Here is a 115,343-nt window from a genome sequence, read left to right as displayed (position 1 = left end):
ACCAGCTGAGTGCTGCTCTTCGGGCTGGAGAGGAGGACCAGGACCGCCGCCCGCGCGGGGCCGAGCAGGCGGGCCAGGCTGTCGGGCACCCGCGCCCGCCCCGCATCAGCCAGCGCGCCCGAACACGGGTAGACGACCGCGTACCGCTCGGCGTCGTCGTCCCAGGAGACCCAGCCGGTGCGCTGGGTGACCGGAACGAAGAACAGACGCACGCCGGCCAGTTGCTTCGGCGGGTAGTCGTGCGCATTGATCTGGAGCCGACTTCCGCCGAGCCACCGCATTCCCGGGCGCAGGCCGCTCAGGGCGGCGGCCCAACCACCCTGGCTCAGCTGCCCGGTGCGCGCGACGATGTCCGCCTCGATGATCCGGCGGCGGCGCGACCAGTCCGGCAGGACAGTGTGCTGCCAGACCCAGTGCAGTACGCCGGCGGCGCGCTGCGCCAAGTCGTCGCGGTCCAAGAGCTCGGGGAGCGGGCGTCCGCCCAGGGACACCATCAGGTCGGCGCGGGCGCGCTCAGGCGTGGTCGCCCGGACGGTGGCCAGTTCCTCCTCGAAGGACGGTGTGCCCTCACCGGTCGGTGTGGGGGTGATGAAGTCCGCGTTCCAACTGCCGCCGAGCGCTGCCGGTACGAGCCGGGCGGCGACCGGGTCGGCGGCCTGCCGTGCGCGGTGGGCGGGCAGGTGGGCGTCGAGCCAGGCCCGTTCGCCGGGATGCTCGGGCCGTCCCCTTTCCAAGGCGTTCAGGGCGGAGATGGTCTCGGCGAGTGGCGAGACGACGAACCGGCTCCCCGCTAGCGTGTCCGCGTTGATCTGCCACCAGCCCATGACGTTTCGCCTCCACGCGAAACATTAACGGCCGCCGTGGGCACCCTCTGAGACTCCCCCCATGCACACCTACCGGGAACTCTTCCGAGCGCCGCAGTTCGGACCGCTCTTTGCGACCAGTGCCGTACAGGTCGCCGGGTCGACGACGAGCGGGCTGGCCCTCAGCACCCTCGTCTACGCCGCGACCGACTCGCCACTGCTCGCCGCCCTGTCCATGTTCGGCTCCTCGCTCGCCCAGGTGATCGGGGCGACCGTGCTGATGTCGGCGGCGGACCGGCTGCCGCCACGGGCCGCGATGACCGGCATGGCGCTCGCCTTCGGACTGGCCACCGTCGTCCTCGCCATCCCCGGGCTTCCGCTGCCGATCGTCTTCGCAATCATCCTGATGGAGGGTGTGGTCGCCGCGGTGGGCGGCGGGGTGCGGTACGGCCTGCTCAATGAAGTCCTGCCCAAGGACGGTTATCTGCTGGGGCGTTCCGTGCTCAACATGTGCGTCGGTCTGATGCAGATCGGCGGGTTCGCGGTCGGCGGGCTTCTGGTGACGACGCTGTCCGCGCGCGGCACGCTGCTGGTCGCGGCCGCCCTGTACCTGACCGGTGCGACCGTCGCACGGTTCGGGCTGGTACGCCGTCCGCCGCGCGCCGCCGGGCGGCCGTCGGTCGCCGAGACGTGGCGGACCAACGCCGTCCTGTGGTCGTCCCGGTCCCGCCGCCGGGTCTATCTCGCGCTCTGGGTGCCGAACGGGCTGGTCGTCGGCTGCGAGTCACTGTTCGTCCCGTACGCCCCTGAGCACGCGGGGCTGCTCTTCGCCTGTGCCGCGCTGGGAATGCTCGTCGGGGACACCGCGGCGGGCCGGTTCGTCGCGCCGCACTGGCGGGGCCGACTTGCGACACCGATGCTGCTGCTTCTGGCCGCCCCGTATCTACTCTTCGCCACACGTCCGGCGCTACCGCTCGCGTTCGCTCTGGCCGCGCTCGCCTCGGTCGGGTTCTCGGCGAGTCTGCTGCTCCAGGAGCGATTGATGGCTCTGACCCCGGACGAGATCACCGGTCAGGCGCTCGGACTGCACTCCTCCGGCATGCTCACCATGCAGGGCGTCGCGGCCTCGCTCGCAGGCGCCGTCGCCCAGTGGACCTCGCCGGGAACGGCGATGACCGTGATGGCGGGGGCCTCGCTCGCGGTGACGCTGGCGCTCGCGGCGGCGGGGCGCCGGGCCGCAACGCCTGACAACGGGGGTCCCGGCCCCCGACAAAGTGTCAGCGCGGCGTGAGCACGTACTCCAGCAGCGGCAGTTCGCGGCCGGGGATCGATCCGGACAGGGTCGCCCCGATCCGTACCGCGCCCATCGCGAGGTAGAACGGCTCCGCGTTCGGGTCGGCGTCGATGGTGAGGCGTACGAAACCGAGGCGGCGGGCCTCCGCCACGGTGTGCTCGAACAGGAGCCGGCCGATGCCCCGGCCCAGGACGTCCGGGGCGACAAACATCATGCCGAGGGCGCCCTCGGGCGGGGTGCCGTCCAGAGTGGTGAAGCCCAGGACGCGGCCGTCCTCCTCGGCGACCGTCGTGCGGCGGCGGTCGATGTCGGCCGGGTACATGGTCAGTTCGTCGCGGCAGGAGGCGAGGAATGCCTCGTCGTAGCCCCAGTGGGCCTTCGATGCCAGGGCCAGTTCGGTCAGCGCCCCGGCCTCGGACCTGCGTGCCGGTCGTACGTTCATGTCCGCCCTCATGGCCTTCCTCTCGGCTCCCATGACCTTCCCCTCGGCTCCCACGACAGCTCGCCGCACCCGAGACTGTCAGACCCGTCCGGCATCCTGCACCGTATGAACACCACGGACTTCTGGAATCTGATCGACGACGCCCGCGCACAGGTCAATGCCCCGGCGGACGCCGAGGCCGTCGTCGAGCGGGCCTCCGCGCTGCTGGCCGCCCGGCCCCGGGACGAGATCGTCGCCGCGCAGCAACTGCTCTGGGACCTGATGGCCGCCTCCTACCGGGCTCCGCTCTGGGCCGCGGCATACACGATCAACGGCGGCTGTTCGGACGACGGCTTCGACTACTTCCGGGGCTGGCTGATAGCGCAGGGGCGTGAGGTGTTCGAGCGGGTCGTCGCCGATCCGGACACGCTGGCCGAGCTGCCAGTGATCAGGGCCGCGGCGGCCGAGGCAGAGGAGATGGATTGCGAGCGGATGCTCGGGATCGCCTGGGACGCGCATCGGTCGGCAACGGGCGAGGACCTGCCCGGCGGCTCGTTCACGATCGATTACCCCGTCCTGGACCCGGAGTGGAACTTCGACTTCGAAGACGCGGAGCGGGTGGCGCCGCGGCTGCCGAAGCTGGCCGCGCTGTACGCGTGAGGCGGGGGTGCGGGGTCCGGATGGCGGCCGGACCCCGCACCGCACCAAGTGCGATCAGTCGAAAACGGGGCCCTGGGTCCGGGTCCGCTTGATCTCGTAGAAGCCGGGGATCGACGCCACCAGCAGCGTGCCGTCCCACAGCTTCGCCGCATCCTCGCCCTTCGGGGCGGGGGTGACGACCGGGCCGAAGAAGGCGATCTGCTCGCCGTCCGGAACCGGGACGGCGATGATCGGGGTGCCGACGTCCTGGCCGACCTTGTCGATGCCCTCCTTGTGGGAGGCGCGCAACTCGGCGTCGTACACGTCCGAGTCCGCGAAGTCCGCCAGCTCGGCCGGCAGGCCGACGTCCTGGAGCGCGCCCACGATCGCCTCGCGGGTGGGGCCCTCGCCCTGGTTGTGGAAGCGGGTGCCGAGCGCGGTGTAGAGCGGGCCGACGATCTCGTCGCCGTGCTTCTGCTGGGCTGCGATGACGACGCGGACGGGGGCCCACGCCTTCTCCAGGAGGTCGCGGTACTCCTCCGGCAGCTCGTCGAGCTTGTCCTCGTTGAGTACGGCGAGGCTCATCACATGCCAGCGGACCTCGACGTCGCGGACCTTCTCCACCTCCAGCATCCAGCGGGAGGTCATCCAGGCCCAGGGGCAGAGCGGGTCGAACCAGAAATCAGCAGGGGTCTTGCCGGTCGCCGTGCTGTTGTCAGACATGTCTCTCCTTGTTAAGGGCGTTCGCAGCTGTGCGCGAGAACGCCTCCGCACGCACCGGCCATTCCCGCATGCCGGGCCGAGTGGCGACATGGGAGGATCAAACGATTCGAACGTGACACAAAGGAGTGTGCCGTGCCCGGTGAGAACCTGTCCCGCGACGAGGCCCGTGTGCGGGCCGAGCTGCTGACCGTCGACGGTTACGAGGTCGCTCTCGATCTGCGTTCCGCCGTCGGTGGGCCCGACGGGGACGGCGACGGGGCCTCCTCCGGTCCGCGGACCTTCCGCTCGGTGACCACGATCCGGTTCCGCACCGCGCGGGCGGGGGCGTCGACCTTCGCGGATCTGGTGGCGCCGAGCGTGACCGCGGTGACGCTGAACGGGCAGCCGCTCGACCCCGCCGTCGTCTTCGACGGGACGCGGGTGGCGCTGGAGGAACTGCCGGAGGGCGAGAACGTCCTGGTGGTCGACGCGCAGTGCGCGTACAGCCGGACCGGCGAGGGGATGCACCGGTTCGTCGACCCGGAGGACGGCGAGGTCTACCTCTACACGCAGTACGAGCCGGCCGACTCACGGCGGGTCTTCGCGAACTTCGAGCAGCCCGACCTGAAGGCCCCCTTCCGCTTCGAGGTGACGGCGCCCGAGGGCTGGACGGTCCGGAGCAACGGCGCCGAGGAGTCGCGGGACGGCGAGGTGCGGCGGTTCGCCGAGACGAAGCCGATCTCGACGTACATCACGGCGGTCGTGGCCGGTCCGTACCACTACGTCACCGACTCCTACACCCGCACGTTCGACGACGGCACGGAGCTGGAGATCCCGCTCGGCGCGATGTGCCGCAAGGGGCTCGCCCGGCACTTCGACGCGGACGACGTCTTCCTCGTCACCAAGCAGGGTCTGGACTTCTTCCACGACAACTTCGACTACCCGTACCCGTTCGGGAAGTACGACCAGGCGTTCGTGCCCGAGTACAACCTCGGCGCTATGGAGAACCCGGGCTGTGTCACGTTCCGCGAGGAGTACATCTTCCGCGGCAAGGTGACGCAGGCGTCGTACGAGAGCCGGGCCAACGTCATCCTGCATGAGATGGCGCACATGTGGTTCGGCGACCTCGTCACCATGCAGTGGTGGGACGACCTGTGGCTGAAGGAGTCGTTCGCCGACTTCATGGGCGTCTTCGCCATGGTCGAGTCGACCCGTTTCAAGGACGGCTGGATCACCTTCGCCAACAACCGCAAGGCGTGGGCGTACCGCGCCGACCAGCTGCCGTCCACGCACCCGATCACGGCCGACATCCGTGACCTGGAGGATGCCAAGCTCAACTTCGACGGCATCACATACGCCAAGGGCGCCTCGGTGCTGAAGCAGCTGGTGGCGTACGTGGGGCGGGACGCGTTCCTGGAGGGCGCCCGGCGCTACTTCAAGAAGCACGCCTACGGCAATACGCAGCTGGGCGATCTGCTGTCCGTCCTGGCCGAGACGTCCGGGCGTGACATGACCGCCTGGTCCCGGTCGTGGCTGCAGACCGCGGGGGTCAACTCGCTGGCCCCGGAGGCGACGTACGACTCGGCGGACCGGATCACGGAGCTGGCCATCCTCCAGGAGGCGGCCGCTTCCCACCCGGAGCTGCGTCCGCACCGGGTCGCGGTCGGCCTGTACCGGCGGGCCGCCGACGGCAGCCTGGTGCGGTACGCGCGCGCCGAGGCGGATGTGGCGGGGCCGCGCACGGTGGTCGGGGAGCTGGCCGGGGCCGAGCGGCCCGAGCTGATCCTGGTCAACGACGACGACCTCACGTACTGCAAGGTTCGCTTCGACGAGGTGTCCCTGGCCACGCTGCGGGCGCACCTCGGTGACATGACCGATCCCCTGGCGCGGGCGCTGTGCTGGTCCGCGCTGTGGAACATGACCCGGGACGGGCTGATGCCGTCCCGCGACTTCGTCTCCCTCGTGCTGGCCTTCTCCGGCCGGGAGTCCGACATCGGCGTCCTGCAGATGCTGCACGCCTGGACCCGGACGGCACTCGTCCACTACGCGGCGCCCGAGTGGCGCGAGGAGGGCGGCCGGGCGCTGGCCGAGGGTGCGCTGGCGGAGCTGCGGATCGCCGAGCCGGGCAGCGAGCACCAGTTGGCGTGGGCGCGGTTCTTCGCGTCGGTCGCCGGCTCGGACGCGGACTTCCAGCTGCTGTCCGGGCTGCTCGAAGGTTCGGCCCGGATCGACGGGCTGGATGTCGACCAGGAGCTGCGGTGGGCGTTCTTGTCCCCGCTGGCCGCGCACGGGGTGGCCGACGAGTCGGTGATCGATTCCGAACTGGCCCGCGACGACACGGCGTCCGGGAAGCGGCACCAGGTGCGGTGCCTGGCCTCGCGGCCCTCGGCTGCGGTGAAGGCTCAGGCCTGGGCGGATGTCGTGGAGTCCCAGGCGCTGTCCAACGCGTTGGTGGAGGCGACGATCACGGGGTTCGAGCAGTCGTCGCAGCGGGAGTTGCTGGCGCCGTACGCGGAGAAGTACTTCGACGTGATCGAGCGGGTGTGGGCCGAGCGGTCGATCCAGATCGGGATGGCTGTGGTGAGGGGCCTGTTCCCGGCTTTGCAGGACGACGTGTCGACGCTGGCGGCTACGGATGTGTGGCTGACCGATCATGCGAATGCGGCGCCGGCGCTGCGGAGGCTGGTGCTGGAGGCTCGGGACGATCTGGCTCGGGCGTTGCGGGCGCAGGGGTGTGACGCGGCGGCAGCGGGGGCCGCGGTCTGACAGCCCGTCCGGGGTGGGGGCCCGTGGGGGCGCCCACCCCGGACGACGTACGGCACGGATGGCGGCCGGCCGTGAACCCGCCGCGTACGTGATGGTCCTGCCCCGTTGAAGACGTTGAAGACGGGCAACAGAGGCCGCTTATACGCTATTTCATCCCTGATGGCGCATCAGCTCCACTGGCGGAAGTCCGCCATGGCAACATCTCGCCCACCTCAACTCTCCACAAACCCCTGTCATTTACGAGAGGGTGAGCGGTCATCCGGTACCGAATTCCGGACTCTCTCTTTCACTTCAGGGATGCTGATGACCTCCGAGTCCCCCAGTTCCATACCCGGGGCGAGACGCGTGGCGCGAGTCGTGGCTGCCGCCGGTCTGGTGGCCGCGCTGGCCGCCACTGGCGCCGCCCCGGTCTTCGCCGCCGACGACCCTGCCCCCGCGCCCGTCAAGTCCGCCGCCAACGGGGCCACGGCCGACAAGCTCGGCACGGCCGACGCCGATGTTCTGGCAAAGGCCAAGGCCAAGGGCGAGAAGAACGTCACGATGATGGTCGCCACTGCTCCCGGTGCGACCGAGCAGGTCACCAAGCAGCTGGACGCCGTCAAGGGGTCCGTGCTGGGACGTACGTACGACAAGCTCGGCTACGTGCGGGCCACCGTGCCGACTGCGTCCGCCGAGGCGACCATCAAGGCGGCCGCCAAGCTGTCGTCCGTCCACGGCATCGATCTCAAGCAGGAGATCAAGCTGGACGACCCGACGCCGACGGCCGACCGGGCCGCCGGGGCGACGACGAAGTCCACGGGCACCTACCCGGCGCCCGGCAAGAAGACGCCGGCGAAGAACCCGTACAACCCGTCCTTCGAGACGGGTGCGGTCGACTTCGTCGAGCAGCACCCGAAGGCCGACGGGCGGGGCGTGACCATCGGCATCCTGGACTCGGGTGTGGACCTCGGTCACCCGGCGCTCCAGAAGACCACCACCGGTGAGCGCAAGATCGTCGACTGGGTGACGGCCACGGACCCGGTCAGCGACGGTGACGGCACCTGGCTGCGGATGACGGCCTCGGTGACCGGCCCGACCTTCACCATCGGCGGCCGCACCTATTCGGCGCCGGCCGGCTCGTACAAGATCCAGCTCTTCTCCGAGGCCGCCACCCGGGGTGGCGACATGGCCGGAGACCTGAACCGGGACGGTGACACCACCGACGTCTGGGCCGTGCTCTACGACCCGGTCGCCGGCACCACCCGCGTCGACCTGAACAACGACGCGGACTTCGCAGACGACGCCGTCATGAAGCCGTACAAGGACGGCCACCAGGTCGGCTACTTCGGCACGGACAACCCGGCGACCGATGTCGTCGAGCGCATCCCGTTCGTCGTCGAGACCCGCAAGGACGTGGTGTACAACGCGGCCGGCGACAAGGCCGACTACGTCAGCATCGGTGTCATCGAGTCCGAGCACGGCACCCACGTCGCGGGCATCACCGCCGCGAACGGTCTGTTCGGCGGCGAGATGAACGGTGCCGCGCCCGGTGCGAAGATCGTCTCCTCGCGTGCTTGCACCTGGTCCGGCGGCTGCACCAACATCGCGCTCACCGAGGGCATGATCGACCTCGTCGTGAACCGTGGTGTGGATGTCGTCAACATGTCGATCGGTGGCCTGCCGCCGCTCAACGACGGCAACAACGCCCGCGCGGAGCTCTACAAGCGGCTCATCGACACCTACGGCGTCCAGCTGGTCATCTCGGCCGGAAACAACGGCCCGGGTGTGAACACCATCGGTGACCCCGGTCTCGCCGACCACGTCATCTCCGTCGGTGCGTCCATCTCCAAGGAGACGTGGGCCGCCAACTACGGCTCGAACGTCACCAAGAAGTACGACATGCTGCCCTTCTCCTCGCGCGGTCCGCGTGAGGACGGCGGCTTCGCGCCGATCCTGACGGCTCCGGGTGCGTCGATCAACACCACCCAGACCTGGCTGCCCGGCGGCCCGGTCAAGGAGGCGGGCTACTCGCTCCCGGCCGGCTACTCCATGCTGCAGGGCACCTCGATGTCCTCGCCGCAGGCCGCGGGCGCGACCGCGCTGCTGCTGTCCGCCGCGAAGCAGAAGCACATCGAGCTGCCCCCGGCTGATCTGCGTACCGCGCTGACCAGCACCGCCACCCACATCAAGGGCGTGCCCGCGCACGCCCAGGGCTCCGGTCTGATCAACATCGTCGGTGCCTGGAAGCAGATCGAGAAGCAGGGCGCCCCGGCGCACGAGTACTCGGTGAAGGCCCCGGTCGACACCGCGATCGACTTCGCGCTGAAGACCCCCGGCTTCGGTACCGGTCTGTACGACCGCGAAGGCGGCTTGAAGGCCGGCCAGAAGAAGTCGTACGACGTCACGATCACCCGCACCACGGGTCCGGACAAGACCGTCAAGCACCGGCTGTCGTGGAAGAACAACGACGGCACCTTCGAGCTGACCGGTCCGAGCACGGTGATGCTGCCGCTGGGCAAGCCGGTCACCGTCAAGGTCCAGGCGCAGCCGGGCAGCGCGGGCGTGCACAGTGCGATCCTGCGGGTGGACGACAGCAAGACCGTCGGCGTGGACCAGCAGATCCTCTCCACGGTGGTCGTCTCCACGCCGCTCGTGAAGCCCGGGTACGCGTTCAACGCGTCCGGCTCGGTGCAGCGCAACGGCACCACGTCGTACTTCGTGAACGTGCCGGAAGGCGCCAAGACCCTTGAGGTCGCGATGAGCGCGCTGCGCTCGGGCAGCCAGACCCGCTTCATCTCCCTCCACCCGTACGGCGTGCAGATGGAGGACAGCTCCACGATCTTCTGCTACCCGAACTACGAGAACCCGGCCAACACCTGCCGCCCGGATGTGCGCTCCTACAAGGACCCGCAGCCCGGCGTCTGGGAGATCGAGGTCGAGGCACGGCGTACGTCGCCGCTGCTGGACAACCCGTACAAGCTGGACGTCTCACTGCTCGGTGCGACCTTCGACCCGGCGGTGCAGACGATCGCCGAGGCGAAGATCGGCACGCCGGCCGCGGTGAACTGGAACGTCACCAACAACGCCGGCGACCTGGAGGGCACGCTCAAGGGCGGCTCGCTGGGCTCGGCCAAGGTCGCCACTGGGTCGATCAGGACGGGCGACGAGCAGCGGTACACGGTCACCATCGGTGAGGGCGTCGAGAAGCTGGACGTCGCCATCGGCGGTACGTCGGACGCCAACGCGGACCTGGACCTGTACGTCTTGCGGGGCAACACCCGGGTCGGCCAGTCCACCACGGCCGGGTCCGAGGAATCGGTCAGCCTGGTGAAGCCCGCCGCCGGTACGTACACCGTCGTGATCGACGGCTACGACGTCCCGGCCGGGACCACCACGTACGACTACCGCGACGTGTACTACGCGCCGTCGCTCGGCACGATCAAGGTCGACGAGTCGAAGGCCGTGAACCTGGCCAACGGCGCTTCGGCCCAGATCGGTGCCGAGGTCACGGTCGCCGGGGCGGCCCCGGAGGGCCGGCAGTTCTTCGGCGAGGTCCACCTGGTGAACAGCCACGGGACCGCGGCGGGCACCGGCAGCGTCGTGATCGAGAAGGTCACGCCGTAGCGGTTCACGACGTAGCGGTGACCGCGGTCGCCGCGTGATCCGTACATGTATCCGTACATGTGATCTGTACGACAGTGGGGCGGGCGCTCTGTGGAGCCCCGCCCCACTGCTCTGCCCGCGTCGGCCGGGCGGGCACTGTCCGTAGCACGGACAATGAATCGGACCGCGGACAATGGATTGGACAAGGAAGCCGTTCACATACGCATCATGGAGCGGCAACCGTGCCAGTTCGTACGTTTGAAGGAGTCCCTGTGAAGGTCGGAATCGTCGGCGCCACCGGTCAGGTCGGCACAGTCATGCGCAGGATCCTGGCCGAGCGGAAATTCCCGGCCGACGAGCTGCGGCTGTTCGCCTCCGCGCGCTCCGCGGGCTCCACGATCGAGTGGCAGGGCCGGGAGATCACCGTCGAGGACGCCTCGACAGCCGATTACTCCGGGCTGGACATCGTGCTGTTCTCGGCCGGTGGCGCGACCTCGAAGGCGCTCGCCGAGAAGGTCGCCTCGCAGGGCGCCGTCGTGATCGACAACTCCTCCGCCTGGCGCAAGGACCCCGAGGTCCCGCTGGTCGTCTCCGAGGTGAACGCGCACGCGATCGCGAACCGGCCCAAGGGCATCATCGCCAACCCGAACTGCACCACGATGGCCGCCATGCCCGTGCTGCGCCCGCTGCACGACGAGGCCGGCCTCCAGACGCTGACCGTCGCCACCTACCAGGCGGTGTCCGGCTCCGGCCTGGCCGGTGTCGCCGAGCTGCACGGCCAGGCGTCCAAGGTCGTCGCCGACGCCGACAGGCTCACCCACGACGGCGAGGCCGTCGACTTCCCCGAGCCGGGCGTCTACAAGCGTCCGATCGCCTTCAATGTGCTGCCGCTGGCCGGCTCGATCGTCGACGACGGCTCGTTCGAGACCGACGAGGAGCAGAAGCTCCGCAACGAATCCCGCAAGATCCTGGAGATCCCGGAGCTGAAGGTGTCCGGCACCTGTGTCCGGGTGCCGGTCTTCTCCGGCCACTCGCTCCAGATCAACGCCCGTTTCGCCCGTCCGGTCAGCATCGAACGCGCATACGAGCTGCTGAAGGACGCCCCGGGCGTCGAAATCTCCGAGATCCCCACCCCGCTGCAGGCGGCCGGCAAGGACGCCTCGTTCGTCGGCCGGATCCGGGTCGACGAGACCGTGGAGAACGGCCTCGCGCTCTTCGTCTCCAACGACAACCTGCGCAAGGGTGCGGCGCTGAACGCGGTACAGATCGCGGAGCTGGTGGCGGCGGAGCTGAAGGGCTGACGCCTGTACGTACAAAATGGGCGGCCACCGCACTGCGGTGGCCGCCCTTTCGTATCCGTCAGAGGGCGAGGTGCCGTCGCAGGGCGGCGTCGATCTCGGCCATGCGCTGGCGCGGGACGGTGCCGACGTGCCGCAGGAACCGCTCCTCAGTCAAGGCGCGCACCTGCTCGCACTGCACCTTGGAGTCCTTCGGCAGGCCGCACTCCGCTGCGGGAAGCAGCACCTGGAAGGGATAGACCCGGGCGGTGTTCGACGTCAGTGGCACCACGGTGATCACACCGCGCCCCATCCGCGAGACAACGGCGTTGGCCCCGTCGTTCGAGACGATCACCGACGGGCGGGCCTTATTGGCCTCGCTGCCCCGCACCGGCTCGTACTCGACCAAGTAGATGTCACCGCGCCTCATCGCGCAGCCCGTCACCCGAGAACTTGTCCCAGAACGCGGCATCCTCGCTCGCGTCCCATTCCGCGAATGCCGCCTCGTAGTCAGCCTCCAGATTCGAGGCACGCAGCAGCTCGATGGCGGCGTGTATCACCGCGGACCGGGAATCCGCCTCGGTCTTCAGGGCGTACTCGTCGACGAAGGCGACATCCTCCTGCGGCAAGCTCACACTGATCTTCATACTGTTGATGCTACCGCAGTAGCTTACCCATAGCCACTCCGTCTCCGGGCGCGACGTGGAAGGATGACCGAAAACGTCACATACCAAGGAGATGACCGCGTGCCTGGCACCAATCTGACCCGCGAAGAGGCACAGGAGCGGGCGCGCCTGCTGACCGTGGACGCGTACGAGATCGATCTCGACCTCTCCGGAGCGCAGGAGGGCGGCACCTACCGGTCCGTGACCACCGTGCGCTTCGACTCCGCCGAGGCCGGTGCGGAGACCTTCATCGACCTGGTCGCCCCGGCCGTGCACGAGGTCGAGCTGAACGGCAAGTCGCTGGATGTCGCGGCCGTCTTCCGTGACTCGCGGATCAAGCTTCCGCACCTGGTCGCGGGCTCCAACGAGCTGAAGGTCGTCGCCGACTGCTCGTACACCAACACAGGCGAGGGCCTGCACCGCTTCGTCGACCCGGTCGACCAGCAGGCATACCTCTACACGCAGTTCGAGGTGCCGGACGCGCGCCGTGTCTTCGCGAGCTTCGAACAGCCCGACCTCAAGGCGACGTTCCAGTTCACGGTGAAGGCGCCGCAGGGCTGGACGGTCATCTCGAACTCGCCGACGCCCGAACCGCAGGACAACGTCTGGTCCTTCGAGCCGACGCCGCGCATCTCGACGTACATCACGGCCCTGATCGTCGGCCCGTACCACTCGGTGCACAGCAGTTACGAGAAGGACGGCCAGTCCGTGCCGCTCGGCATCTACTGCCGCCCGTCGCTGGCCGAGTTCCTCGACGCGGACGCGATCTTCGACGTGACGCGGCAGGGCTTCGACTGGTTCCAGGAGAAGTTCGACTACGACTACCCGTTCGCCAAGTACGACCAGCTGTTCGTCCCGGAGTTCAACGCCGGTGCCATGGAGAACGCGGGCGCGGTCACCATCCGCGACCAGTACGTGTTCCGTTCGAAGGTGACGGACGCGGCGTACGAGACGCGGGCCGAGACGATCCTGCACGAGCTGGCCCACATGTGGTTCGGCGACCTCGTCACCATGGAGTGGTGGAACGACCTGTGGCTGAACGAGTCGTTCGCCACGTACACGTCGATCGCCTGCCAGGCCTACGCAGAAGGCTCGAAGTGGCCGCACTCCTGGACCACGTTCGCCAACTCCATGAAGACGTGGGCGTACCGCCAGGACCAGCTGCCCTCCACGCACCCGATCATGGCGGACATCCGTGACCTGGACGATGTGCTGGTCAACTTCGACGGGATCACGTACGCCAAGGGCGCCTCGGTCCTGAAGCAGCTGGTGGCGTATGTCGGCATGGACGAGTTCTTCAAGGGCGTCCAGGCGTACTTCAAGGCGCACGCGTTCGGCAACACCCGTCTGTCCGACCTGCTGGGCGCGCTGGAGGAGACCTCCGGCCGCGACCTGAAGACCTGGTCGAAGGCGTGGCTGGAGACGGCCGGCATCAACATCCTGCGCCCGGAGGTCGCCACGGACGAGCACGGCCACGTCACGTCCTTCACGGTCCTCCAGGAGGCCCCGGCCCTCCCCGCCGGTGCGAAGGGCGAGTCGACGCTGCGGCCCCACCGCATCGCGATCGGCTGCTACGACCTCGACGACTCCGGCAAGCTGGTCCGTACGAACCGGATCGAGCTGGACGTCGACGGCGCGCGCACGACCGTGCCGTTCCCGGCCGGCACCGCCCGCCCCGCCGTGATCCTGCTCAACGACGACGACCTCTCGTACGCGAAGGTCCGTCTCGACGAGGAGTCGCTGCGCGTCGTCACCGAACACCTCGGCGACTTCACCGAGTCCCTCCCCCGCGCCCTGTGCTGGGCCTCCGCCTGGGATATGACCCGTGACGGCGAGCTGGCGACCCGGGACTACCTCTCCCTGGTGCTCTCGGGCATCGGCAAGGAGTCGGACATCGGCGTCGTCCAGTCGCTGCACCGTCAGGTGAAGCTGGCGCTGGACCTGTACGCGGCGCCGGAGTGGCGCGAGGCCGGGCTGACGCAGTGGACCGAGGCGACGCTCGCGCACCTGCGTGCGGCGGAGCCGGGCAGCGACCACCAGCTGGCCTGGGCCCGCGCGTTCGCGGCCACGGCGCGCACCCCGCAGCAGACGGACCTGCTGCAGTCGCTGCTCGACGGCAAGGAGGCCATCGAGGGCCTGGCCGTCGACACGGAGCTGCGCTGGGCGTTCGTCGAGCGGCTGGCCGCGACCGGCCTGCTCGAAGAGGACGAGATCGCCGCCGAGTACGAGCGCGACAAGACGGCGGCGGGTGAGCGCCACGCGGCGACCGCCCGCGCGGCCCGCCCCACCGAGGAGGCGAAGGCTCAGGCGTGGGCCTCGGTCGTCGAGTCCGACAAGCTGCCGAACGCCGTCCAGGAGGCGGTCATCACCGGCTTCGTCCAGACCGACCAGCGCGAACTGCTGGCCCCGTACACGGAGAAGTACTTCGCGGCGGTCAAGGGTGTCTGGGAGTCGCGCAGCTACGAGATCGCGCAGCAGATCGCCGTCGGCCTGTACCCGGCCGTCCAGGTCTCGCAGGCCACCCTGGACGCCACGGACGCCTGGCTGTCCTCGGCTGAGCCGAACGCGGCCCTGCGGCGGCTGATGTCCGAATCGCGTTCGGGTGTGGAGCGCGCGCTGAAGGCCCAGGCGGCGGACGCGGCGGCTGCCACGGCGTAGCGGCTGAGCGGTGAGGGGCGCCCCTGGGCGGGGGCGCCCCCCTGCAACCTACCCGGGTCCGGACACGCGTGTGCGCCGCGCGGTACGGGGTACCTGCGGCGCACTCGGGAAAAGCGTGGGTGCTAGACCTGCTTCTTGGACTTGTCGAAGATCATGACCAGGCCCGCGATGACCACGAACAGGGCGATGGGGGCCACGACGTACAGGCCGATGGTCTCCATCACGCTCAGGCCCGGACCGGGGTCGTCACCGGCGTCGCGGGTGAGCGCGAGCGCGGGGGACGACATGAGCAGCATCATCAGCGTCGTTCCGGCTGCGACGGCGCCGGTGCGCATAGCGTTCTTCTTGTCCACGGTGCAAACGTAGCGAACGCCTACGACGGGCGCGCGCCCGGGGGTGCCGTAGGGGGTTCCGGGCGAGTTCTCGAATGGGTGTCCTGGAGCGATTCCGCCCGGTCACCGCAGCGTCCGAAGACCTCCATCAGTCGGTGCAACCGGGGTGCGGCGGCCAGCTCCTCCAGGGTGACCGGGTGGCCTTCCGCGTCGGCGACGGGCAGTCGCCAGTTGGGGTACTGGTCCCAGGTGCCGGGGAGGTTCTGCGGGCGGCGGTCGCCCAGTGTGTCGGGCAGCCAGACTCCGACCATGCGGGCGGGGGTGCGCAGCAGGAAGCGGTGTACGGCGCGGACTGCGCCCTCCTCGTCCCCCTCCCCCTCGGGGAGCAGGCCGAGCCGGGCGAGATGTCCCAGCCACTCGGCGGTGTCGGTCGCGTCCGCGGTCAGCTCCTCGGTGAGGCTGCGGGTGAGCAGGCCGAGGCGATGGCGCAGTGTCACATGGTCGCCGGTCAGCCGGGCGGCGGTGGACGGCAGATCGTGCGTGGTGACGGTGGCCAGGCAGCCCTCGCGCCACTTTTCGGGGGCCAGCGGGCGGCCGGTGCCCGCCCAGTCCCGTTCGAACCAGAGCACGGACGTGCCGAGCACGCCGTGCCGGGTCAGCGCCTCACGTACCCCCGGCTCGACGGTGCCGAGGTCCTCCCCCAGGACGACCGCGCCGGCCCGGTGCGCCTCCAGGACGAGGACGGCGAGCATCGCCTCGGCGTCGTGGCTGACGTAGGTGCCCTCGGTGGGCGGGCGCCCCTCGGGTACCCACCAGAGCCGGAACAGGCCCATGACGTGATCGATGCGCAGGGCGCCCGCGTGGGCGAGGAGCCCGCGCAGCAGTCCTCGGTACGGGGCGTAACCGGACGCGGCGAGGACAGTGGGGCGCCAGGGCGGCAGGCCCCAGTCCTGGCCGTGGGCGTTGAAGGCGTCCGGGGGTGCGCCGACGGACATGCCGTGTGCGAAGGCGTCCTGCTGGGCCCAGGCGTCGGCGCCTCCGGGGTGCACGCCGACGGCGAGATCGTGGACGATGCCGATGGTCATGCCGGCGTCCAGGGCGGCGCGCTGGGCGGCGGCGAGCTGGCTGTCGGTCAGCCAGGCCAGCCGGCAGTGGAAGTCGATCCGGTCCAGCAGTTCGCGGCGGGCGCGGGCGATCTCCTTGGAACGGAGGTCGCGGAGGGCAGCCGGCCAGGTGTGCCAGTCGGAGCCATGGACCTCGGCCACGGCGCACCACAGGGCGTGGTCCTCCAGCGCCTGTCCCTGCTCGGCCAGGAAGTCGCAGTACGCGGCACGGCGGCCCGGGGTGAGGGGCACCTTCGCCACAAGTTCGAGGGCCTGGCGCTTGAGTTCCCAGACGGCGTCCCGGTCGATCAGGGCGCCCTTGTTCAGGACGGTGTCGCTGAGCGTCGCCGCGTCCTGCCGCAGATCGTCGAGGGTGCCCCGGTCCGGCACGTGCCCGTACTCGGGGATGGACTCGATGTGCAGATGGACGGGGTCGGGGAAGCGCCGCGACGACGGGCGGTACGGGGAAGGGTCGGTGGGCTTGCCGCGCACTGCGGCGTGGAGCGGGTTCACCTGGACGAATCCGGCGCCGAGGGTCCGTCCGGACCAGGCGGCGAGGTCGGCGAGGTCCCCGAGATCGCCCATGCCCCAGGAGCGGGCGGAGAGCAGGGAGTAGAGCTGGACGAGGAAGCCGTGGCTGCGTGCGGGCGGCTGCGGCGCCCGGGGCGGGGCGACTACGAGCGTGCATGCCGCGCTCCGGCCGCCTGGCGCATGTACGGCCAACCGGTGCACCCCGAGGGGCGGTTCGGCCCACCAGGCCGGGGGCGGGGGCGTGCCCGTTCCGGTGCCTGCGCCCGCACCCGTGTCAGCTTCGGCGGGGGCCCGTCCTGAAACGGCCGGATCCGGTCGGTCGGCCGGAATGCGCATCCGCGGGGGCGGGGGCGACCCGGCGTCCTCGAGCCCGATGTCCAGCGTGGTGCCTGGTGGCAGGGCGGTCAGGGCCGGGGGCAGCGGCTCTCCTGTCCACACCACCAGCGTCGGCGGGAGCAGCCGGGTACCGGCCGAGGACTCGGCGGCAGCAAGCGCTTCCTGTACCGCTTCGGGCGTGGCGGCGTCCACGCCGAGCGCCGCCAGCACGGCGATGACCGTGTCGTCGGGAACCGACACCGTGACGTCGGCGGACGGGGAGTAGGAGGTGGCGACGCCGTGCAGTGCGGCGAGCCGGGACAAGCCCATTCAGACTCCTGAAGACTCCATGCCCCACGCGCCGCCGGCCGCGGCCGGCTCGCTGGTCAGCGGGGCGTTGACGGCGAGCGGGGCTTCGCTGGTCAGTGGCGTGGCGTCGGCGAGCGGCGGCTCGCTGGTGAGAGGTATCGCATCGGCGAGCGGCGGCTCGCTCGTCAGCGGACCGGGGCCGGATGCGGCGGGCGGGAACGCACCGGGCAGCGGGGCAGGGCCGGGTGTCTGTTCTGAGAGGGCGGAGAACAGAAGCTGCGCGGCAGCGGGCATGGTGGCCTCCTGGCCGTGGGAACAGGACACAGCAGCCCTACCCAGCGGACTCGATCGCAGACGTAGGCATCATCACAACGACTTCAACGTGCTCTGGGTCACATTCCGTTCCCCAGAGGCTGGTTCTCCGTAAGTCGTCCGCCATTTTCGGCCATTCGGCGTCATTTTTGGCGTCGCCCACAGACAGCCGACCATGCCTCAACCCACCCGCCACATCGGGCATTTACGGCACAGCAGCCACTCGCATTGACACCCTCGCGCGCGGGTGGTGGGCTCGGAGCCGACCGGTGGGAGCGAGGGAGAAGAGCGATGCCGCTCAGACGCAGAAGGCAGGCAACGGCCATCGCGGTGGCCGTGCTCGGCGGGCTGCTCTCGGCAGGGACGCCGACTGCCTTCGCGGCCCCTTCGACGCCCAGCCCCTCCGCCGTCACCACCCCCGACCGCACGGACGACGGCAACCTACCCGCCGTGTGGCCGCGGCCCCAGTCCATCAAGGCGTCCGGGCCGTCCGTACCGCTCTCGGCCGAGGTCACCCTCGTGGCCGGCGCGCACACGGATCCGTACGCCGTCGACGCACTCCGGCAGATCCTGCGGGACGCGGGCGTGCGGACCGTCCACGAGGCGTTGCCGGGCGGCGGACCCGTCATCCGGCTCGGCGGCGACAGCGCTCAGGACGCCCTGCGCACGCTGCACGCCCCCGACCGCGGCGATCTTCCGTCCGGTGGCTACCGGATCGCGGTGGGCCGGGTCGCGGGCCGGGACACCATCGCCGTGGACGGCGTCGGCGAGGACGGACTTTTTCACGGTGTGCAGACACTGCGTCAGCTGATCCGGGGCAAGAGCGTCGCCGGGGTCATTGTCAGGGACTGGCCGGGCAGCGCCGTACGCGGGATGACCGAGGGCTTCTACGGGCAGCCGTGGACCCGTGCGGAGCGGTTGGCGCAGATCGGCTTCATGGGGCGCACGAAGCAGAACCGGTATTTGTACGCGGCGGGCGACGACCCGTACCGGCAGGCGCGTTGGCGCGACCCGTACCCCGCCGAACGGCGCGCCGATTTCCGGGCGCTGGCCGAGCGGGCCCGCGCCGAGCATGTGACGCTCGGCTGGGCCGTCGCCCCCGGGCAGGCCATGTGCCTGTCGTCGGACAACGATGTGAGGGCGCTGACGAAGAAGCTCGACGCCATGTGGGCGCTGGGCGTGCGCGTCTTCCAGTTGCAGTTCCAGGACATCAGCTACAGCGAGTGGCACTGCGACAGCGACGCCGACACCTTCGGCAGCGGCCCCGAGGCGGCGGCCAGGGCGCAGGCGCGGGTGGCGAGCAAGGTGGCGCGGCATCTCGCGGACCGCCATCCGGGCGCGGAGCCGCTGTCGGTCATGCCGACGGAGTTCTACCAGGACGGGTCGACCGAATACCGCAGGGCGCTCGCCGAGGAGTTGGACGACCGGGTCCAGATTGCCTGGACCGGTGTCGGGGTCGTACCGAGGACCATCACCGGCGGGGAACTGGCCGGCGCCCGGGCCGTGTTCCGGCATCCGCTGGTCACGATGGACAACTACCCGGTCAACGACTACGCGCAGGACCGCCTCTTCCTCGGCCCGTACACCGGCCGGGACCCGGCGGTGGCGTTGGGTTCCGCGGCGCTGCTCGCCAATGCGATGGAGCAGCCGTCCGCGTCCCGCATACCGCTGTTCACCACCGCCGACTTCGCCTGGAACCCGAAGGGTTACCGGCCGCAGGAGTCCTGGCAGGCGGCGATCGACGATTTGTCGGGCGGCGACGCCCGCGCCAGGGACGCGCTGCGCGCGCTGGCTGGGAACAACGCGAAGTCCGTGCTGGGCGGTGCCGAGTCGGCGTATCTGCAGCCGCTGCTGGCCGCGTTCTGGCAGTCCCGTGCGACGACCGATGCCACGGCGCAGGCCGATGCGGCTCGCAGGCTGCGGGAAGCGTTCACCGTGATGCGGGAGGCTCCGCAGCGGCTGAAGGGGCTGGCCGACGGGCACCTGGACGGCGAAGTGCGGCCGTGGACGGAGCAGTTGGCCCGGTACGGCCGGGCGGGCGAGCTGGCGGTCGATCTGCTGCAGGCCCAGTCGCGCGGTGACGGCGCTGCCGCGTGGCAGGCGTCACTGGCGCTGGAGCCGGTGCACAAGGCCGCGAAGGCGAGTGGTGCGACGGTCGGTAAGGGTGTCCTCGGTCCGTTCCTGGATCGGGTGCGCCGGGAGGCGGACGCCTGGACGGGTGCGGACCGCGACGCCGGTACGGTGACCGAGGCCCCGGGCAGCTACACGGTCCGGCTGAACCGGGCCCGCCCGGTGCAGACCGTGACGGTGATGACCGTACCCGGCAGCGGCACGGCGGCCGGTGCGACGCTGGAGGCCCATGTGCCCGGTGAGGGATGGCGCGGCCTCGGCCCGGTGTCGGCGAGCGGCTGGACCCAGACGCCGGCCGGCGGGATGCGGGCCGACGCGATCCGGATCAGCTGGCTCATGGACGGTCCGTCGACGCCGCCGGTCATCACGGGCACATTGCCGCCGATCGTCCCGGGAAGCCGGACGGGAAGCAGCATCGCAACCGGTGCCTTGGGGGGCGCACGGGGTCGGGCTCCGCAGGTGCGCGCGCTCGTGCCGTGGTTCGGCGACGAGCCCGTTGCCCGGCTCGGTCTCCTACGCGGCGAGACGGATGCGGAGATCGGCGGCAAGTCGCAGCGAGTCGAGGCGCGGCTGGCCTCCCGGCGCCCCGCAGAGGTGCGGGGCGCGCTCACCGCGCAGGCCCCCGAGGGCATCAAGGTGAGCGTCCCGAAGCAGACGAGGGTGCCGCGCGGTTCCCGTACCGACGTCCCCGTCGAGATCACCGTCCCGGCGGGCACCCCGGCCGGCGAGTACGAGGTGCCGATCAGCTTCGGCGAGGAGCGCAGCATGCTGACCGTCCGGGCGTACCCGCGCACCGCGGGCACCGACCTGGTGCGCACGGCCACCGCCTCCTCGTCCGGCGACGAGAGCCCGGACTTCCCGGCGACGGCCGCCTCCGACGGCGATCCGGACACCCGCTGGTCCTCGCCGGTCGAGGACGGCGCCTGGTGGCAGGCGGAACTGCCGCAGCCGGCCCGGGTCGGCCAGGTGGTGCTGCACTGGCAGGACGCGTACGCCTCCCGCTACCGCATCCAGGTCTCCGCGGACGGCCGCAGCTGGCGCACGGCGGCGACCGTACGGGACGGCAAGGGCGGGCGCGAGTCGGTCGGGATGGACGCGAAGGACACCCGCTTCCTCAGGGTGCGAGGCGATGCCAGGGGCACCGAGTTCGGCTACTCGCTCTGGTCGGTGGAGGCGTACGCCGTCGCTGCAACGGAGTAACGACCCGGGGACGACAAAGGCAAGGCCCGGATCTCTCAGGCTGAAATGCCGTCGATCCGGGCCATCACGTCGTCCGCGCCGAACGGTTGCAAGTACGGCAGCCAGCGCGGGTCGCGGTGTCCCGTCCCGATGATGCGCCAGGCGAGACCCGTCGGCGGGGCGGGCTGATGGTGCAGCCGCCAGCCGAGCTCCGGCAGGTGCCGGTCCGCCTTGACGTGGTTGCAGCGGCGGCAGGCGGCCACCACGTTGTCCCAGGCATGCTGTCCGCCGCGGCTGCGCGGAATGACATGGTCGACGCTGGTCGCGGCGGCGCCGCAGTACATGCAGCGGCCCCCGTCCCGGGCGAACAGCGCCCTGCGGGTCAGTGGTATGGGCCCCCGGTAGGGAACCCTTACGAACCGCTTCAGGCGAACGACACTGGGGGCCGGGACGGCCCGGGTTGCACTGTGCATGAATGCGCCGGATTCCTCGAGGCAGATGGCCTTGTTTTCGAGCACGAGGACGAGCGCGCGGCGGAGCGGTACGACGCCGAGCGGCTCGTACGACGCGTTGAGAACCAGGACATGCGGCACGGTGGATGCCTCCTTGTACGCCGGCGGCGCGTGGCTCGCGCCGGGACGATCCGATCTCAGTTTCTACTCACGCCTGGTCAAAGCGCCACCACATGCGGGTAACGGGCCGGGAGGATTTTCTCCGCTCCCTGCTTCCCGCACCGTCGCCGCACGCCGGAACAGGCGCTTCGGAGCCGCTGCCACGTTGGTCGCGCACCGATGTGCGATCGGCCACACGCCCCCTGTGCGCCCCCCGTGAGATGCGCTCTTCCCCCGTTCGCGGCAATGGAACCCTCCCGATGCCCCGTTAGTGTGGTTGGGCTTCCGTCGTCCATCTGGAGGTTCCACCGTGTTCCCGTCCGCCCTGTTGGCCGCAGCTCCGTCGCCCGGGCCCGGTGGCTCGCTGGGCGAGGCCGCCGAGCACGCCGGCAATGCTGCGGGCTGGGTGGAGGAGAATTGGTCCAACTGGCTGAGCACTGGTCTGCGCATCGTGCTCATCGTCGCGATCGCGATCGTGTTGCGCTTCACGATCCGCCGTGCTATCACCCAGCTCATCGACCGGATGAACCGCAGCGCCCAGGCGGTCGAGGGCACCGCCCTCGGCGGGCTGCTGGTCAATACGGAACGCCGCCGTCAGCGTTCCGAGGCGATCGGTTCCGTACTCCGCTCGGTCGCGTCGTTCCTGATCCTCGGCACGGCCGCCCTGATGATCCTGAGCGCGTTCCAGATCAATCTGGCGCCGCTGCTGGCCTCCGCCGGTGTGGCCGGTGTGGCGCTCGGTTTCGGTGCGCGCAACCTGGTCACCGACTTCCTCTCCGGTGTCTTCATGATCCTGGAGGACCAGTACGGCGTCGGCGACACCATCGACGCGGGCGTCGCCTCCGGCGAGGTCATCGAGGTCGGCCTGCGGGTCACCAAGCTGCGCGGCGACCACGGTGAGATCTGGTACGTCCGCAACGGTGAGGTGAAGCGGATCGGCAACCTCAGCCAGGGCTGGTCGACGGCGGGTGTCGATGTGACGGTGCGCCCCGCGGAGGACCTGGACAAGGTCCGTACGGTGATCTCCGAGGCCGCCGCGTCGATGGCCAAGGAGGACCCGTGGAACGAGCGGCTGTGGGGCCCTGTGGAGGTCTTGGGCCTGGATTCCGTGCTGCTGGACTCGATGACGGTCCGGGTGACCGCGAAGACGATGCCGGGCACGTCGCTGGGCGTGGAGCGCGAGCTGCGCTGGCGGATCAAGCGGGCCTTCGACGAGGCGGGCATCCGCATGTTCGGCGGCGTCCCGGCCCAGGCGGACGAGCCCTCGCCGGCCGACCCGACGGCCGGCATGGCCGCCCCCTCGGCGTACGCGTCGACGACCTCGCCGCAGTCCCTGGCGACGACTCCGCTCACGCCGCCGCCGAACGTCTCGAAGTAGGCCTCGGCCGTGCGTGCGAATGAGGGGCCGCCCCGCAAATTCTGCGGGCGCCCCTCACTCATGCTTCTCCCTTACCGGCGCATGCCGCGGACGACCCTCCAAGTAACGCTTTGACTGCCACCGCGATGCAGACCATTGACGCCCCGGCAGTAGCGCCATACCGTCCTCTCACCGAATAGGAAACTTTCCTAACAGAGGGCAGGTGCAGTGCTCATGGCCGGAACCACACCGGGCACCCCCCGCGTTCTGCGGGCCATGAACGACCGGGCCGCCCTCGATCTGCTGCTGGAGCACGGGCCCCTCTCCCGGACCAGGATCGGGAAGCTGACGGGGCTCTCCAAGCCCACCGCGTCGCAGTTGCTGGCGCGGCTGGAGGCCGCCGGGCTGGTCGTCGCGACCGGGACCGTGGCCGGGAGGCCGGGGCCCAATGCGCAGCTGTACGCGGTGAATGCGCGGGCCGCGCATGTCGCGGGGCTGGATGTGAACGCCCACCGGATCGTCGCCGCCGTTGCCGATGTGACCGGGGAAACGGTCGGGGAGTTCGAGCTGCGCACCCCGGGGCGGCGCGCCGACTCCGTGGTGCGGCAGGTGGCGGACGCGCTGGACGGGGCGGTCAAGGACGCCGGACTCACCCGCTCCGAGGTGCACCGGGTCGTCATCGGCACCCCGGGCGCCTTCGACCCGGGTACCGGACGGCTGCGGTACGCCTCGCACCTGCCCGGCTGGCACTCCCCCACCCTGCTGGAGGAACTGGCCGCGTTCCTGCCGATGCCGGTCGAGTACGAGAACGACGTGAACCTGGTCGCGGTGGCTGAACAGCGGCTCGGCGCGGCGCGTGGGCACGACGACTTCGTTCTGCTGTGGAACGAGGAGGGGCTCGGTGCCGCCCTCGTCATCAACGGGCGGCTGCACCGCGGCTTCACTGGCGGTGCCGGTGAGGTCGGCTTCCTGCCCGTGCCCGGCGTCCCGCTGGTCCGCCAGGTCACCAAGGCGAACTCGGGCGGTTTCCAGGAGCTGGCGGGCGCGCAGGTGCTGTCCCGGCTGGCCCGGGAGCTCGGCGTCGACGACGCACTGAGCCGCGGCTCGGGCACCGGTCACGAGGGCGCGGCCCGTCTCATCGCGCGAGCCGCCGAGGCCGCGGAGTCGGGCGAGGACGGCCCGTACACACGGCTCCTCGATCTGTTCGCCACCGGACTCGCGACCGGCCTCGCCTCCATGGTTGCCGTGCTGGACCCGGAACTCGTCGTGTTGTCCGGCGAGTTGATCGCGGCCGGCGGGGAACCGCTGCGCAGCCGGGTGGAGTCCGAGCTCGCCGAGCTGGCGGCCTCCCGGCCCCGGCTGATCGCCGGTGACGTGACCCACCGCCCCGTACTGCGCGGCGCACTGGAGAGCGCGCTCGCCACCACTCGTGACGAAGTCTTCGACACGTCGCACTGATCCCCTTTTCCACCTTCGTCCTTCATCCTTCACCCTCCAACGGGAGTCACCGCCATGTCCGGAAACCGCCGGAAGACGGCCGCCGCGCTCGCTGCGACCGCCGCGATAGCGCTGTTCGCCACTGCCTGTACGGGCCAGAGCAACTCCGGTGCCAGTGATGACGCGTCCAAGGAGACGACCATCAACTTCTGGCACGGCTGGAGCGCTCCGAACGAGGTCAAGGGAATTCAGGCCACGGTCGACGCGTTCGAGAAGGCGCACCCGAATATCCAGGTGAAGGTCGTCGGCGATATGACCGACGACAAGATCAACCAGGCGCTGCGGGCAGGCGGTTCGAACGCCCCGGACGTCGTCTCTTCGTTCACCACGAACAATGTCGGAAAATTCTGCTCGTCGAAGGCCTTCGTCGATCTGAACCCCTTCCTGAAGAAGGACGGGATCGACGCGGACAAGATCTTCCCCAAGGCGATGAACGAGTACACGCAGTTCGACGGTGTGCGCTGCTCCGTACCGCTGCTCGGTGACGCGTACGGCCTCTACTACAACAAGGACGCGTTCAAGGCCGCCGGTATCACCAATCCGCCGAAGACCTGGTCGGAATTTGCCACGGACGCCAAGAAGCTGACGAAGACCAAGGGCGACTCGTACGAGCAGCTCGGTTTCATGCCGAACTACCACGGATACGAGTCGACGACCGAGCACTACCTCGGTGGCTGGGACCCGAAGTACTTCGATGCGGACGGCAAGTCGAACATCGCCAAGGACCCGGCGTTCGCCTCGATGCTCACCACTCAGAAGAAGCTGGTCGACGACCTGGGCGGCTACGAGAAGCTGGAGAAGTACCGTACGGCGTTCGGTGACGAGTGGGGCGCAAAGCACCCGTTCCACACCGGTCAGGTGGCCATGCAGCTGGACGGCGAGTGGCGGCTCGGGATGGCCGAGGAGACCAAGCCGAAGTTCGAGATCGGGGTGGCCCCGATGCCTGTCGCCGACGACGAGGCCGACACCTACGGCAAGGGCTATCTGACCGGCACCATCGCCGGTATCGCTGCCACCTCGCAGAAGCAGAACGCAGCGTGGGAGCTGGTGAAGTTCATGACGACCGACACCGACGCGGTGGTCGACTTCGCCAATGCCATTCACAATGTGCCGTCCACGCTGGAGGCGCTGAAGTCGCCGAGGCTGAAGTACGACCCGCGGTTCAAGACGTTCCTGGACATCGCCGCGAACCCGGAGAGCACCACCACACCGCCCTCGGTGAACGGCGGCGCGTACCTGGTGTCCCTGCAGAACCTCGGATTCGACATCGAGAAGGGCAAGCAGAAGGACATCGAGGCCGGTCTGGAAAAGACCGCCGAGGAAATCGACGCGGCGATCGCACAGGCGAAGTAGCACCGCGATGAGCACGAGTACACGTACGAGCACGGGCACGTACACACTCCGTTCGAAGGGCCGCCGATCGACCCTTGCCGTGAAGCACAGAAAAACGGCACTGCGGACAGCGGCCTTCATGTCGCCGTGGCTGATCGGGTTCTGCGTCTTCTTCGCCTACCCGCTGATCTCCACGCTCTATTTCTCCCTCACCGACTACGATGGTTTCGCCGCTCCGGAATTCAGCGGGCTGAAGAACTGGTCGTACGTCTTCAACGAATACCCGTTGTTCTGGCCCGCCCTGCGCAACACGCTCTGGCTGGTCGTGGTCATGGTCACCTGCCGGGTGGTGTTCGGCCTCGGCATCGGGCTGCTGATCACCAAGATCAAGACGGGTGCCGGAGTCTTCCGCACCCTGTTCTACCTGCCGTATCTGGCCCCGCCGGTCGCGGCGACCCTCGGCTTCGTCTTCCTGCTCAACCCGGGTACGGGGCCAGTCAATTCGATCCTCGGCGATCTGGGGCTGCCCACGCCGGGCTGGTTCACCGACGCCACCTGGTCCAAGCCGGCCCTGACCGCGCTCGCGGTGTGGGGGGTGGGCGACCTGATGGTGATCTTCATGGCCGCGCTGCTCGACGTACCGAAGGAGCAGTACGAGGCGGCGGAGCTGGACGGGGCGTCCGCGTACCAGCGGTTCCGCTTCGTCACCCTGCCGAACATCTCGCCGATCATCATGTTCGCCGTGGTCACCGGGATCATCCAGACCATGCAGTACTACACCCAGCCACTCGTGGCGGGGAAGGTCGCCTCTGGGGTGATGGGTGGATCCGGACAGCCTTTCGAACCGGGCTATCCCGACAAGTCGACACTGACGCTTCCGCAGCTCGTCTACAACCTCGGATTCCAGCGCTTCGACTACGGCTCCGCCTGCGTGGTCGCGCTCGTTCTCTTCGTACTCGCCATGGCGTTCACCGCACTGCTGATGCGGCGCCGCAGCGGGCTGATCCAGGCAGGTGAGTGACGTGGCGCAAGCTCTCGACACCCTCAAGGCAGCCGACCGGGCGACCGACCCGATCACCCCGGCCGAACGCACGGCACGCCGCAAGGCGCTGCTGAACTGGATCGCCGTGCACGCGCTCGGCGTCGCTGCCGCGCTCTTCTTCGTGCTGCCGTTCGTCTTCCTCCTGCTCACCTCGCTGATGAGCGACCAGCAGGCGCTGACCCGCGATCTGTGGCCGCACCCCTTCGAGTGGAGCAACTACCAGAAGGTGTTCAACACCCCGGGCTTTCTGACCTGGTGGAAGAACACACTGCTGTACGCGGGGCTCGGCACCGTCCTCACGGTCGTCTCGTCACTGCCCGTGGCGTACGCGCTCGCCAAGTTCCGCTTCCGCGGGCGGCATCTTTCGCTGATGCTCGTCATCGCGATGATGATGCTGCCGCCGCAGGTCGTCGTCATCCCGATGTATCTGTTCTGGGCGAAGCAGCTGGACATGTCCGGCACGCTCTGGCCGCTGATCATCCCGATGGCCTTCGGTGACGCGTTCTCCATCTTCCTGCTGCGACAGTTCCTGCTGACCATCCCGGACGAGTACCTCGACGCGGCGAAGGTCGACGGCTGCGGTGAGCTGCGCACCCTGCTGAAGGTCGTCGTACCGATGGCCAAGCCGGGCATCGCCGCCGTCGCGCTCTTCCAGTTCTTCTACGCCTGGAACGACTACTTCGGCCCGCAGATCTACGCCTCCGAGAACCCGGCCGCCTGGACACTCAGTTACGGTCTGGAATCCTTCAAAGGCGCGCACCACACCGACTGGAACCTGACCATGGCCGCGACCGTACTGGTCATGGCCCCCGTGATCCTCGTCTTCTTCCTCGCTCAAAAAGCTTTTGTCGAGGGCGTCACACTGACCGGAGTAAAGGGCTGACCTATGAAGCTCACAGTAGTTGGTGGCGGGTCCACCTACACACCTGAACTGATCGATGGCTTCGCCCGGCTGCGGGACACGCTGCCCATCGAGGAGCTCGTGCTCGTCGACCCGGCGGCCGACCGCCTCGAACTCGTCGGCGGCCTCGCCCGGCGGATCTTCGCCAAGCAGGGCCACCCCGGGAGGATCGTCACCACCTCGGACCTCGACGCGGGCGTCGCCGACGCCGATGCGGTCCTGCTCCAGCTGCGCGTCGGTGGCCAGGCCGCCCGCAACAAGGACGAGACATGGCCGCTGGAGTGCGGCTGCATCGGCCAGGAGACCACCGGAGCCGGCGGCCTCGCCAAGGCGCTGCGCACCGTCCCCGTCGTCCTGGACATCGCTGATCGCGTCCGCCGTACCAACCCGAACGCCTGGATCATCGACTTCACCAATCCGGTCGGCATCGTCACCCGGGCGCTGCTCCAGGCCGGGCACAAGGCCGTCGGGCTGTGCAATGTGGCGATCGGCCTCCAGCGGAAGTTCGCCAGGCTCCTCGATGTCACACCCGGTGAGGTGCACCTCGACCATGTCGGGCTCAACCACTTGACCTGGGAGCTCGGGGTCCGCCTCGGCGGTCCGGACGGCGAGAACGTCCTGCCGAAGCTGCTCGCCGAGCACGGCGACACGATCGCGGACGACCTTCGCATGCCGCGGGCGATCGTCGACCGGCTCGGCGTCGTCCCCTCGTACTACCTGCGTTACTTCTACGCGCACGACAAGGTCGTACGGGAACTCGGCACCAAGCCGTCGCGGGCGGCCGAGGTCGCCGCGATGGAGAAGGAACTCCTCGCCATGTACGGCGACCCGGCGCTGGACGAGAAGCCCGCGCTGCTCGCCAAGCGCGGCGGCGCCTTCTACTCGGAGGCGGCCGTGGACCTGGCGTCCTGCCTGCTCGGCTCGGGCGGCGCCGCTGTGCAGGTGGTCAACACGTACAACAGGGGAACGTTGCCGTTCCTGCCGGACGACGCGGTGATCGAGGTGCAGGCGAGGGTCGACGGAACGGGTGCCACCCCGCTCGCCGTACCTGAGCTGGACCCGCTGTACGCCGGTTTGATCGCCAATGTGACGGCGTACGAGGACCTCGCCCTGGAGGCCGCGCTTCGCGGAGGCCGCGACCGGGTGTTCAAGGCGCTGCTCGCGCACCCGTTGATCGGTCAGTTCGAGTACGCCGAGGCGCTCACCGACAGACTGATCGCGCACAACCGGGAGCACCTGGCGTGGGCGTGAACGCTTTGGTCCTCGCGATCGATGCGGGGAACAGCAAGACCGATGTGGCACTGATCGGTGAGGACGGAACAGTGCTGTCGGCGGCCCGCGGCGGTGGCTTCCAGCCGCCGGTCGTGGGGATCGAGGCGGCCGTGGACGTTCTCGGTGCGGCCGTCGGCCGGGCGCTGGAGCTGTCCGGCACACCGGTCGGCTCCGTCGCACATGTGTCGGCCTGTCTCGCCAACGCCGATCTTCCGGTGGAGGAGGAGCAGTTGGCGGCGGCGCTGCGTGCCCGTGGCTGGGGATCCACGGTCGAGGTGCGCAACGACACCTTCGCGATTCTGCGTGCGGGGGTGGACGAGCCGCGGGGTGTGGCCGTCGTCTGCGGTGCGGGGATCAACTGTGTCGGCATGGTCCCGGACGGACGGACCGCGCGCTTCCCCGCCATTGGCCGGATATCCGGTGACTGGGGCGGCGGTTCGGGTCTGGCCGAGGAGGCTATGTGGTTCGCCTCGCGGGCGGAGGACGGCCGCGGTGAACCGACCGAACTGGCCCGTGCCCTGCCCGGGCACTTCGGGCTCGACTCGATGTACGCGCTGATCGAGGCGCTGCATCTGGGCCGGTTCGGATTCGAGCGCCGGCACGAACTGACTCCGGTGCTCTTCGCGACCGCGGCGGCCGGGGACCCGGTGGCGGGTGCGCTGGTGGACCGGCTGGCAGAGGAGGTCGTCGCGATGGCGTCGGTCGCGCTGAGCAGGCTTGGTCTGCTGGACGAGGAGGCGCCGGTGGTGCTGGGCGGCGGCGTGCTGGCGGCCCACCACCCGCAGCTGGACGACAGGATCGCCGAACTCCTCGCGGCACGTGCCCCGAAGGCGCTGGTCCGGGTGGTGACGGAGCCTCCGGTCCTGGGGGCCGCGCTGCTCGGCCTGGATCACACGGGGGCGTCTGACGGGGTGCACGAGAGGCTGCGTGCGCAGTACAGCTGAGACGGATTTCCCCCGAGGTCGTTAGGTGCGTCCTGCGGCGTTTCGCGTCGCAGGACGCACCTTGCGCACGGGAACCGTTCAGTTGTCCCGGACGTGTTCATGAGTGGGGGATCGGTCCGCTTCGGGGTTTGGTCCGCCGATCGGCTTGATCGGCGGCTCAGGCCTTGATCGAATGCGTGTGACTGCCATCCGTGGACCAATGCAGGATCCAGGCGTTCCTGGTGTGGATGTCGGTCCCTGCGGCCATACTTCTGGCCGGGTACCAGTTCTCCGATCGGCCGGGGTCCGGGCCACCGTCAGTGACCGAGGGGGAGGTCAAGTGACATACCCGCCGAATGTACGCACGGCGCCGGGACACGCGCGGGCGCAGCCGCCCGTGCCCGCGACCGTACCCGCTCCGCCGCAGCGCGGTGCCTGGTCGGCGACGGCGGACCGGCTGCGGGCTGCGGCGACGACCGAGCCGGACAGGCTTCGGATCGTCGGGGCCGTACTGGCCCTGCTCGTCGTGGCGTTCGGGGCCGTGACGGCGTTCGAGACCGCCGACCGGGCGGCCGCGGCCGACGACGTGGTGAGACGCAGCCAGCCGCTGAGCGCCGACGCGGCGGACATCTACCGCTCGCTGGCCGATGCCGACACCGCGGCGGCGAGCGGCTTCCTGGCCGGGGCGCAGGAGCCGCAGGATGTCCGTGACCAGTACGACAAGGACATCAAGGAGGCATCCCGGCTGCTGGTGAAGGCCGCGGCCAACACGGACGCGTCGACGGCCTCCGGACGCGAGATCACCACGCTCAACGAGGAACTTCCCGGGTACGCGGGTCTGATCGAGCAGGCCCGTGCCAACAACCGGCAGGGGCTGCCGCTGGGCGGTGCGTATCTCCGGTACGCGAACCAGAAGATGACCAACGTACTGCTGCCGGCCGCCGAGCGGCTGTACACGGCGGAGACCGCGCGGCTCGACCGGGACAACGACTCGGCCAGGGCCTGGCCGTTCCTCTCGCTCGGGCTCGGTGTCGTGACACTGGCCGCACTGTTCTGGGCGCAGCGGCGCAACTACCGCAGGACGAACCGGGTCTTCAACCAAGGGCTGCTCGTGGCGACCGCCGCGTCCACTGTGGTGCTGCTGTGGCTGGCTGTGGGGCACACAGTGGCGCGGTCCGCACTACTGGACGCCGACGTACATGGGCAGCAGTCCCTCGATGTTCTCAACCATGCGCGGATCGACTCGTTGAAAGCGCGCGCCAATGAGAACCTCACGCTTGTCGCCCGCGGCGCAGTACTCACCCCGGACGGCAGGAACGACAAGTACGAGACCGACTTCAACACGGGCATGAAGGCCCTCGGCGAAGAGCTGGGGAAGGCCGGAAGGCTCGCCGACGACTCCCAGGGGAGCGGGCCGGTGGCAAACGCCGTCGACGGTGTCTCCGAGTGGCAGAGCCGCCACCGGACCGCCCGCACGACCGATGACAGCGGCGACTACAAGGGCGCGCTGAAGCAGATCATCGGGCCGAAGGACTCCACGGGTGAGTCCTTCAACCGCGTGGACGAAGCGCTGGAGCAGGCACTCGCCCATGAGCAGAGCGAGTTCGCCCGGGCCGCGAAGCATGGGCGCGGGGCGCTGGGCGGGCTGCCGATCGGGGCTGCCGCGCTCGCCGCACTGGGGGCTCTCGCCGCGGTCCTCGGGGTCAACCGCAGGCTCTCGGAGTACCGGTGAGAGGGGGAGCGATGGCCAGGATGCGCACTGGGTCCGCCCGCGGCAGGCTACGCGGCTGGGGCGGAGTGACGGGCATGGCCGTGGCCTGCGCGGTGACGGCGTCGCTCACCCTGCTGCCGCTCTCCCACGGCGGCGCCGACGCCCTCGTCGACGACGCCTCGGGGTCGGGTACGGCACGGGCGGTGCAGGCGCGGGCCGACGAGTGCACGGACCCGGAGGCGAGCCTGCCGCCGTCGAGCGCCGACGGTCCGAGCATCGCGAAGATCAAGGCACGCGGGAAGCTGATCGCGGGCGTCGACCAGAACAGCTTCAGCTGGGGGTACCGCAATCCGGAGAGCGACGAGTTGGAAGGCTTCGACATCGCTCTGGTGCGGGCCATCGCCAGGGACATCCTGGGCGATCCCGACGCGGTGATCTTCCGCGCCATACCCACCAACCAGCGGGTCGCCGCCCTGGAGAACGGCAAGGTCGATGTCGTCGTCCGGACGATGACCATCAACTGCAGCCGACTGGAACAGGTTTCGTTCTCCACGGCCTACTTCCAGGCCGGGCAGCAGGTCCTCGCGCCGAAGAAGTCGACGATCAGCGGGTTCGACAAGTCCCTGGCCGGCAAGCGGGTCTGCACGGCCGAGGGCTCCACCGCGTACGAGGCGCTGGAGAAGCAGTCGTTCGGCTCGGTCTTCAAGGACCCGCACGACGGCACCGTGGCGGACGAGGACCAGCTGACCGTCCCCAACCAGCTGGACTGCCTGGTGCGGTTGCAGATGGGCGAGGTCGACGCGGTGGTCACGGACAACGCGCTGGCGGCCGGACAGGCGGCTCAGGACCCGGCGGTCGAGCTCAAGGGCGACAAGCCGTTCACCACCGAGTACTACGGCGTGGCGACGAAACTCGGTGCGAACGACCTGGTGGCCCGGGTCAACCAGGTGCTGGTCGACTACCGCAGCGGTGGCGCGAACAGCCCCTGGATGCTGTCGTACCGGAAGTGGCTGGAGGCCGGTCTGCCGGGTATATCTGCGCCGCCTGCCCCCAAGTACCGGAGCAACTAGCGCCGGGCCGGCCAGGTGTGCGCGCAGGCGCGGACCGGCCGGTGCGGCAGTGGCACTGATCCTGCCGGGCCTGTCCCGGCAGAAGAGCGGAGAGGTGATCGATGGGCGCGGGCCCCTTCCCCGGCTATGCGGCCAGGCCCCCCGGCCCGGTCATGGACCGGGATGAGGCGGACCGTGCGCTGGCCCGGCTGGGCGCGGAGCACGAGGCGATCGAGACCTCGCTCCTCGCCCTGCAGGACCACGCCGGCCGCCGGCTCCTGGAGGGCGCGGATCTGACCGGTGTCACCAAGGAACGCTGGGTCTCCACCGAGCAGTCGATCACGCTGCTGTGGAAGTACTTCGACGCGTACGCGGGGGCGCTGGCCGAGGCCCGCGCGGTGCGGGCCCGCCGTCGCCACCCCAACCGGGACGACCTGGTGGCCCTCACCGAACTGCTGCGCGGCCAGGGTGTCACGGTGGCCCATGCGGCCGGCCCCCCCGGCCCGTCGGTCACGGGCCCGGCCAAGCTCTCCGAGCGATTCACGCTGGAGGAGCTGGTCGCCCGGATGAACGACCTGTACGCCCGCTCGCTGGACATGGTCGTCGCCTCCGACTCCGTGTGGTCCGCGCTGCCCGCCCGGATAGATCTCCTCGCCGCCGAACTGCACCGCACCCGCTCGCTGGCGCACTCCGTCGGCGTGCGCCCCGGGGAGCACCCGGCGGGCGACGACCTGGAGGCGATCACCCGTGAACTGACCGCACTGCGGGGCCAGGTGATCTCCGATCCGCTCGCGTTCTGGCTGTCGGGCCCCGGCAGTTCGGCGCCCGGCGGCGGACGCCCCGACACGACGCGCTACGACCGGGCGGCCCGCGCCCTGGACGACGTACGCCGCGAGATCGAAGCGGTGCTCGCGGTCCGGCAGGACGCCGAGCAGCGTCTGGTCCACCTGCGTGATGTCCTCTCCCGCGCGGACCGCACCCTGACCGAGGCCCGGTCGGCGCGCGGCGAGGTACTGGCGAAGATCGCCGCCTCCGAGGTGCCCGCGGTCAGCGGCCCGGCGACCGCACTTCAGGAGCGGCTGGCCGCCGCTTCGGAGTACCGCAGGAATGCCCAGTGGCACCGGCTCTCCCCGCTCCTGGAGACGCTGGAGCGGGAGGCCGAGGAGGAATTGCTGCGGGCCCGTGAGTCGCTGACCGCGGTCACAGCTCCGCTGGCCGTACGGGCGGAGCTGCGCGGCAGGCTCGACGCGTACAAGGCGAAGGTCGCCCGCCACGGTATGGCCGAGGACCCGCTGCTGATCGAGCGGTACGACGCGGCGCGCCGGATGCTGTGGAGCGCACCGTGCGATCTGCGGGTCGCCGCGCAGGCGGTGCTGCGCTACCAGGAGACGGCGGCCGAACTGCTGTCCCAGGACCGGACCTCGGGACCGGAGGACCGGCGATGAATACGGGTGTGCGCAAGGTGGAAGGGCCGCTGCGGCGGCGGGGCGAACAGGGGGACGGACCATGAGTGCGCAGTGCCAGCGCCCCGCGTGCGAGGGCAGTTACGAGGACGTGGGCGGCGGTGAGCTGTACTGCGACACCTGCGGTCTGGCTCCGGTGGTCTCACCGAATGGCCTGGTGAGTTCGCAGCCCACCGGGATCGCGGGCGGCGGTGGCGCGAGCGGCAGGGGCAGTAACAGCAGTTCGCGGGGCTCGTCCCGGGCGTCCTCGCGTTCCTCGTCCCGCTCGTCGACCTCGCGGCGTTCCGTTTCGGGGCGGCTCTCGCGCTCGCTGTCCGGTGGTGCCACGTCCCGTTCGGTGTCGGTGCGTTCCTCCGGTTCGTCCACGGGCGCGTCTTCCGGCCGGGGGAAGCTGGGCGCGGGCCTGGTGCAGGTGCCGGACGTGCCGCGCCCCGACCCGCGCTCCGCTGTGATGGAGAACCCGGAGGTGCCGGAACGGAAGCGTTTCTGTTCACGTTCGGACTGCGGGGCACCGGTGGGCCGGGCCCGCCGCGAACGGGCGGGCCGAACGGAGGGGTTCTGCACCAAGTGCGGCCACCCGTACTCCTTCGTGCCCAAGCTCCACGAGGGCGACATCGTGCACGGCCAGTACGAGGTCGCGGGCTGTCTGGCGCATGGCGGGCTCGGCTGGGTCTATCTCGCGGTCGACCGTGCGGTGTCCGACCGCTGGGTGGTCCTCAAGGGCCTGCTCGACACCGGTGACCAGGACGCCATGGCGGCCGCCATCTCGGAGCGCCGCTTCCTCGCCGAGATCGAGCACTCCAACATCGTCCGGATCTACAACTTCGTCGAGCATCTCGACCAGCGCACCGGCTCGCTCGACGGCTACATCGTGATGGAGTACGTCGGCGGCAAGGCGCTCAAGGCGCTCGCGAACGAGCGCCGGACCCCGGCCGGGAAGCGTGATCCGCTGCCGGTCGAGCAGGCGTGCGCGTACGGCATCGAGGCGCTGGAGGCGCTCGGCCATCTGCACAGCCGCAACCTGCTGTACTGCGACTTCAAGGTCGACAACGCGATCCAGACCGAGAACCAGCTGAAGCTGATCGACATGGGAGCGGTCCGCAGAATGGACGACGACGAGTCGGCCATCTACGGCACGGTGGGCTATCAGGCACCGGAGGTCGTGGAGGTCGGTCCCTCGGTCGCCTCCGACCTGTACACGGTCGCGCGGACACTCGCGGTGCTCACCTTCGACTTCCAGGGCTACACCAACGTCTTCGTGGACTCGCTGCCGGACCCGGACAACATCGAGGTGTTCCGGACCTATGAGTCGTTCTACCGGCTGCTGGTACGGGCCACCGACCCGGATCCGGCGCGGCGGTTCGCCTCGGCGGCGGAGATGGCGGAGCAGCTGACGGGTGTGCTGCGCGAGGTGGTGTCGCTGCAGACGGGGCGGCCGCGGCCTGCTCTGTCGACGCTGTTCGGTACAGAAGTACGGGTCACGGACACGCAGTTGTTCGCAGAGCTGACGGATGATGTGTCACGGCTGGGGGCACGGGCTGCTGCTTCGGCGTCGTCCGGGCGCTCCGGCGCGCACGGTCGGCCGGTGATTCCGGCTCCCCGTGTTCCGGCCACCGGCTACGGTGCGCCGTCGGGGCCCTATGACCCGAACGGCCCCCGGCTGGCCTGGTTCGACGCACGGGCCACCTCGCTCGCGCTGCCCGTGCCCCGGGTCGACGCGAGCGACCCCAACGCGGGCTTCCTCGCCGGACTGATGACCACCGCACCCTCCGAAATGTTCGCCGCGCTGAACGCCGTACCCATGGCGTCGCCGGAGACCCGGCTGCGTGAGCTGCGCGCCCGCCTGGAGATGAACGAGCCCGGTGCGGCCGGGCGGACGCTGATGGCACTGGAGAGCCAGTACCCGGACGACTGGCGGGTCGTCTGGTACCGCGGCGTCACCTCGCTGGTGACCGGTGACAACGAGAACGCGGCGCTCGCCTTCGACGCGGTGTACGACGCGTTCCCCGGTGAGCCGGCGCCCAAGCTGGCGCTGGGTATCTGTGCGGAGGTGCTGGGCCAGCTGGACAACGCCGCCGAGTACTACCGGCTGGTGTGGACGACCGACCCGAGCTTCGTCAGCGCCGCGTTCGGCCTGGCCCGGGTGCAGCTCGCCGCCGGGAACCGGGCCGGGGCCGTCAGTGCGCTGGAGTCCGTTCCGGAGGCGTCGATCCACTACACGGCGGCCCGGGTCGCCGCGGTGCGCGCCCGGCTGCGTGAACGCGCACCCGACGAACCCCTGATCGTCGATCTGATGGCCGCCGCGGCCCAGGTCTCGGGGCTGGCTGGTTTCGGTCTGGACGCGGTGCGCCGCGAGCAGTTGTCGACAGAGGTGCTGGGGACGGCGCTCGACTGGGTACTCTCCGGTAGTCCAACGGCTCGGTCCTCGGCCCCGCAGCCGTACCCGCCTGCCGGGTCGACCGGGCCGAGAACGCTGCTCGGCAGTGAACTGAACGAGCGCGGCCTGCGTTTCGGGCTGGAGCGTTCGTACCGGATGCTCGCCCGGCTCGCAGAGCCCGGCGACGAGAGGATCGAACTGGTGGAGCGGGCCAACCGTTTCCGCCCTCGGACGTGGGTGTGAAAATGTCGCAGAAGCCCCAGGAGACGGCCTTGTCGAAGTGTCCCGGCTGCGAAGAGCCGCTGGAGCGGGGGGACCTGTTCTGCGGTGCGTGCGGGTACGACCTGTCGGCCGTGCCCGAACCGCCGCAGGACCACCCGACGATCGCCATGACCGTGCCGGCCAAGAGCGGCACGGCGAGCGCCGCCCGCGCTGGGTCGGGTCGCCCGGCAGCGGTCCGGTTCGACGAACCGGGCGGATCCGGCGACTTCGAGCTGGCCGCGCCCGGGGCCGCACCCGCGTCCACGCCGTCCGCCGAGGCGCCCGCACCCGCGCCCGCACCCGACCCCCGTACCCCTGCCGCGGAGCCGACCTCCACGCCACCGGCCGGCACCAAACTGTGTGTGGCCTGCCGCGCCGGTCGTGTCGACACCGACGGCTACTGCGAGAACTGCGGTCACGCCCAGCCGCGCGAGCGCGACCACATGGAGCAGGAGCTCGGTTCGGTGGCCGCCGTCAGCGACCGAGGGCTGCGCCACCACCGCAACGAGGACTCGTTCGCGCTGTCGACCACCGCCCTGCCCGACGGTTCACCGGCCGTCGTCGCGATCGTCTGTGACGGCGTCTCATCGGCGAGCCGCCCCGACGAGGCGTCTGCGGCCGCCGCGAGCGCCGCCAACGAAGCGCTTCTGAAGTCGCTGCCGCGCGGCACCCATCCGCAGCAGGCGATGCACGAGGCGATCGTCGCAGCCTCCGAGGCGGTCAGCTCCCTGGCCGAGGATCCCGGCCAGGCCATGGAGCACGCCCCGCACCGCCACCAGAACGCCCCGGCGTGCACCTTGGTCGGCGCGGTGGTGGCGAGCGGTCTGCTGGTCGTCGGCTGGGTCGGCGACAGCCGCGTCTACTGGGTGCCGGACGACCGCACCAACCCGCCCGCCCGGCTGACCGAGGACGACTCCTGGGCCGCGCAGATGGTGGCGGCGGGCCTGATGAACGAGGCCGAGGCGTACGCGGACAAACGCGCCCACGCCATCACGGGATGGCTCGGCGCCGACGCGTACGAACTGGAGCCGCACACCGCGTCCTTCAAACCGGACCGGTCCGGTCTCGTGGTGGTGTGCACGGACGGCCTGTGGAACTACGCGGAATCGGCGGCCGAGATGGCCGCGGTCGTGCCGGCCGATGCGCAGCTGCGGCCGTTGCACGGTGCCCAGGTGCTGGTGGGTCATGCACTCGACGGTGGGGGCCACGACAACGTAACAGTGGCTCTGCTGCCGTTCGCCGTACCGCCGCAGGGGGCAGGATCGGCCTGCGGCAACACATGACTGCCGTTCCGTAACGCTTGGTTCCGTTTCCGTCCACCCACCCCTGGCACCTTTACCCGCCTTCACCCGCTTTTGCTCGTATTTCTGCCCTCACAGCTGTCTTCGCCCGACACCTGGAGCCTCAAGGAGCCGATCAGATGGCCAACTTCTCCAAGTCGAACGTGCCGCAGTTCTCCGTCGAGGTGTACCAGAACGAATATCTGCCGGAGGGCGGTCGCGAGGTCAATGCGATCGTCACGGTCGTCTCGACCGGAGGAGGCACCACCGGCGGCGTCCCGCTGTCCGGTGCGGCTGCGACTCCCACGCACGTAGCGGGGCAGGCGCCGAAAGCCGCCGTGGTGATCATGGTCGACTGCTCCGGTTCGATGGACTATCCGCCGACGAAGATGCGCAACGCCCGCGATGCGACGGCCGCGGCCATTGACACCCTGCGCGACGGCACCTCGTTCGCCGTGGTCGGCGGTACGCACGTCGCCAAGGAGGTCTACCCGGGCAACGGAAGGCTCGCCGTCGCCGATGCGCACACCAAGGCCCAGGCGAAGGAGGCCCTGCGTGCGCTCAGCGCCGGTGGCGGTACGGCGATCGGCACCTGGCTGCGGCTGACCGACCGGCTGCTCGGCGCCGCCGATGTGGAGATCCGGCACGGCATCCTCCTCACCGACGGGCGCAACGAGCACGAGGCGCCGGAGGATCTGCGGGCCGCTCTCGAATCCTGCGCAGGCCGCTTCACCTGTGACGCCCGGGGTGTCGGCACCGACTGGGAGGTGAAAGAGGTCACAGCCATAGCTTCCGCGCTGCTCGGCACGGCCGACATCGTCGCCGACCCGGCGGGGCTGGCCGCGGACTTCACGCAGATGATGGAGAACACGATGGGCAAGGGGGTCGCGGATGTCGCGCTGCGGCTCTGGACGCCCGTCGGGGTCGAGATCAAGTTTGTGAAACAGGTCGCACCGACGGTCGTCGATCTGACCGGCCGCCGCACCGAAGCGGGCCCCCGCGCCGGGGACTATCCCACAGGTTCCTGGGGAGACGAGTCCCGTGACTACCACGTGTGCGTAAAGGTGCCGGAGGCCGGGATCGGGCAGGAGATGCTGGCGTCCCGCGTCTCGCTGATCCTCCCCGGCCCGTCGGGCGGAGCCCCGAAGACCCTTTCGCAGGGTCTGGTACGGGCGGTGTGGACGGAGGACATGGTGGCGTCCACCTCCATCAACCCACAGGTCGCGCACTACACGGGCCAGGCGGAACTGGCACAAGTCATCCAACAGGGGCTCAATGCCCGCAAGTCGGGAGACTTCGACGGCGCGACCGCGAAACTGGGCCGGGCGGTGCAGCTGGCATCGGCGTCCGGGAACGAGGACACTGCGAAACTGCTTTCGAAGGTGGTGGACGTCGTCGATGCCGCGACCGGTACTGTGCGACTGAAGGCGAAGGTCGCGGAAGCCGACTCGATGACACTCGAAACACGCTCCACCAAGACCGTTCGCGTCAAGAAATAGCAGCACAGCACAGTCGGGCCGCCCGGCCGGAGCGATCCGCCGCGTGGCGAAGAGCAAGCAAGAAGTGACGGCCCCCGAGGGCCGGACGAGGAGAGGAGGAAGCGCCGACATGCCGACCTGCCCGAACGGACACCAGTCGGGTTCCGATGACTGGTGCGAGGTCTGCGGCCATCGCATGGCCGGAGCGGGCGCGCCTGCGGGTGCGGTCCCCCCGCCGCCTCCCCCGCCGCCCGCTCCCGGTTACGGCCACCCGCAGGGCCCCGGCCCCGATGCGACCCAGCAGGCCGAGCTCTGCCCGCAGTGCCGCACACCGCGTGAGGCGATGGCGCCGTTCTGCGAGGAGTGCCGCTGGAACTTCCTCACGAACACCGCGACGTCATACACGCCGCTGGCGCCGTCCCACAGCGTTCCCGGCCCTCCGCCCGGTCTCAATCTGCCGCCCGGCTTCCAGGCAAAGCAGCCGCCGAGCCCTCAGCAGCAGCAGCGCGATCCATTCGAGTACCAGGGCTCGCGGCCCTCGCAGGTGAACCGCCCGGCCGAGCCGCTCTCCCCCGACCTGGGAAGCCGGCCCGGGCCCCCGGCGCCGGGGCCGCAGTCACCGGGGCCGCAGTCACCGCAGCCGCCGCATCCGTTCCAGCAGCAGGGGCCGCCACCGCCGCCCCTCCAGCAGCAGACCGCGCCTCCCCCGCTGTTCCAGCAGCAGTCGGCGCCACCCGCGTTCGAGCGGCCCGGACCGCCCGCCCCGCAGGCCCCCCAGCCGCCTGCCCCGCCGCAGGCGCCGCACTCCGGCGATGACGACGACTGGACGCTGTCGCCGCCGTCCGGGACGCAGGCCCCGCAACCGCCGGCACCGCAGCAATCGCCGGCCCCGCAGCAGCAGCAATCGCCGCTCCCGGGTCAGAACCAGAACCAGCCGCCCGCGACCTGGACCGCGGTCATTGCCCCGGACCGTGAGTACTTCCTGGCGATGATGCAGCGCAGCGGTCCCGAGGCGACCGGGCTCAACCTGCCCGCATACTCCCCGGAGCAGCAGCTTCCGCTGACTGGCAGCCAGATCACCGTCGGTCGCCGCAGGCACAGCACCGGCGAGTCCCCCGACATCGATCTGTCCGTGCCGCCGGAGGACCCGGGCGTCTCGCACCAGCACGCGGTGCTGGTGCAGCAGCCCGACGGCAGCTGGGCCGTGGTCGACCAGAACTCCACCAACGGCACCACGCTCAACGGCGCCGAGGACCCGATCCGGCCCTATGTCCCCGTCCCACTCCAGGACGGCGACCAGGTGCACGTCGGGGCGTGGACGACGATCACGATCCGCCGGGGCTGACCCGCGCTACCCGCTGAACAGTGGCCAGGCGTACGGCCCCTCGGGGTCGTCCAGCCAGGCCCACTGCCGCCCGTCCCGGACCGTGATGCCGAACCTCTCCCGCTCGGGGCGCCTCTCGCGCTGCCAGAGGGAGAGGGCCTCGCGCGGGTCGAGGGTGGCCTCGGTCAGCATCAGCAGGAACTGGAAGAGCTCGTTGTGGCTGACGCGCCTCGGCAGTGCGCCGGTGTGCGGGCGCCGCACGGGCTGCGGCTGTGTGCCACGCAGCGATACGAAGTACGCGGGCGTGTGCAGAAACCGGCCCTCGGCGTACTTTCCGTGCGCCCCTTCCCGTACCCGCAGCGCGATCAGCCCGGTGGCGAACGGTGCCAGTATCCGTGCGTCGGACGTGCACTGGTCCAGCCAGGCCTGCGGTACGCACGGCAGGGTGCAGGTCGCGATGATCCGGTCGTACGGGCCGCGCGGGGGCCAGCCCCGTGCCCCGTCCCCAGTGATCACCGCCGGGTGGTATCCGGCCGCCGCCAGATGCCGGCGGGCCGACTCGGTGATCTCCGGGTCGAGGTCGACGGTGGTCACGGCGTCGTCACCGAGCCGGTGCGCGAGCAGCGCCGCGTTGTAGCCGCTGCCCGCGCCGATCTCCAGGACCCGCTGCCCTTCCCGTACGTCCAGCTCTTCGAGCATCCGGGCCATCAGCGACGGCTGGCTGCTCGACGAGATCAGCTCACCGTCCCGTATCCGGGTGGCCAGCGCCACGTCCGCGTACGCCCCGCGCAGCCACTGCGCCCGCCTGACCGGGTCGGGGTCCTCGCACCACAGGCGGTCGAATCCACCGCCCACGAAGTAGTACGGCACGAAGAGATGCCGCGGCACCTCCTCGAACGCGGCCAGCCATTGCGGGTCACCCAGCGCCCCGCCGGCGACGATCCCGCGCACCATCGCCGACCGCTCCTCGGCGGCGGCCGCGGCGAACTGATCCGGGTACGCGTCGTCCATACCTCCACCTTCCTGCGCCGGGGCCCCAGGGGCCAGGAACCGGGCCGGGGCAGGTCCTGTCCTGCCAGACGTCGCGTGGCGGACGGCAGTTCGAAGAGGCAGGACCTAGGACCCGGGTCCTCGGCCGGTGCGTCTGCGACGATGGACGGGTGACAGAGATTCCGCGCGACACGCTGCAGGAGCAGACCTTCTACGAGCAGGTCGGCGGTGAGGAGACCTTCCGGCGCCTGGTACACCGCTTCTACCAGGGAGTCGCCGAGGACCCGCTGCTCCGGCCGATGTATCCGGAGGAGGATCTGGGTCCGGCCGAGGAGCGGTTCAGGCTGTTCCTGATGCAGTACTGGGGTGGGCCCCGTACCTACAACGAGCAGCGCGGACATCCCCGGCTGCGGATGCGGCACGTTCCGTTCCGGGTGGACCGGGCAGCTCATGATGCGTGGCTGAGCCATATGCGGGTCGCCCTCGACGAGCTCGGACTGGCGCCGGAGCACGAGCGGCGACTGTGGGACTACCTCGCCTATGCCGCCGCCTCGATGGTGAACACCGAGGGCTGAGCACGCGCCCCTGTCCCCTTGTCTGTCCCCGCCGTTGCTCAGCCCGGGCGCACCGCCACCGCGAGCGTGCCGAGTCCGGCGCCCGGGCCGCGCAGGGCGATCGAGCCGAACGGGGTGCGCAGCCGCAGCCAGGAGCCGGCCGCGAGCAGGGCGACCGGGAAGTCCGGCGCCGGGCGAAGGAAGCCCAGCGCCTGAGCGGCGTGGACGGCCCGCAGCGGAAGTTCGGTGCCGGCGACCGTGCGCGACCAGATCTCGCGCCCGATCAGGTCCCGCTCCGCCCGGGTACGGCGGTCCTCGGGCAAGGCCTCGTCGCGGGAGCGGAACTCCGCCACCGCGGCGGTGACCGCTGTGCGCAAGGAGACCGGGTCGGGCAGGCCCGGAAGTTCGTGCCAGCCGCCGCGGGGCGGCAGGACACCCGTCCACGGCGGCCCGGTGACGGGTGCGGGCAGGGCGCCCGAACCGGCTGCCGGGCCCTCGGTGTCGAGGGTTTCGAGGAGTTCACCGGCGGACACCGTGACGTCGAAGTCGTGCGGACCGGCCAGCCTCGCCGCCCGGATCGCCAGTACCTCGAACGACGGCGGCCTGCCGAACACGGCCAACGCACTGCCGCCCGCCTGCATCCGCACCGCGGCGGCCCGGTCGTAGCGGAGCAGCCGGCCGAGGAAGGCCGCGAGATCCGCGGCCTCCCTCGGGTCGGTGAACTCCAGCGACCGCACGGGCACCGTCATGCTGCGGCAGGCTCCTCGGCCAGGTACTGCTGGAGGAAGAGCTTCTCCTCGGCGGAGATCCGCCGGGGCCGTTCCTCGGCCAGGTCGTACGGCACGACGACGGTCGAGGCCCGTACGTAGACCTGGTCCGGGTCCTTGATCTCGTAGGCGATCGTCAGCGACGCGGCACCGATCCTCGTGACCCATGACTCGACGGTCACCGGCTCGTGCCGGTGGACCAGTGGCCGTACGTAGTCGATCTCGTGCCGGGCCACTACGGACCCGCCCGAGAAGGACGGCGAACCGTCCCCCGGCGCCAGCCGGAACATGAAGTCGATGCGCGCCTCCTCCAGATAGCGGAGGAAGACCACGTTGTTCACGTGGCCGAAGGCGTCCATGTCCGACCAGCGCAGCGGGCAGTTGTAGATGTGACGTGCCAAGACGATCAGCCTCGCGTGAGCTTCTTGTACGTGGCACGGTGCGGGCGAGCCGCGTCCGCGCCGAGGCGGTCGACCTTGTTCTTCTCGTACGACTCGAAGTTGCCCTCGAACCAGTACCACTTGGAGTCGCCCTCGTACGCCAGGATGTGCGTGGCGACGCGGTCCAGGAACCAGCGGTCGTGCGAGATGACCACAGCGGCGCCCGGGAACTCCAGCAGGGCGTTCTCCAGCGAGGACAGGGTCTCGACGTCGAGGTCGTTGGTGGGCTCGTCGAGAAGCAGCAGGTTGCCGCCTTCCTTGAGCGTCAGCGCCAGGTTCAGGCGGTTGCGCTCACCACCGGAGAGAACACCGGCCGGCTTCTGCTGGTCCGGGCCCTTGAAACCGAACGCGGAGACATACGCCCGCGAGGGCATCTCGACCTGGCCGACGTTGATGTAGTCCAGCTCGTCCGAGACGACGGCCCAGAGGGTCTTCTTCGGGTCGATGTTGGCGCGGGTCTGATCGACGTAGGAGATCTTGACCGTGTCACCGATCTTGATGGAGCCGGTGTCCGGGGTCTCCAGGCCCTGGAGCATCTTGAACAGCGTGGTCTTGCCCGCGCCGTTCGGACCGATGACGCCGACGATGCCGTTGCGCGGCAGCGTGAACGACAGGTCGTCGATGAGGACCTTGTCGCCGAAGGCCTTCGAGAGGTTCTCGACCTCGACGACGATGGAACCGAGCCGCGGGCCCGGCGGAATCTGGATCTCCTCGAAGTCCAGCTTCCGCATCTTGTCCGCCTCGGCCGCCATCTCCTCGTAACGGGCCAGACGCGCCTTGGACTTGGTCTGCCGACCCTTGGCGTTGGAGCGGACCCACTCCAGCTCTTCCTTGAGCCGCTTGGCGCGCTTCTCGTCCTTGCGGCCCTCGACCTTGAGGCGGGCGGCCTTCTTGTCGAGGTACGTGGAGTAGTTGCCCTCGTACGGCAGGGCGCGGCCGCGGTCGAGCTCGAGGATCCACTCGGCGACGTTGTTCAGGAAGTAGCGGTCGTGGGTGACTGCGACCACGGCGCCCGCGTACTTCGAGAGGTGCTGCTCCAGCCAGTTCACCGACTCGGCGTCGAGGTGGTTGGTGGGCTCGTCGAGGAGCAGCAGGTCGGGGGCCTCGATCAGCAGCTTGCACAGCGCGACGCGGCGCTTCTCACCACCGGAGAGGTTGACGACCGGCCAGTCGCCGGGCGGGCAGCCCAGGGCGTCCATGGCCTGCTCCAGCTGGGCGTCCAGGTCCCACGCGTTGGCGTGGTCCAGGTCCTCCTGGAGCTTGCCCATCTCCTCCATCAGCGCGTCGGAGTAGTCGGTCGCCATGAGCTCGGCGACCTCGTTGAAGCGCTTGAGCTTGCCCATGATCTCGGCGGCGCCGTCCTGGACGTTCTCCAGGACCGTCTTCGCCTCGTCGAGCTGCGGCTCCTGCATGAGGATGCCGACGCTGAATCCGGGCGACAGGAACGCGTCACCGTTGGACGGCTGCTCCAGGCCCGCCATGATCTTCAGCACCGTGGACTTACCGGCGCCGTTGGGGCCCACCACACCGATCTTCGCCCCGGGCAGGAAGTTCAGGTTGACGTCATCAAGGATCACCTTGTCGCCGTGCGCCTTGCGCGTCTTGCGCATGGTGTAGATGTACTCAGCCAAGAGAAACCGTCCGGCTATCGATGTGTGGGCAGATACACCCCATCTTGCCTGACGTCCACCCCGGGATGGAAACCAGTCCGGTCCGCGGTACACCCCATCCCGCCTCCCGGCACGCACCGCCCCGTCTTCCAGCATGCCGACGGCCCCGGTACGCGGACGTGTACCGGGGCCGTCATCAGGCAAATGTGTCAGATTGCCTGCTGTTCGTCACTCCGTGATTACTGGGCGGAGGACTGCGTCTTGCGCTTGCGGAGGAAGAAGACCGCGCCGCCGCCGACGACGACGAGGGCGATCGCGACGCCCGCGATGATCGGGGTGGCGCTGGAGCCACCGGTCTCGGCGAGGTCACCCGAGCCACCGGTCGAGCCGCCACCGGTCGTGGCCGGGGCGGGCTTGTCACCGCCCGTCTGGGTGTCTGTGCCGGTGCCGCTGGTGCTGCTGCCGCTGGTCTTGCAGTCCAGGACGCCCTTGAACGTCTTCGAGAAGCCACCGGGCCCGGTGATCGTGAAGTCGTACGCCTGGTCCTCGCCGACCGGGACGGTCACCGTCTCGGACGTGCCCGCCTCGATGGTGTGCTCCGCCCCGGCCAGCTCAAACGTGAACGCCTCGTCGCCCGTGTTGCTCGCGGTGACGTCCACGCCGCCCTTGGCGCAGTTCTTCTTCGCCGAGACCGCCGGGATCGCCCCCTGCTTGGCCCAGGTCGCGGTGGCGGTCGCGGAGACCGTGGACTCGCTGGAGCCGGCCAGGATCATGGTCTGGCTCTTGGTCACCCCGGCGAAGGCCCGGCCGACCGGCACCGACGTGGTGGCCTGCACGGTCAGCGAGGCGGAACCGTCGGTGGTGCCCGCCGGTACGTCGAAGTAGAGCTCAGCCCCGTTGGCCGCCGCAGTCACGGGCTTGCCGCTCTTGTCGGTGACCTTGACACCGCTGGCGGCGTCGACGGGCGGGGTCACGGAGACCTGGCTCGCATTGGTACGGACGGTGACCGGCCCGAGCCGCTCACCAGACTTGCCGGAGACCGCGGCCGAGTCCAGGGCGAGGGATGCCTTGGGCTCAGCCTGGTCGACGGCGTTCTGCTCCAGCCAGTCGGCAAGCTTCTCGGCCTGGCTGTCGGCCGCGTCGACATCGGCATCGTCCGAGTAGCGCCAGATCGCGACCTGGGTGCCCGCCGCTGCGGTCTTCTCGGTGAGCGGTCCGGTACCGGCCTGCCGGGCGAGCGCCGCGAGGTCGTCGACCTGCGGGTAGGAGTGCTCCAGGATCCAGCGGATCTTGCCCGCGTTCTTGTTGCTGCCGAGCGAGGTCTGGTTCCAGGGGGTCTCCAGGTACTTCGCCTGGTCCTGGGTGGGGTTGTTGATGTCGATGCAGTACGTCTTGAGCTTGCCGCCGCCGTCGACGGTCATCTCGAAGAGACCGGCCGGCACCGGCTCGTCCTTGCCGTTCACGTGCAGCACGGCGCGGTCGTAGGTCTTCAACCCGTCCAGGACCGCGGCCGCGCCACCTTGGTGCTGCGGCGCCTCGTCGGCGACCGCGCTGCCCGCGCCGACGAGGGCGCCTGCCATGACCAAACCGGATGCCACCACCGAGGCGGCCAGCCGGGCTATGCCCCGCCGCCGTGGAGAAATGGTCGTCTCCGCGGACGACAAAATGGTCGCTGAAGAAGCAGAAAACACAGAATTCCCCTCCGGGCGAGACCCTCCGCGCCTGATGCGCGTGTGTGGGGGATTGTCCCGCCAGTCGACTCAAGTGCCCCGTGAGTACTGGGGAATCCTAAAGACGAAGCGATGAACAGTCCCCCTCCATACCGTCGTACAACCATTCCGAATCGGAATCGTTATCGCCGGTATCGCGCGAGCGGCTCCGCGCCCCTCGGTCCACCCTGATCCGCCCAGTTCCAGTCACGTAACCGATGCAAGCTCCTGGTCACCCTTCTGACGCCTCGCCGACCGCTTGGCTCGCTGCTGCCCGACCCGTTCGCCCGGTTCACTCAGTTCACTCAGTTCGCCCTGTTCACCCCCTGCCTCCCGTTCACCCCGCCCGGCCCGTTCGGCTCGTGACACGTCGTAGGAACCACCCGACCCATCCACCCCCTCCGATTCACCCGAGCGTCTCGACCCGCCCGTTTCACCCGCCCTGTCCACGCGCCCCAAGCGCGTCATCAGCCCCGGATCACCCCTCAACACCCGTCGGAACGCAGCCGTCCCCCGGGTCAGATCGTGTCCCACCGCGACCGCTTCGATGTCCACGAACGTCCGGTGCCGGCCCTCCCGTTCCTCCTCGCGCACCTTCAGCCTGCCGTGCACGACAAGCGGTTCTCCGACGGAGACGGAACCGGACAGATTCGACGCCAGAGTCCGCCAGGCCCACACGGTGTAAAAGCTGGTGTGCCCGTCCGTCCAGGACTGCTTCTCGCGGTCCCAGCGGCGCGGCGTCACCGCGAACCGGAATCGCGCCATTCCGCCGGTCGCGGTCTCCCGGAACTCCACGCCCGTCGCCGCGTTGCCCACCAGTGTCACCAAGGTGTCGTTCATGACTCCGCCTCCCCTTCGGCCTTCGGCTCCAGTGACCGCACCCACGCGGTCACTGATCCCAGGTTGAAGGGAAGGCGGAAATCCTGCTGATGCCTGTGGACTACCGAACAGTTGTGGAAAACTCCGTCACCGCCACATACCGCTCCCGCACCTCGCGATACCGCACGAGCTCCGCCGCCACCGGATCGAGCACCCGTGCCCGCCCACAGGCCGCCGCCGCCTCGCGCAACTGGCGCTCGGCCTCCTGCCCGTACCGTCGCGCGGGCCCCCGTGCCGCGGCCGCGCACGACCACTCCACCAGCGGGCCGCTGACGACTCCGGCCAGCATCACCAGGGCGGGCGTGAGGAATCCCGGTTCGAGTACACCTACGATCTGGCCGACCAGCCAGAGACCGCCGAAGATCTGCAGCAATGTCATCGACGCCTGTGCCAGCACGGCGGCGGGCCACCACCTGGGCCGCGGCGGCTTCCCGCCCACGCGACCGCTGTGCTGCACACTGGAGGCCCTGGCCACCCCGGTCGCCACGACCGTCGAACCGCCCGGACCGCCCGTACCCCGCACACCGCCTGCCGCGCCGCCCGAGGAAGAGCTCACCGCACGCCCCCGCCCGTCCGCTGTGCCGGCCCTTTCCGTCAGTTCGTCGAGCGCCTCCGGCAGCCCTTCCGCACCGTTTACCGCAGCCTCGCGGACTGCCTGTGCCCAGGGGCCGGGCAGCCCGTCGGCGGCCTCGTCCGCCACCGTCCGCACCGCCTGTTCGACACGTTGCCGGGCGGTGAGCCGCTTCTCGGGGGGTGCGGGCTGCGCCGGGCACTCCAGGCCTCCCGGCCGCCGGGTGGACTCGTACCAGCGCCACAGCCGCAGCCACGGCGTGCCGCACGCCCGGCCGGCGTTCTTTCGCCACTCGCGCTCGGCCGCCTGGCCCGCCGCGGCCGCTCCGACGGCCTCCGCGAGTCGGTCGGCGAACTCCTCACGGGCCCCTTCGCCGAGACCGGGCCGCCCCTCGGCGACGTACACCGGACGGAGCCTGGCCGCGGCGGCGTCCACATCCGCGGACAGCCGGCGCGCCGCTGCCGTGCGCCCCTGGACGAACCGGCCGAGCATCTCGCGCAGTTCGCCCACGCCTTCGCCCGTGAGTGCGGACAGGGACATCACGGTGGCGCCCGGTTCGCCGTACTCGCCGAGCGCCATGCCGTCCTCGTCGAGCAGTCGGCGCAGATCGTCGAGGACCTGGTCGGCGGCGTCGCCGGGCAGCCGGTCGATCTGGTTGAGGACGACGAACGTGATCTCGGCGTGCCCGGCGAGCGGCCGCAGGTAGCGCTCGTGCAGGGCCGCGTCCGCGTACTTCTCCGGGTCGACGACCCAGATCACCGCATCGACCAGCGCAAGCACCCGGTCGACCTGATCACGGTGCCCGGTCGCCGCCGAGTCATGGTCGGGCAGGTCGACGAGGACGAGCCCCTGGAGTGCCTCGTCAGCGTCCGTACCGCTCTGCTGCGGCCTGCGCCTGAGCCGTCCCGGAATGGCGAGCCGGTCCAACAGCCCCGCGGCCCCGTCGGTCCAGGAGCAGGCGATGGGGGCTGCCGTGGTCGGCCTGCGCAGCCCGGTCTCGGAGATCGGGACGCCCGCGAGCGAATTGAAGAGGGCCGATTTGCCACTGCCGGTCGCTCCGGCGATGGCGACGACGGTGTGCCGGGAGGAGAGCCGCTGGCGGGCTGCCGCTTCATCGAGCACGCGACCCGCTTCGGCGAGGGTGGCCCGGTCGAGCCTGGCCCTGGACAGCCCGACGAGTTCGCGCAGTGCGTCGAGCCGCGGCAGGAGCGGGCCGCCCGACGGTACGTACGCCTCGACTTGGGGCGGCCGTACGTCGTCGTCCGGGGCGATGTCGGCGGACTCGGCGTTTGCCGCCCTGGCGGCCGCGCGCCGGGCGATGAGCCCGTCGTTCCAGCCACCGTCCGCCTCCGGCGCAGTGGCGCACCCGTCGTCGGGCGTCCGGCGCCGGCTCCGGTCGTTCTCGTTCCCGTTCTCGTGAGAAGCGGGACTCTCGCCCCGGCCGGGCCCCTCGTCAATGACGGCAGTCATCGCTGCCACCTCTCCTTCTGCAGTACGGACAGCGAGGCAATCAGTTCGGCCTGCGGCTCCGGGGCCACGTCGAGTGCGTCGAGCGGTGCGAGCCGGCGGTCGCGCTCGCTGTCCAGCACCCGGTCGAGGCAGTTGGTGAGCAGCGCGCCGCCCTTGTCGCGCAGCCGCAGCGCCCCCTGGGCGCCGATCCGTTCGGCGAGTTGTTCCCCGGCGCCGCGGGTGCGGCGACCGCCGAGCAGCGCGGCGGCCAGGAGCGCCACCACTGTCTCGGCGTCGGGTGCGGCGTTGCGTTCGAGTCGGCGCAGCTCTTCCTCGGCCAGTTCCTCCAGCACCCGCCACCACCGCCGTACAGCCATGGCGATCCGGCCCCGGATGTCCTCGGCGGGCCCCCATCCGCCGGCCTCCCGGCCGACATCCTCGAAGCCGAACACCCCGGCTGCGGGCTCGCGCTGCCAGATCGTGCGGATCTGTTCGTCGGCGGCGGCCACAGCGCACTGCAAAAGTGCGGCGAGACTCTCCACCAGCGCTTCGAGGAGTTCCTCGGAGGAGCTGTACATCGGGTATCCACGCCACCGGGTCCGGGCGTCCCCGGCGAGCACGCCGCCGTTGCGCAGCCGTCGCCGGACCCGGGCGCCTTCCGCGCGGTACGCGTCCTCGACCACACCGGTCAGCCGCACGGCCGCCGCGTACTGCGCCGCGACGGCCCCGGCCAGCGCCGGCATCCGTGTGTCCAGCGAGTCGATGATCCCGGCCGCCGTACGCCCGACCGCCTGCTGTCGGGCCGCCGGGTCCTGGGCGCGGTGGCTGAGCCAGGCCCGTAACGGGGCGACCGCGGTGGTGGGCAACAGCCCGCTGCCGCCGCCGGCCGATTCGGGCAGCTCGGGGATGGTGAAGCGCGGCACCTCACCGAGACCCGCCTTGGTGAGCAGTGCCCCGTACTGCCGGGACACCTCGGCGATCACCTGGTGCGGTACCCGGTCCAGGACGGTGACGATCGAGGCGTCGTACTCCTTGGCGGTGCGCAGCAGGTGCCACGGCACGGCGTCCGCGTACCGGGAAGCAGTGGTCACCATCACCCACACATCCGCGGCGCAGATCAGTTCGGCGGCCAGGACCCGGTTCCGTACCAGGAGCGAGTCGATATCGGGCGCGTCGAGCAGCGCGAGCCCGCGCGGCAGCCCGGTGGCGGTCTCGACACGTAGCGCGGTCCCGTCCGCCTCCTCGCTCCCGTCGAGTCCGTCGAGGTCGTCGCACCGGCCGGGATCCCCGCTCTCCTCCGGCGGCAGCCAGACCCTGGTGAGCTGCGGCAGTACGCGGACCCCCGCGAACCAGTGGTGATCATCCGGATGGCAGACGAGCACGGGCGTCCGCGTGGTCGGGCGCAGCACACCGGCCTCGCTGACCAGTCGCCCCACCAGCGAATTGACGAGCGTCGACTTCCCGGCCCCGGTGGACCCGCCGATGACCGCGAGCAGGGGTGCTTCAGGATCTCTGAGCCGGGGAAGCAGATAGTCGTCGAGCTGGGCGAGCAGCTCGCTACGGGTCTGGCGGGCGCGCGCGGCCCCCGGCAACGGAAGTGGAAGACGCACGGCAGCGACACGGTCGCGCAGGGCGGAAAGTGCGTCGATGAGCTGAGGCCGTACGTCCAAGGTCACCACATGCGAAGAATGCCCAATTTTGGCGCCTTTTTGAAGCGTATAACCACCTCTGCGCGCCGGTTCTCCCCCGAGACAGAGTCAGGACAGAGGGGACGAGTGGGACGCAGGCATAACGAGTGCACAACACCCGGGGCGCGAGGCGTCAAAAGCGATGCATGAATCCCACCTACCTGCGATTATCGGTTCGCTTCACCGAACCTCCACATCGTGCCACGCAGGTGAAGCAACCAGGTCGAGGCGATCGGAGCCCTATCCTTGTCCCGGCGGGTCACCGACCTGCCCGGCCCCAGGGCTCCAGGCCACCGAGGCCACCACCCGGCCCCCGTAGCTCAGTGGATAGAGCAGGCGCCTTCTAAGCGCTTGGCCGCAGGTTCGAGTCCTGCCGGGGGCGCATCGGTCGCACGCGCCGTGAGGCCCTCCACTTCGGAGGGCCTTTTTGCTGGTCAGGGGCACGCTAGCGAGCGCGGAGTAGTGGCGGCGTAAGCCTTGGCGGAAGCGCTGGTGGGGCAGGCAGCGCTGCCTGCGTCTCGCCGTATCGCGGATCGACGCGGTGAACAAGGCCCGAGCAGCTTCCCTGCTCTCAGGCCGGAGAGTCGCCGACTTCTTCTAATGCTGTCGGGCGCTCTTCTGCGCAGGACGGCCGATGTAGGCGGCGACCACACCCGCTCCGGCGAGCAGCACAATGCCGGCCACCACGAGCGCGAGCCGGGTACCGGAGCTGACCGACGTCGCGCCGCCGATCACCGCCCCCAGGACAGCCACTCCCAGAACTGCACCGGTCTGGCGTGCGGAGTTCAGCGCACCCGAGGCGATGCCGGACTGCTCCTTGGCCACCGAACCCACGATCGCAGTCATCAGCGGCGGAATCGCGAACGAGACGCCGAAGCCCAGGACCAGCAGACCGCAGCACATGGCGACGAACGAGACAGTGGAATCCGAGGTGGACGCGGACTGGATCAGAACCCCGACACCCATCATCAAGAAGCCTGCGATAGCAGGCTTGCGGGCTCCGATCCTGCCGACGAGACGGCCCGTGAAGATCGGGTTGAAGGCCGTCGGCAGAGTGAGCGGGAGGAAGGCGAGGCCTGCGGTGAAGGCCGAGTAGCCGTGCGCTTCCTGGAAGAAGAGCGAGAGTACGAAGAGGACCCCGGAGAGCCCGAAGTTCACCAGAAGGCCGGCGAACAGACCCGCTGACAGCGTCCGGTTACGGAACATGGCCAGCGGCAGCATCGGCGCGTGCGTCGCCGTCTCCTTGCGGCGCTCCGCAAGCACGAACACCACCCCGGCCACGGCGAACACCGCGAAGCCGCCGAGCACCTGAGGCGATCCCCAGCCCTCCGGCTGACTTTCGATGAGTGCGTATGTCAGGCCGGCGAGAGCCAGGACAGCAGCGATCTGCCCCGGCAGGTCGACCCCTTTGGAGGGCTTGGGAACGCTGACCGGTGCGTGCTTCATGGTGATGGCGATACTCACGAGGGCGACCGGGACGTTGAGCAGGAAGATGGCCTGCCAGCCGAGCGTGTCGGTCAGGACACCGCCGGCCAGGGGGCCGGCCGCAAGCGCGCTGCCACTGATCGCGGCCCAGGCTCCCATGGCCCGCGCGCGAGCCGCCGGATCGGTGTAGGCGTGGGCAATGATCGCCAGTGACGTGGGCAGGAGCAGGGCACCCGCCACACCGAGCAGGGCCCGCAGCGTGATCAGGGCACCCATGGAACCGGCCACCGCCGAGGCGCCGGAGAAGATGGCGAACAGCCAAAGCCCGGCCAGGAAGACCTTCCGGCCGCCGTAGCGGTCGGAGAGCGCGCCGGCGGTGAGGAGCAGGGCCGCGACGGTGAGTGTGTATCCGTTGGACACCCACTGCAGTCCGCTGAGCGAACCCGACAGGTCCTTGCCGATGGCGGGCAGCGCCACCGTAACCACCGTGGTGTCCAGCATCACCATGAAATATCCGAGCGACAGCCCGAGAAGCAGTAGCCCACTCGGACGGGCGGCGGCTGTGTCAAGGCTGTCGTGTGGGGCTCCGGGAGACGGCCGGGGTGCGTTCGTCGGGCGTGCGGACTGGCTGGACATGGCTGTCCTCCCAAGGAGGTACGAGGTTATTCCTGAGCGAAAGCCGCATAACGGCAGCGTGAGATATCGCCGAGACCGGTTGTAGGCAGGGGCGATGGCTGAAATCCTTGCAGCGCGAAGCCGGTTGCAGAAGCGGGCTCTTCCGATGATGACCATCGGCAGAGCCGATCAGGAGGGCGGAAGCCGTGGAACTGCGTCATCTGCGGACATTCCGGGCTGTGGCACGCACGCTCAACTTCACCCGAGCCGCCGCCGAACTGAACTACGCCCAGTCGAGCGTCACCGAGCAGATCCAGGCCCTGGAGTCCGAACTCGCGGCCAAGCTCTTCGACCGCACCAACCGGAAGCTGTCGCTCACACCCGCCGGTGAGCGCCTGGTCGAGTACGCCGACCAGATGCTCCTGCTCGCGCAGGAAGCGCGGACCGCGGTGGAGGACAACGCGCAGGAGCCAGGCGGTCAGTTGACCGTCGGCGGGCTGGAGACCTTGTGCGCGTACCGGCTGCCCGCTGTCCTCGCCCGCTATCGCCGGCTCTACCCGCGTGTCCAGGTGACTCTGCGCGAGGGCGGTCGGGGCGAACTCTACGAATGGGTCCGGCGCGGCGAGGTCGACGTCGCGCTCACCTTCGGCCAGGCACCTCAGGACAAGCTCATGGCCAGCGAGAGCCTCGCCACGGACCGGCTGATGGTGGTCACGCCCATCGGGCACCGCCTCTCCTCGTACGCCCAGGTCGGCGGCCCGGACCTGCGCGGAGAGTCGTTCCTCGCCACACCGCAGGGCTGCGGCTTCCGCGAAATGCTCGACACCCTGATCTGCACCCTGGGACCGGACGCACCGGTCATCGACACCCAGGTCGCGAGCATGGCTGCTCTCTGCCAGTGCGTATCGGTAGGCATGGGCTGCGCCCTGCTGCCCGAGATCGCGGTAGCCGGATCTGCGGCCCGGGGCGAGGTGGCCGCGGTACCAGTGACGGGCAGCGCCTCGGAGACCGACGTCACAATGACCTGGCTACGCAGGGCGGAGCTGCGGCCGAGCGTGCCGGCGTTCCTCGCCACCGCGCGCTCCACCTTCGAAGACCTCATTCCCGAACGCGCCGCCTGACCGCGGAACGCCTCCGAACGGCACGGTCACGCGGGCCGGTCGGCGCTACCGACGCACCGAGGCCGGGAAGTGCGGCGTAAGGTGCTGCCCCGCCGTACGCCACATGCGGTATGCCACGCCGTTCGGGCGGGCGCGTTCGACACGGCCGCGCTATCGGATCACGGGAGTGCTCGTGGACTGGCACCCTGCCGACATGAATCATGCAGAGGTACTGCTCATCGGCGGGCGCGCGGGCGTAGGAAAGTCGACCGTGGCCTGGGAGGTTTCGGCGCAGCTACGGGCCGTCGAGGCGGCGCACGCGGTCGTGGAGGGCGATCTGATGGGCCAGGTCCATCCGGCGCCGGAGGGCGATCCGCACCGCGCGGGGATCACCGAGCGCAATCTGACGGCCGTCTGGTCCAACTTCGCGGAACTCGGCTACCGGCGACTGATCTACACGAACACGGTGTGCGTGCTGCCGGAGTCGGCAGCGATGTTCGAGCGCGCGATGGGTACGGATGTACGGATCGTTCGCATCCTGCTGACCGCCTCCGACACCACGACGTACGGCCGGCTCGCGAGGCGCGAGATCGGCTCGGAACTGGACCGCGAGGTGGCGAACAGCGTTCGCAAGGCCCGCCTCCTTGACGAGCATTCGCCGGCGGACACGGTCCGGATGGCGACGGACGGGCGGAAGGTGACGGACATCGCGCGCGAGGTGGTGGCCATCACGGGATGGGCGACCTCGGTGGGCCCGGTCGGCCCCCCGAGGTCCTGAGTGACTCACATGGTGTTGATGATGAGGCCGATGTGGGTGAAGTAGTTGAGCCCGCCGAAGAGCAGGAACACCAGTCCTGCCAGGCCCCAGACGACACCGATGACCGGGCTCACCCAGCTTCTGGGCCGGCGCAGCGCGAACGGGAAGAGGAGCGCGCCGATGCCCACGAGGACGTACAGCCCGGAAATGAAGCTCGCTTCCAGCACCGGCCACTTCGCGAACTCCCCGGAGATGGGTTCCTCGGGCGGCGCGGCGAAGAGCGTGTACTTCCAGCCCGCGGCGGCGATCCCGAAGCAGGCGAGCCCGAGGCCGAACACGAAGACGGAGATGGGCCGGGCGACACGGGCCGTGCGGACGATGCGGTCGGCGCTGTTGAGTTCGGCGCCGCGTTTCCAGAGGTAGAAGCACGCGGCGAGAAGGAAGACGCCGAAGGCGAATGCCGGTTCGCCGAAGATGATGTTGTCGAACGGGAAGCCCTGTCCGGCGAGCGGCCAAGTCAGGGTCATGTGGAGGCCAGTGGCGACAAGGGTGAAGCCGATGGCCCCGAACGCCAGCACCCACCCCTCGGGGGTGATGGTGCGCCCGGACGTGAGGAGCTGACGTCCCAACACCACCACGAGCAGCAGACCTGCACCGGCGGCCACCGACATAATCGTGTTGTACGTCGGCATCCTGACCCAGTCGATCTTCAGGCCAGTTGCCGCCAGGGGGATGGCATGGTGGATCATATCCGGAGCGTAACGCCCAAATATACCCCTTATGAGGAATTAGCCCTTATGCCCGAGTCACGGGTCAGCACGGCACCCTCCTGCGGATACGGCAACTCCTTGGGCAGGAGGTCCTCCGCGTCGTCGAGCCGCCCGGCCGACACCAGCTCGTGGATCCGCCGGGCAAGCGGCGTGACGTCACGGATCGACACCGTCCACTCGTCCGCGTACAGCCGCGCCGCCTCACCGGAGAGGCCGAGCTGGAGAGAGCGGTACGGAAGCCGGTCCAGACGAAGGTCCCGCTCGGGGTCCCACTGGACGCGGGCCGGGCTCCGGCGCAGGTTGCGCTGCCAGGCGGCGCGGTCGGGGTGGACCTCCCTCACGTAGTGGGAGAGTTCGGAGTTGGCCAGGGCCCAGTCGAAGCCCTTCCGAGTGATCTCGACGGCCAGGACGGTCTCCTGACCCTCCTTCGTGGCCCAGCCGCAGCGGTACATCATCCACAAGAAGCTCGGCTTGATCCATGTCATGCGGTCGCGCTTCCAGACGTCCGGGAAACGTCCGTCGCGCACGGCGGGAAGACCGATGAGCGGGGCGTACGCCTGGTAGACGGTGATGGTCGTGTCCGTGTACTGGGCGCGGATCTCGTGCTGTGGCCTGGTCGGGGCGGTCATGCCCCCATCTCAGCACCGGTCGGACGGGCGCGGCCAGCGAGTTACGGGAGGGCTGGCCGAGAGGCGGTGATTACCCGGGAGGTAATTGAGGCGGCCCAACGCCGGCCAATACCTTCCCCGTATGGGCATGCGTTCCTCCGAAAAGACGCAGTCCTGGGGCTGCTTCTACAGACGACGGCGTCCTGGGGCTGCTTCTACGCCTCCGGTCCACTGAGCGGTCTCTCGCTCGATTCGTTCCTGCCGACGAACACCGAGCCCCGGGTCCTCCTCGGTTCGCCCGCCCCCGTGTTTCCCGATACGGGAAGCGCCACCGGTCCCACTCAGCACCCCCTCCGGTTCAGCAGCATGACAACGAAAGGAAGACCTCATGACGTCGTCCCAGAACGCGGGTACGGTCCCGGTCGCGGCCGCCACCCGTTCCGACAGCCTTCTCCGGTTCGCCCTCCTGACGGACGTGCTCCTCACCGGTGCGAACGGCATCGGATACCTCGCACTCGCCACGGTCCTGGACTCGTTCCTCGGCGTGCCCCTCTCGGTGCAGTACCCGGTGGGTGTGTTCCTCACCGGGTACGCCCTGTGGGTGCTGGTCGTCTCCCGCCAGGAGAACATCAACCGCGGCTCGGTCGCCGTCATCATCACCCTGAACATGGCCTGGGCCGTGACCAGCGTCGCGACGGTCGCCATGGGCGCGCTGAACGCGACCGGGATCGGCAACGGATGGATCGTGTTCCAGGGCCTGACGGTGGCGGCCATGGGCGGGCTCCAGTACATGGGCCTGCGTCGCATGTGAGCGCGGCAAGGACGAGCTTGCGTCGGAGCCCCACCCGGATGTGTCGTGGAGGTCGAACGCCGACCGGCCCGCACGGATCGTGGATCCGTACGGGCCGGTGCGGGGCGTCGGTGACGTCAGTGGTTGCGCGGGAAGCCCAGGTCCACGCCCGCCGGGGCGTCGGCCGGGTCCGGCCAGCGCGTGGTGACGACCTTGCCGCGGGTGTAGAAGTGCACGCCGTCGTTGCCGTAGATGTGGTGGTCGCCGAAGAGGGAGTCCTTCCAGCCACCGAAGGAGTGGTAGCCGACCGGCACCGGGATCGGCACGTTGACACCGACCATGCCGGCCTCGATCTCCAACTGGAAGCGGCGGGCGGCGCCGCCGTCACGGGTGAAGATCGCGGTGCCGTTGCCGAACGGCGAGGCGTTCATGAGGGCGACACCCTCCTCGTACGTCTCGGTGCGCAGGACACACAGGACCGGGCCGAAGATCTCGTCCTTGTACGCGTCCGAGTCGGTGGACACGTTGTCGAGGAGGGAAAGGCCGATCCAGTGGCCGTCCTCGAAGCCTTCGACGGTGAAGCCGGTGCCGTCGAGCACGACGTCGGCGCCCTGGGCGGCGGCGCCCGTGACGTACGAGGCGACCTTGTCGCGGTGGGCGGCGGTGATCAGCGGGCCCATCTCGGACGTCGGGTCATTGCCGGGGCCGATCTTGATCTTCTCGGCGCGCTCCTTGATCTTGGCGACGAGCTCGTCGCCGATGGAGCCGACCGCGACGACCGCGGAGATCGCCATGCAGCGCTCACCCGCCGAACCGTAGGCGGCGGAGACGGCGGCGTCGGCCGCGGCGTCGAGGTCCGCGTCCGGCAGCACCAGCATGTGGTTCTTCGCACCACCGAGCGCCTGGACGCGCTTGCCGTTGGCGGAGGCGGTGGCGTGGATGTAGCGGGCGATCGGGGTGGAGCCCACGAAGGAGACCGCAGCCACGTCGGGGTGGTTGAGAAGGCCGTCCACAGCGACCTTGTCGCCGTGCAGGACGTTCAGCACGCCGTCCGGCAGGCCGGCCTCGGCTGCCAGCTCGGCCAGCCGGTTGGCGGCCGACGGGTCCTTCTCGCTGGGCTTGAGCACAAAGGTGTTTCCGCAGGCGATGGCGAGCGGGAACATCCACATCGGCACCATGGCCGGGAAATTGAACGGGGTGATGCCGGCGACGACACCGAGCGCCTGGCGGATCGAGGAGACATCGACCCGGCTGGAGACCTGGGTGGACAGCTCGCCCTTGAGCTGGGTGGTGATGCCGCAGGCCAGCTCGACGATCTCCAGACCGCGGGCGACCTCGCCCAGCGCGTCCGAGTGCACCTTGCCGTGCTCGGCGGTGATCAGCGCGGCGATTTCGTCGCGGTGGGCGTCGAGCAGCGCGCGGTAGCGGAAGAGGATCGCCGTGCGGGCGGACAGCGAGGACGTGCCCCAGGTGGCGTAGGCGTCCTTGGCGGCGGCGACCGCGGCGTCGACCTCTTCGAGCGAGGCGAGCGCGACCTGGGTGGTGACGGCACCGGTGGCCGGGTCGGTGACCGGGCCGTAGTTGCCCGACGCACCCTCGACGGTCTTGCCACCGATCCAGTGGTTGACGGTCTTCATGACAGAACTCCTTCAGAGGTGGTGGCGTCGGTCGGCGACGTGACGGTCGTACTCTTCCCGGGCTTTCACGGCCGACGGCCGGGTGGCCGTTTCGGCTACGGGAACATCCCACCACGCCTGCGCCGGAGGGGGGCCCGACACTGTGTCTGCCGTTTCGGTCTCGACGTAGACACAAGTGGGACGGTCCGCGGCACGCGCCTCGGCAAGGGCTTCGCGCAGGTCACACACGGTCTTGGCGCGCAGCACCCGCATCCCCAGCGAGCCGGCGTTGGCTGCGAGGTCGACGGGGAGCGGGGGACCGGTGAGGGTGCCGTCCGCGGCGCGGTGGCGGTAGGCCGTACCGAAGCGCTCGCCGCCGACCGTCTCGGAAAGGCCGCCGATGGACGCGTAGCCGTGGTTCTGGAGGACGACCAGTTTCACGGGGAGTTCCTGCTGCACCGCGGTGACGATCTCGGTGGGGTTCATCAGATACGTCCCGTCGCCGACGAGGGCCCAGACGGGCCGGCCGGGGGCGGCCAGCTGAACCCCGATCGCCGCCGGGATCTCGTAGCCCATGCAGGAGTAGCCGTATTCGACGTGGTACTGGTGCACGGAGCGGGCCCGCCAGAGTTTGTGCAGGTCACCGGGGAGCGAGCCGGCCGCGTTGATCAGGATGTCGTCCTCGGTGACGAGGGCGTCGAGGAGGCCGAGGACCTGCGCCTGGGAGGGGCGGGCGTGCGGGTCCTCGGCGGTGAACGCGGCGGTGACTTGCTGCTCCCATTTCTCCTTGGCCTCGGTGTACTCGGTCTCGTAGGACGGGTCGACGCGGTGGTTGTGTGCGGCGAGTGCGGCGGTGAGGGCTTCGAGGGTGGTGCGGGCGTCGGCGACGAGCGGGAGCGCGCCGAGCTTGTGGGCGTCGAAGCCGGTGATGTTGAGGTTGAGGAAGCGGACCGCCGGGTCCAAGAAGAGCGTGGCGGAGGCGGTGGTGAAGTCGGAGTAGCGGGTGCCGATGCCGATCACCAGGTCGGCGGTGCGGGCCAGCTCGTCGGCGGTCGCGGTGCCGGTGTGGCCGATGCCGCCGACATCGGCGGGGTGGTCGTGACGCAGGGAACCCTTGCCGGCCTGGGTGGAGGCGACGGGGATACGGGTGGCGGAGGCGAACGCGGCGAGGGCCTCCTCCGCCGCGCTGTGATGGACGCCGCCGCCCGCCACGATCAGCGGCCGGCGGGCGCTGCGCACGGCCCGTACCGCCCGGTCGAGCTCGTGCGGATCGGGGGCCGGCCGGCGTACGTACCAGATGCGCTCGGCGAAGAATTCCTCCGGCCAGTCGTATGCCTGGGCCTGCACGTCCTGCGGCAGCGCGAGCGTGACCGCGCCGGTCTCCGCCGGGTCGGCGAGGGTGCGCATGGCCTGGAGCGCGGCCGGAATCAGGGCCTCGGGTCGGGTGATCCGGTCGAAGTAACGGGAGACGGGACGCAGACAGTCGTTGACCGAGATGTCGCCGGCGGACGGGACTTCGAGCTGCTGGAGCACGGGGTCGGCAGGCCGGGTCGCGAAGGTGTCCCCGGGCAGGAGGAGGACGGGGAGGTGGTTGATGGTGGCGAGGGCGGCGCCGGTCACGAGGTTGGTGGCACCGGGGCCGATGGAAGTGGTGACGGCATGCGCGGAAAGCCGGCCGGACTGGCGTGCGTAGCCGACGGCGGCGTGCACCATGGCCTGCTCGTTGCGGCCCTGGAGATAGGGCATCGCTCGGCCCGATTCGACGAGCGCCTGGCCGACTCCGGCGACGTTTCCGTGGCCGAAGATGCCCCAGGTGGCGCTGATCAGGCGCTGCCGCCGGCCGTCGCGCTCGGTGTACTGGCGTGACAGAAAGGACACCAGGGCCTGGGCCGTGGTGAGCCTGCGGGTGCGTGGGGCGCTCACAAGGTCTCCTCCCTCCCGTAGAACGGGAGTCTGGGGTCCACCGGCTGCGACGGCCAGGTATCGCGGATCCAGCCGTGGTCGGGGTGGTCGCTGATCAGCCACTCCCGCTGCTCCCCCGGGCCCGCCATCACATTGAGGTAGTAGAGGGTGCGGCCGGGGGCGGCGATGGACGGGCCGTGCCAGCCGTCGGGAATGAGGACCGCGTCGCCGCTGCGGACCTCGGCGAGGACATCCGTACCGCCGTCCCTCGACGGCGACACACGGTGGTAGCCGAGGCCGTCGTTCTCCACCTCGAAGTAGTAGATCTCCTCCAGCACGGACTCGGCGCCGGGGCGGTACTCGTCGTGCTTGTGCGGTGGGTAGGACGACCAGTTGCCGCCGGGGGTGAGGACCTCGACGGCGATCAGACGGTCGCACTCGAAGGTGTCGGCGGCGGCGAAGTTGTTGACCTGGCGGGAACAGTTCCCGGTGCCGCGCAGCTCGACGGGTACCTCCGGCGCGGGGCCGTAGCGAGCGGGGAGTCGTCGCTCGCACTTCGCTCCTGCCAGGGCGAAGCGGCCTCCTGCGCCGGAGGCGATCTGTGCATGGGCGTCACGCGGTACGTACGCGAAGTCGGATACCCCGCTGAACACGCTTTCCCGGCCCAGAAGTTCAAAGATCTCACCTGAGGTGTGCACCGTACAGCCACCGGTCAACGGCAGGACGATCCATTCGCTCTCCCCGGTGACGAGCGTGTGAATTCCGCCCGGCCCCAGCTCCAGCACACGCAGGCTCGACCGGTCCCAGCCGGCGCGCTTCGGGTCGATGTCGAGGGTGTAGGGGCCGCTCGCCGCGCTCCCGGCGCCGAGGTGGTACCGCGATTCGTTGTGCGTCGTCATACCCATTCCCTGCTTGATACCCGGCCCCCGCCCGTTCCTCTCGGCTCCAGCAGGGATACGGCCGTGTCGACGGCTGCGGCCACCTCCCCGTCGGCCGGGTAGAGCAGTGAACGCCCCACCACCAGGCCCTGGACGGTCGGCAGTTGCAGCGCCGTGCGCCACTTCTCGAACGCTCCGTCCAGGTCGTCGCCCACCTCTCCGCCCAGCAGCACGGAGGGCAGCGTCGAGGCCTCCATCACCCGGGCCATGTCGCCGGGGTTCTCGGTGACGGGGACCTTGAGCCAGGTGTACGCGGATGTCCCGGCCAGCCCCGAGGCGATGGCGATCGAGGTGGTGACCGCCTCCGCACCGAGGTCGTTGCGGACGTGGCCGTCCATGCGGCGGCAGAGGAACGGCTCGACGAAGACGGGCAGCCGGTGTGCGGCCATGTCGTCGATCGCGCGGGCGGTGGCATGCATCGTGTCGAGGGAACCGGGGTCGTCGTAGTCGATACGGAGCAGCAGCTTGCCTGCGTCGAAGCGGAGCCGGGCGAGGTCCTCGGGGCGGTGGCCGGTGAAGCGGTCGTCGAGTTCGAAGGCGGCGCCCGCGAGTCCGCCGCGGTTCATCGAGCCGACGACGACCTTGTTCTCCAGTGCGCCGAGGAGCAGCAGGTCGTCGAGGATGTCGGCGGTGGCGAGAACGCCGTCGACGCCGGGGCGGGAGAGGGCGAGGCAGAGCCGTTCCAGAAGCTCGAAGCGGTTGGCCATGGCCAGTTCGCGGTCGCCGACGGCGAGGGAGCCACGGGCCGGATGGTCCGCCGCGATGATCATCAGGCGTCCGTCGCTGCCGACGAGGGGGCGTCTGCGGCGTCGCGCGGCGGCTTCGGCCACGGCCTCGGGGTGGCGCATGCGCAGCTGAACGAGTTCGGAGACCGAGGAGGCCGGGGGCGTCATGGGGTGGCTCCGGTGAGGCGGGAGGTGACGGCACCTTCGGTCAGGGCCGCTTCGACTTCGTACGGGAACGGCATGGCGGACGAGCAGGCGAGCCGGGAGGCGACGATGGCACCGGCGGCGTTGGCGTACCGCATGATGCGTTCGGTCTCCCATCCTGCGAGCAGCCCGTGGCAGAGCGCCCCGCCGAAGGCGTCACCGGCACCGAGGCCGTTGACGACTACGACGGGCAGCGGCGGCACATCGGCCGCCGTGCCGTCGCGGTGAACCGCGAGTACGCCCTTGGGGCCTTGTTTGACGACGGCGAGCTCGACGCCCGCGGCGATCAGGGCGCGGGCGGCCGCATACGGTTCTCGCTCGCCGGTAGCGATCTCGCATTCGTCGAGGTTGCCGACTGCGATGGTGGCATGGGCGAGGGCCTCGCGGTAGCAGGCGGTGGGGGTGGCCGAGATCCCGGGAACTTCTTCTGTGGTGTCCCAGAACATCGGACGCCAGTCGAGGTCGAAGACGGTGATGCCGCCGGACCGGTCGCGGGCGCGCAGGGCGGCGAGCGTCGATGTGCGGCTCGGTTCGGCGCACAGCCCGGTGCCCGTCATCCAGAAGACCCGGGCGGACCGCACCGCGTCGAGGTCCAGCTCCGACTCGTGGATCTCCAGATCGGGGGCCTTGGGCTGCCGGTAGAAGTAGAGCGGGAAGTCATCGGGCGGGAAGATCTCGCAGAAGGTGACCGGCGTCGGATACGCGTCGACGGGCGTCGCCCAGCGATTGTCCACCCCGAACTCCCGCAACTGGTGACGGAGATACTCCCCGAAGGCATCCCGGCCCGTGCGGGTCACCACGGCGGTCCGCCGGCCGAGCCGGGCTGCCGCGACGGCGACGTTGGCCGGTGAGCCGCCGAGGAACTTCCCGAATGTCTCGACCCGGGCCAGCGGCAGTCCGGTCTGCAGGGGGTAGAGATCCACACCGATCCGGCCCATGGTGATGACGTCGTACAGCTCAGGCATATGCATCCCTTCGACCGGCGACCGGGGCGGCTGCTCCCAGGTCTAGCCCTCCCCCGTAACCCTGTCAACGTTTTGTCCGGACATACGGACGAATGATTGACACTCGTCTCCCGGACCGGGAGGCTGGGCCGCATGACCTCCTCCGCATTGGCTCCGGCCCGTATCCGTATCGGTTCGGCACCCGACTCGTGGGGGGTGTGGTTCCCCGACGATCCGCAGCAAGTGCCCTGGCAGCGCTTCCTCGACGAGGTCTCCGCGGCGGGTTACGAGTGGATCGAGCTCGGCCCGTACGGCTATCTCCCGACCGACCCGGTCCGCCTTGCCGACGAGACCCGCCGCCGCGGGCTCACGGTCTCGGCCGGGACCGTTTTCACCGGATTGCACCATGGACCGGACGTCTGGGACCGAACCTGGGCGCATGTCGCCGACATCGCGGCACTCACCCGGGCGATGGGCGCCGGGCATCTCGTGGTCATCCCATCCTTCTGGCGCGACGACAAGACGGGTGAGGTCCTGGAGGACCGCAGCCTCACCGCGGAGCAGTGGCGCAGCCTCACCACCCAGACAGAGCGGCTGGGCCGCGAGGTGCGGGACCGTTTCGGGCTGCGCATCGTCGTCCATCCGCACGCCGACACCCATATCGACAGCGAGGAGAACGTCAGTCGCTTCCTCGACGCCACCGATCCCGACCTGGTCTCGCTCTGCCTCGACACCGGCCACTACGCCTACTGCGGCGGCGACAGCGTCAAGCTGATCGAGACCTACGGCGAGCGGATCGGCTATCTGCATCTCAAGCAGGTCGACCCGGAGATCCTGGCCGAAGTCGTGGCCGGCGAGGTGCCGTTCGGGCCCGCCGTGGCGCGCGGCGTGATGTGCGAACCGCCGGGCGGGGTGCCCGCGCTGGAGCCCGTTCTCGCCGCCGCCCGCAAACTGGACGTCGATCTCTTCGCCATCGTCGAGCAGGACATGTATCCGTGCCCGCCCGACAAGCCCCTCCCCATCGCCCGCCGCACTCGGGACTTCCTCCGCTCCTGTGGCAGCCCGCACCGGGGCTGACACGCCGAGCGGCCCCGGGAAGTGACGTAGTGGCGGTACGCGGTGTTGTCCTCGTGAGAATTCGGTGCGCGGCCCCGGCCGCACCCCACCGCCGCACACACCACCGCCGCACAAGGAGCAACTCACCATGATCCGAAAGATGCTGTCGTCCCGCAGGACGGCCGGAGCCTCTGCCCTGGCCGCGGTTGCCCTGGCCGCCGCCCTCGCCGCTGCCCTCGCCGCTGCCCCGGGCGCCTCGGCCGACGAACACAACCCGCCGCCACCGCCCGGCTCCAGCCCGGTCTGCGTCTTCTACGACGGCGAGGGGCTGACCGTGTACGGCGAGCAGGGCGATCGCGTCTCCCAGGTGCAGTGCATGCTGGCCAACCGCCACTATCTGCCATGGTCCGCGGTCGACGGAACGTTCGGACCGCAGACCCTCCTCGCCGTACAGCGATTCCAGTTGGACAACCCGCCACTCACACCGAACGGCCTGGTCACTCCGGCCACCTGGTCGGCGCTCTGGCACGCGGGACCGACCCGCACGACGCCTCTCCCCTATCCGCCGGCATAGCCGATCGGGTTGCCGAGCTCGCAACCTCCTCGTCACACATGTCTCCGTTACGTGGGTGTTTCGTCACAGGCGCTCGACAGCCCCTCCCCGGAACTCGCTCCCTGTCGTTGCACCGAGCACAGACTGAGTGATCGTCAGCGTCCGTGCTGCAGCTCCCCCGGCGGCCTTCCCGGCTGCCGCTGCGGTGCAGAGAGGTGTCATCCATGACGGACAGAAGGCTCTGGTCCTACAAGGACATTGCCGCGCACATCCAAGTGCAGCCGGGCACCGTCCGCTCCTACCGCAAGCACGGCATCCTCCCATCACCCGACCATGTAGAGAGCGGCAAGCCCTACTGGTACGCGGACACCATCCGCGCCTGGGTCGCCTCAAGACCCGGCAACCGAGGACACAGGGACTGACACCTCCGGCCCCGTACAGCGAGCGACTCCCACCTGCCGCCGTACGGGGCTCACTCCTTCCCTCTTCAAGGGCGGGCTCGACCTGATCATGGCCCACGAGGGCGACGAGCGGGACGCGTACATCAGGGAGCTGAAGACCGCATTGCTCCGTTACCTGGAACCGCTGGTCTGCGACGCAATACCCCCAAATCTCCCAAATCCCCCAAATGCCTCATAGCCCCACACCCCACAGGATTGCAGGGTAAATCGGGGGCAGTAGAGCTCGTGGCGCCGCTGTCCGCGAGCAGTGACCAGCGGCACACCCACGGTTCATACCCCCTGGGGGTATAGTGGAATCAGTGTTGGGGCGCCCGGGTCTCCCGGGATTCCCGACATCACGCCCTTTTGCGCTCGTCGAAGAGGAGAACACCATGACCACCGAGACCCAGCTCCCCCAGGCCACCGGCTCCTGCTGCTCACCCAGCGGCTCCTGCCACGACGGCGCGGACTCCGGCGCCCCGGCGGGCGGGGTGACCACCGTCTACCAAGTGTCAGGCATGACCTGTGGACACTGCGAAGGCGCCGTCCGTGAGGAGATCTCCGGCCTCGCGGGTGTCACCTCGGTGAAGGCCGTCGCCTCCACCGGCCAGGTGACCGTCACCTCCCGGGCCCCGCTGGCCGAGGACGCCGTGCGCGCCGCGGTGGACGAGGCCGGCTACGAGCTCGTCGGCCGGGCCTGAACGCCATCGGAGCACAACCGATACGCCGGATACACCCGTATCGCCCCTATTTACCGCCGGGCCGTGCCGACCAGCAGATACTGGTGGGGTACGGCCCGGTCGGCGTTTTCAGGAGTTCGGACATGCACAGCGCAACAGAGGTCGCGCCCCCGGCAGCGCAGAGTCAGCGAGCCGAACTCACAATCGGCGGAATGACCTGCGCCTCCTGCGCGGCCCGCGTCGAGAAGAAGCTCAACCGGATGGACGGCGTCACCGCCACCGTCAACTACGCGACCGAGAAAGCCCGTGTCGCCTTCGGTCCGGGAACCGACCTGGCGGATCTGATCGCCACGGTCGAGAAGACCGGCTATACGGCGCAGCCGGTGCGCAGCCCCGAACCGACGCCGCCCGCCTCGCCACCGACTGTCGCAAGGGACACGCCGGAAAGCACCGTCACTGTCGCCCCCGAGGACAGCGGCCCGCACAGCGCGCGAGTCCGCGCCGAGCAGCCCACCGGAAGCCCGACCGGCACAGGCACAGGCACAGGCACACGCGCAGGCACAGGCGCCGAAGCCGAGACCGACGCCGACGCCGACGCCGACGAGCGGAAGGCCGCCGACGCCCTCGCCGCACTGCGTCAGCGTCTGATCGTCTCGGCAGTCCTCGCCACCCCCGTCATCGTGCTCGCGATGGTCCCTGCCTTCCAGTTCGACAACTGGCAGTGGCTCTCCCTCACCCTCGCCGCCCCCGTCGTCATCTGGGGCGGACTGCCCTTCCACCGCGCCACTTGGACCAACCTCCGGCACGGTGCGGCCACCATGGACACCCTGATCTCGGTCGGCACCCTCGCCGCCTTCGGCTGGTCCCTGTGGGCGCTGTTCTTCGGCGACGCAGGCATGACCGGGATGCGGCACGGCTTCGACTTCACCGTCTCGCGCGCAATCGGGTCTCCCCTGCAGAGCCTGGAGCTCGGGGAAGGCTCGTCCACCATCTATCTGGAGGTCGCGGCCGGCGTCGTCACCTTCATCCTGCTGGGCCGCTATCTGGAGGCGAAGTCCAAGCGGAAGGCCGGTTCCGCCCTGCGCGCACTGATGCACCTGGGTGCGAAGGACGTCTCCGTCCTCCGGGGCGGCACCGAGGTGCGTGTCCCCGTTGGCCGACTCACCGTCGGCGACCGTTTCGTCGTCCGCCCCGGCGAGAAGATCGCCACCGACGGCACCGTCGTCGAGGGCGCGTCCGCCGTGGACGCCTCCATGCTCACCGGCGAGTCCGTCCCCGTCGATGTGGGCGTCGGCGACTCCGTAACCGGGGCCACCGTGAACGCCTCCGGCCGGCTCGTCGTCGAAGCGACCCGGGTCGGCACCGACACCCAGCTGGCCAGGATGGCGAAGCTCGTCGAGGAAGCCCAGAACGGCAAGGCCGAGGTGCAGCGCCTCGCCGATCGGATCTCCGCGGTCTTCGTCCCCGTGGTGCTGGTGCTCGCAGTGGCCACCCTGATCGCGTGGCTGCTCGTCACGGACGACGTGACTGCCGCGTTCACCGCCGCCGTCGCCGTACTGATCATCGCCTGCCCCTGCGCCCTGGGGCTGGCCACTCCCACCGCACTCATGGTCGGTACGGGACGCGGCGCCCAGCTCGGCATCCTGATCAAGGGCCCAGAGGTCCTTGAGGCCACGCATCGCATCGACACGATCGTCCTCGACAAGACCGGCACGGTCACCACCGGGCGGACGACCCTCCAGGACATCCACCCCGCTCCCGGCACCGACGAGACCCAGCTCCTGCGGCTGGCCGGCGCCCTGGAGCACTCCTCCGAGCACCCCCTCGCCCAGGCCGTCACCGCCGGAGCCACGGAACGCATCGGTGGCCCCCTCCCCACCCCCGAGGACTTCGCCAACATCGCCGGTCTCGGCGTACGCGGCACGGTCGACGGGCACCAGGTTCTGGTCGGCCGCCCGCAGCTGCTCGCCGACGCAGGCATCGACGTCCCCGGCACCCTGTCCGGCGCCGTGGCCGACGCTGCGGCTCAGGGCCGTACCGCGATCGCGGTCGCCTGGGACGGGCAGGCGCGCGGCGTGCTCACCGTCGCCGACGCGGTCAAGGAGTCGAGCGCGGCAGCCGTCGCCGAGCTGCGCGGGCTCGGCCTCCATCCCGTTCTGCTCACCGGCGACAACCGGGCCGTGGCGGACGCCGTGGCCCGCACGGTGGGAATCGACGAGGTCCACGCCGAGGTCCTGCCCGAGGAGAAGGTCCGCGTCATCGAGCGACTCCAGGCCCGGGGGCGCTCCGTAGCCATGGTCGGAGACGGGGTCAATGACGCGGCCGCACTCGCCACCGCCGATCTGGGCCTGGCGATGGGGACCGGTACGGACGCCGCGATCGAGGCGAGCGATCTCACCCTCGTTCGTGGAGATCTCAAGGTGGCGGCCGATGCGATCCGGCTCTCCCGGCGCACCCTGGCCACCATCAAGGGCAATCTCTTCTGGGCATTCGGCTATAACGTAGCTGCCCTACCCCTTGCGGCATTTGGGCTGCTCAACCCTATGATTGCGGGAGCGGCGATGGCGTTCTCATCGGTCTTCGTCGTGACGAACAGCCTGCGGTTGCGCGCCTTCACGTAACTTCCACAAAGAGATTTAGATCACACCGATTTCAGGGTAACCATCCGGCGGGTTCGCGAGTCTAAGAGTGCGATGCCATGGATGTCTTGGGGGACGTCCGTTGAAGTGTCTTGGGGGATGCTTCGGGCAAGCGTTGGCCGGGGCACGTGCACTGGGGAGCTTTGAGCGGCCCTCCCGTGCGTACGTACCCCGGCAGACCGCACTGGAAGTACAGGTGAAAAGCGCAGCTCGCAGTAGGTGAGGAGCGCCCAGGAGCGTCGACTCCCGCAGACGCCCGGCCGGATCCCGTGGGGGGAATCCGCTCCGGGATATGGGAAGCGCCTCGCTGTCGGCCCGTGGGGGGATCGATGGCGAGGCGCTTCTCGCTGTCGGCCCGGCGGTCCGGGCCCGCTTCACGCAAATCGCCCCGACACCGCGCTCTGTGCGAAAGCGCGGTACGCGGGGCGAAGGCACAACCGGCCACAGCGGCCGGGGTCGTGCAGGCGGTGCTACAAGGTTCAGCGGCCCTCGACCGGGACGAAGTCGCGCAGGACTTCGCCGGTGTAGATCTGGCGCGGGCGGCCGATGCGGGAACCGGGCTCCTTGATCATCTCGTGCCACTGGGCGATCCAGCCGGGGAGTCGGCCGAGCGCGAAGAGCACGGTGAACATCTCGGTCGGGAAGCCCATGGCCCGGTAGATCAGCCCCGTGTAGAAGTCCACGTTGGGGTAGAGGTTGCGCGAGACGAAGTACTCGTCGGAGAGCGCGTGCTCCTCGAGCTTCAGCGCGATGTCGAGCAGCTCGTCGGACTTGCCGAGCGCGGACAGCACATCGTGGGCCGCGGCCTTGATGATCTTGGCGCGGGGGTCGAAGGACTTGTAGACACGGTGGCCGAAGCCCATCAGCCGGACGCCGTCCTCCTTGTTCTTCACCTTGCGGATGAAGGAGTCGACATCGCCGCCGTTGGCCTGGATGCCTTCGAGCATCTCCAGCACCGACTGGTTGGCGCCACCGTGCAGCGGGCCCCACAGAGCCGAGATACCGGCGGAGATCGAGGCGAACATGTTCGCCTGCGAGGAGCCCACCAGACGCACGGTGGAGGTCGAACAGTTCTGCTCGTGGTCCGCGTGCAGGATGAGCAGCTTGTCGAGTGCGGAGACGACGACCGGGTCCAGGTCGTACTCCTGGGCGGGGACCGAGAAGGTCATCCGCAGGAAGTTCTCCACGTACGCGAGGTCGTTGCGCGGGTAGACGAAGGGGTGGCCGATCGACTTCTTGTACGCGTACGCCGCGATCGTCGGCAGCTTGGCCAGCAGACGGATCGTCGAGAGGTGGCGCTGCTCCTCGTCGAACGGGTTGTGGCTGTCCTGGTAGAACGTCGACAGCGCGCTGACGACCGAGGACAGCATGGCCATCGGGTGGGCGTCGCGCGGGAAGCCGTCGAAGAACCGCTTGACGTCTTCGTGCAGCAGCGTGTGCTGGGTGATCTCGTTCTTGAAGGTCGACAGCTCGTCGACCTTGGGAAGCTCGCCGTTGATGAGCGTGTACGCGACCTCGAGGAACGTCGAGCGCTCGGCGAGCTGCTCGATCGGGTAGCCGCGGTAGCGCAGGATGCCCTGCTCACCGTCAAGGTAGGTGATTGCGGATTTATACGCTGCGGTGTTGCCGTATCCGCTGTCCAGCGTGACCAGGCCCGTATTGGACCGGAGCTTCCCGATGTCGAAGCCCTTGTCGCCGACGGTGCTGTCGACCACCGGGTAGGTGTACTCGCCATCGCCGTACCGCAGTACTACAGAGTTGTCGCTCACGTCATCCCTCACCGACGTAGTGCCTCTTCTTCGAGGTTCCCTGACTGTCTCCACCCTCCCCCATTTGGCTCAGGAGAGTGCACTCGGGGTCGTCCATTGGACCTACTCGCGGCACTCAGTGCCGCGAGCTCACTCATCCTGCCCCCTCGGCTCTGGTTCCGGAAGGCCTCCGTGATGTTTCCCACCGATTTGATCGATCATTTTTTCCGCGGATCCTCCGCCCTGACCCCCTGACAGCCGGTAATCCAGCGCCGTACAGCGCCTGCCTGCGGAAACTGTGCGGACCGCCTGGCCGATCGCCTGCCGCGAGCCGACCAGCACGACGAGCTTCTTGGCCCTGGTCACAGCCGTGTACAGCAGGTTCCGCTGGAGCATCATCCAGGCGCTCTTGGTGACGGGGATGACGACGGCCGGGTACTCGCTGCCCTGGGAGCGGTGGATCGTCATGGCGTACGCGTGGGCCAGCTCGTCCAGCTCGTCGAAGTCGTAGGAGATCTCCTCCTCCTCGTCCGTCAGAACGGTCAACTTCTGTTCGTCCAGGTCAAGGGCGGTAACGACACCGACCGTGCCGTTGAAGACGCCGTTCTCCCCCTTGTCGTAGTTGTTGCGGATCTGGGTGACCTTGTCGCCGACCCGGAAGACCCGGCCGCCGAACCGCTTCTCGGGCAGGTCGGGCCGGCCCGGGGTGATGGCCTGCTGGAGCAGCCCGTTGAGCGTGCCCGCGCCGGCCGGGCCGCGGTGCATCGGGGCGAGGACCTGTACGTCACGCCGCGCGTCCAGCCCGAATTTGGCCGGGATACGGCGGGCGGCGACGTCCACCGCGAGTACGCCCGCGTCCTCCGTCTCGTCCTCCACGAAGAGGAAGAAGTCCTTGAGGCCCTGAGTGAGGGGCGGTACGCCGGAGTTGATCCGGTGCGCGTTGGTGACCACTCCGGACTGCTGGGCCTGCCGGAAGATCGTGGTCAGCCGGACCGCCGGGACGGGGCTGCCGTCGGCGAGCAGATCGCGCAGCACCTCCCCCGCGCCGACCGACGGCAACTGGTCGACGTCCCCGACGAGCAGGAGGTGGGCACCGGGTGCCACCGCCTTCAGCAGTTTGTTGGCAAGCAGCAGATCCAGCATCGATGCCTCGTCGACGACGACCAGATCGGCGTCCAGCGGCCGGTCCCGGTCGTACGCCGCGTCGCCGCCCGGCTTGAGCTCCAGCAGCCGGTGCACGGTGGACGCCTCGGCCCCGGTCAGCTCGGACAGCCGTTTCGCGGCCCGCCCGGTGGGCGCGGCCAGCACCACCTTGGCCTTCTTTGCGCGGGCCAGCTCCACGATGGACCGGACGGTGAACGACTTCCCGCAGCCGGGCCCACCGGTCAGGACGGCGACCTTACGGCTGAGCGCGAGCCGGACCGCGGCCTCCTGCTCGGGGGCCAGATTCGCGCCCGTGCGCGTGGCGAGCCAGGCCAGCGCCTTGTCCCAGTCCACGTCCGCGAAGGCCGGCATCCGTTCCTCGGGCGTCCGCAGCAGCCGCTGCACCTGGGCGGCGAGGGCGACCTCGGCACGGTGGAAGGGCACGAGATAGATGGCCGTGATCAACTCGCCCCCCTCGGGCGACGGCACCTTCTCCCGTACGACGCCCTCCGGGTCCTCGGCCAGTTCGGCGAGGCACTCGATGACCAGCCCCGTATCGACCTGGAGCAGCTTCACCCCGTCGGCGATCAGCCGTTCCTCGGGGAGGAAGCAGTGCCCCTGGTCGGTGGATTGCGACAGCGCGTACTGAAGCCCGGCCTTGACCCGCTCCGGGCTGTCGTGCGGTATACCGACGGCCTGGGCGATCTTGTCGGCGGTGAGGAACCCGATGCCCCAGACGTCGGCGGCCAGCCGGTAGGGCTGGTTCTTGACGACGGAGATCGACGCGTCCTCGTACTTCTTGTAGATGCGGACGGCAATGGAGGTGGAGACGCCGACCCCCTGGAGGAAAACCATCACCTCCTTGATCGCCTTCTGTTCCTCCCAGGCCGCCGCGATCATCTTCGTCCGCTTCGGCCCGAGACCGGGCACCTCGACCAACCGCTTCGGCTCCTGCTCGATGACGTCGAGGGTGTCGACGCCGAAGTGCGTGGTGATCCGGTCCGCCATGACCGGGCCGATGCCCTTGATCAGGCCGGAGCCGAGATAGCGGCGGATGCCCTGGATGGTGGCGGGCAGCACGGTCGTGTAGTTCTCCACCGTGAACTGCTTGCCGTACTGGGAGTGCGAACTCCAGCGCCCCTCCATCCGCAGCGACTCGCCGACCTGCGCGCCGAGCAGCGAACCGACGACGGTCAGCAGATCACCCGCGCCCCGGCCGGTGTCGACGCGGGCGACCGTGTACCCGTTCTCCTCGTTGGCGTACGTGATGCGCTCAAGCACACCTTCGAGGACGGCCATGTTGGACATGAAGCCGACGCTACTGCGTCGCACTGACAGCCCGGAAACGAGGCCGCCCCAGAGCCCCTGCAAACAGCCGCTGGCGCTCAGACCCCCGTACGGCCGTCGATGCGCTCGCGAATGAAGTCGGCGTGACCGCAGTGGCGGGCGTACTCGCCGATCATGTGGGTGTAGATCCAACGCAGGGTGACCTGGCCGCCCATGAACGGGCTGGTGTCGTCGAGCGACCGGGCGGCGCAGTTCGCCCTGGCTCGCTCCACCTCGGCCCGCCAGATCGACAGCGCCTTTTCGTAGCCGGCCCCCTCGACGAGGTCGAACCCGCCGTCGTGCCCCGACGGGTCGGCGTCGGAGGTGAAGATCGGCGGCGCGTCCTCCTGGACCAGGACCCGGCGGAACCAGTTCCGCTCGACCTCCGCCATGTGCTGGACAAGGCCGAGCAGGCTGATCGGCGAGGGCTCCACGGATGCCTCACGCAACCGGTCGTCGTCGAGGCCCTCGCATTTCTGGGCAAGGGTGGTGCGGTAGAAGTCCAGCCAACTCGTCAACGAGGTCCGCTCGTCGGCGTCCAGGGGCGGCATGGCGCGGTCGGGAGTGTTCATAGGCGACACCCTGGCACGAGGGTCTGACAGCGGCAGTGATCACCGGGGCTGCCGCCGCGCTCACACACGGCGGCGCCCGGGCTGGATGACGTCCTTCGTCAACGGCCACGGAGTCGCGGCTGACCAGCCGACGACCGGCATGGTCTCGTCGTAGAAGCCCAACAGCCCCACCTCCCCCTACGCACGTGCGCCCACGTCGCCGGACCACCCTCTGCCGCAGCGAGTGCACTTCCGACCACGCACAGAAGCTACAACCGGCCGGTCTCCGGGGCACCTTGAAATAATTCATTTACACACATCCGCGGGCACGCCTGATGATGTGCGCATGGCACTGAAAGAGACGCTGGAGCGCGTGGACGCGGACCTCGCCGTGGGACGTGTGCCCATGGCCCGTCAACGACTGCGCGGACTGGTCTCGTCCTACCCGCACCACCCAGCTCTGCGCCGACGCCTGGCCGACATCTACCGGATGTACGGCGACCCGGCCGAGGCCGGCCGGTGGACCTACCTCGAAGAGGACAGGCTTCCGGACGAGGTCGCCGCCTTCGAGAAGAGGTACTGCGACCCGGTGCACCGGATGCGCGCCCTGGCCTGGCAAGGCCCGGAATCGGCAGCCGACTCCCCTTTTACCGAACAGCAGTTGGCAGCCGTGCGGGCCGCCGCCTCCAAGGCCCTCGGCCGCCCGGTCACCTGGAACACCCTCGCTGAGGTACGGGGTGACGCGCCGGAGGCCGGGTCGTTCCGCCGGTCCCTGGCTGCCGTGGGCTGCGCGCTCTTGGCGATCGTGTTCGTTGGGATCTGGGTGAACGGGTTTCTCGACCTCTTCCGCTGACGGCGAATGCCTCGAAGTCGCCCGTGGCTACGCCATCGTCCCTGTCCGCGACAGCCCCGGCACGCCTCCATCCGCAGGAACTCACCCACCTGGGCACCGAGCAGCGCGCCGACCACCGCGAGGAGATCACCGCCGCCGTGCCCGGTATCGACGCAGGCGACGGCGTACCCGTTCTCCTCGTCGGCGTAGGCGATGCGCTGCAGCACACCTACGAGGACGGCCATGTTGGACATGCTCCGACGGATACCGGGCGGGTACGACATCCCCACCGAACCTACGACACCCCGTAACACTCAGTGTTACCGTAATGGCATGGCAACCGAGCGCTTTTCGATCAGCATGCCGGCCGAGGTTCGGGACCGGATCAGAGAACATGCCGCAGACGCCGGACTCGATGTCTCCACGTTCCTCACGATCGCCGCACAAGCTCAGATGGACCAGCAGGACCGCGTCAGGAAGATCTTCAAGTCGTTCGAGGAGGCCCGTGCGGAGGCCGAGGAGCAGGCGGGCACCGGCACCTGGGCAGGCGACGAGATCGAGCTGACCAGCGAGGAACGGGCGAAGGTCGACGCTATTCTCGGCCGCACCTCGCACGATGAGGCCGCCGCGTGAATGTCGTCGTCTACGACACAGGGATGCTGATGGCACTGGTGAGCCAGGACCGTCGGGCGCACATCCTGCACAAGGGCTTCATCGAGGCTGGTGGACACCAGCCGATCGTCCCTGGCCCGGCCCTCTCGCAGGCCTGGCGAACGAGCCCGAAAACCGCCTACGCCTGGAAGCGCCTTCTCGCCGACGTCGTCGTATATCCAGCAGCCGGTGCCCGCTACCCCGCCGGCCCGGCGCCCCGCTGCCTCCCCTGTGCGGGGGGAGTGGCCATCAAAGACTGGAAAACGATCGGCGACATGATCGGCGCGGCCGCACTGCCCCCCAAAAAACGACCCGACCCGGTGGATGCCCTGGCCGTCCTCATCGCCGCCGTTCACGGAGGAGGCAGCGTGCTCACCTCCGACACCGACGACATCGAGGCGTACGCCGCCACACTGCCCGAAGCCGATGTCTCGGCCGTAGCCGTCTGACTCACGGGTCCGGTCAGGGACCGCCCACCTCCGGTCCCTGACGGGGTGGCGGCGCCAACCACACCTCGCCCCCGGTCCGCGCCGGGCTCAAGCGTCGAGCACGTGGGCCACAGCCAGGGCGATGCGGTCGATCCAGTTGATCGCATCCGTGACGTCGGGCTCGGTGATGGGCCGGCGCTGCTTGAGGTCCCCGTCCACCAGGTCCGCGTCGTGCGCGATCTTGTTGCGGCGGGTGGTGATGCTGACGTACTGAGCCTTCAGCGTCTTGTCGGTGTACGCGGTGCGCCCGCCCTGCCAGGTGTTGATCTGTGCGGCTGCGCCCTGCCAGATGTTCTTGTCGGTGATCAGCTTCAGCACATCCGAGATGGCGCGCGGATTCTGCAGCGAGGCACTGCCCCATCTGTCCTTGACGTGCTCGACGACCACTTCGGCCAGCGTGACGTCACCACGTTGCACAGCCTCGACCCGGTGCAGGGGGATCTCGTAGTTGCGGAGTTGCTGCGGCATGTCGGGGCTGTCCTTGGCCGCCAGTTCGGCGACGCGACGGAAGAGCTCCTCGTGGAACCAGTGGTCGATGGCGGCCACGGCCTGCACCCAGGCGGCCCGGTAGAAGTCGTCGACGTCGACCGTCGCCGGCTGGAACGGGGCCAGATACCGCCCGGCATCGACCATCTTGCGGGCGTAGGCGATGTTGGTGGTGAATGCCTCGAACTGGCTTGTCTGCGGCCTGGGAATGGCCATCGGTGAGCCCCCGTACTGTCACATGTTCTCTGAACTGCATGAACAGGTTTGGTGACAGCCCGGGAGCCCGTCAAGCGGCTTACGGACTCATCGGATATCGATGTCCGGTTCTCGACGCCCCGGCTCGTCGTTGTCCGGAACGGGTCCTCTCGTACGCAGCCGCGATCCTCGGCTCTCCGCGACCCGCTTGACCTCCCGCAGCGACTCGCTCAGCCGACTGGCGAGGAAGTGGAGCTCCGCCTCGGTGACCCGTCGGTCCGCCAGCAGGTCGGCGGCGTGGCCGAGCAGGTCGTCCGCCATGCCGAGTTGGACGCTCTCGATGCCGTCCGCCATCCGTGACACATAGCCGGTGCCGTCCCCCAGGACGTAACACGGCTTCCCCTCCGACCCCGTCCAGGGCAGCAGCCTGAACGTGTGGTGTTCACACGGCTCCCCGTTCACGCGGCGGCCTCGGCTTGGCGAAGGGGCCAGGGCCTGGGCCTGATGTCCACAGCGTGCACGACGATCCACAACTTGCGCGATCGCCGCCGCGCCTCGGCCAACTGCTGCTCGTGCGCCACGAGATAGGGGCGCACCAGTGGGCCGTCCTCCCCGCGCAGCGGAGGCTCACCAGTACGGCGGACGGTGGGGCCGGCCACGTATACGCAGGAGTACGGATGGACGGTGACGGGGGCTGGGCGCACCAGCCGCACCAGCGACTCGGCGAACCGGCGGACGAGATCCTTCATGTCGGCGTGCTCTCCCTCTGACTTACCCACGAACGGATGCGTTCCGTGGCGAACTCATCACAGAATGGGGTCGCGAATGCCTACGCTCCAGAGGTTCGGGCTTGACAGCCTGCCGGTCAGAAAAAGGGAGTTGGGGCTGAATGGGAATGAGCCGGAAGCCGCGTACGCCGAGGGAGAAGTACGGGGAGGAGCTGAGACTACGACGGACGGCCGCAGGGCTGACCCAGGAGGCCCTGGGCGATCAGGTCGTGTGCTCGCCGACGCTGATCAGTCATTACGAGGCGGGGCGGCGACTACCGAAGCCGGATGATGCGCATCGCCTCGACATCGCGTTGAAGACGGATGGCTTCTTCGTCCGTTGGCTGGGCGACCTGGACTCGAAGTTCGCCCACTACTTCGCGGTGGTTTCCGAGCTGGAGCGTGAGGCTACAGAGATCCGCCAGTACGCCGCCTCCCTCATCCCGGGCCTGCTTCAGACGGACGCGTACGCCCGTGCGGTATTCCAGGCCTGTCGCCCCAACTACCGTGCGGAGGAACTTGACGAGTTCGTTGTCAACCGCTTGGAGCGCGGACGACTGCTCAGCGAGTCATCGACGCCAGTTGCCTGGACACTGCTCGACGAGGCCGCGCTCAGACGCTGCATCGGCGGGCCGCACGTCATGGCGGAACAACTGCACAAGGTCGCAGATATGGCCGAGTCCGGTCGTCTGCGCCTACACGTGCTGACTTTCGCATCGGGAGCACACGCACTCCTGGAGAGCATGGTCTACCTGCTGAACTTCGCCGATGCCGCTCCGGTCTCGTACGTCGAGGGTCTTCGCACTGGACATCTGATCGATGATCCAGCGCTGGTAGAGGCGTGCCACACGTCCTACACTCTCGCCCTGGGCGACGCGGCCCCGCACCAGGAGTCAGTGGCCCTCGTCAGAGCCATCGCGGAGGAGCACGAACATGCACAGCACTGAGCCCACCATCGCTGACGCCAGGGCGACGACCGGGTGGCGCAAGTCCAGCTACAGCGGAGGCTCCAACGGCGAGTGCCTGGAGGTCGCCGACGGCTACGACGCCGTCCCCGTCCGCGACAGCAAGACCCCGAGCAGCCCCGCGCTCGTCTTCTCCGTCGACGGCTGGTCCTCGTTCGTCTCGGCGGTCAAGGACGACAGCATCAACGCCTGAACCAGGCTGTGTCTCGCAACTGGACAGCAACGGCGGCCCAGTTGCGGGACACCGTCATGCGTGCGAAAGGAAGCCCGCACGCAGGGCCGGGTCGCGCAACAGGTCGAGGGTCTCTTCCTCACCGTCGAAGAGCAGCTTCGCGGCCGGGTGTTCCGACTGGTGGAACATCGCGGCCAGTACGTCGGCAAGTGGACGGTTCCAAGCCACTCGCACCACTTCGGCCGCCTTGCTGTGCTGGCCCTTGTCCATGGCGATGCTCCACAGTTCGACCGATTGCTTGGCCGTCCCGTAAGCCGTCCTGCGTCCCTCGACGAGGACTCCCCGATCGTTGAGGCCGAACACCTCTATACATGCCTCGCCTTGGGCGGTCAGACCCTTGTATGTGCAGAGCGGCAGCACCAGCCGCAGGTGGTTCAACGGGTCCTGAAGTGTGGGGTCCAGCAGGAGCGGGCTGCCGTCCTCGTCAGAGCGCGGGAACTTGTTCCGCTTCTGGTTGCTGTTGCAGTACGAGCAGGCGAGCAGGTGGTTGAGCCAGTCGAAGGTGCGGAGAGGAGCAAGGCTCTTCGGCTCGAAATGGTCGATGTCCGTGCCTTGGCCGTCACCGCAGTACATGCAGCGCTGGTGTCCGGGAGCCATGTCGGCGAGGGTGGTGAGGAGCCCGTCACGTACGCGACGTCGCACGGTGGTGTTGCCCCATAAATCAGCCGCCTCAGCCTTTCGGCCCGGCTCCGCTGTCCGCGCGATCTGCTGGGTATACGCCTTCAAGTGCGCTGCGGTGTCCGGGGGCAGCTCGGTACGTCTCAACCGGATCACTCAGCCTCACCGCCCTCTCCATCCTCGATCTCACCGGCGATCCGCTGAAGCTGGGCGGACATCTCGTGGACGCGTGCCGTCGGTGAGCTGGTGAGCAGACCTTTCAGTTCCTTGTACCGCGAGACCGTCTCGGGCGAGGTGTCCCCGTCGTAGACCTTGGCTTCCAATGCTACGAACTCGGCCCGGAGGTACTCCGCTCGCTCGGAGTACGGAGTGTCGAGGCCGAAGAGGTCGGAAAGGACCGCGTCGTCACCACTGCCGTAGACCACGCGCTCGTACAGGTCCTCCGGTACGACCTCGGGCGCCGCGTTCTCGTTGGCTCCTGGCAGGAGGATCAGCCCGCCGGGATCAGCAGACTGGCAAACATAGGGGCTGTGAGTGGTGACGATGAACTGGATGTTGGGGAAATGTGAGGTCATCCAAGGGCCGATGCGGCGTTGCCAGGAGACGTGGAGGTGGGCGTCGATCTCGTCGATGAGAACCACGCCGGGCGCTTGGCTGAACAGAGGATCGCGCTCCGGCGAGAAGTTGCGCAAATGCCCGTATGCCCTGTCGATCTGTTGAAGGATGTCCACGACCAGGGCGGCGACGGCGCGAAAGCCATCACTCATTTCCCGGAGGGGGAAACGCTTCCCTTCACGCTCGACCCATAGGCCCTCGGAGTCGACGCCTTCGATCCGGTAGCCGTCCGGGAGTAGTCCGTCCCGAAGGATGGCGAGTGCTGCCTCTTTTAGCTGTTCGGCTCCTGGCCGTCCCTCAAGTGCCCGCAGGTGAACGCCAACCAGCCACGAGAGGCCGTCCGCCAGCGCCGCATTCTCGTGAAAAAGGTGCACATGCCGAGCTACGGGGCCAGGGGCGTACGAAAGAAGTTCCACTTCGGTTGAGCCCGCAAGTTGCCGAAACGGCCCGTAGGACGCACAGAACCAGCCCATGGGGTTATCTTCCCAAGGGCCCCTTCGAGCCTTGTAGTTCCGTGTTCCCTCTGCCCCGGTCTCCTCCATCGAAGGCAGGGCGCCTCGCGTAAACCTGATGCCGCTGTTCGAGACATGTTCACGAGGAACGATCCACTTGAGACCGACGGGCAGAGGGGAATCCTGCGGATTAATGTCCGTGAACACGTCGTAGGGTTTCTCGAACGTGATCACGACCTCGACGCTGCCCTCTGCCGCCCCCTGAGTCACCCAGTTCGCGAAGCCCGGCATCAGGCTTCGTGCCGCTGTGGAACCACTTAGTGCAAGCGCAATCGCCTGAAGCAGTGTTGTCTTCCCAGAACCGTTGCGCCCGGCCAGGACCGTCCAGCCGGCGTGCGTACCGTCGGGGCGGGTCAGGGTCAGGTCGACCTGACGGGGGCCGTGGAACGACTTAATGTCCTGTACGGAGACCCGGCTGACGTACATGGGTGAAGGTGTCCGTTCGGTCGGTGCTGAGGGGGCAGAGGGAAAGGGGCTACTCCGGCTCGGCGTCGGCGGGGACCTCGCCGCCCAGCGCCTCGGCGATCGCCGCGAACTCGCTGAGTGCGGCCTGAAGGTCCTGGACGATCTCGGCGGCGATGACCTCGGGCGGCAGGAGACTGTCGGCATCCTCCAGGGCCGGGTCCTTCATCCAGGTGAGATCGAGGTTGACCTTGTCGCGCTTGACCAGCTCGTCGTACTCGTACGCCTTGAAGCGGCCACCATCCTCGGCGGAGGTGTCCACGCGGTCGGCGGGATTCTCGCCGTACGCCTGGACGAACTCCTCCAGGTCGGCTCGGGTCAGCGGGCGCTGCTTGAGGGTGAAGTGCTTGGCCGTACGGAGGTCGTAGACCCAGACCTTGGTGGTATGCGGCTTGCCGTCCGCGCGGGGGGTCTTCTTGTCGAAGAAGAGAACGTTGGCCTTCACGCCGCCCGCGTAGAAGATGCCGGTGGGCAGGCGGAGGATCGTGTGCAGGTCGAACTCGTCGAGCAGGCGTCGCCGGATCTTCTCGCCCGCGCCGCCCTCGAAGAGGACGTTGTCGGGGAGGACGACCGCCGCCCGGCCGTCGATGGCCGTCAGCGACATGATGTGCTGGAGGAAGTTGAGCTGCTTGTTGGTGGTGGAGGCGCGGAAGTCGTCACGGTCGTAACTGATGTCCTCCTTCTCCGCCTTACCGTCCGAGCCGATCACCGTGATCGCGGACTTCTTACCGAAGGGCGGATTGGCGAGGACGAGCGACGCGTGCTTGCCGCTCGGCTTCGTGGCGAGTGCGTCGCCGACGTCGATCAGGCTCTCGCCTTCACTGCTGCCGATGCCGTGGAGCAGGAGGTTCATCGCGGCGAGGCGGGCGGTGCCGGGGACGAGTTCGTTGCCCCAGATCTTGCCCGCGCCGAGCGCGAGGCGCTGCTCGCGGGTGAGGTCCTTCATGTGGTGCTTGCGGATGTAGGAGTGCGCGGCAATGAGGAAGCCGCCGGTTCCGCAGGCGGGGTCGGTGATGGTGTCCTCAGGGCCGGGACGCATCACCTCGACGATCGCATCGATGAGGGGCCGGGGCGTGAAGTACTGGCCGGCGCCGGTCTTGGTGTCCTCGGCGCCCTTGGCGAGCAGCCCCTCGTAGGCGTCGCCCTTGAGGTCCGCGTCTCCGACGGTCCAGTCCTGCTTGCCGATGAGATCGACGACGAGCTTTTCGAGGAGGGCGGGTTCGGTGATGCGGTTCTGGGCCTTGGTGAAGATCGTGCCGAGCATGGTGCCGGGGCGGGTACCGAGGGCGTCGAGCACGTTGCGGTAGTGGAGTTCGAGTGCCTGACCCTTCTTGGTGGCGAGGGACTTCCAGTCGTACGCCTTCGGCACGATCTCAGCGGCGTCCTCGTCCGAGAAGGGGTCGTCGTTGATCTCGTCGACCATCTTGAGGAAGAGGAGGTACGAGAGCTGTTCGACGTACTCGATGGTGGAGAGGCCGTTGTCGCGGAGGACGTTGCAGTAGTTCCAGAGCTTGGCGACCAGGCTGTTGGTCTGGGCTGCGGCCTGCGGGGCGAGCACGATGTTGTCTTCGACGGGGGCGGGGGTGGTCGCGAGCGCGGTCACAGGTCGAACTCCTGCTGTACGGCGTGAGTGGGGGCGGGCGTGGTGGGGCGGGGCGCAGGCGCGGCGGTTGCGACTGCAGTTGCGGGGGCCTTCGCCCTACGAGGCGCAGGGGCACGACGGGCGTGCTTCGCCTTGGGTTGCGCGGCGCGCTCGGCCTGAATGCGAGCGAACAGGGCGGGGGCGGGTTCGTCGGCGGGGTCCTGGGGGATCAGTTGCCCATTGAATGCTTGGCGCAAGAGAGAGTTACGCAAGTGCCCTGCCCGCGCGTTGGCCAACTTGGCCGATCTGGACAACCGTCTCACCGCATCAACCTTCGCATCCACAGCTCTGAGAGTTTCGCGCTGCACTTCAACTGGTGGCAACGGAACGGGAAGGCTGGACAGCGATTCAATATTGAGGTTGTACTGGCCCGCCGATGACGCGGCCCGTCGCTCAATCTCTCGCCGCCAGAGTGGACTTTGCGTCACAAGGTGAATCCACCGGGGCTCCACCAATCCAGGCGCTAGGCGAAACCTGATCAAATACGACGCGAAGGCCGCATCAAGGGCTTCCTCTACAACTCCCACCCTCCCAATGAGGCCAGGACTACCATTGGTACGCACAAATAGCAGGTCACCTGCCGAGAGGAAATACTTACTCAGGTCAACCGACTCATCTACCGCATTCTTCACATCTGACAGATCAATTGACCCACCCTGAACGTTAGGGATACGTAGCACAGGATTACCTGCAGCATCATGTGCACATTTAGTCGACGTACCGTACCCGGATTCATAGCATAGCGAACCGAGAGAAACGACAGTCCAATTTTCAGGCGGGGAGAAACCGGGAACTGCGGTGGGGGCTATAGCAGTCCAACGCCGACGAGCATGCCTCCTACTCGCTTCATGAACTTCCGAAGGCTGCATCGCTTCGTCGACCTCAACCCTTCGACTGAAGCCGCCAGTCACGGCACGCGCCCGCACAACAGAAATCAAGCGATCTGCCTTCACTCCTGCCAGTTCCACATCCGCCTCTGCGGCGTGCAGGCGGGAGAGGTGGTCTTCGAGGGCCTCTACGATGCGATGTTGCTCCGCGAGAGGCGGCAGTGGAAATCGGATCTTCTTCAACGAGCTGCCTGCGATCCCGGCCTGCCCCGCTGTCGTCTTCACATGTTGCCGCACTTGCCGCTGCGTCTCGCTCCACGCCCAGGCGTAGCAGACGTATCGACTGTCCACGCACGCGGATGGCAGCGAAACGCGGATCAATTTGTCCGGGTAGGAAAGCGCCCCCGCCCCATCGGGAACACGCGCGCATGAGCCCACGAGACGCGGGTTTCCGTTGTAACGCGTGAACAGGAGATCGCCGGGCTCAAGGAGACCATCCTTGGCCTGGACTTCCTCCCGCGTCATTCCGGTGTACCGCAGATCCGACGTATCCAGAGTCATCGGACGCACAGCGCTGATGCGCAGAATCGGTACCCCATCGGGGACAGCGCCCGGCCGAGAGACGTAGATTCCGTTCTTCACGGAATTCGCCAGCTCCCCCAGCTCGGCCCACGCCCACCCCGCCGGAAGTTCCTTCTCGCTCAAGCCAGTTCCCGATTCAGCTCAGTCAACAGATCCAGCGCCGGCTCTTTCCCGCCGAACGCCATCATGAAGCCACGTCCCTTGCCGCGCTCCGTGAACGGCTCGTGGGCAAGCTCCGCCGGCTCTATGCCCACATCACTGGCGACGACGTCCCGGATCTTCTCCAGCCACCACAGCTGCTCGTCCGTGAATTCGACGCCCGCCTGTCGCTGCCGCAGCAGCCAGCCTTCGAAGCGCTCCTCGACCACCGTACGGTACGGGCGGAGCTCACTGTCCGCTCCCAGCTCGTAACGGATCAGGCTGATCAGATCGGGGGTACCTGCCTCACGGCCCGGACGAGCCGCCGCCTGCTCCAGGTCCTCGTAGAAACCCCAGAGGACGCGGGGCGTCCAGGCTCGCCTGGACGCCTGGATCGTGGCCGCAAGCTCCTTGAGGGCTGCACGGGCCTCGCTCGGCGAGACCGGGTTTCCGCTCCCCAAGGCAATCCGGATCGCCGCGTTGCGGTCACGCTGCTTCTTCAGCAAGTCGCCCCATTCATCCAGGTTCTCGCGGGCGCGCTTCTCGCGCGGGACCTCTTCGACCTCCGTCACCGTGACGGCCGTCGTCTCGTCGTACGTCAGGTCCTTGTCCCGGCGGATCTCCAGGATCTGGCGGCGCAGCTCCGGGTTGCCGGTGAGGACGGCCACGGCATCCTCCACCAGCCTGCGGGCCGCCCCCGCACCGCCCTGCCGCCTCGCCGTGTCCTGCGCGTCGACGTCCACCGCGTCGACGATCCCGCGGGCGATCTCGGAGAGTGTCGTGCCGCCCGCCGTGTTGGCCAGGAGGTCCCGCTCCTCCGGCTTGAGCTGCTGGCTCAGCCGCGACAGGCGCCGCTGGAGGATCTCAGCCTCCTCCGCACTGATCGACTTCGTCCCCGTCTTGTCCAGCAGCTTGGCGAGCGAGACCTGCTGGCCCGTCGCCGGGATCATGGGCCGGGCATCGACCAGCGGGGAGGTGGTGACGCCTGCCGCGTCGATCAGGACGAAACGGTCCTTCGTCACGTTGTCGTCGGCGTCCGGGGTGACCTCGCGCAGCTCTGTGGCGTCGATGGTGCGTGCCCCGCGTCCCTTCATCTGCTCGAAGAGGACCGCGCTGCGTACCGACCGCAGGAAGATCACGCACTCCAGGGCCCGTACGTCCGTGCCCGTGGCGATCATGTCGACCGTGACGGCGACCCTCATCCGGGGCGAGTTGCGGAGGTCGTTGATGAGGTCGTCGGGGTTGTCGCCGTTCTGACGGCTCTTGTAGGTGATCTTCTTTGCGAAGTCGTCGCCGCGCCCGAAGACCTCCTTGACCTGCTTGAGTACGTCCTCGGCGTGGTCTTCACCGACTGCGAAGACGAGGGTCTTGGGGAGGTCCTGGCGGCCGGGGAACCAGCGCTGCCAGTTGTTCTTGTAGATCGTGAGCACGGCTCGGATCTCATCGATGTTGATCACTGAGCGGCCGATCTGGCCGGTGGTGTAGGTGAGGTCGTCGTCGAGTTCCACGTACCGCTGGGCCCTGGTCTTGCGGTCCTTGATCCGGACCGTCGTCCCGGCCTCGATCCTCGCGCCGCCCTGCTCGCGCAGGTCGGTCGTGATGCGGACGACGTCGAAGTCGACGTTGACCCCGTCTGCCACGGCCTGCTCATAGGTGTACTCGGAGACCGTGTTCTGGTCGAAGAAGCCCCGGGTCTGCGCGGTCGGAGTCGCAGTGAGGCCGACGAGGTGGGCGTCGAAGTAGTCCAGGACGCCCCGCCACAGTCCGTAGATGGAACGGTGGCACTCGTCCACGACGATCAGGTCGAAGGACTCCGGAGGCACGTCCGGCTGGTACTCGACCTCGATGGGACGGTCGGTGGCGTAGTTCATCTCGGGGTCGTCCGCCGTGCTGTCGGCGGACACCGCGCCCGTCTGCTGCTGCCCCGCGTCCGTCGCGTCGTCGCGGGCGTCGTCGTCCGTCAGTTGCTCGCCCTTGAGGAGGGCGTACATCTTCTGGATCGTGCAGATGACGACGGACGAGGTGTCCTGAAGGCCGGCCGCGCCCAGGCGGTCGACGTTGTAGAGGTCGGCGAACTTCCGGCCGTCGTCGGGGGTGGTGTAGTTACGGAACTCCGACAGTGCCTGACGGCCGAGGTTGTTGCGGTCGACGAGGAAGAGGACACGGCGGGCGCCCGTGTGACGCAGCAGCCGGTAGGTCTCGGTGACGGCCGTGAAGGTCTTGCCCGCGCCGGTCGCCATGTGGATCAGGGCGCGGGGCTTGTCCTGGGCGAGGGACTGCTCCAGGCCGCTGATCGCGTCGATCTGTGCGAGGCGCAGACCGTACGGCTCCAGCTTCGGCATGCGCCGCAGACCGGCCCGGAAGGTGGGAGCCCGGCGGTCCTGTGCGCGCTCCATCCAGGCGGCGACGGTCTCGGGGCGGTGGAAGGAGAACACCTCGCGGGACCGGGGCTCAGGGTCGAGGCGGTTGACGAAGTAGGTCTCGGTTCCGGTGGTGGCGTAACGGAAGGCGAAGGGCTCGGACTCCCGCCAGACGGCGAGGCTGTGCTCCTTCAGCACACCCTTGGCGTAGCGCTCGTTCTGGGAGAGTGCGCCGGAGAGGTGGTCCCCCTCGCGCTTGGCCTCGATGACACCGACGATCTTTCCGTCGACGTACAGGACGTAGTCCGCACGACCCGTCGCAAGGGTGAACTCCCTTACGGCGACGCCCTGTCCGGCGAGCGGGTTCAGGTCGGCACGGTCCTGGACGAGCCAGCCGGCGTCGGAGAGCATGACGTCGATCTTCTGCCGGGCCTGGACTTCGTTGAGAGGGGCCGGGCGCTGGGCGCGGTGCACGATGGCGTCGCGGGCGGCGGCGTTGACCCGGCGCGGCTGCTTGCGGTCGGCCTCATACTGGGCCTGCTGCGCGGACCGCAGGCTGACGATCTCGGCTTCCATGTCCGCCAGCCGGGCGGCCAACGCCGCCTTGGCCTGCTGGGCGCTGACCATCAGGGCTTCGGCCTCGGCGCGGGCCCGGCGCTCGGCTTCGAGGCGGTCGGTGGACTCGCTCAGCTTGACCCGGGACTGCGCCAGCGCGTCGCGCTGCCCATCGAGTGCCTGGCGCAGTTCGGCTACCTCGGCCGGGTTCGTGAGTACCGGCATGGCGGGCGGCACGAAGGCGGTGACCGTGCGCTTGCCGGTCAGGGCACGGTGGTAGAAGACCCCGAGCTCGTAACAGAGCCGAACGGCCTCAAGGGCGCGGGTGGTGTCGAAAAGGTGGGCGTGGGCGGCCTCGTTGCGATCGCGGCGGACGCGGTCGAAGGCGTCGTGCACGGCGGGGGTCAGCGCGCCGATGCCGGTGAGGGCCCGCAGCCGGTCGATCTGGCGGGTTCCCGCGACACGGATGCCCGTCCGTGTGACGAGATCCTCGGCCAGGACTTCGCCGAACTGCCCGGCCTGGACCTGGGCGGCGTTCGGATTGCTGAAGACATTGAGCTCGGCCTGGGCTCCATAAAGGGCGAGAAGCGGCTGATGCTGATAAAGCACCCCGAAGTTCGGAGATGCCTTTGCCAGGTCCCGAAGCCAGTCGTCCACGCTGTTCCCACCCCGCTGGTACAGATCGTCAAGATGATCGAGTTTACGAGGTGGGGAATGATCGGGCTCTGCGTTTTGCCAGGTTCTTCATACCGGTAGCACGAGCCGGTCGGCGCGGCCGGCATCGCCTTGATCTTCCGGCCACCCGCGCTCGTCTTCTCCGCCGACGGCTGGTCGTCGTTCGTCGCGGCGGTCAAGGCGACAGCATCTGACGCCTTGCACGCCTCGCAACCGATCAACTCCTGTTCCCGATCGGCCGATTCGGCGCGCTCGACGGTCCAATCGGCCACGTAGCGGCTGAAGATGTCGTTGATTACGTAGGCGTGGTATCAGGTCCCCTCGGCCGACCCGGCGAGCTTGGTGATATCCCAGGTGATCACCTGTGACGGGCCGGTGGCGACCAGCTCGGGCACGGTCCTGGCAGAATGCACGGAGGCCCGGACCGCGCGAAAGCGGGCCGGGCCTCGGGGGTTTCTCAGGCCGCCGGGAGCCGGGGCAGTTCCTTCGGGAAGGTCCGCGACTCCTGGCAGTCGACAGCCTCGTACGTGTGGCGAGCGAGCTGGTAGGCGAAGTCGATGAGGACCTGCCGCAACTCGTTCCCGTGGACGCGGGTCTCGCCGATGGTGCGGGCATCGACGGTCAGCGCATAAGCCTCCCGCGCCTCGCCTCGCTTCTTGCCGGGCGGGGTGCAGGGGACGTACACGTACGCGCGGTCCGGGTGCGTCAAGGCTCTGATGTCGCCGGAGGACACCTCGACCGGGTCCACGAGGTACCCGTTCTCCGCGTAGTAGTCACGCCACGGGCCGGAAGCCGAGTCAAGGGACTCCACCTCTCCCGAAATGACGGAGCCACCGCTGGTGCGTACGTAACAGGCGAAGAAGAAGTCCCCGTCCGACCGGTCCTGTCGGAGCGTCCCCCGCTCCTCGGCGGAGCGTGCCGAGGGCAGGGCACGCGCCGCCGTCTCCCGGTCCACCGCACCGTCGCACGGCCGGGCCGGCAGCCGGTCGATGCCCTTGGTGAAGATCTCCAGGTATCCGACTACCGCCGCGATCGCCACCAGGCAACTTATCCCTGCGGTGAGGACATTTTTCTTTCGACGTACCTGCATGAGGCTTCCCACATCCACTCAGAAGTTACGCGGCCGGCCGGGCATGGGAGTCCTCCAGCATGTTGTCGCTGTCATTCCAGCCCTTCTGAATTTCCACGCGGATCATGTTTCGCGTGGCATCTTCTGTCAATTCCTTGGACCCGTGCTTGTCGATGGCGTTGACAGCGCTCTCCTGGGTCTGCACGTTGGCCGATTCCAAGGAGTCGTTCAGCTTCCCCCCACTGTCGTAAAGGGCCTGGTCCAGGGCGCCGTCGATCTGCTGCTCGTCGGTGAGCCGGTCGACGGCCATACCGGCGATTCCACCGAAGAAACCGCTGACCGCGGCGCCCGCCGCCGCCGCGGCCGGTGCCGTTCCCACCAGGGCGACGGTACCCACGCCGACACCGGCGGACAGGATGGACTTGACGCTGTCGCCCTTGGTCTTGAGGGCGTCGTTCGCGTCCTTCTCGGCCTCCAGGTCACCGGCGATCTCGGCGTCCGCGACCGAGTGTCCGACGATGCCCTCGATGATTCCGGCGTTCGTGGCGATGGCCTTGACCGCGTCCTCCGTCTTTCCGTCGAAAAGCTCCGGCTGGGCGATGTGCGCCTCCAGGGAACTCGCCGTGTAGACGCTCTCGCCGATGATGATCGCGGCGCGGCCCATGGGGTCCCGGGCCGTCTCGTACAGGAACCGTGTGACATCCCGCCTGTCGAGGCTGTCGGGATCCTGGCTGTTGTTCCAGAAGATCGACTCGGCTCCCTTGCCGGAGACCGACAGGCTGATCTCGGGCATGTAGGCGGCGGCCATGTCGCCGAAGCTCTCGCCCGTGGCCTTGTTCACCAGCTTGGCGCCGGTCTCCGGCTGTGCGACCGCGTGCATGACCTCCTGCATCAGCGCGACCTGCGCCTTGCTGTGCGGCCGGGGGTCGGTCGGCCTCTCGCCGTCCCCGATGCCCGTCACCGCCGCTTCGAGGGCGTGTGCCACCGCCCCGTCGCGGTCGGTGTACCGGATGCTCTCCACCACGTGCTCGAAGACCTTCTTGTCGTCGAAGGTCTCCAGTGCGGCCTCGGGGTTGTGCGACAGGGCCTTCATATAGCCGACCATCGGGTCGCTGCCGTCGTCGTCGCCGAAGACGAGGTCCGTGACGCTTCCGGCTTTCCAGAGGTCGTTGGTGCCCATGCCTGGGCTACCGGCCGGCGCCATGTCCATCTTCAGGATCTGCTTGCCGTAGGCGTCGAGGAACTCGGCGTCGTACTTGCCGTGGTGCATCAGGCTGCTCATGACCTGGTAGCCCATGGCGCCGTTCGGCCTCAGCGGGTCCGAGGGGCTGGACCGGAAGAACGTGTTCGCCTCGTCAAGAACCTTCTTCTTCCACTCCTGCATGCCGTCCGTGTCGGACAGCGTGGCCGTCGCGAGCGTCATGCTCAGGTCCCGCTGGATGCTCTGGAGCTGCTTGAGCTCCTCGCCCCTCGCACCCACGTGGATCTCGGCGAGGTCGTTCCAGAACTGCAGGGTCTCCTTGCCCCCCAGCTCGGAGGCGAACTGGGCGGCGAAGAGCTCGTCGTCCTTGTACTTGGCCATGGCCCGCTGGAACTCGGCGAGTTCCTCGGGCGACATCTTCTTGGCGTCCTTCGCCAGCTTCGCCATGTCGTCGGCCTTCTGCAGCGCGTCGGCGGCGGAGTCGCGGTCGGCGTACTTGGCACCGGAGAAGCCGTAGTCGGCCTGTTCGGCTATCGCCTTCAGGGCACGAGCGGCGGTGGAGTCGCTCGTCGTGGCCTGGCCGAGGAGACCCTGAATCCTGTCCCTGAGGGCCTCGGCCTTCTCCTTGGTGCCAGGAGGTTCGGGGTGAACGGCCGCGATGACGCGGAAGCCGCCGCCCTTCTCGCCGTACACCGAGAGCCTGTCCTTGTCGAAGCCGTCGTCCAGGGCCTGCTTGAGCTTGTCGCGGTACCCGACGAGCTCGTCGTACGTGTCTTTGAGGATGTTGTGGATGGATGTCGCCTGGGTCAGGGCGTCCGAGAACTCACCGGCCGTCTTGGAGATGAACTCGCGCGAGACGGTGGCATTGGCGCCCGCCCAGTTCGCCCTGTCGGCCTTGGCCTTCATGTCGTCACGCGACCGCTTCTCCAGGCTCGTCAGTCTCTTGACGACCGTGCCCCAGTCGCTGATCGCGGTGTTCAGCAGCGAGAAGTTGGCATGGCGGAGTGCATCGAGGTCCATCAGCGGTTCGTCCCTTCGTCAAAACCCTTGTCGAGGGTGGCGATGCTGCTGATGGTCGACGCGATGTGGTACTCGTCGTCCGCGTGGGCCTTCTTCGTGAAGTCCATGTGGTTGGAGATGTGGGCACAGGCGTCGAGCAGGGTGGTCAGCGACTTCTCCCACCGCTCCTGGACCGCGTCCAGGGCGCCCCCGAGCTCGAACTCCTGCGTCTTGAGGTCCTTGGCGGCGGACTGGCTGCTGGACCAGGCGTCACGGCCGTAGCGGCCGAGATCCGTGAACAGCTTGAACGCGCTGTCGCCGACTGCGGCCAGGTCCTGCTGGTCGACCTTGAGGTCACCCTGCTGCCTGCCGCCGCCCCTGCCGCTCGGCGCCTCGTTCAGTTGCATTCGCGAGGAGTTTCTACTGCTGGCGTCGGCCTTCAGCCGCTCCCATTCATCCCACACCATCTGGTGGACTCCTTCCCCCGTACGGACAAGCAAGAGATCGACGATTCACTCGAGAAGACGGCAAGACGCCGAACACGTCAAATGCCGACCCTACACAGGCAATTGGAACGGACGACCGGGCAGCCAGGCCCCCTGCTCGACTCTCCCATGCGGGCCAGCGGTCAGGCCGAGGAGCCGCGCGCCCGGGAGAGCAGGTCGCGGGCCGGGCCGGTGGCGCCGGCCACGGCCGCGCCGACGACGGCCGCGTCGGCCGCCAGCAGCAGGGGTGCATTCGTGTAGACGCGGGCGATGACGGCGTCCGTGGTGCCGGTGTACATCAGGCCTGTCCCGCTCAGACTGCCGACCAGCCACAGGCCCCACCACCAGTTCACGGCGCGTGGCAGGCGCTCACCCGGGGCGCTGGCGCGGTGGATGTCCGCGACGATCCCGCGGGGTACGGGGGACCGCGTCCGCCACAGGTGACACCGATGGCCCGGCCTCGCCTTCCCTGGCGAGCGTCGGGCATCAAACGAAACGGGGTCCGGCCGCAGGACCGGACCCCCCTCGTGTCCCCCCTCCGTCAGGGCTTCCTGATCCCCCCGAATCCCTCCCCGGAAGCACCCGACGACAGATACGACCCGGCAGGGTGCCGAACGGTTGTACCCCTTGACGATCTCTTTACCTTGGTGGCAAAAAGGTCTCTCAGCAGGCGTGTTCGGCGTACCGGGACGCGACCTCCGCGAGGACTTCCGCGCCGTCGCGGGCCCAGAGGTCCTCGTTGAAGATCTCCACCTCGATGGGGCCGTCGAAGCCGGTGGCCTCGACCAGTGAGCGGAACGCGCGGAAGTCCACGGTACCGTCGCCCAGTTGGCCCCGGCCGACCAGAACGCCCGCCGGGAGCGGGGTGATCCAGTCAGCGAGCTGGAAGGAGTGGATACGGCCAACCGCCCCGGCCCTTGCGATCTGTGCGGGCGCCTGGTCGTCCCACCAGATGTGGTAAGTGTCGACGACCACGCCGACCTGCTCGGCGGGGAAGCGTTCCGCGATGTCCAGGGCCTGGGACAGGGTGGAGACGACACAGCGGTCCGAGGCGAACATCGGGTGCAGTGGTTCGATCGCGAGGCGTACCCCGCGTTCCCGCGCGTGCGGCGCCAGTTCTGCCAGGGCGTCCGCGATGCGTTCCCTGGCGCCGTGCAGGTCCTTGCTGCCCGCCGGGAGGCCGCCGGAGACAAGGACCAGGGCGTCGGTGGACAGCGCCGCCGCCTCGTCGAGCGCGGCGCGGTTGTCGTCCAGGGCGCGGGCCCGTTCCGCCGGGTCGAGTGCGGTGAAGAAGCCGCCCCGGCAGAGGGAGGTGACGGAGAGTCCGGATTCGGCGAGCAGTCGGGCGGTGCGCTCGATGCCGTACTCCTGGACGGGGGCCCGCCACAGGCCGACCTTGTCGATGCCCGCCTTGACGCATCCCTCGGCCAGCTCGGGCAGCGACCACTGCTTGATGGTCTCCTGGTTGATGGAGAGACGGCCGTCGCTCATCGGGTGCCTCCGTTGACCGCGAGCAGGGCGCGCATCCGGGATTCGGCCAGCTCCGGGTCGGGGAACAGGCCCAGCCGGTCGGCAAGTTCGTACGCCTTCGCCAGGTGCGGCAGCGAGCGGGCGGACTGCAGGCCGCCGACCATGGTGAAGTGGTCCTGGTGCCCGGCCAGCCAGGCGAGGAGAACGACGCCCGTCTTGTAGAAGCGGGTCGGGGTCTGGAAGAGGTGGCGGGACAGCTCGACCGTCGGGTCGAGCAGGTCCCGGAAACCCTTCGCGTCACCCGTGTCGAGGACCCGTACCGCGTGGGCGGCCAGCGGGCCGAGCGGGTCGAAGATGCCGAGCAGGGCGTGGCTGAAGCCCCGGTCGTCGCCCGCGATCAGCTCGGGGTAGTTGAAGTCGTCGCCGGTGTAGCAGCGGACCTTGCGAGGCAGTCGGCGGCGGACATCGATCTCGCGCTCGGCGTCCAGGAGCGAGATCTTGATGCCGTCGACCTTGTCCGGGTGTTCGGCGATGACCTTCAGGAAGGTGTCGGTGGCGGCGTCCAGGTCCGAGGAGCCCCAGTAGCCCTCCAGCGCCGGGTCGAACATCGGGCCGAGCCAGTGCAGGACGACCGGTTCCGAGGCCTGGCGCAGCAGGTGAGCGTACGTCTCCAGGTAGTCCTCGGGCCCCTTTGCCGCGGCGGCGAGGGCGCGGGAGGCCATCAGAATGGCCTGGGCGCCGCTCTCCTCGACGAGGGTGAGCTGCTCCTCGTACGCGGACCGCACCTCGGCGAGCGAGGCGGGTTTGGCGGGGAGTTGGTCGGTGCCGACGCCGCAGGCGATACGGCCGCCGACCGCCTTGGCCTCGGCGGCGGAACGGCGGATCAGTTCGGCCGCGCCGGCCCAGTCCAGGCCCATGCCGCGCTGGGCGGTGTCCATGGCTTCGGCGACGCCGAGACCGTGCGACCAGAGGTGGCGGCGGAAGGCGAGGGTGGTGTCCCAGTCGACGGCGGCCGGTGAGTCGGGGCTGATGTCGGCGTACGGGTCGGCTACGACATGGGCGGCGGAGAAGACCGTACGGGAGGCGAGCGGTGCCCCGCCGGGTGCGAGGTCGAGCGGGGTGGTGCGGGGTTCGTACGGGCCCTGCGGAAGGTGGATGGTCACTCAGGTCAGCTCCGATGCGCCGTACACGAGGTGGATTGTCACAGCGTCAGCTCCGGTACGTCGAAGCGACGGCCCTCGGCGGAGGACTTCAGGCCCAGGTCGGCGAGCTGGACGCCGCGGGCGCCGGCCATCAGGTCCCAGGTGTACGGCTCGTCGAGCACGATGTGGCGCAGGAAGAGCTCCCACTGGGCCTTGAAGCCGTTGTCGAAGACGGCGTTGTCGGGGACTTCCTGCCACTGGTCGCGGAAGGATTCGGTGACCGGGAGGTCCGGGTTCCAGACCGGCTTGGGGGTGGCCGAGCGGTGCTGGACACGGCAGTTGCGAAGTCCGGCGACGGCGGAGCCGTGGGTTCCGTCGACCTGGAACTCGACGAGCTCGTCGCGGTTGACGCGGACCGTCCAGGAGGAGTTGATCTGTGCGACGGCGCCGCTGGCCAGCTGGAAGATGCCGTACGCGGCGTCGTCGGCGGTGGCGGCGAACGGCTTCCCCTGCTCGTCCCAGCGCTGCGGGATGTGCGTCTGGACGTGCGCCTGCACGGTGCAGATCCGGCCGAACAGCTCGTGGAGCACGTACTCCCAGTGCGGGAACATGTCGACGACGATGCCGCCGCCGTCCTCGGCACGGTAGTTCCAGGACGGGCGCTGGGCCTCCTGCCAGTCGCCCTCGAAGACCCAGTAGCCGAACTCACCGCGTACGGAAAGGATCTCGCCGAAGAAGCCGCCGTCGATGAGGCGCTTCAGCTTCAGCAGGCCCGGCAGGAAGATCTTGTCCTGGACGACACCGTGCTTGATCCCGGCGTCACGGGCCAGGCGGGCCAGCTCCAGGGCGCCCTCGACGTCCGTGGCGGTGGGCTTCTCGGTGTAGATGTGCTTGCCCGCGGAGATCGCCTTCTTGATCGCCTCGACGCGGGCCGAGGTGACCTGGGCGTCGAAGTAGATGTCGATGGTGTCGTCGGCGAGGACCGCGTCGAGGTCGGTCGACCACTCGGTCAGTCCGTGCTGTGCGGCGAGCTCCTCCAGCGCGTGGGCGCGGCGGCCGACCAGGACGGGCTCGGGCCACAGCACGTCGCCGTCGCCGAGATCGAGGCCGCCCTGCTCGCGGATTGCGAGGATCGAGCGCACCAGGTGCTGCCGGTGTCCCATGCGACCCGTGACGCCGTTCATGGCGATGCGCACTGTCCTGCGTGTCACGAAAGTTCCTCCATGCAGCGTAGCAAGCGCTTTCTATCGCTGATGACGCTAGCCTGCCGACAGCGGCCCGGACAAGAGGGACCGGCCCAAAACCCTCGGAGGAAGCGATGACAGTCACGCTGGCGGACGTGGCAGCTCGCGCCCGGGTGTCCCCGGCCACCGTCTCCCGCGTACTGAACGGCAACTACCCGGTGGCCGCGTCCACCCGGGAGCGGGTGCTGCGCGCGGTGGACGACCTCGACTACGTACTGAACGGGCCGGCCAGCTCTCTCGCCGCCGCCACCTCCGACCTGGTCGGCATCCTGGTCAACGACATCGCCGACCCGTTCTTCGGGATCATGGCGGGGGCGGCGCAGACCGAGATCGGCGGGCCCGGGGGCGGTTCGGGCCGGGCGGGCGGCGAGAAGCTCGCTGTCGTCTGCAACACCGGCGGCTCCCCCGAGCGTGAACTCACCTATCTCACCCTGCTCCAGCGCCAGCGCGCCGCGGCCGTCGTGCTGACCGGCGGCGCCGTGGAGGACCCGACGCACCAGGCGGCGATGTCCGCCAAGCTGGCGAAGCTCGCCGACGCGGGCACCCGGGTGGTGCTGTGCGGTCGGCCTCCGCTGCCGGACAGCGAGGCGATCGTGGCCGCGCTGGCCTTCGACAACCGGGGCGGGGGGCGTCGTCTCACCGAGCACCTGCTCTCGCTCGGCCACCGGCGGATCGGCTACGTCGCGGGCCCGCCGGAACGGACGACGACCCGCCACCGCCTTGAGGGGCACCGCGACGCGATGAGTGCGGCGGGCCTCGTCAGCGACGAGGAGCGCCGCACGGTCCACGGCCCCTACGACCGCCGCTCCGGCTACGACGCCACCCTCGAACTCCTGTGCCGCGAACCGGAGATGACGGCCGTCGTCGCCGCCAACGACACGGTGGCGCTCGGCGCAAGTGCGGCAATCCGGGAGCGCGGTCTCCGCATCCCCGAGGACATCTCGGTGGCGGGGTTCGACGATCTGCCGTTCTCCGTGGACGCGGTCCCGGCGCTGACGACCGTGCGGCTGCCGCTCTTCGAGGCGGGCGCGCGGGCGGGCCGGCTGGCGATGGGCAAGGAGACGCCGCCGCCGGGCGGCATCGCGACGATCGCGGCGGAGCTGATGGTGCGGGGGTCGACGGCGCCGCCGCGGGTGTGACCCACGCGATATCGTGCAAATACCGGCATTCGGGAGGACCGCATGACGACCACGCCGATGGACACGGCAAGCGCCTGGGACGCGCTGGACGGTGTCCAACTGCCCCGCGGCTACCGCGTCGAGATCGCAGGCGGGAAGATCACCATGACGCCGCAGGGCGAGAACCAGTGGAAGGTCATCCTCAAGGCGGCCCCGCAGATCGAGCAGCAGCTTGCCAACCACGGCGACATCCTCTCGCACGTGATGATCGATTTCCCGTCCAGCCTGTACGGCCACGCGCCCGATCTCGCCATCACCGCCCCGGGCTCCGAGCGCAACAGCCGCGGTCGGTACGAATGGCACAGCCTGGAAGCGGTGCCCGTCGCCGACGGTTCCTCCCGCTGATTCCTCCCGCGGGCCGGGTACTGGCATGTCACGCCCCGGGTCGATGATGTGCGGGCCGCTGTCCTGTCCGTACGGTGCAGGCGGGCAGGCACCGACGGAAGGAAAATCGCACGTGAAGCTCGCTTTCTCGACCCTCGGAGTGCCGGGGATGCCGATGGCCGACGTCGTCCGGCTAGCCGCGGAGCACGGCTATCAGGGGGTGGAGCTGCGTGCCCATCCTGAGGAGCCGGTGCACCCGGGTATTTCGGTGCTTGAACGGGCCGCTGTCGTCGAGGAGTTCAAGAAGAGCGGCGTCGAGATCCTGACCGTCGCCGGGTATGTCCGGGTCGCGGCCGCGGGGGACGACCGGCCGGTGCTGGACGAACTCGCCGGGCTGGTGGAGCTGGCGCACGACCTCGGTGCGCAGAACGTCCGGGTCTTCCCTGGCGGCGGCGACCAGGACCCCGCCGTGGCCGACGCGGCCGCTGCCCGCCGGTTGGCCGCTGCCGCTCCGCACGCCGCAGACCTGGGCGTACGCATCCTGCTCGAAACCCATGACTCGCACCGGGCGGGCGCCGATGTGGCCCGGCTCGCCGGTACGGTCGGGCACCGGCAGGTCGGTGCGCTGTGGGACATCATGCACACCTGGCTGGCCGGCGAGGAACCGGCCGCGAGCCATGCGGTGCTCGCCCCGCACCTGGGCTATGTGCAGGTGAAGGACATCGCGTCGGCGCACGACGTCACGCCGCTGCCACTCGGCGCCGGGGTGCTGCCGCTCGGGGCGTGCCTGGAGAGCCTGGACCCGGACAGCTGGGTCTGCTGGGAATACGAGAAGCGGTGGCACCCGGGAGCCGCCGGCCTGCCCGGTCTGCTGAGCGCGGGACGCGAGCATCTGCTGCGGCTGGGCGCGCCGAAGAAGTAGCTGCCCGGTTCAGACACGCGCCGACTGCGGCTCTACGGTCTCCGCCATCGCGGGACTCGGCCGGCGCGCCCCCGCCGAGGACGTCAGCGCCACCCCGCCCACCAGCAGCACGGCCGCGCACCACCGCAGCGGGCTCACGGACTCGCCCAGCAGCAGCGCGGCCGACGACATCCCGAAGACGGGGACGAGCAGGGTGAACGGGGCCACCGACGAAGCCGGGTGATGGCGCAGCAGGAAGCCCCAGGCCCCGAAGCCGAAGACGGTGGTGATCCAGGCGACGTAGACGATGATCCCGATGCCGCTCCAGTCGAGCGCGGCCAGCGCGTCGGCGTCGCGGTCCCAGCCCTCGAAGAGGAGGGAGAGACCGAGCAGCGGGAGCACGGGCACAATCGAGACCCAGACCATGAAGTTGAGGGAGTCGGGCGGCGCGGCCTTGCGGGTCAGTACGTTGGACACACCCCAGCAGGCCGCCGCCGCGATCACCAGGGCGAAAGCGAGTGCAGGACCGCTCGCGCCCTCGTCAACCGCGGCCACCCCGATGCCCGCGAGAGCTATTCCCATCCCCAACACCCTTGTCCTGCCCGGCCGTTCGCCAAGCGCGAGCGCCGCGAAGAGGGTCGTGAAGACCGCCTGGACCTGGAGCACGAGGGAGGAGAGACCGGCGGGCATGCCACGGTCCATGCCGATGAAGAGCAGCCCGAACTTCGCCACTCCGAGGACGAGCCCGACGCTCACGATCCACTTCCACGCGACCTTGGGTCGGCCGACGAAGAAGACGGCGGGCAGCGCGGCGGCCAGGAAGCGCAGAGCGGAGAAGAGCAGCGGCGGGAAGTGCCCGAGGCCGATCTCGATGACGACGAAATTGACACCCCAGACGGCGGCCACCAGGGCAGCCAGGGCGATGTGGAGGGGACGCATGCACCGAGGATCACCCACACCAATCATGTAGCACCAGCACGCATTTCTTCATGGTGGAATTGAGTGTTGCTAACGAATCGCGAAGTCCCTTCGTCCGGATCGGGCCGCCGCGATCCGGACGAAGGCCCCTGTCCCCCGGGAGGTTCCGGTGCTCGATCTGTCCCGGCTGCGCGCACTGCACGCCATCTCCGTCCATGGCTCCGTCGCGGGCGCCGCCGCCGCGCTCGGCTACACCCCGTCGGCGGTCTCGCAGCAGATCACCAAGCTGGAGCGGGAGACCCGTACGACCCTCCTGGAACGCCGCGGGCGCGGTGTCGCGCTGACCGAGGAGGCGCTCCATCTGGCCGCGACGGCCCAGCAGTTGCTGGCGATCGTGGAGCGCGCGGAGACGACACTGGAGCAGCGCAGGGGGTTGCCCACGGGGCGGCTGTCGATCGGCGCGTTCGCGTCCGCGGCGCGCGGGCTGCTGCCCGGCGTGCTGGCTGGGCTGGAGCGGGACCATCCCGCCCTGGACGTCCGGTTGACCGAGGTCGATCCGCACCTCTCGGTCGACCTGGTAGCCAAGGGCGTGATCGATCTGGCGGTCGCGCACGACTGGGACATCGCCCCGCTGCCTGCCCCGGAGGGTGTGGCGCAGGCCGTGATCGGTGACGACCGGTGCGATCTGCTGGTGCCGCAGGGGCACCGGCTCGCCGGGCGGGACGCGGTGCGGCGCGAGGAGCTGGCGAAGGAGCGGTGGATCTGCCAGCCACCGGGGACGGTCTGCCACGACTGGCTCGTACGGACGCTGCGCGCGGCGGGTTACGAGCCCGACATCCGCCACCAGGCGGAGGAGAACCACACCCAGCTGGCCCTGCTTGCCGCGGGTCTCGGGGTCGCGATGATCCCGCGGCTGGGGCGGGGGCCGCTGCCGGCGGGGGTCGTGGCGGTGCCGCTGGATCCCGTACCGGTGCGTCGGCTGTATGCGCTGTGGCGTACGGAGGCGGCCCGGCGGCCCGCGATCACGGCGGCGGTGTCGGCACTCCAGACACACGGGGCAGCGGTGGGGCTGCGGCAGGGGTGTTGAGGCAGGGGCCCGACGCCGCACCCTCGCACACCCCGCCCCAATGGCCGGACCGGCCCGGATTCGCCCGCATCCGCTCACGCACCGGACGGGTCCGAAACGGTCCTGGCCCTTGACCGGAAGTTATTTTCTGGATATCCGTGCTCCTTGGAAGTTTCTTTCACCACCCCTCGCCCTCGAGAACGGCCGAAGGAGCTCACGTGCACCACCGCCCCTCCAGACGCACCCTCCTCACCGCCACCGCTGCAACCGCCGCAGTCGCGGTCACCGGCGGGGTCGTCGCCCCCGGCGCCGTCGCCGCCCAGAGGTCCGCGAGCAGCGGGCACAGCAGCGGACACCACATTTCGGCTGCCACCACCGAGCGCCTCAAGCGGCTCATCTCCCGGATGACCCTGGAGGAAAAGGTCGGGCAGCTCTTCGTGATGCGGGTGTACGGGCACTCCGCCACCGAGCCCGACCAGGCCGACATCGACTCCAACATGGCGGAGATCGGGGTCCGTACCGCCGCCGAGATGATCGCCAAGTACCACGTCGGCGGGATCATTTACTTCGCCTGGGCGCACAACACCCGTGACCCGCACCAGATCACCGACCTCTCCAACGGCATCCAGCGCGCCGGTCTCGCCGGCCCCACTCCCCTGCCGCTCCTCATCTCCACCGACCAGGAGCACGGCATCGTCTGCCGCGTCGGCGAACCCGCCACGCTGATGCCGGGCGCGATGGCGCTGGGCGCCGGCGGTTCGCCCTCCGACGCCCGCCGGGCCGGGCAGATCGCGGGCGCCGAACTGGCCGCGATCGGCATCAACCAGAACTACGCCCCGGACGCCGATGTCAACGTCAACCCCGCCAACCCGGTGATCGGGGTACGCTCCTTCGGCTCCGACCCGCAGTCCGTGGCCGGGATGGTCGCGGCCCAGGTGAAGGGGTATCAGAGCAGCGGTGTCGCTTCGACGGCCAAGCACTTCCCGGGACATGGCGACACCAACACCGACAGCCACACCGGTCTGCCCGTCATCCGCCACACCCGGGAGCAGTGGGAGGAGCTGGACGAGCCGCCGTTCCGGGCCGCGATCGCCGCGGGCATCGACTCGATCATGACCGCGCACATCGTGGTCCCGGCGCTTGACCCGGCCGAGGACCCGGCGACGCTGTCCCGCCCGATCCTCACCGGCATCCTGCGCGAGGAGCTCGGCTACGACGGTGTCGTGGTCACCGACTCGCTCGGCATGGAGGGCGTACGGACGAAGTACGGCGACGAGCGTGTGCCGGTCCTCGCACTTCAGGCGGGCGTCGACCAGTTGCTCAACCCGCCGAGCCTCGACGTCGCCTGGAACGCCGTCCTGAAGGCCGTGAAGAACGGTGAGATCAGCGAGGCCAGGATCGAGGAATCGATTCTGCGGATCCTGCGGCTGAAGACGAAGCTCGGGCTGTTCGACGACCCGTTCGTCAGCCACGCGGGGGTGGACCGTACCGTCGGAACGCGGGCACATCTCGCCGCCGCCGACCGGATCGCCGAGCGCACGACAACACTGCTCGCCAACGACGGCGCGGTGCTGCCGCTCTCCCGCCGCTCCCACAAGAACCTGCTCGTGGTCGGCGCCGATCCGGCCTCCCCGTCCGGCACCACCGGACCGCCGACCACCACCCTGGCCACCGCCTTCGGCGAACTGGGGTACGCGGCGACCGCGCTGTCCACCGGCACCGCCCCCACCAAGGCGAAGATCGACGAGGCGGTGGCGGCCGCACAGGGCAAGGACGCGGTGATCGTGGGGACGTACAACGTCTCGGCGACCAGCTCGCAGCGCACCCTGGTGAGCGCCCTCGCGGCAACCGGCATCCCGGTGATCACGGTCGCGATCCGCAATCCGTACGACATCGCCCGGCTGTCCGGGACCGGGTTCGCGGCGAACCTGGCCACGTACTCCTGGACCGATGTCGAACTGCGGGCCGCCGCCCGGGTGATCGCGGGCCGCGCCGAACCGAAGGGCACGCTGCCGGTGCCGGTGCAGCACGCGGACAATCCCGCGCAGGTGCTGTACCCGGTCGGTTACGGGCTGACGTACTGAGAGCCCCGCCCCCGGAAAGCGGGAAGGGGCTGTGCAGGCGCACAGCCCCTTCCCCGGCCCGAGGACCGCCTACGGGCGCAGCCCGCGCTCGCTCATCACGTCCCGCTTGTCGAGCCGTTCGTCGAACTTCGCGAGCGGCTTCGCCTTTGCCGGGTCCTCCTGCACGGCGGCCGGAGCGACGCCCGCCCAGCGCAGGATGGCCGCGGTGGCCTTCGCCTTGTCGTCGTCGGCGAGCCCGGCCACGTTGGAGCCGTGGTTACCGCCCGCCACGGTCATGACATAGCTGTCACGGGCGCCCGCACCGAGCCGGAAGCGCTCCGCGCCCCAGGGGTCGTTCTGCCCGTACACGTACAGCATGTGGTTGGCGTGGTGCTTCACCCAGCTGTCGACATCGCGCATCGCCGACGGCTGGAACTTCATCGGGATGGAGCGCGGCACGAAGTTGCGCGGCGGCTGGTATCCGTACCGGCTCAGCCCGTCGAGCCACGGCTGCTCGATGTCGGGCGAACCGAGCTGGGTGCCCGCCTGGTAGTAGTACGGCGTGTACCTCTCCAGGCCCTGGTCCGCGTAGGCGGAGAAGCCTGAGATCGAGTCGATCGAGTCCCAGATCGCCTGGTTGGAGGCGGACTTGGCGTCGGCCGGGATGGAGTCGCAGTCGGACAGCAGGCTGTACTGCCAGAACGCCCAGACGTAGTCCATGACGACGGCTTCGTACGCCTTGTCGAGCGAGCCGGCGGTGTTGAAGGTGTAGCCGTTCCCGGCCGCGTACTCCTGGTACTTCTTCTCCAGCGGCTCGCGGCGGATCAGTGCCTCGCGCTGCACACCGTTCAGCTTGTCGCGGCACTCCTTGGTGCCGACGTGTCCGAAGAACCGGTCGTACGCCGAGTCCTCCTTGTTGACCACGTCGTTGGGTGCGACGTACGCGACAACTCCGTCCATGTCCTTGGGGTAGAACCGCTCGAAGTACGTGGCGGTCATGCCGCCCTTGGAGCCGCCGGTGGCCAGCCAGTTCTTGGTGTAGATCTGCTTCAGCGCGGTGAAGACGCGGTGCTGGTCGCTGGCGGCCTGCCAGATGTCGAGCTTGGACCAGTCGGCGGGCGCCGGGCGGGACGGGGTGAAGAACCGGTACTCCAGGGAGACCTGGTTGCCGTCGACGATCCGGGTCGGCTCGGAGCGGCTGGGGTTCGTGGAGACGTTGTAGCCACTGGTGTAGAAGACCGTCGGGCGGGACGTGTCCTTGTGCAGCAGGGTGATGCGCTGCTGGAAGGTGCCCTTGGACGGGTGCCGGTGATCGATCGGCTGGGTGTAGTTGAGGACGAAGTAGCGGTAGCCCGCAGTGGAGTCTCCCCTGCTCGAACGTAGTTGAGAGCTTGGGTAAGGCTTCTCCTCGATGAGACTCATTCCCGGGATGGCCAGGATGCGGTCCTTGATGTCCGTGCTCGTGCCGCTGTCGCTGCCGGCCGTGGTCCGTAGCGCGGTCGGTTCCGCGGCGGTGGCCGCCCCGGCCGAGGCACCGGTCGCACTCACTGTGCCGATGAGCACCGCGAGCGACAGAATCCCTCTGAGCGCCTTGCGCATGCACCCTCCCCTTGATTCACAACAGACGTCGCGAACCTAGCGGGGCAACACCTTTGCCGCCAGCCCTTGTTGGCGCTGACGACGGCGAGCCGCCGCCGTCAGCAGAGAATCCAGCCCGTGGAACCGGACTTTCCCGAGATCGTGGCCGAGGCCCGGACGCACCGGTTCAGCGCATGGACCGTCACCGGGCCGGCCTGTCTGGTGTATTTGCCGCTGTCGACGACGGGGCTGCCGCCGCGCGCCTGGATGAGTACGGACATCTTGCGGCGCGGGCCGGGCTTCTTCGCGACTGCGACCGCGCAGGCGTAGGAGCGGCTCTTGTAGACGCGCAGTTCGCCGGTCTTGAACGCGACCGTCTTCGCGGGGCGCCCGGAGCAGGCCGCTGCGGCGTCGGCGCTGTTCGCCGCACCGTCGCTGAGCACCAGACCGACGGCGGCGACCAGCGGCAGGGCGAAAAGACGCACAAACATCCGGCGCCCCCGCCCGCTTCCGTCCCCGCCGACCGCTCCGGCCTTTCCAACCTCTTCGGTCCCTCTGATCACCAGCAGCCCCATCGTCCGATCGAACACTTACGCCCTTGCTCGGCACATGCGCGTACATGCGTACGACGCAGGAGGCCATCCGGAGGTTGCACCCGGCGCGCTCAGCCTCCGGGGCAACCAAATCGCCACAGCATGACTCCAACAGGGCAGAGCCATACGAAAGGCAGGTACTGCCATGCTCCAACTCCGCAACTCACAGGAAGCCCGCGGCCGGCGCGCCATCGGCCGGACGCTGCTCGCCGCCGCTCTCCTCACCGCCGTCGCCGCGGTCCCGGCCGCTGCGACGGCCCCGGTGGCCGCGGCGCCGGTACGCAGCGACGCCGGCAATCCGTCGTACCAGCAGGTTGCCCACTTCTACGGCGCCTACATCGATGCCGTCACGACGGAGGGCGGCGGCAAGCTCGCCACCGCCCTGCGGACCTTCTATCTGACACCCCCCTTGCACACCCAGCTGAAGGCCTGGGAGAAGAGCAACCACGCGGACGGTGTGCTCCGCGCCCAGAACACCCCGCTCGCCTTCCGGGTCACCTCCGGCGACAGCGGTGCGGGCCACACCTGGTCGAAGGTGCGGCTCACCTGGAGCAGCGGCAAGCACCCCACGTACTCGTATCTGACCGTGCGGTCGGACCTTCGGACCGGCAAGATCTCCAGTATCGGCGAGTAGGACCGACCGGCAAACGGGGGCGGCCCCCGGGCTCTCACACCCCCGCGGGCTCGTCCTCCCCGATGAAGGTGCGCCACAGCACGGCGTAGTGCCCTTCCCGGGCGAGGAGTTCGTCGTGCGTGCCGTCCTCGACGACCCGGCCGTCGTCCATCACCACGACTCGGTCGGCGCGGGCGGCGGTGGTCAGCCGGTGGGCAACGATGAGGGTGGTGCGGCGGCCGGAAATGGGGCCTCCCCTGCTCGAACGAAGTTGAGAGCTTGAGGAACGGTCGGTCGCCTGGTTGACCAGGGCCTCGCTGGCCAGGTCGAGGGAGGCGGTCGCCTCGTCGAGCAGCAGGATGTCCGGGTCGACGAGTTCTGCGCGGGCAAGTGCGATCAGCTGGCGCTGGCCGGCCGAGAGGTTACGGCCCCGCTCGGCGACCTCGTGCAGATAGCCGCCGTTCAGGGTGGCGATCATGTCGTGGGCGCCGACCGCCCGCGCCGCCGCTTCCACCTCGGCATCGGCGGCGTCGGGCCGCCCGTACGCGATGGCGTCGCGGACCGTTCCGGCGAAGAGGTATGCCTCCTGCGGTACAACTCCCAACCGGTGCCGGTACGCGGTGAGGTCGAGGCGGCGCAGATCGGTGCCGTCCGCCGTGACCCGGCCGCCCGTCGGGTCGTAGAACCGGGCGACGAGCTTGACGAGGGTGGACTTCCCGGCGCCCGTCTCGCCGACGAAAGCGACCGTCTGGCCGGCCGGGATCCGCAGGTCGACGCCGGTGAGGGCGTCCTCGGTGTCGTCGCCGGAGCCGTAGGCGAAGGACACGTCCTCGAAGACGATCTCGCCACGCAGCGACTGCACGTCCAGCGGTTCGTCCGGGGCGTCGGTGGAGGTCGGCTCCCGCAGGAGTTCCTGGATGCGGCCGAGGGAGACGGTGGCCTGCTGGTAGCCGTCGAACACCTGGGAGAGCTGCTGAACCGGGGCGAAGAACAGGTCGATGTAGAGGAGGTACGCGACCAGCGCACCAGTGGTGAGCGTGCCGTTGTCGACCCGGCCTGCGCCGACGATCAGTACGGATGCCGCGGCCACCGACGACAACAGCTGCACGAACGGAAAGTAGACCGAGATCAGCCACTGGCCGCGGACCCTGGCCTGGCGGTAGTGGTCGCTGCGCTCCGCGAACCGGTCCGCGCCGTCGCGCTCGCGGCGGAACGCCTGCACGATCCGCAGCCCGGAGACGGACTCCTGAAGGTCGGCGTTGACGACGCTGATGCGTTCCCGGGCCAGTTCGTACGCCTTGGCGCTCTTGCGGCGGAAGAAGAACGTCGCGATGAACAGCGCCGGCAGCGTCGCGAAGACGACGAGGGCCAGCTGTACGTCCAGGACGAGCAGCGCGACCATGATGCCGAAGAAGGTGACGACGGAGACGAAGGCCGTAACCAGACCGGTCTGCAGGAACGTCGACAGTGCGTCCACGTCCGTCGTCATCCGGGTCATGATGCGGCCGGTCAGCTCGCGTTCGTAGTAGTCCAGGCCGAGCCGCTGGAGCTGCGCGAAGATCTTCAGCCGCAGTGAGTACAGCACCCGCTCGCCGGTGCGGCCCGTCATCCGGGTCTCGCCGATCTGGGCCGCCCACTGCACGAGCACGACCACCAGGCCCAGCGCGGACGCCGCCCAGACGGCGCCGAGTGCGAGCTGCGAGACACCCTGGTCGATGCCGTGCCGGATCAGTACGGGCAGCAGGAGTCCGGCGCCCGCGTCCACCGCCACCAGCGCCAGGCTCACCAGGAGCGGCAGTCCGAAGCCGCGCAGCAGCCTGCGCAGCCCGTACGACTCCTCGGCGCTGACGGCCCGCGCCTCGTCGATGCCGGGTGTGTCGGTGGCGGGCGGCAGCGCCTCGACCTGGGCGAGCAGCTCCGGCGTCGCGGGCATACCGGCCACACCGGTGTCGCGCGGCTCCTCCTTGCGGATCCACAGACGGGGGCTGATGCCGCGCTCGGCGTCGAACTCGGCGTCCAGCTCTTCCTGGAGCGCGCGGTCGTCCTCGGGACTCGTGTCGGCGGCGGTGGTCAGCGGCTGGTGTCCGGGCGAGGTGCCGCCCAGCTCGTCCGGGTCGGTGAGCAGCCGCCGGTAGGGCGCGGAGCGGCGCTCCAGCTCCTCGTGCGTACCGATGTCGGCGAGCCTGCCGTGTTCCAGGACTGCGATCCGGTCGGCGAGGCCGAGGGTGGAACGGCGGTGGGCGATCAGGAGGGTCGTCCGCCCGGCCATCACCTGCCGCAGTGCCTCGTGGATCTCGTGCTCGACACGGGCGTCGACAGCGGAGGTGGCGTCGTCGAGGAGGAGCAGCCGGGGGTCGGTGAGGATGGCGCGGGCGAGCGCGACGCGCTGGCGCTGGCCGCCGGAGAGGGTGAGTCCGTGCTCACCGACTTTGGTGTCGTAGCCCTCGGGCAGCTCAGCGATGAACCGGTCGGCCTGGGCGGCCCTGGCCGCTTCCTCGATCTGTTCCTGGGTGGCGTCGGGGACGCCGTACGCGATGTTGGCGCGGATGGTGTCGGAGAACAGGAAGCTGTCCTCCGGTACGAGGCCGATGGCGGCGCGCAGGGACTGCTGGGTCAGCTCGCGGACGTCGTGGCCGCCGACCAGGACCGCGCCGTGCGTCACGTCGTAGAAGCGGGGCAGCAGCAGCGAGACGGTGGACTTCCCGCTGCCGGACGCGCCGACGAGGGCGACGGTCTCACCTGGCTCGATGGTCAGCGAGAACCCGTCGAGGACGGGGCGGTCCGAGGCTCCGCTTCCGAGGTCGTTGTCAGTGGCGGAGTCGGAGGGTAGCGGAGCGTACCCGAACCGTACGTCGTCGAACTCGACGCTCGCGGGGGCGTCGGCCGGGAGTTCCTTGGTGCCGTCCTTCATGGTCGGCTCGGTGTCGATCAGTTCAAGTACGCGCTCGACACCTGCCCGGGCCTGCTGTCCGACGGTGAGGACCATGGCGAGCATCCGGACCGGGCCGACGAGCTGGGCGAGGTAGGTGGAGAACGCGACGAACGTGCCGAGGGTGATCTCGCCGCGGGTGGCGAGCCAGCCGCCAAGGGCCAGCATCGCGACCTGGCCGAGCGCGGGGACGGCCTGGAGGGCGGGGGTGTAGCGGGAGTTCAGCCGGATGGTGCGCAGCCGTCCGGCGAAGAGTCTGCGCCCGACCTCTCGCAGCTTGTCGGTCTCCTGTTCCTCCTGCCCGAACCCCTTGACGACCCGGACCCCGGAGACGGCCCCGTCGACGACTCCGGCGACTGCGGCGGCCTGACCCTGGGCGTACCAGGTGGCGGGGAAGAGACGGGCGCGGGAGCGGCGGGCGATGAACCAGAGGACGGGAGCGACGGTGACCGCGACCAGGGTGAGCAGGGGTGAGAGAAACGCCATGATCACCAGGGAGAGGATGAACAGCAGCACGTTCCCGATGGTCATCGGGAGCATGAACAGGAGACTCTGGATCAGCTGCAGGTCGCTGGTGGCACGCCCGACGACCTGCCCGGTGGACAGCTCGTCCTGGCGCTTCCCGTCGAGGCGGGTGAGCGTCCCGTACATCTCGGTACGGAGATCGTGCTGTACGTCGAGGGCGAGCCGGCCGCCGTAGTAGCGGCGGATGTACGTGAATACGTACACCAGTACGGCGGCGAATATGAGGAGTCCGGTCCAGACGGTGAGGGACCTGGTGTGGTTGCCGACGACATCGTCGATGATCACCTTGGTGATCAGCGGGACGACGGCCATCACCGCCATACCGGCCAGCGACGAGCCGAGCGCCAGCAGCACATCGCGCCGGTAGCGCCATGCGTAACCGCTCAGCCGCCGAGCCCAGCCCTGGGTCTGCGCCGCGCCGTCTGCGCTCCCTGCGTCCGTCACCGGTGCCTCCCGTTCGACGTGGTCTACCGGAAGGCGACAACGCGGTGGGCAGCGGATTTCATCCCGCCGTTACAGAGACGGGTCCATGGTCGTAGGCCGGTACGACGACCTTCCTACGGCCTTCCTGCCACTTTCCTACGACCTTCCTGCGACCGGCATACGACCGGCTGCCCATGCAGTCGGCGACGAAGGAACACCCGCCGAGGAAGTGAGCCCGCCCGCGATCCCGGCAGTCGGGGGGTCGCTGGCGGGCAGGCGTCCTACAGATGCGTCGGCTCGAACATCCTCAGCAGGGCCGGGAGCACGACCACCGAAGGGCCGGGCTCCGCAAGAGACTTCGCCAGGTCGTCGGCGAGCTTCTCGGGGGTCGTACGGACCGCCGGGACGCCGAAGGACTCGGCGAGCGCGACGAAGTCGGGGCGGGAGAGTTCCGTCGCCGTGGCCTCGCCGAAGGCGCCCGTCATGTATTCGCGCAGGATGCCGTAGCCGCCGTCGTCGACGATCAGCCAGGTGACCGGAAGGTCGTACTGGCGGGCCGTGGCCAGTTCCGCGATCGAGTACATCGCGCCGCCGTCGCCGGATACCGCCAGGACCGGCTTCGTACGGTCGGCCGCCGCCGCACCGAGGGCGGCCGGGAAGCCGTAGCCGAGGCCGCCCGCGCCCTGGGCCGAGTGCATTGTGTTCGGGTGGCGGGCGTCGAAGGCGGACCAGGCCCAGTAGGCGAGGATCGTCATGTCCCAGAAGCTCGGGGACGTGTCGGGCAACGCCTGGCGGACCGAGGCGATGAGCTGCTGCTCCAGGGTGAGGTCCTGGCCGGCGATCCTGTCCCGTACCGCTTCGAGGACCGCACGGACACGGTCCGGTGCCGACGGGTCCGCGCGGCGGTCGACCGCGTCGAGGAGATCGGCCAGGGCCTCGCGGGCGTCGGCGTGGATGCCGAGTGCGGGGTGGTTGGACTCCAGCTTGCCGGCGTCGGCCTCTATCTGGATGACCCGGCCGCGCGGGGCGAACGTGTGGTAGTTCGAGGAGAGTTCACCGAGTCCGGAGCCGACGACCAGCAGCACGTCGGCGGACTCCAGGAAGTCCGTCGTGTGGCGGTCCTCCAGCCAGGACTGGACAGAGAGCGGGTGCTCCCACGGAAAGGCGCCCTTGCCGCCGAAGGTGGTGACGACCGGTGCGTCGATCTTCTCCGCGAGCGCGAGCAGCTTGCCGGACGCGTCGGAGCGTACGACTCCGCCGCCCGCGATGACCGCCGGACGTTCCGCCTTCGACAGCAGATCGGCCGCCACGGCGGTCAGTTCGGGGCGGGCGTGCAGTTCGCGCGGGGTGGCGTCCATCGCCGTGACGACGGGCAGCGTGGTCTCGGCGAGGAGTACGTCCTGCGGGATCTCGACCCAGACCGGGCCGTGCGGGGCGGTCAGCGCGGACTCCCAGGCGGCGGCGATCGCCGACGGGATCTGGGAGGCCGTACGGACGGTGTGGACCGACTTCACGATGTCACGGAACGACGCCTTCTGGTCCCTCAGTTCGTGCAGGTAGCCGTGTCGTCCGCCGCCCAGACCCGCGGTCGGGATCTGGCTGGAGATGGCCAGCACGGGAGCGGAGGCCGCAGCCGCCTCCTGGAGGGCGGCGAGGGAGGTGAGGGCGCCCGGCCCGGTGGAGAGCAGCAGCGGGGCGACTTCCCCGGTGATCCGGCCGTACGCGTCGGCTGCGAAGCCCGCGTTGTTCTCGACGCGCAGGCCGATGTACGTCAGGGACGAGCGGCGCAGCGCGTCGAACATGCCCAGCGCGTGCTGGCCGGGCAGGCCGAAGACGGTGGTCGCGCCGAGGCCCTGGAGGGTCTCGACGACGAGGTCGCCGCCGTTGCGTCCGGCCGGGGGGTTCAGAGCGGCCGCTATCTGCTCGGGGGTGAGCTGCGGCCGCTCGTCGTGGTGGTCGTGGCTCACTTCGTGCGGACCTCTGCGATCTGGCGGGACATGATCGTCGTAAGTTCGTACGCCGTGTGGGAGGCGGCGACGGAGGTGATCTCGGCGTGGTCGTACGCGGGGGCGACCTCGACCAGGTCGGCGGAGACCAGGTTGCAGGAGGACAGCCCGCGGACGATCTCCAGGAGTTCGCGGGAGGTCAGGCCGCCGGCCTCGGGGGTGCCGGTGCCGGGGGCGTGCGCCGGGTCCAGGACGTCGATGTCGATGGAAATGTAGAGCGGCCGGTCGCCGATGCGCTCGCGCAGCTGGTCGGCGACCTCGTCGACACCGCGGCGCATGACGTCGGCGGAGGTGACGATGCCGAAGCCCATCTTGGCGTCGTCGTCGAGGTCCTGCTTGCCGTAGAGCGGGCCGCGGGTGCCGACGTGGGAGAGGGCGGAGGTGTCGAGGATGCCCTCCTCGACGGCCCGGCGGAACGGGGTTCCGTGGGTGTACTCGGCACCGAAGTAGGTGTCCCAGGTGTCGAGGTGGGCGTCGAAGTGGAGCAGGGCGACCGGGCCGTGCTTCTTCGCCACGGAACGCAGCAGCGGCAGCGCGATGGTGTGGTCGCCGCCGAGCGTCATCAGGCGGGCGCCGGTGGACAGGAGGTCGTCGGCAGCGGCCTCGATCGTCTCGACGGCCTCATTGATGTTGAACGGGTTCGCGGCGATGTCACCGGCGTCGGCGACCTGCGCGAGGGCGAACGGCGAGGCGTCCTGCGCCGGGTTGTACGGGCGCAGCAGGCGCGACGCCTCACGGATCGCGTTGCCGCCGAAGCGGGCGCCGGGGCGGTAGGAGACACCCGTGTCGAAGGGCACGCCTACGACGGCGACATCGGCGGCGGGGACCTCGTCGAGGCGGGGCAGCCGGGCGAACGTCGCGGGTCCGGCGTACCGCGGGACGCGGGAGGAGTCGATCGGACCGCGCGGCGTTTCGTTGCTGCTCATGGTGGATGCCTTTCTTGTTGCGATGCGTGGTGACGCCGAGGTGGTGCACGCTTTGTGGGCGTTCGTACGATATTCGAGTGCGCCGGGGCGGAGCACAGCCGGGACGGAGTGGAGCCACCCGGCGCTTGAGGACAGCCGGGGCAAAATCAAGCCCGCCCGCCCATTTGCCGGTCGGTCCTATGCGGTGACCGGCTCCGTGTCGGACTCCATGGGCTCGGCACCCCGCCCCGCCAGCCGCTCACGCCAGGCGGCCAGCACGGCCGCGTCGGTCGGCTTCGTGGCCAGCGAGACGATCACGTACGCGGCGAGTGAGGCCAGCAGCCCGTAGTAGATCGGTTCGTTGGCGAGGATTCCGTGCGTCGCCATCAGGCCGATCACGGTGACGCCACCGACCGACACCGCGGCCAGCGCACCCGCCGCGGTGCCGCGGCGCCACAGCAGACCACCGAGGATCGGCACCAGCAGACCGCCGACGAGCAGGTTGTACGCGAGGGTCAGGGCCTCGACCACGTCGTTGAGCGCGATGGAGATGGCGATGACGGCGACACCCATGATGAAGATGAAGGCTCGGTTGCCCTTCACCTCGTCGTGCTCCTCGCCGCCGCCTCGCGACACCACGCCTCGCAGCCGGGACCAGATGTCGTTGTTGGCGACCGTGGCGCAGGCGATCAGCGCACCGGAGGACGTGGACATCACCGCGGCCAGCGCGGCGGCGAGGACCAGCCCTCGTATGCCGACGGGCAGTTCTTCCTTGACGATGGTGGCGAACGCGGCGTCCGCGCTGGGCAGATTCGGGTACAGGACCTTGGCGGCGGTGCCGATGACGGCGCCGGCGATCGCGTACACCAGACAGTACGTACCGGCGACCGTGCCGCCCCAGCGCGCCGTCCGGTCGCTCTTCGCGGTGAACACCCGCTGCCAGATGTCCTGGCCGATCAGCATGCCGAAGCTGTAGATCAGCACGTACGTGAAGATCGTCTCGCCGCCGATGCCCAACGGGTCGAAGTACGAGGCGGGCAGCTTGGCCTTCATCTCGCTGAAGCCACCCGCCTGGATCACCGCGATGGGGAGCAGGAGCAGCAGCACACCGATGGTCTTGACGACGAACTGCACCATGTCGGTGATCGTGATCGACCACATGCCGCCGAGCGTCGCGTACGTGACGACGATGGCGCCGCCGAGGATGATCGCGACGGTCCGGTTCATGTCGAACAGGACGTCAAAGATGGTGGCGTACGCGATGGTCGAGGTGACCGCGAGCATCAGCGTGTACGCCCACATGACGACACCGGAGATGAGCCCGGCCCGGCCGCCGTAGCGCAGGTCGAGCATCTCGGAGACGGTGTAGACCTTCAGCCGGGCGATGCGCGCCGAGAAGAAGATGGACAGGGCGAGCAGCCCGAGGCCGATGGTGAAGACCATCCAGGCACCGGAGAGTCCGTACTGGTAGCCGAGGCCGACGCCGCCGATGGTGGAAGCGCCGCCGAGGACGATGGCGGCCATCGTGCCGGAGTACATCCAGGGGCCGAGGCGGCGTCCGGCCACCAGGAATTCGCTCTTGGACTTGGCGCGGCGCATGCCCCACCAGCCCATGGCGAGCATGCCGGCCAGATAGACGATGATCACCGCGTAGTCGACAGCCATGGGCTTCCTCCGTTTCAGTCAAGTACGCACGTCGTATGCCAAGTACGCACGTCGTATGTGGTGAAGACGGTAGGTGGCCCGCAAGCGGCACTGAAGTGTACGTTTCATCCAAAATTCGTGTCACCGATGGATGGACCGTCCATGCCGGAATCCTTGGCCGGGTTCACCCCGCCCGCTCCCTCCACTCCCCCCGCTCCTCCCACTCCCCCGGTCCCGCTCACCGATCTGCTCGCCCGTGAAGAGCTCGGGCTGCGCTGGCTCGCGGGCCCGGCCGAGGCGGATCTTTTGTGGGTGCACACCTCGGAGATGGCCGACCCGTACCCGTATCTGCTCGGCGGTGAGCTGCTGCTGAGCGCCGGGGTGCAGCTCAAGGACCCGGACGCCTATGTGGCCCGGCTGGTGGAGGCGGGGGCGGCGGCGCTGGGTTTCGGGGTGGCGCCGGTGTTCGACACGGTGCCGCAGGCGCTGATCGAGGCGTGCGACCGGCACGGCCTGCCGCTGGTGGAGGTGGAGCCCGAGACCCCGTTCACGGCGATCGCCCGGGCGGTATGGCGGCTGATGGCCGAGGCCCGGCACCGCGAGCTGCGCCGGGTAACCCGCGCCCAGCAGGCCCTGGCCACGGCGGCGGCCCGGCCCGACCCGATCCCCGCGGTGCTGCACCAGCTGGCGGCACACCTGGAGGGCCGGGCGGTGCTGCTCTCCGCGGACGGCGAGGAGCTACACGCGGCGGGCGGCCGCCCGGCCCCCGAGGTCGGGGCGGCGCTGGCCCGGCTCACCCGGGTGGTCTCCGCCGTGACGCGCCCCGCCCCGACGTCCGCCACCGACACACTGCGGGACGCACACCTGTCCGCGTACGCACTGGGCGGCGGCCAGGGTCTCGTCCTGGCGCTGGCGACGGACCGGCGCGAGGCGGGCGACCACACGATCGCCGGGGTGGCGGTCGTCCTGCTGTCCCTGCTGGCCGCCCCGCATCAGGGCGCGGACGCGGCGGGCCGGTCGGCGGCCCTCGTACGGATGCTGCTGGGCGCGGACCCGCAGCATGTCGCCCCGCTGCTGGGTGGTGCCGAGCAGTGGACGGTGGTGCACGCATGCCGCAGCGGCGACGGCCCAATCGATCCGCTCACCACCGGCGCACTGGGCGCCGCTCTCGGCTCGGCCCTGGTCGACGCGGGCCGGGGCCGGGACGCCGTCAGGGTGCTGATCCCCGGCGGCGGCCGGATCACCCCGCAGCCCGGCTGGACCCTCGGCGCCTCCGCCCCCACACCCATCACGGCCCTCGACCTCGCCGACGGCCAGGCGTCCCGCGCCCTGGGCCGCGCCATGGCCACCCGCACCCCGCTGGCCCACCACGACACCGGTACCGGAGGCGGCCTGGCCGCCCTGATCCCTCTCGACCAGGCCGAGGCCCACGCCCGCGCCCTGCTCGCCCCGCTCAACGAGCCCCTGACCGAGACCCTGCGCTGCTGGCTGAGCCTGCACGGCAGTTGGGACCGCACGGCCACAGCCCTCCAGGTCCACCGCAACACGGTCCGCCAACGCATCGCCCGCTGCGCGACGCTGCTGGACGCGGACCTGGACGACATGGACGTACGGACGGAACTGTGGTTCGCACTGCGGCAGCGGTAGATGTGCGTAGCACGCGCGATCGCGAGGCTCCTGGGCCGGCGTGGGCCCGAAACGCAGTGTGCCCCGCACAGCGAGGATGGATCAGATACCGAACGGTGCTGCGTAGCGGACCGTTCCGCTGGGCAGCGGGTGGTTGGCGTCAAGGGTGAGAGCCATCAGGGCCTCGTCCGGAACCTTGATGGTCAAGCCAATGCCGTGCGTGGAGGCGCGGGTGAATCCGAACCGGGGGTAGTAGGTCGGGTGCCCCAAGACGATGACATAGTGCTCGCCCGTGTTCTTGGCTGCCGTCAGTGCGGCCAGAACCGCAGCAGAGCCGACGCCGGAGTTCTGTTTCTCGGGCCGGACGGCAACAGGACCCAGGCACAGGGCCGGGGCGTCGTCGATGTGGCAACGGGTCAGCAGTGCGTGACCTACGGGGGTGCCGTTCTCATCTGCGACGACTAGGGACAGGCCGTCAATCCACGCGCTCGGGTCGGCGCGCAGGGCGTCGACGAGGTTGGCTTCCTGAGCGGTGGGAAAGGCGGCGACGTTGATCGCGCGGAGAGCGGGGATGTCGGCGCTGGTCTCAGCGCGCGTGATCCACGTGCTACTCATGATCGATGGAGATCCTTTCACAGTGGTGTCGACTTGCGTACTTACTTAGACCGACCGGCAAATGGGGGGCGGCGTCGCGGGGCTGGGCACGCACATCTGCCGCGTTGTCGTCAATCACCAACGCGCCTTCCCCAAACTCTC

General features: G+C 69.3%; 92 protein-coding genes, 1 tRNA gene and 3 pseudogenes (1 of these 96 running past the window's edge). 44 read left to right on the top strand and 52 right to left on the bottom strand.

Annotation, left to right across the window (positions count from 1 at the left end):
- Positions 1-824 carry the 5' portion of an ArsR/SmtB family transcription factor gene (locus ABT115_RS06490; protein ID WP_351784693.1) on the bottom strand. 154 nt of this gene lie to the left of the window's left edge, so only the first 824 of its 978 coding nucleotides appear in the window; it begins with the start codon at positions 822-824; its stop codon lies off the left edge, out of view.
- A gap of 61 nt (positions 825-885) precedes the next feature.
- On the opposite strand from ABT115_RS06490, the gene ABT115_RS06485 reads away from it, so the two are divergent.
- The gene (locus ABT115_RS06485) at positions 886-2,094 is read left to right on the top strand and encodes an MFS transporter (RefSeq protein WP_351784691.1); all 1,209 of its coding nucleotides are present in this window, start codon (positions 886-888) and stop codon (positions 2,092-2,094) included.
- On the opposite strand, the gene ABT115_RS06480 is transcribed toward ABT115_RS06485, so the two are convergent.
- On the bottom strand, positions 2,081-2,539 hold the full coding sequence (locus tag ABT115_RS06480; protein WP_351784868.1) for a GNAT family N-acetyltransferase: 459 nt from the start codon (positions 2,537-2,539) through the stop codon (positions 2,081-2,083). The two genes, ABT115_RS06485 and ABT115_RS06480, sit on opposite strands and share 14 nt — an antisense overlap.
- 105 nt (positions 2,540-2,644) lie before the next feature.
- Here ABT115_RS06480 and ABT115_RS06475 point away from each other — a divergent pair, with 105 nt between their 5' ends.
- Positions 2,645-3,178: a DUF4240 domain-containing protein gene (locus tag ABT115_RS06475; protein WP_351784689.1), complete on the top strand. Its 534-nt coding sequence runs from the start codon at positions 2,645-2,647 to the stop codon at positions 3,176-3,178.
- A gap of 54 nt (positions 3,179-3,232) precedes the next feature.
- Here the strand turns inward: ABT115_RS06475 and ABT115_RS06470 are convergent, their stop codons facing one another.
- Complete coding sequence (locus tag ABT115_RS06470) at positions 3,233-3,880, bottom strand: mycothiol-dependent nitroreductase Rv2466c family protein (RefSeq protein ID WP_351784687.1); 648 nt, start codon at positions 3,878-3,880, stop codon at positions 3,233-3,235.
- A 132-nt stretch (positions 3,881-4,012) separates the two neighbouring features.
- Here ABT115_RS06470 and pepN (ABT115_RS06465) point away from each other — a divergent pair, with 132 nt between their 5' ends.
- From pepN (ABT115_RS06465) to ABT115_RS06455, 3 genes are all read left to right on the top strand, one after another.
- Complete coding sequence (gene pepN, locus ABT115_RS06465; RefSeq protein ID WP_351784685.1) at positions 4,013-6,625, top strand: aminopeptidase N; 2,613 nt, start codon at positions 4,013-4,015, stop codon at positions 6,623-6,625.
- Between the two features lie 297 nt (positions 6,626-6,922).
- The gene (locus ABT115_RS06460; protein ID WP_351784683.1) at positions 6,923-10,228 is read left to right on the top strand and encodes a S8 family serine peptidase; all 3,306 of its coding nucleotides are present in this window, start codon (positions 6,923-6,925) and stop codon (positions 10,226-10,228) included.
- 251 nt (positions 10,229-10,479) lie between these two features.
- Positions 10,480-11,508, top strand: coding sequence for an aspartate-semialdehyde dehydrogenase (locus ABT115_RS06455; protein WP_351784681.1), 1,029 nt, complete (start codon positions 10,480-10,482; stop codon positions 11,506-11,508).
- Positions 11,509-11,566: 58 nt separating this feature from the next.
- Here ABT115_RS06455 and ABT115_RS06450 read toward each other — a convergent pair whose 3' ends face one another.
- Entirely contained in the window at positions 11,567-11,914 is a 348-nt protein-coding gene (locus ABT115_RS06450; RefSeq protein WP_351784679.1) for a type II toxin-antitoxin system PemK/MazF family toxin, read from the bottom strand.
- The gene (locus ABT115_RS06445; RefSeq protein ID WP_351784677.1) at positions 11,901-12,131 is read right to left on the bottom strand and encodes a DUF8778 family protein; all 231 of its coding nucleotides are present in this window, start codon (positions 12,129-12,131) and stop codon (positions 11,901-11,903) included. Before ABT115_RS06445 ends, ABT115_RS06450 begins: the two co-directional genes overlap by 14 nt.
- 99 nt (positions 12,132-12,230) lie before the next feature.
- Between ABT115_RS06445 and pepN (ABT115_RS06440) the strand changes: the two genes are divergently transcribed.
- A complete protein-coding gene (pepN, locus tag ABT115_RS06440; RefSeq protein ID WP_351784675.1) occupies positions 12,231-14,807 on the top strand; it encodes an aminopeptidase N in 2,577 nt (858 codons plus the stop codon).
- A 122-nt stretch (positions 14,808-14,929) separates the two neighbouring features.
- On the opposite strand, the gene ABT115_RS06435 is transcribed toward pepN (ABT115_RS06440), so the two are convergent.
- The 3 genes from ABT115_RS06435 to ABT115_RS06425 are packed head-to-tail and all read right to left on the bottom strand — an operon-like array spanning position 14,930 to position 17,691.
- Positions 14,930-15,160: a hypothetical protein gene (locus ABT115_RS06435; protein WP_351784673.1), complete on the bottom strand. Its 231-nt coding sequence runs from the start codon at positions 15,158-15,160 to the stop codon at positions 14,930-14,932.
- A gap of 20 nt (positions 15,161-15,180) precedes the next feature.
- Entirely contained in the window at positions 15,181-17,418 is a 2,238-nt protein-coding gene (malQ, locus tag ABT115_RS06430; RefSeq protein ID WP_351784671.1) for a 4-alpha-glucanotransferase, read from the bottom strand.
- A complete protein-coding gene (locus ABT115_RS06425) occupies positions 17,419-17,691 on the bottom strand; it encodes a hypothetical protein (protein WP_351784669.1) in 273 nt (90 codons plus the stop codon).
- 309 nt (positions 17,692-18,000) lie between these two features.
- On the opposite strand from ABT115_RS06425, the gene ABT115_RS06420 reads away from it, so the two are divergent.
- The gene (locus tag ABT115_RS06420) at positions 18,001-21,039 is read left to right on the top strand and encodes a glycoside hydrolase family 84 protein (protein ID WP_351784667.1); all 3,039 of its coding nucleotides are present in this window, start codon (positions 18,001-18,003) and stop codon (positions 21,037-21,039) included.
- 35 nt (positions 21,040-21,074) lie between these two features.
- On the opposite strand, the gene ABT115_RS06415 is transcribed toward ABT115_RS06420, so the two are convergent.
- Positions 21,075-21,611 (bottom strand): HNH endonuclease, encoded by a 537-nt coding sequence (locus ABT115_RS06415; protein ID WP_351784665.1) that lies wholly within the window; start codon positions 21,609-21,611, stop codon positions 21,075-21,077.
- Positions 21,612-21,939: 328 nt separating this feature from the next.
- Between ABT115_RS06415 and ABT115_RS06410 the strand changes: the two genes are divergently transcribed.
- The 14 genes from ABT115_RS06410 to ABT115_RS06345 all read left to right on the top strand — a co-directional run bounded on the left by ABT115_RS06410 (position 21,940) and on the right by ABT115_RS06345 (position 40,917).
- Positions 21,940-23,007 (top strand): mechanosensitive ion channel family protein, encoded by a 1,068-nt coding sequence (locus tag ABT115_RS06410; RefSeq protein ID WP_351784663.1) that lies wholly within the window; start codon positions 21,940-21,942, stop codon positions 23,005-23,007.
- A gap of 213 nt (positions 23,008-23,220) precedes the next feature.
- Positions 23,221-24,444, top strand: coding sequence for an ROK family transcriptional regulator (locus ABT115_RS06405; RefSeq protein ID WP_351784661.1), 1,224 nt, complete (start codon positions 23,221-23,223; stop codon positions 24,442-24,444).
- A 54-nt stretch (positions 24,445-24,498) separates the two neighbouring features.
- Entirely contained in the window at positions 24,499-25,836 is a 1,338-nt protein-coding gene (locus tag ABT115_RS06400) for an ABC transporter substrate-binding protein (protein ID WP_351784659.1), read from the top strand.
- A 7-nt stretch (positions 25,837-25,843) separates the two neighbouring features.
- Complete coding sequence (locus ABT115_RS06395) at positions 25,844-26,836, top strand: carbohydrate ABC transporter permease (RefSeq protein ID WP_351784657.1); 993 nt, start codon at positions 25,844-25,846, stop codon at positions 26,834-26,836.
- A gap of 1 nt (position 26,837) precedes the next feature.
- Positions 26,838-27,740: a carbohydrate ABC transporter permease gene (locus ABT115_RS06390; protein WP_502969038.1), complete on the top strand. Its 903-nt coding sequence runs from the start codon at positions 26,838-26,840 to the stop codon at positions 27,738-27,740.
- A 3-nt stretch (positions 27,741-27,743) separates the two neighbouring features.
- On the top strand, positions 27,744-29,009 hold the full coding sequence (locus ABT115_RS06385) for a 6-phospho-beta-glucosidase (RefSeq protein ID WP_351784655.1): 1,266 nt from the start codon (positions 27,744-27,746) through the stop codon (positions 29,007-29,009).
- Positions 29,000-29,974: an N-acetylglucosamine kinase gene (locus ABT115_RS06380; protein ID WP_351784653.1), complete on the top strand. Its 975-nt coding sequence runs from the start codon at positions 29,000-29,002 to the stop codon at positions 29,972-29,974. Before ABT115_RS06385 ends, ABT115_RS06380 begins: the two co-directional genes overlap by 10 nt.
- Positions 29,975-30,293: 319 nt before the next feature.
- Positions 30,294-31,685 (top strand): GlnX family signal transduction membrane protein, encoded by a 1,392-nt coding sequence (locus tag ABT115_RS06375; protein WP_502969037.1) that lies wholly within the window; start codon positions 30,294-30,296, stop codon positions 31,683-31,685.
- 11 nt (positions 31,686-31,696) lie between these two features.
- Positions 31,697-32,734 carry a glutamate ABC transporter substrate-binding protein gene (locus tag ABT115_RS06370; RefSeq protein ID WP_351784651.1) on the top strand — a complete coding sequence of 346 codons (1,038 nt, stop codon included), beginning with the start codon at positions 31,697-31,699 and terminating at the stop codon, positions 32,732-32,734.
- A 101-nt stretch (positions 32,735-32,835) separates the two neighbouring features.
- A complete protein-coding gene (locus ABT115_RS06365) occupies positions 32,836-34,158 on the top strand; it encodes a hypothetical protein (RefSeq protein WP_351784649.1) in 1,323 nt (440 codons plus the stop codon).
- Positions 34,159-34,219: 61 nt separating this feature from the next.
- The gene (locus ABT115_RS06360) at positions 34,220-36,796 is read left to right on the top strand and encodes a serine/threonine-protein kinase (protein ID WP_351784647.1); all 2,577 of its coding nucleotides are present in this window, start codon (positions 34,220-34,222) and stop codon (positions 36,794-36,796) included.
- Positions 36,797-36,798: 2 nt separating this feature from the next.
- Positions 36,799-38,097, top strand: a complete 1,299-nt coding sequence (locus tag ABT115_RS06355; protein WP_351784645.1) for a PP2C family protein-serine/threonine phosphatase — start codon at positions 36,799-36,801, stop codon at positions 38,095-38,097.
- A gap of 137 nt (positions 38,098-38,234) precedes the next feature.
- The gene (locus tag ABT115_RS06350) at positions 38,235-39,593 is read left to right on the top strand and encodes a vWA domain-containing protein (protein WP_351784643.1); all 1,359 of its coding nucleotides are present in this window, start codon (positions 38,235-38,237) and stop codon (positions 39,591-39,593) included.
- A 109-nt stretch (positions 39,594-39,702) separates the two neighbouring features.
- Positions 39,703-40,917, top strand: a complete 1,215-nt coding sequence (locus tag ABT115_RS06345) for an FHA domain-containing protein (protein ID WP_351784641.1) — start codon at positions 39,703-39,705, stop codon at positions 40,915-40,917.
- A 6-nt stretch (positions 40,918-40,923) separates the two neighbouring features.
- On the opposite strand, the gene ABT115_RS06340 is transcribed toward ABT115_RS06345, so the two are convergent.
- Positions 40,924-41,907: a methyltransferase domain-containing protein gene (locus ABT115_RS06340; RefSeq protein ID WP_351784639.1), complete on the bottom strand. Its 984-nt coding sequence runs from the start codon at positions 41,905-41,907 to the stop codon at positions 40,924-40,926.
- Positions 41,908-42,056: 149 nt separating this feature from the next.
- On the opposite strand from ABT115_RS06340, the gene ABT115_RS06335 reads away from it, so the two are divergent.
- Entirely contained in the window at positions 42,057-42,461 is a 405-nt protein-coding gene (locus tag ABT115_RS06335) for a globin (RefSeq protein ID WP_351784637.1), read from the top strand.
- Positions 42,462-42,499: 38 nt separating this feature from the next.
- On the opposite strand, the gene ABT115_RS06330 is transcribed toward ABT115_RS06335, so the two are convergent.
- The 7 genes from ABT115_RS06330 to ABT115_RS06300 form a co-directional block, all read right to left on the bottom strand.
- On the bottom strand, positions 42,500-43,189 hold the full coding sequence (locus ABT115_RS06330) for a DUF8010 domain-containing protein (protein WP_351784635.1): 690 nt from the start codon (positions 43,187-43,189) through the stop codon (positions 42,500-42,502).
- Positions 43,186-43,608 carry an acyl-CoA thioesterase gene (locus tag ABT115_RS06325; protein ID WP_351784633.1) on the bottom strand — a complete coding sequence of 141 codons (423 nt, stop codon included), beginning with the start codon at positions 43,606-43,608 and terminating at the stop codon, positions 43,186-43,188. The genes ABT115_RS06330 and ABT115_RS06325 overlap by 4 nt, the downstream gene beginning before the upstream one ends.
- Before the next feature lie 5 nt (positions 43,609-43,613).
- Positions 43,614-45,278: an energy-dependent translational throttle protein EttA gene (gene ettA / locus ABT115_RS06320; protein WP_351784631.1), complete on the bottom strand. Its 1,665-nt coding sequence runs from the start codon at positions 45,276-45,278 to the stop codon at positions 43,614-43,616.
- A gap of 218 nt (positions 45,279-45,496) precedes the next feature.
- Positions 45,497-46,948, bottom strand: coding sequence for a Cys-Gln thioester bond-forming surface protein (locus ABT115_RS06315; protein ID WP_351784629.1), 1,452 nt, complete (start codon positions 46,946-46,948; stop codon positions 45,497-45,499).
- Between the two features lie 225 nt (positions 46,949-47,173).
- Positions 47,174-47,806, bottom strand: coding sequence for a single-stranded DNA-binding protein (locus ABT115_RS06310; RefSeq protein WP_351784627.1), 633 nt, complete (start codon positions 47,804-47,806; stop codon positions 47,174-47,176).
- A gap of 100 nt (positions 47,807-47,906) precedes the next feature.
- Positions 47,907-49,886: a GTPase gene (locus ABT115_RS06305; RefSeq protein WP_351784625.1), complete on the bottom strand. Its 1,980-nt coding sequence runs from the start codon at positions 49,884-49,886 to the stop codon at positions 47,907-47,909.
- Complete coding sequence (locus ABT115_RS06300) at positions 49,883-51,535, bottom strand: ATP-binding protein (RefSeq protein ID WP_351784862.1); 1,653 nt, start codon at positions 51,533-51,535, stop codon at positions 49,883-49,885. The genes ABT115_RS06305 and ABT115_RS06300 overlap by 4 nt, the downstream gene beginning before the upstream one ends.
- Before the next feature lie 327 nt (positions 51,536-51,862).
- Here ABT115_RS06300 and ABT115_RS06295 point away from each other — a divergent pair.
- A tRNA-Arg gene (locus tag ABT115_RS06295) sits at positions 51,863-51,935 on the top strand.
- Between the two features lie 215 nt (positions 51,936-52,150).
- Here the strand turns inward: ABT115_RS06295 and ABT115_RS06290 are convergent.
- Complete coding sequence (locus ABT115_RS06290; protein ID WP_351784623.1) at positions 52,151-53,614, bottom strand: MFS transporter; 1,464 nt, start codon at positions 53,612-53,614, stop codon at positions 52,151-52,153.
- Positions 53,615-53,799: 185 nt separating this feature from the next.
- Between ABT115_RS06290 and ABT115_RS06285 the strand changes: the two genes are divergently transcribed.
- Positions 53,800-54,714 carry a LysR family transcriptional regulator gene (locus ABT115_RS06285; protein ID WP_351784621.1) on the top strand — a complete coding sequence of 305 codons (915 nt, stop codon included), beginning with the start codon at positions 53,800-53,802 and terminating at the stop codon, positions 54,712-54,714.
- Positions 54,715-54,907: 193 nt separating this feature from the next.
- Positions 54,908-55,471, top strand: a complete 564-nt coding sequence (locus tag ABT115_RS06280) for an AAA family ATPase (protein WP_351784620.1) — start codon at positions 54,908-54,910, stop codon at positions 55,469-55,471.
- Positions 55,472-55,476: 5 nt separating this feature from the next.
- On the opposite strand, the gene ABT115_RS06275 is transcribed toward ABT115_RS06280, so the two are convergent.
- Entirely contained in the window at positions 55,477-56,199 is a 723-nt protein-coding gene (locus tag ABT115_RS06275; protein WP_351784618.1) for a DUF981 family protein, read from the bottom strand.
- A 29-nt stretch (positions 56,200-56,228) separates the two neighbouring features.
- Complete coding sequence (locus ABT115_RS06270; RefSeq protein ID WP_351784616.1) at positions 56,229-56,849, bottom strand: DUF4291 domain-containing protein; 621 nt, start codon at positions 56,847-56,849, stop codon at positions 56,229-56,231.
- Positions 56,850-57,216: 367 nt separating this feature from the next.
- Between ABT115_RS06270 and ABT115_RS06265 the strand changes: the two genes are divergently transcribed.
- Entirely contained in the window at positions 57,217-57,639 is a 423-nt protein-coding gene (locus ABT115_RS06265; protein ID WP_351784614.1) for a hypothetical protein, read from the top strand.
- Positions 57,640-57,755: 116 nt separating this feature from the next.
- On the opposite strand, the gene ABT115_RS06260 is transcribed toward ABT115_RS06265, so the two are convergent.
- Genes ABT115_RS06260 through iolC form a run of 5 tightly spaced genes read right to left on the bottom strand, consistent with a single transcriptional unit; the run spans position 57,756 to position 63,968 of the window.
- Positions 57,756-59,255, bottom strand: coding sequence for a CoA-acylating methylmalonate-semialdehyde dehydrogenase (locus ABT115_RS06260; protein WP_351784612.1), 1,500 nt, complete (start codon positions 59,253-59,255; stop codon positions 57,756-57,758).
- Between the two features lie 12 nt (positions 59,256-59,267).
- Positions 59,268-61,157 (bottom strand): 3D-(3,5/4)-trihydroxycyclohexane-1,2-dione acylhydrolase (decyclizing), encoded by a 1,890-nt coding sequence (iolD, locus tag ABT115_RS06255; protein ID WP_351784610.1) that lies wholly within the window; start codon positions 61,155-61,157, stop codon positions 59,268-59,270.
- A complete protein-coding gene (gene iolB / locus ABT115_RS06250) occupies positions 61,154-62,035 on the bottom strand; it encodes a 5-deoxy-glucuronate isomerase (protein ID WP_351784608.1) in 882 nt (293 codons plus the stop codon). Before iolB ends, iolD begins: the two co-directional genes overlap by 4 nt.
- Positions 62,032-62,967 (bottom strand): Cgl0159 family (beta/alpha)8-fold protein, encoded by a 936-nt coding sequence (locus ABT115_RS06245; protein ID WP_351784606.1) that lies wholly within the window; start codon positions 62,965-62,967, stop codon positions 62,032-62,034. The genes iolB and ABT115_RS06245 overlap by 4 nt, the downstream gene beginning before the upstream one ends.
- A complete protein-coding gene (gene iolC, locus ABT115_RS06240; RefSeq protein WP_351784604.1) occupies positions 62,964-63,968 on the bottom strand; it encodes a 5-dehydro-2-deoxygluconokinase in 1,005 nt (334 codons plus the stop codon). The genes ABT115_RS06245 and iolC overlap by 4 nt, the downstream gene beginning before the upstream one ends.
- Before the next feature lie 132 nt (positions 63,969-64,100).
- Between iolC and ABT115_RS06235 the strand changes: the two genes are divergently transcribed.
- From ABT115_RS06235 to ABT115_RS06210, 6 genes and pseudogenes are all read left to right on the top strand, one after another.
- A complete protein-coding gene (locus ABT115_RS06235; protein ID WP_351784602.1) occupies positions 64,101-65,024 on the top strand; it encodes a sugar phosphate isomerase/epimerase family protein in 924 nt (307 codons plus the stop codon).
- Positions 65,025-65,151: 127 nt separating this feature from the next.
- Positions 65,152-65,577 (top strand): peptidoglycan-binding domain-containing protein, encoded by a 426-nt coding sequence (locus ABT115_RS06230; RefSeq protein WP_351784600.1) that lies wholly within the window; start codon positions 65,152-65,154, stop codon positions 65,575-65,577.
- Positions 65,578-65,780: 203 nt separating this feature from the next.
- Positions 65,781-65,978, top strand: a complete 198-nt coding sequence (locus ABT115_RS06225; protein ID WP_351784598.1) for a helix-turn-helix transcriptional regulator — start codon at positions 65,781-65,783, stop codon at positions 65,976-65,978.
- Positions 65,979-66,015: 37 nt separating this feature from the next.
- Positions 66,016-66,195 (top strand): annotated as a pseudogene (locus tag ABT115_RS06220) (TetR/AcrR family transcriptional regulator); the annotation flags it as partial.
- A gap of 193 nt (positions 66,196-66,388) precedes the next feature.
- On the top strand, positions 66,389-66,697 hold the full coding sequence (locus ABT115_RS06215) for a heavy-metal-associated domain-containing protein (protein ID WP_351784596.1): 309 nt from the start codon (positions 66,389-66,391) through the stop codon (positions 66,695-66,697).
- A gap of 122 nt (positions 66,698-66,819) precedes the next feature.
- Positions 66,820-69,297 carry a heavy metal translocating P-type ATPase gene (locus ABT115_RS06210; RefSeq protein ID WP_351784594.1) on the top strand — a complete coding sequence of 826 codons (2,478 nt, stop codon included), beginning with the start codon at positions 66,820-66,822 and terminating at the stop codon, positions 69,295-69,297.
- A gap of 497 nt (positions 69,298-69,794) precedes the next feature.
- On the opposite strand, the gene ABT115_RS06205 is transcribed toward ABT115_RS06210, so the two are convergent.
- From ABT115_RS06205 to ABT115_RS06195, 3 genes are all read right to left on the bottom strand, one after another.
- A complete protein-coding gene (locus ABT115_RS06205; RefSeq protein ID WP_351784592.1) occupies positions 69,795-71,084 on the bottom strand; it encodes a citrate synthase in 1,290 nt (429 codons plus the stop codon).
- 129 nt (positions 71,085-71,213) lie between these two features.
- On the bottom strand, positions 71,214-73,514 hold the full coding sequence (gene recD2, locus ABT115_RS06200; RefSeq protein ID WP_351784590.1) for an SF1B family DNA helicase RecD2: 2,301 nt from the start codon (positions 73,512-73,514) through the stop codon (positions 71,214-71,216).
- Between the two features lie 77 nt (positions 73,515-73,591).
- Positions 73,592-74,104 (bottom strand): DinB family protein, encoded by a 513-nt coding sequence (locus ABT115_RS06195; RefSeq protein WP_351784588.1) that lies wholly within the window; start codon positions 74,102-74,104, stop codon positions 73,592-73,594.
- 325 nt (positions 74,105-74,429) lie between these two features.
- On the opposite strand from ABT115_RS06195, the gene ABT115_RS06190 reads away from it, so the two are divergent.
- Positions 74,430-74,936: a DUF6584 family protein gene (locus tag ABT115_RS06190; protein ID WP_351784586.1), complete on the top strand. Its 507-nt coding sequence runs from the start codon at positions 74,430-74,432 to the stop codon at positions 74,934-74,936.
- A gap of 17 nt (positions 74,937-74,953) precedes the next feature.
- On the opposite strand, the pseudogene ABT115_RS30855 reads toward ABT115_RS06190, so the two are convergent.
- Positions 74,954-75,169: pseudogene (locus tag ABT115_RS30855) on the bottom strand (YrrC family ATP-dependent DNA helicase); the annotation flags it as partial.
- 79 nt (positions 75,170-75,248) lie between these two features.
- Here ABT115_RS30855 and ABT115_RS06180 point away from each other — a divergent pair.
- Together ABT115_RS06180 and ABT115_RS06175 are read left to right on the top strand one after the other, a co-directional pair.
- Positions 75,249-75,548 (top strand): hypothetical protein, encoded by a 300-nt coding sequence (locus ABT115_RS06180; protein ID WP_351784582.1) that lies wholly within the window; start codon positions 75,249-75,251, stop codon positions 75,546-75,548.
- The gene (locus ABT115_RS06175) at positions 75,545-76,015 is read left to right on the top strand and encodes a hypothetical protein (RefSeq protein WP_351784580.1); all 471 of its coding nucleotides are present in this window, start codon (positions 75,545-75,547) and stop codon (positions 76,013-76,015) included. The genes ABT115_RS06180 and ABT115_RS06175 overlap by 4 nt, the downstream gene beginning before the upstream one ends.
- A gap of 87 nt (positions 76,016-76,102) precedes the next feature.
- Here the strand turns inward: ABT115_RS06175 and ABT115_RS06170 are convergent, their stop codons facing one another.
- The 3 genes from ABT115_RS06170 to ABT115_RS06160 form a co-directional block, all read right to left on the bottom strand.
- On the bottom strand, positions 76,103-76,756 hold the full coding sequence (locus ABT115_RS06170) for a hypothetical protein (protein WP_351784578.1): 654 nt from the start codon (positions 76,754-76,756) through the stop codon (positions 76,103-76,105).
- Between the two features lie 87 nt (positions 76,757-76,843).
- On the bottom strand, positions 76,844-77,197 hold the full coding sequence (locus ABT115_RS06165; protein ID WP_351784576.1) for a hypothetical protein: 354 nt from the start codon (positions 77,195-77,197) through the stop codon (positions 76,844-76,846).
- Positions 77,194-77,484 carry a hypothetical protein gene (locus ABT115_RS06160; RefSeq protein ID WP_351784574.1) on the bottom strand — a complete coding sequence of 97 codons (291 nt, stop codon included), beginning with the start codon at positions 77,482-77,484 and terminating at the stop codon, positions 77,194-77,196. The genes ABT115_RS06165 and ABT115_RS06160 overlap by 4 nt, the downstream gene beginning before the upstream one ends.
- 140 nt (positions 77,485-77,624) lie before the next feature.
- Between ABT115_RS06160 and ABT115_RS06155 the strand changes: the two genes are divergently transcribed.
- Together ABT115_RS06155 and ABT115_RS06150 are read left to right on the top strand one after the other, a co-directional pair.
- Positions 77,625-78,449, top strand: a complete 825-nt coding sequence (locus ABT115_RS06155) for a helix-turn-helix domain-containing protein (RefSeq protein ID WP_351784572.1) — start codon at positions 77,625-77,627, stop codon at positions 78,447-78,449.
- Positions 78,436-78,660, top strand: a complete 225-nt coding sequence (locus ABT115_RS06150; protein ID WP_351784570.1) for a DUF397 domain-containing protein — start codon at positions 78,436-78,438, stop codon at positions 78,658-78,660. Before ABT115_RS06155 ends, ABT115_RS06150 begins: the two co-directional genes overlap by 14 nt.
- A 54-nt stretch (positions 78,661-78,714) precedes the next feature.
- On the opposite strand, the gene ABT115_RS06145 is transcribed toward ABT115_RS06150, so the two are convergent.
- From ABT115_RS06145 to ABT115_RS06090, 12 genes and pseudogenes are all read right to left on the bottom strand, one after another.
- Entirely contained in the window at positions 78,715-79,341 is a 627-nt protein-coding gene (locus tag ABT115_RS06145; RefSeq protein ID WP_351784568.1) for an HNH endonuclease, read from the bottom strand.
- A gap of 128 nt (positions 79,342-79,469) precedes the next feature.
- Positions 79,470-80,870, bottom strand: coding sequence for an AAA family ATPase (locus ABT115_RS06140; RefSeq protein WP_351784566.1), 1,401 nt, complete (start codon positions 80,868-80,870; stop codon positions 79,470-79,472).
- 49 nt (positions 80,871-80,919) lie between these two features.
- On the bottom strand, positions 80,920-82,509 hold the full coding sequence (locus ABT115_RS06135) for a class I SAM-dependent DNA methyltransferase (protein ID WP_502969035.1): 1,590 nt from the start codon (positions 82,507-82,509) through the stop codon (positions 80,920-80,922).
- Entirely contained in the window at positions 82,506-84,080 is a 1,575-nt protein-coding gene (locus ABT115_RS06130) for a restriction endonuclease subunit S (RefSeq protein ID WP_351784564.1), read from the bottom strand. Before ABT115_RS06130 ends, ABT115_RS06135 begins: the two co-directional genes overlap by 4 nt.
- Positions 84,077-87,667 (bottom strand): DEAD/DEAH box helicase family protein, encoded by a 3,591-nt coding sequence (locus ABT115_RS06125; RefSeq protein WP_351784562.1) that lies wholly within the window; start codon positions 87,665-87,667, stop codon positions 84,077-84,079. The genes ABT115_RS06130 and ABT115_RS06125 overlap by 4 nt, the downstream gene beginning before the upstream one ends.
- A gap of 475 nt (positions 87,668-88,142) precedes the next feature.
- Positions 88,143-88,775: a hypothetical protein gene (locus tag ABT115_RS06120; protein WP_351784560.1), complete on the bottom strand. Its 633-nt coding sequence runs from the start codon at positions 88,773-88,775 to the stop codon at positions 88,143-88,145.
- A gap of 25 nt (positions 88,776-88,800) precedes the next feature.
- A complete protein-coding gene (locus ABT115_RS06115; protein WP_351784558.1) occupies positions 88,801-90,975 on the bottom strand; it encodes a hypothetical protein in 2,175 nt (724 codons plus the stop codon).
- Positions 90,975-91,421, bottom strand: a complete 447-nt coding sequence (locus tag ABT115_RS06110; protein ID WP_351784556.1) for a hypothetical protein — start codon at positions 91,419-91,421, stop codon at positions 90,975-90,977. Before ABT115_RS06110 ends, ABT115_RS06115 begins: the two co-directional genes overlap by 1 nt.
- 161 nt (positions 91,422-91,582) lie before the next feature.
- Positions 91,583-91,858, bottom strand: a pseudogene (locus ABT115_RS06105) (DUF4328 domain-containing protein); the annotation flags it as partial.
- 244 nt (positions 91,859-92,102) lie between these two features.
- The gene (locus ABT115_RS06100) at positions 92,103-92,930 is read right to left on the bottom strand and encodes a sugar phosphate isomerase/epimerase family protein (protein ID WP_351784554.1); all 828 of its coding nucleotides are present in this window, start codon (positions 92,928-92,930) and stop codon (positions 92,103-92,105) included.
- The gene (locus ABT115_RS06095) at positions 92,927-94,072 is read right to left on the bottom strand and encodes a dihydrodipicolinate synthase family protein (RefSeq protein ID WP_351784552.1); all 1,146 of its coding nucleotides are present in this window, start codon (positions 94,070-94,072) and stop codon (positions 92,927-92,929) included. Before ABT115_RS06095 ends, ABT115_RS06100 begins: the two co-directional genes overlap by 4 nt.
- 38 nt (positions 94,073-94,110) lie before the next feature.
- Positions 94,111-95,262, bottom strand: coding sequence for a Gfo/Idh/MocA family protein (locus ABT115_RS06090; RefSeq protein ID WP_351784550.1), 1,152 nt, complete (start codon positions 95,260-95,262; stop codon positions 94,111-94,113).
- Between the two features lie 107 nt (positions 95,263-95,369).
- Here ABT115_RS06090 and ABT115_RS06085 point away from each other — a divergent pair, with 107 nt between their 5' ends.
- The 3 genes from ABT115_RS06085 to ABT115_RS06075 all read left to right on the top strand — a co-directional run bounded on the left by ABT115_RS06085 (position 95,370) and on the right by ABT115_RS06075 (position 97,719).
- Positions 95,370-96,434 carry a LacI family DNA-binding transcriptional regulator gene (locus ABT115_RS06085; RefSeq protein ID WP_351784548.1) on the top strand — a complete coding sequence of 355 codons (1,065 nt, stop codon included), beginning with the start codon at positions 95,370-95,372 and terminating at the stop codon, positions 96,432-96,434.
- Positions 96,435-96,476: 42 nt separating this feature from the next.
- Positions 96,477-96,818: a hypothetical protein gene (locus ABT115_RS06080; protein ID WP_351784546.1), complete on the top strand. Its 342-nt coding sequence runs from the start codon at positions 96,477-96,479 to the stop codon at positions 96,816-96,818.
- Positions 96,819-96,930: 112 nt separating this feature from the next.
- Positions 96,931-97,719: a sugar phosphate isomerase/epimerase family protein gene (locus ABT115_RS06075; RefSeq protein ID WP_351784544.1), complete on the top strand. Its 789-nt coding sequence runs from the start codon at positions 96,931-96,933 to the stop codon at positions 97,717-97,719.
- A 9-nt stretch (positions 97,720-97,728) separates the two neighbouring features.
- Here the strand turns inward: ABT115_RS06075 and ABT115_RS06070 are convergent, their stop codons facing one another.
- Positions 97,729-98,637: an EamA family transporter gene (locus ABT115_RS06070; RefSeq protein WP_351784542.1), complete on the bottom strand. Its 909-nt coding sequence runs from the start codon at positions 98,635-98,637 to the stop codon at positions 97,729-97,731.
- A 148-nt stretch (positions 98,638-98,785) separates the two neighbouring features.
- Between ABT115_RS06070 and ABT115_RS06065 the strand changes: the two genes are divergently transcribed.
- Positions 98,786-99,703, top strand: coding sequence for a LysR family transcriptional regulator (locus ABT115_RS06065; RefSeq protein ID WP_351784540.1), 918 nt, complete (start codon positions 98,786-98,788; stop codon positions 99,701-99,703).
- Positions 99,704-99,900: 197 nt separating this feature from the next.
- Positions 99,901-101,766 carry a glycoside hydrolase family 3 protein gene (locus ABT115_RS06060; RefSeq protein WP_351784538.1) on the top strand — a complete coding sequence of 622 codons (1,866 nt, stop codon included), beginning with the start codon at positions 99,901-99,903 and terminating at the stop codon, positions 101,764-101,766.
- A 69-nt stretch (positions 101,767-101,835) separates the two neighbouring features.
- Here the strand turns inward: ABT115_RS06060 and ABT115_RS06055 are convergent, their stop codons facing one another.
- Entirely contained in the window at positions 101,836-103,344 is a 1,509-nt protein-coding gene (locus ABT115_RS06055; protein ID WP_351784536.1) for a S28 family serine protease, read from the bottom strand.
- A gap of 98 nt (positions 103,345-103,442) precedes the next feature.
- Positions 103,443-103,814: a hypothetical protein gene (locus ABT115_RS06050; protein ID WP_351784534.1), complete on the bottom strand. Its 372-nt coding sequence runs from the start codon at positions 103,812-103,814 to the stop codon at positions 103,443-103,445.
- Between the two features lie 247 nt (positions 103,815-104,061).
- Between ABT115_RS06050 and ABT115_RS06045 the strand changes: the two genes are divergently transcribed.
- Positions 104,062-104,550: a hypothetical protein gene (locus tag ABT115_RS06045; protein WP_351784532.1), complete on the top strand. Its 489-nt coding sequence runs from the start codon at positions 104,062-104,064 to the stop codon at positions 104,548-104,550.
- A gap of 34 nt (positions 104,551-104,584) precedes the next feature.
- On the opposite strand, the gene ABT115_RS06040 is transcribed toward ABT115_RS06045, so the two are convergent.
- From ABT115_RS06040 to ABT115_RS06025, 4 genes are all read right to left on the bottom strand, one after another.
- Positions 104,585-108,427, bottom strand: coding sequence for an ABC transporter ATP-binding protein (locus ABT115_RS06040; protein WP_351784530.1), 3,843 nt, complete (start codon positions 108,425-108,427; stop codon positions 104,585-104,587).
- 260 nt (positions 108,428-108,687) lie between these two features.
- On the bottom strand, positions 108,688-110,373 hold the full coding sequence (locus ABT115_RS06035) for a thiamine pyrophosphate-binding protein (protein ID WP_351784528.1): 1,686 nt from the start codon (positions 110,371-110,373) through the stop codon (positions 108,688-108,690).
- Entirely contained in the window at positions 110,370-111,338 is a 969-nt protein-coding gene (speB, locus tag ABT115_RS06030) for an agmatinase (protein WP_351784526.1), read from the bottom strand. The genes ABT115_RS06035 and speB overlap by 4 nt, the downstream gene beginning before the upstream one ends.
- A 177-nt stretch (positions 111,339-111,515) precedes the next feature.
- Positions 111,516-112,982: a sodium:solute symporter family protein gene (locus tag ABT115_RS06025; RefSeq protein WP_351784524.1), complete on the bottom strand. Its 1,467-nt coding sequence runs from the start codon at positions 112,980-112,982 to the stop codon at positions 111,516-111,518.
- Between the two features lie 141 nt (positions 112,983-113,123).
- Here ABT115_RS06025 and ABT115_RS06020 point away from each other — a divergent pair, with 141 nt between their 5' ends.
- Positions 113,124-114,608 (top strand): PucR family transcriptional regulator ligand-binding domain-containing protein, encoded by a 1,485-nt coding sequence (locus ABT115_RS06020; protein ID WP_351784522.1) that lies wholly within the window; start codon positions 113,124-113,126, stop codon positions 114,606-114,608.
- Between the two features lie 81 nt (positions 114,609-114,689).
- Here ABT115_RS06020 and ABT115_RS06015 read toward each other — a convergent pair whose 3' ends face one another.
- The gene (locus ABT115_RS06015) at positions 114,690-115,202 is read right to left on the bottom strand and encodes a GNAT family N-acetyltransferase (RefSeq protein ID WP_351784520.1); all 513 of its coding nucleotides are present in this window, start codon (positions 115,200-115,202) and stop codon (positions 114,690-114,692) included.
- Positions 115,203-115,343: the final 141 nt, after the last annotated feature.

Source organism: Streptomyces sp. NPDC001832, assembly GCF_040297265.1.
Lineage (GTDB): Bacteria > Actinomycetota > Actinomycetes > Streptomycetales > Streptomycetaceae > Streptomyces.
Note: the sequence above shows the minus strand (reverse complement) of the source record. Positions and strands in the feature narration are given on the sequence as shown.

Excerpts from the sequence above, each read along its gene's own strand:
- ABT115_RS06485 (WP_351784691.1), top strand. The coding sequence starts at position 886 with ATGCACACCTACCGGGAACTCTTCCGAGCGCCGCAGTTCGGACCGCTC.
- ABT115_RS06480 (WP_351784868.1), bottom strand. The coding sequence starts at position 2,539 with ATGAACGTACGACCGGCACGCAGGTCCGAGGCCGGGGCGCTGACCGAA.
- ABT115_RS06475 (WP_351784689.1), top strand. The coding sequence starts at position 2,645 with ATGAACACCACGGACTTCTGGAATCTGATCGACGACGCCCGCGCACAG.
- ABT115_RS06470 (WP_351784687.1), bottom strand. The coding sequence starts at position 3,880 with ATGTCTGACAACAGCACGGCGACCGGCAAGACCCCTGCTGATTTCTGG.
- ABT115_RS06460 (WP_351784683.1), top strand. The coding sequence starts at position 6,923 with ATGCTGATGACCTCCGAGTCCCCCAGTTCCATACCCGGGGCGAGACGC.
- ABT115_RS06450 (WP_351784679.1), bottom strand. The coding sequence starts at position 11,914 with ATGAGGCGCGGTGACATCTACTTGGTCGAGTACGAGCCGGTGCGGGGC.
- ABT115_RS06445 (WP_351784677.1), bottom strand. The coding sequence starts at position 12,131 with ATGAAGATCAGTGTGAGCTTGCCGCAGGAGGATGTCGCCTTCGTCGAC.
- malQ (WP_351784671.1), bottom strand. The coding sequence starts at position 17,418 with ATGGGCTTGTCCCGGCTCGCCGCACTGCACGGCGTCGCCACCTCCTAC.
- ABT115_RS06425 (WP_351784669.1), bottom strand. The coding sequence starts at position 17,691 with ATGCCCGCTGCCGCGCAGCTTCTGTTCTCCGCCCTCTCAGAACAGACA.
- ABT115_RS06420 (WP_351784667.1), top strand. The coding sequence starts at position 18,001 with ATGCCGCTCAGACGCAGAAGGCAGGCAACGGCCATCGCGGTGGCCGTG.
- ABT115_RS06405 (WP_351784661.1), top strand. The coding sequence starts at position 23,221 with ATGGCCGGAACCACACCGGGCACCCCCCGCGTTCTGCGGGCCATGAAC.
- ABT115_RS06400 (WP_351784659.1), top strand. The coding sequence starts at position 24,499 with ATGTCCGGAAACCGCCGGAAGACGGCCGCCGCGCTCGCTGCGACCGCC.
- ABT115_RS06395 (WP_351784657.1), top strand. The coding sequence starts at position 25,844 with ATGAGCACGAGTACACGTACGAGCACGGGCACGTACACACTCCGTTCG.
- ABT115_RS06385 (WP_351784655.1), top strand. The coding sequence starts at position 27,744 with ATGAAGCTCACAGTAGTTGGTGGCGGGTCCACCTACACACCTGAACTG.
- ABT115_RS06370 (WP_351784651.1), top strand. The coding sequence starts at position 31,697 with ATGGCCAGGATGCGCACTGGGTCCGCCCGCGGCAGGCTACGCGGCTGG.
- ABT115_RS06365 (WP_351784649.1), top strand. The coding sequence starts at position 32,836 with ATGGGCGCGGGCCCCTTCCCCGGCTATGCGGCCAGGCCCCCCGGCCCG.
- ABT115_RS06360 (WP_351784647.1), top strand. The coding sequence starts at position 34,220 with ATGAGTGCGCAGTGCCAGCGCCCCGCGTGCGAGGGCAGTTACGAGGAC.
- ABT115_RS06355 (WP_351784645.1), top strand. The coding sequence starts at position 36,799 with ATGTCGCAGAAGCCCCAGGAGACGGCCTTGTCGAAGTGTCCCGGCTGC.
- ABT115_RS06350 (WP_351784643.1), top strand. The coding sequence starts at position 38,235 with ATGGCCAACTTCTCCAAGTCGAACGTGCCGCAGTTCTCCGTCGAGGTG.
- ABT115_RS06345 (WP_351784641.1), top strand. The coding sequence starts at position 39,703 with ATGCCGACCTGCCCGAACGGACACCAGTCGGGTTCCGATGACTGGTGC.
- ABT115_RS06340 (WP_351784639.1), bottom strand. The coding sequence starts at position 41,907 with ATGGACGACGCGTACCCGGATCAGTTCGCCGCGGCCGCCGCCGAGGAG.
- ABT115_RS06330 (WP_351784635.1), bottom strand. The coding sequence starts at position 43,189 with ATGACGGTGCCCGTGCGGTCGCTGGAGTTCACCGACCCGAGGGAGGCC.
- ABT115_RS06310 (WP_351784627.1), bottom strand. The coding sequence starts at position 47,806 with ATGAACGACACCTTGGTGACACTGGTGGGCAACGCGGCGACGGGCGTG.
- ABT115_RS06305 (WP_351784625.1), bottom strand. The coding sequence starts at position 49,886 with ATGACTGCCGTCATTGACGAGGGGCCCGGCCGGGGCGAGAGTCCCGCT.
- ABT115_RS06290 (WP_351784623.1), bottom strand. The coding sequence starts at position 53,614 with ATGTCCAGCCAGTCCGCACGCCCGACGAACGCACCCCGGCCGTCTCCC.
- ABT115_RS06280 (WP_351784620.1), top strand. The coding sequence starts at position 54,908 with ATGAATCATGCAGAGGTACTGCTCATCGGCGGGCGCGCGGGCGTAGGA.
- ABT115_RS06275 (WP_351784618.1), bottom strand. The coding sequence starts at position 56,199 with ATGATCCACCATGCCATCCCCCTGGCGGCAACTGGCCTGAAGATCGAC.
- ABT115_RS06270 (WP_351784616.1), bottom strand. The coding sequence starts at position 56,849 with ATGACCGCCCCGACCAGGCCACAGCACGAGATCCGCGCCCAGTACACG.
- ABT115_RS06265 (WP_351784614.1), top strand. The coding sequence starts at position 57,217 with ATGACGTCGTCCCAGAACGCGGGTACGGTCCCGGTCGCGGCCGCCACC.
- ABT115_RS06260 (WP_351784612.1), bottom strand. The coding sequence starts at position 59,255 with ATGAAGACCGTCAACCACTGGATCGGTGGCAAGACCGTCGAGGGTGCG.
- iolB (WP_351784608.1), bottom strand. The coding sequence starts at position 62,035 with ATGACGACGCACAACGAATCGCGGTACCACCTCGGCGCCGGGAGCGCG.
- ABT115_RS06245 (WP_351784606.1), bottom strand. The coding sequence starts at position 62,967 with ATGACGCCCCCGGCCTCCTCGGTCTCCGAACTCGTTCAGCTGCGCATG.
- iolC (WP_351784604.1), bottom strand. The coding sequence starts at position 63,968 with ATGCCTGAGCTGTACGACGTCATCACCATGGGCCGGATCGGTGTGGAT.
- ABT115_RS06235 (WP_351784602.1), top strand. The coding sequence starts at position 64,101 with ATGACCTCCTCCGCATTGGCTCCGGCCCGTATCCGTATCGGTTCGGCA.
- ABT115_RS06230 (WP_351784600.1), top strand. The coding sequence starts at position 65,152 with ATGATCCGAAAGATGCTGTCGTCCCGCAGGACGGCCGGAGCCTCTGCC.
- ABT115_RS06225 (WP_351784598.1), top strand. The coding sequence starts at position 65,781 with ATGACGGACAGAAGGCTCTGGTCCTACAAGGACATTGCCGCGCACATC.
- ABT115_RS06215 (WP_351784596.1), top strand. The coding sequence starts at position 66,389 with ATGACCACCGAGACCCAGCTCCCCCAGGCCACCGGCTCCTGCTGCTCA.
- ABT115_RS06210 (WP_351784594.1), top strand. The coding sequence starts at position 66,820 with ATGCACAGCGCAACAGAGGTCGCGCCCCCGGCAGCGCAGAGTCAGCGA.
- recD2 (WP_351784590.1), bottom strand. The coding sequence starts at position 73,514 with ATGTCCAACATGGCCGTCCTCGAAGGTGTGCTTGAGCGCATCACGTAC.
- ABT115_RS06195 (WP_351784588.1), bottom strand. The coding sequence starts at position 74,104 with ATGAACACTCCCGACCGCGCCATGCCGCCCCTGGACGCCGACGAGCGG.
- ABT115_RS06190 (WP_351784586.1), top strand. The coding sequence starts at position 74,430 with ATGGCACTGAAAGAGACGCTGGAGCGCGTGGACGCGGACCTCGCCGTG.
- ABT115_RS06180 (WP_351784582.1), top strand. The coding sequence starts at position 75,249 with ATGGCAACCGAGCGCTTTTCGATCAGCATGCCGGCCGAGGTTCGGGAC.
- ABT115_RS06170 (WP_351784578.1), bottom strand. The coding sequence starts at position 76,756 with ATGGCCATTCCCAGGCCGCAGACAAGCCAGTTCGAGGCATTCACCACC.
- ABT115_RS06160 (WP_351784574.1), bottom strand. The coding sequence starts at position 77,484 with ATGAAGGATCTCGTCCGCCGGTTCGCCGAGTCGCTGGTGCGGCTGGTG.
- ABT115_RS06155 (WP_351784572.1), top strand. The coding sequence starts at position 77,625 with ATGGGAATGAGCCGGAAGCCGCGTACGCCGAGGGAGAAGTACGGGGAG.
- ABT115_RS06150 (WP_351784570.1), top strand. The coding sequence starts at position 78,436 with ATGCACAGCACTGAGCCCACCATCGCTGACGCCAGGGCGACGACCGGG.
- ABT115_RS06140 (WP_351784566.1), bottom strand. The coding sequence starts at position 80,870 with ATGTACGTCAGCCGGGTCTCCGTACAGGACATTAAGTCGTTCCACGGC.
- ABT115_RS06120 (WP_351784560.1), bottom strand. The coding sequence starts at position 88,775 with ATGCAGGTACGTCGAAAGAAAAATGTCCTCACCGCAGGGATAAGTTGC.
- ABT115_RS06115 (WP_351784558.1), bottom strand. The coding sequence starts at position 90,975 with ATGGACCTCGATGCACTCCGCCATGCCAACTTCTCGCTGCTGAACACC.
- ABT115_RS06110 (WP_351784556.1), bottom strand. The coding sequence starts at position 91,421 with ATGGTGTGGGATGAATGGGAGCGGCTGAAGGCCGACGCCAGCAGTAGA.
- ABT115_RS06100 (WP_351784554.1), bottom strand. The coding sequence starts at position 92,930 with ATGAGCGACGGCCGTCTCTCCATCAACCAGGAGACCATCAAGCAGTGG.
- ABT115_RS06085 (WP_351784548.1), top strand. The coding sequence starts at position 95,370 with ATGACAGTCACGCTGGCGGACGTGGCAGCTCGCGCCCGGGTGTCCCCG.
- ABT115_RS06080 (WP_351784546.1), top strand. The coding sequence starts at position 96,477 with ATGACGACCACGCCGATGGACACGGCAAGCGCCTGGGACGCGCTGGAC.
- ABT115_RS06070 (WP_351784542.1), bottom strand. The coding sequence starts at position 98,637 with ATGCGTCCCCTCCACATCGCCCTGGCTGCCCTGGTGGCCGCCGTCTGG.
- ABT115_RS06055 (WP_351784536.1), bottom strand. The coding sequence starts at position 103,344 with ATGCGCAAGGCGCTCAGAGGGATTCTGTCGCTCGCGGTGCTCATCGGC.
- ABT115_RS06050 (WP_351784534.1), bottom strand. The coding sequence starts at position 103,814 with ATGTTTGTGCGTCTTTTCGCCCTGCCGCTGGTCGCCGCCGTCGGTCTG.
- ABT115_RS06045 (WP_351784532.1), top strand. The coding sequence starts at position 104,062 with ATGCTCCAACTCCGCAACTCACAGGAAGCCCGCGGCCGGCGCGCCATC.
- speB (WP_351784526.1), bottom strand. The coding sequence starts at position 111,338 with ATGAGCAGCAACGAAACGCCGCGCGGTCCGATCGACTCCTCCCGCGTC.
- ABT115_RS06025 (WP_351784524.1), bottom strand. The coding sequence starts at position 112,982 with ATGGCTGTCGACTACGCGGTGATCATCGTCTATCTGGCCGGCATGCTC.
- ABT115_RS06020 (WP_351784522.1), top strand. The coding sequence starts at position 113,124 with ATGCCGGAATCCTTGGCCGGGTTCACCCCGCCCGCTCCCTCCACTCCC.
- ABT115_RS06015 (WP_351784520.1), bottom strand. The coding sequence starts at position 115,202 with ATGAGTAGCACGTGGATCACGCGCGCTGAGACCAGCGCCGACATCCCC.